This is a genomic window from Burkholderia sp. BCC0405, from assembly GCF_902833075.1.
Lineage (GTDB): Bacteria > Pseudomonadota > Gammaproteobacteria > Burkholderiales > Burkholderiaceae > Burkholderia.
Genome location: NZ_CADFEO010000018.1, coordinates 68,494 through 174,347, shown reverse-complemented (window position 1 = coordinate 174,347; position 105,854 = coordinate 68,494). Strand labels below are relative to the sequence as shown.

Genomic DNA, 105,854 nt, shown 5'->3' with positions numbered 1-105,854 from the left:
GCCGGATTCTGGTGACGCTGCTGCACGAGATGGCCAAGCGTGACGCGAAGCGCGGGCTGGCGTCGCTGTGCATCGGCGGCGGGATGGGCGTCGCACTCGCGGTCGAGCGTCCGTAACCAGCCTCGCGACCAGCGAACCGAATTCGTGTGCCGGCCGATTGCGGCTTCGGCCGGCGTCACGTGAAGTCAGAGGGGCCTTCGGCAGCCCTCGAAACCAAAAGGAATGGAGTGAGATATATGTCTCAGCGAATTGCATACGTAACGGGCGGGATGGGCGGCATCGGCACCAGCATTTGCCAGCGTCTGTCGAAAGACGGCTTCAAGGTCGTCGCGGGCTGCGGCCCCAACTCGCCGCGCCGTGTGAAATGGCTCGAGGAGCAGAAGGCGCTCGGGTACGATTTCATCGCGTCGGAAGGCAACGTCGGCGACTGGGACTCGACCAAGGAAGCGTTCGACAAGGTCAAGGCCGAAGTCGGCGAGATCGACGTGCTGGTCAACAACGCGGGCATCACCCGCGACGTCGTGTTCCGCAAGATGACGCATGAAGACTGGACCGCCGTGATCGACACGAACCTGACGAGCCTGTTCAACGTGACGAAACAGGTGATCGACGGGATGGTCGAACGCGGCTGGGGCCGGATCATCAACATTTCGTCGGTGAACGGCCAGAAGGGGCAGTTCGGCCAGACCAACTATTCGACCGCGAAGGCCGGTATCCACGGCTTCACGATGTCGCTCGCACAGGAAGTCGCGACGAAGGGCGTGACGGTCAACACCGTGTCGCCGGGCTACATCGGCACGGACATGGTGAAGGCGATCCGCCCCGACGTGCTGGAGAAGATCGTCGCGACGATCCCGGTGCGGCGTCTCGGCGCGCCGGAGGAAATCGGTTCGATCGTCGCGTGGCTCGCGTCGAACGATTCCGGTTTCGCGACGGGCGCCGACTTCTCGCTGAACGGCGGCCTGCACATGGGCTGAGCGTCCGCGCTGCGCGGGCCGGGCGGCCGCGCAGCCGGGCGTTTTCCGAAGGCCCCCGCTTCCCGGATTCGGGCGGCGGGGATTCGTCACTTCCGCTACGCTGCACTCAAAGGCGTTACATGACTACTACAAAGAAGACGGCCGAACGGCTCATCAAGAAGTACCCGAACCGTCGGCTCTACGATACCGAGACAAGCACGTACATTACGCTGACCGACGTGAAGCAGCTCGTGCTGGAGCAGGAGGACTTCAAGGTCGTCGATGCGAAATCCAACGAAGACCTGACGCGCAGCATCCTTCTGCAGATCATCCTTGAAGAGGAAAGCGGCGGCGTGCCGATGTTCTCGTCGTCGATGCTGTCGCAGATCATCCGTTTCTACGGGCATGCGATGCAGGGCATGATGGGCACGTACCTGGAAAAGAACATCCAGGCGTTCATCGACATCCAGAACAAGCTCGCGGATCAGTCGAAGAACCTGTACGAAGGCAATGCGATGAATCCGGAAGTCTGGTCGCAGTTCATGAACATGCAGGCGCCGATGATGCAGGGGATGATGACCAGCTACATCGAGCAGTCGAAAAACATGTTCGTGCAGATGCAGGAGCAGATGCAGAACCAGGCGAAGTCGATGTTCAGTACGTTCCCGTTCAAGCAGCCGGGCGCGTCGGAGCCGGAAAAGAAGTAACGGTTTCGCGGCAGGCCGACCGCGGTGGGCAACCGGTCGGGCGTCGGTGCCGCGAAGCAATGCGGTGCGGGTCGGCCGATCGCGCATCCGTGCGCGACGATGGGCGGCCGCCGCCTGCCGGATCCTCTCGCCGACGGTCGTCCATGACCGTCGGCACCGAATGCGCGTGCCGGGTACGGGCGTGCATGACCGTTGTCCGGTCGATCGAGATCCAGTCACCCGTGAATGATCCCGGCGTGCATCACGCCTGGCGGTGTGCATTCGTGCAGGCACGCGTACCGATATGCGGCGCTGCAGGGTGATGCGTGATTGCAGCGTTCGGCGAAAGGCGATACCGGTACCCGGCATCACGGGCCATGCCGCATCGACGCAGCATGATCAAGAAAAAGCCAATTGAGAGAGAGCATGCGAGGGATTCGAATGGTAGGGGCCCGCAGGCTGGCGGGTCTTGCGTCGATGTTCGTGATGGGCGTTGGCGTGGCGGTGCCGGCCTTTGCGATGGATTGCGCGAAAGCCGTGCAGCCGATCGAGAAGCGCATCTGCGCGAGCCCTGCACTGCGTGCGGCCGACGCGCGCATGAATTCGGCCTACGCGGGCGTGCTGAAGGCCGCGCCGGACACGGCCATCCGCGACATGCTGGCGCGTAGCCAGCGCCGCTGGATCGGCGCGCGCAACAACCGTCTCGGTGCCGATTACGAAGGCCGCCCGCTGGCCGTCGACGAAGTGCGCAAGGCAATCGATCGGCGTACCGCCGTACTGGCCGATCGATCGGCTGAAGGATTGATCGCGCGCGCACAGGCCGAGCGCCAGTGGCTCGCGAAATACACAGGCGGCCCGCTCACCGGTTTCGATGCGAACTGCGATTTCATTCCCGACGATGCACGCGGCGCGCACGTCTCCTATGCGTGTTTCGGCGCGGTCCATGTGCAGCATCATGCGCGGGTCTGCAGCCAGAGCGAGGACTGGGCGACCGGCGCGGTTTATCAGTACCGGTCGGTGAGCACGGCCGATGGCGGGAAGGTGCGACCGGTGGCGTTCTGTGAAGCGCAGGCGCATGGGAGTGCGTGCGACAACGGCGGAAAGCAATCGGCGTGGATGCGTGCGGGAGCGTCCGGTGACGATAACCGCGCGTCAGCGCCGGTGAGCGGGTTGCCGCAGCTGGATGCGGAAATGTGGCCGATCGGCGATGGAGACGATGCGTTGTGGTTCGAGCGGTGTCTGACTGCTGCGAAGTTTCCGTGAGCGCCGGACTGGATTTGTCGGTTGTATGGGCCCGCTTCGGCGGGCTTTTTTGCGCGCTCGTGGCTGGCGCGATTTCAGGCAGGGCCGGCCGGACGCGGGTTGATTTTCGACGTCGCCGGCCCGAATGGGTTTATTCCGCGAGGAATCCTGGCTCGTCGTCGTGCGGAGGAAGGTCGAGCACGAGCTTGACGGCGCTGTAGTTGGCCTTGAGCGAAAACACGCGGCCGATCACGAGAAACGTCTGGTGCGAATTCTCGAGTTCGACGAAGTCGCCGGGCTGCGGCACGTGGGCGCCCTGGTCGTAGGAGAAGCTGGTGCTGGTTTGCTCATCGATGGCTTCTGCTGCGTGCTCGGTGAATTCGATCGTGATGTGGGTGGTCATGCGGGCCCCGTTGGGTCGATTGAAAAGGGTGGATGCCGGGATTTTCGCATAGCGGGTAGCGGTGCCGGGACGATTCTTGCTTGATGAGTGGCGTTGGGGGCAGAGCCAAAACGCGGCTTCGCACGAAATGAAGGGGCATATCCAATACGGCTCGACGGCAGACCCGAAACGCACCGGGCATTCGAGCGGGCGATCCACATCGTCGTCAACCGCTCGTTTTTGGCTCGCCGAACCCTAAATCGCTGTAAACTCTCGCTTTTGCTGCCACGCCCCCACACATTCAGATGTCCCAATCCCCGAAAGTAGGGTTCGTATCCCTCGGGTGCCCGAAGGCGCTCGTCGACTCCGAACAGATCATCACGCAACTGCGCGCCGAAGGTTATGAAATCTCCGGTACGTACGACGGCGCCGACCTCGTCGTCGTGAACACCTGCGGCTTCATCGACGAAGCCGTGCAGGAAAGCCTCGACGCGATCGGCGAAGCGCTGACCGAGAACGGCAAGGTGATCGTCACCGGCTGTCTCGGCGCCAAGTCGAGCGCCAGCGGCTCGAACCTGATCGAGGAAGTCCACCCGAAGGTGCTCGCCGTCACCGGTCCGCACGCGGTGGGCGAAGTGATGCAGGCCGTGCATTCGCACCTGCCGAAGCCGCACGACCCATTCACCGATCTCGTGCCCGCGGCCGGCATCAAGCTCACGCCGCGCCACTACGCATACCTGAAGATCTCCGAAGGCTGCAACCACCGCTGCACGTTCTGCATCATCCCGTCGATGCGCGGCGACCTCGTGTCGCGCCCGGTCGCCGAAGTGATGCTGGAAGCGGAGAACCTGTTCAAGTCGGGCGTGAAGGAACTGCTCGTGATCTCGCAGGATACGAGCGCGTACGGCGTCGACGTGAAGTACCGCACGGGCTTCTGGAACGGCAAGCCGATCAAGACGCGCATGACCGACCTGGTCGCCGCGCTCGGCGAACTCGCCGCGCAGTACGGCGCATGGGTGCGCCTGCACTACGTGTATCCGTATCCGAGCGTCGACGAAGTGATTCCGCTGATGGCCGAAGGCCCGTTCAAGGGCCACGTGCTGCCGTACCTCGACGTGCCGTTCCAGCACGCGCATCCGGAAGTGCTGAAGCGCATGAAGCGTCCGGCGAACGCCGAGAAGGTGCTCGAGCGTGTACAGAAGTGGCGCGAGATCTGCCCGGACCTGACGATCCGCAGCACGTTCATCGCGGGTTTCCCCGGCGAGACGGAAGCGCAGTTCGAAACGCTGCTCGACTTCATCCGCGAGGCGGAACTCGATCGCGTCGGCTGCTTCGCGTATTCGCCGGTCGAAGGCGCCACCGCGAACGAACTCGACGGCGCGCTGCCGGATGAAGTCCGAGAAGAGCGCCGCGCGCGCTTCATGGAAGTCGCCGAGGAGGTGTCGGCGAACCGCATCCAGCGCAAGGTCGGCAAGACCCTCAAGGTGCTGATCGACGAAGTCAGCGAAGAAGGCGGGATCGGCCGCACGGCGGCCGATGCGCCGGAGATCGACGGGGTCGTCTACGTCGAGCCGGCAGCGAAGGCATCGAAGCGCTACAAGGTCGGCGATTTCGTGTCCGTGAAGATCACGGGCGCCGATGGCCACGATCTGTGGGGCGAGGTGTAAGCGATGGCCGCCGCGTTTCCGGAGATCCTCGCGCTCGGCGAGGCGATGGTGGAATTCAACCAGTCGCAGCCGGGCCGGCCTGAATTCCTGCAGGGCTTCGGCGGCGACACGTCGAACTTCTGCATCGCCGCGGCGCGGCAGGGCGCGTCGACGGGCTTCGTGTCGGCGATCGGCGACGATCCGTTCGGCCGGCTGCTGTCCGACATGTGGCGCGCGGAGCACGTCGACACGACGTACGTGCGGGTCGACCGTGCGGCGCCGACCGGCGTGTATTTCGTCACGCATGGCGCCGACGGTCACCAGTTCGACTACCTGCGTGCAGGCTCGGCGGCGAGCCGTTATGCAACGGGCGACCTGCCGCTCGACGCGCTGGCCGCCGCGAAGACCGTGCACCTGTCGGGCATCAGCCTAGCGATCAGCACGACCGCGTGCGACGCCGCGTTCGCGGGGATCGACCATGCGCGCCGCAACGGCGCGAAGGTCAGCTTCGACACGAACCTGCGGCTGAAGCTGTGGCCGCTGCCGCGTGCTCGCGCGGTGATGCGCGAGGCGCTGCGCCAGACGGACATCTGCCTGCCGAGCTGGGACGACGTAACGGCACTCACGGGCGCGAACGATCGCGACGCGATCGTCGATGCGATGCTCGAACACGGGCCGCAGGTCGTCGCGCTGAAGCTTGGCAAGGAAGGCGCCTACGTGGCGACGCCGAACGAGCGGCGCGTCGTGCCGGGCTTCGCGGTCGAAGCCGTCGACGCGACCGGCGCGGGCGACTGCTTCGGCGGTGCGTTCGTCGCGCGGATCGTCGCGGGCGACGACCCGTTCGCGGCGGCGCGTTATGCAAACGCCGCGGCGGCGCTGTCGACGACCGGCTACGGCGCGGTCGCGCCGATTCCGCAGCGCGAGGCGGTGGAGCGCCTGATGCAACGCTGATGCGGGATGTGCACGCCGGCCACGGCATCGCACGGACGATTCATGCGATCAGCAGGATGAGGCGGCGACATGCAACGTGAAGCGGTGATGGTGGGCGGCACGACGGGCGCGCTGATCACCGTCAAGGCGCTGTACGAGTTGCGGTGCGTCGGCGGCCGATATGCGCTCGTGACGATGTGCATCGGCGGCGGGCAGCGCATCGCCGCGATTTTCGAGCGAATCTGAAGCAAGGAGCAACACAAGGTGGGTCGATATTCGCAATGGCAACGGGCGCTCGTCGTCGCGGGCGCGCTGGCGGCGGGCATGGCGATGCCGGGCGTCGTCGCGGCGCAGGCCGCCGCGGCGGGCACGCAGCAGGATGAACCGGCACTGGCGCGGCCGCTGAAGCCGAATCCCGAGTTCGCCCGCCTGCCGCGCTACGAAGGCACGCTCGGCGACCGGCCGATCGTCGTGCATCTCGGCCCGAAGACGGACGAGGAAGGCGTGCACGGCGAATACCAGTTCGCCGATACGGGCGAGGTTGTGCTGCTCGCGGGCGATCGCGACGGCGACACGCTCGAAATCGAGGAATCGAACGACGGCACGAACATCACCGGCGTGTGGATCGGCCGCTTCGACGCGACGGGCGACCTGAAGGCCGACCGGATGAATTCGGACGAGTCGGATCCGCAGCCCGTCGTGCTGCATCTCGCGCCGGGCAAGCGCGCGGCGCTGCAGGTGCGCGACGGCCGCGTGCAGGAAATCGAGACGGTGGGCGGCGTCGTCAATCTGCGCACCGACGACTGAACCCGCGCTGGCTCGGTGCGCGCGGCGCGCATTGTACCGGGCCAATTGCGCCGATTTTGGCTAATCTAGCTGCATATTCCGCAACTGAACGGCCTCGTGCCCGGCTTCCCGTCATGACTGCATCCACTCCCAAGCGCGCACTGCAAACCCGCATCGTTCAACCCGACGACGTGATCCCGGAAGGCTTCCGTTCATTCGTGCCGCTGGTCGCGCGCGCGTCGACGGTCGTGTTCCCCGATCTCGCGACGATGCGTGCGCTCGTCTGGCACAACGACAACCAGTGGCGCTACGGCCTGCATGCGACGCCGACGTCGCTTGCGCTCGCGCAGCGGCTCGCCGAGATCGAGGGCGGCACGCATGCGCTGCTGCAGCCGTCGGGTCTCGCGGCGATCATGAACGTCTACTTCGGGATCGTGAAAGCCGGCGACGACGTGCTGATTCCGCACAACGTGTACGGGCCGAACGCCGATTTCGGCAACTGGCTCGCGAAGGATTTCGGCATTACCGCGCGCTTCTACGATCCGCTGATCGGCGCCGGCATCGCCGACCTGATCCAGCCGAACACGCGGCTGATCTGGATCGAGGCGCCCGGCTCGGTGACGATGGAAGTGCCGGACGTGCAGGCGATCACGGCGGCCGCGAAGGCGCGCGGCGTCGTTACCGCGATCGACAACACCTTTTCGGCCGGGCTCGCGTTCAAGCCGTTCGAACACGGCGTCGACATCTCGGTGCAGGCGCTGACCAAGTACCAGTCGGGCGGCAGCGACGTGCTGATGGGGGCGACGATCACCGCGAACGCGGAGCTGCACGCGAAGCTGAAGCTCGCGCGGATGCGCTGCGGCGTCGGTGTGTCGGTCGACGATTGCTCGCTCGTGCTGCGCAGCCTGCCGAGCATGCAGGTGCGTTTCGACGCGCACAGCAAGAGCGCGCTCGCGCTTGCGCAATGGCTGAAGGCGCGGCCGGAGATCGCGGCGGTGCTGCACCCGCAAATTGCCGATTGCCCGGGGCACGCGTCGTTCATGCGCGATTTCACAGGCGCGGGCGGGTTGTTCTCGGTGGTGTTCGACGAGCGCTACAGCGCGGAGCAGGTCGACCGCTTCGTCGAGTCGCTCGAGCTGTTCGCGATCGGCTGGAGCTGGGGCGGTGCGTGCAGTCTCGCGATGCCTTACGACGTCGCGTCGATGCGTCCGGACTGGCCGCATCGCGGCACGCTGGTGCGTTTCTATGTCGGCCTGGAAGACGAAGGCGACCTGCGCGCGGATATCGAGCGCGCGATGCAGGCCGCGCTCGGCTGATCGCCAGCCGATAACGTTCGGCAGAAAAACAAAACGCCGGCGCGATGTTGCATCGCGCCGGCGTTTTTCATTTGGCGTGTGACAGGATCAGAACAGCCGCAGCAGCCCGTCGAGGCCGATGTGGTCGAACGCGACCGTCGCCGCGTCGCGCACGACTGGCTTCGCGTGGTACGCGACCGACAGCCCGGCTTCGGCCATCATCTTCAGGTCGTTCGACCCGTCGCCCATCGCGATCGCACGGCGCGGCTCGAGGCCGAGCGACGCGCATGTCTCGCGCAGCAGGCGTGCCTTCACGTCGGCGTTGACGATCTCGCCGAGCACCTTGCCGGTCAGCTTGCCGTCGACGATCTCGAGCGTGTTCGCATGCGCGTAGTCGAGGCCGAGGCGGGCCTTCAGCCGTTCGGTGAAGAACGTGAAGCCGCCCGACACGAGCAGCGTCTTCATGCCGGCGGCCTTCACGCCGGCGAGCATCTTCTCGGCGCCCGGCGACAGTTGCAGACGTTCCTCGTACACGCGTTCGAGCGCGTGCGCGTCGAGCCCGGCCAGCAGTGCGACGCGGCGCGTCAGGCTTTCGTTGAAGTCTCGGATCTCGCCGCGCATCGACGCTTCGGTGATTTCGGCGACCTGCGTTTTCAGCCCGCAGAAATCGGCGATCTCGTCGATGCACTCGATCGTGATCAGCGTCGAATCCATGTCCATCACGGCGAGCCCGAAATCGCCAAGCGAGAGGCCGGCCTCGACGAACGCGAAGTCGAGCGCGTGCGTGCCGCAGTAAGCATCGATGTCGAGGCGCTGCGCCGGGTTCGCGTTGTCGATCCGCAGCGCGTGATCGTCGGTCTGCACGATGCGGGTGCCTCGGGACAGCGCGAGCAGCGGTTTGTGATGGGCGTCCGACAGCGGCGCAAGACTCTGGATGACGAGGTTGTGGGTCATGACGGGATGGTTGGAAAGCGAATGAAATGCGTCTGCGGCTCACGGGCAGCCGCCTGCCGATGCGGGCCCCGTCCGGTGTCGGGCCCGTGTGGGCGAACGCGCCATTGTAGCCGGTTGGCCGCATGCGGCGGTCGGTGGCGGAGCGAAACCGTGCGCGGCGCCGCGGTCATTGCCCGTCCGCGCGATCCCAGTACGGCGGATCGCCGAAATGCTCGGCCAGGAACGCGATGAAGGCGAGTGTCTTCAGCGGCACATGCGCGCGGCTCGGGTAGACGGCCCAGATCGCGATGTCTTCCGCGAACGGATAGTCGTCGAGCACGGTGACGAGCGCGCCGCTCGCGAGCAGCGGGCCGACGTCCCAGGTGGACTTGATCGCGATCCCGAAGCCGTCGACGAGCGCTTCGCGGATCGCCTCGCCATTGCTCGCGACGAGCCGGCCGCCGACCCGCACCGTGAGCGGGCCTTGCGGCGTGGCGAACGACCAGTCGCGCTGGTCGCCAAGGATCACGCATTCGTGCTGCGCAAGGTCGGCGGGATGGCGCGGCGTGCCGTGTTCGGCGAGATACGCGGGCGAGCAGCACAGCACGCGGCGATTCGCGGCAAGCTTGCGCGCGACGAGCGTCGAATCCTTCAGTGCGCCGAGGCGGATCGCGACGTCGTAGCCGTCGTCGACGAGGTCGACGATCTCGTCCGACAGCCGCAGGTCGAGCGACACGGACGGATAGCGGCGCAGGAACGCGGGAATCACCGGCGCGACATGCTGGCGGCCGAACGACGACGACATCGACACCTTCAGCCGCCCGTACGGCTCGGTGCGGCCGTGGCCGACCGACGCGCGGGCGGCGTCGGCGGCCGACAGCAGCGTGTCGGCGTGCGCCATGAAGACGTCGCCGTCCTGCGTCAGGCTGATGCGACGCGTGGTGCGGTGCAGCAGCCGCGCGCCGAGCTGGCGCTCGAGCTGCGCGATGCGCGCGCTCGCGACCGCGGCCGACACGCCGAACTCGCGTCCGGCCGCGGTGACGTTCGCGAGTCGCGCCGCGCGCACGAACAGCGCGACGTCGAGCAGGTCGATCGGCTTGTCGGGGGCCGGAATCGGATCGGAGGCCATTATTCTGAAATTCCTGAAAATGTTTCAGGAAATATAGCGGTTTTATCGAATGATCGGGTTGCCTACGATGGCGTTCATGGGGCTGCGCCGCGGCCCGGAGAATTTCCTGAAGGAGTTTCGTGATGAAAGCCGTTGGACTGACCCGTTATCTGCCGATCGACGACCCGCAAGCCCTGCTCGACGTGGAGCTGCCGCAGCCCGTGCCTGGCCCGCGCGATCTGCTCGTGAAGGTCGAGGCGATTTCCGTGAACCCGGTGGACACCAAGGTGCGTGCGCCGAAGCCGCAGGTCGAGGACAAGCCGCGCGTGCTCGGCTGGGATGTCGCCGGCACGGTGATCGCGGTCGGCGCCGACGTCACGCTGTTTCGGCCCGGCGACGAAGTGTTCTACGCGGGCAGCATCACGCGGCCGGGCGCGAACAGCGAATTCCATACGGTCGACGAGCGGATCGCCGCGCTGAAGCCGCGCACGCTTGATTTCGCCGCATCCGCCGCGCTGCCGCTGACCGCGCTGACCGCGTGGGAAGCGCTGTTCGACCGGCTGCGCGTGTCGCCGCGGGGCGCGAACGCCGGCAAGTCGGTGCTGATCATCGGCGGCGCGGGTGGCGTGGGTTCGATCGCGATCCAGCTCGCGAAACAGCTCGGCAAGCTGCACGTGATCGCAACCGCGTCGCGGCCGGCGTCGGCCGAATGGGTGCGCGCGCTCGGTGCGGACGCCGTGGTCGACCATTTCGGCGACCTGCCTGCGCAGTTGCGCGAAGCCGGGCATCCGAACGTCGACTACGTGCTGATTCTCAACGACACGGATCGTCACTTTCCTGCCGCTGCGGAGGTAATCCGGCCGCAGGGCGGCATTTGCACGATCGTCGAGAACGACAAGCCGGTGCCGGTCGAACTGCTGAAGGCGAAGAGCGCCGGGTTTCACTGGGAATTCATGTTCACGCGCGCAATGTTCGAGACACCGGACATGATCGAACAGCACCGGATCCTCGGCGAAGTCGCGCGGCTCGTCGACGGCGGCACGCTGCGCACCACGCTCGGCGAGCAGCTCGGCACGATCAATGCCGCGAACGTGCGGCGCGCGCACCAGTTGCTCGAGGCCGGGCGTTCGATCGGCAAGCTCGTGCTGAGCGGCTTCTGAGCACGCATCGCGCGTAAGGTTGCGGCGCCGTGAGCGCAAGCGGGGTAACACCCGATGCGTTTGCGGCGCACTGCATGCCGCTTGGCGGTAGACTGGCAGCGCATCATGCATCGAAAACCGCGCGGCACGCGCGTGCCGCCGCATACCAAGGAGGTCAGCATGAGCCAACACAGCTTGTCAGTCGCCGCTTCGTGGTCGGTCGTGTTCGCGGCGGCGTGCGTCAGCGCGAGCGTATTCGCGGCGCCGCCGGTCAAGGGCAGCCTGAAGGGTGGCGGTACCGGCCAGCTCGAATACACCGTCAAGGTCGACTCGAAGACCTTCGGCAATACGCAGGAGACCCGCAAGATCCGTTCGGGCGAGACGGACGACTTCAACTGGAAGTCGGTGCCGCCGAGCGGCGCGGTCGCGATGCCCGACGGTTGCCCGAACGCCGACAGCCTGCCGCGCGACGAGAACGGCGCGATGGTGCGCCAGACCCAGGTGCGGCTCGCGCCGTCGATCGATGCGAAGGGGATCGCCAACGTGCAGATGAGCTTCCAGGCAGCCGCGCCGAAGGGCACGCGCAGCGTGACGGCCGGCGGCAAGTCGCTGCAGTGCCCGGACGTCGTGTCGGTGAGCCAGGTGAAGTGGGTGTCGATTCCGACCAACGGCGGGTCGAAGGTCGTCACGATGAGCGACGGCACGAAAGTGACCGTGTCGATCAAGCGCTGAGCGGCGAGCGCGGGCCGGCGCCGGAGCCGGTGTGCGCGCAACGGATTCGACCTGCGGGCCGGCCCGGCGACATGTGGCTGTTTCGTGTCGCCGTCACGGTGCTTCCCGTTACCTGCCGCGCGGTACCGTGTTGCTGCAACGGCAGGGTAGTCGTTTGACGTCCGACCGCGTCGCGTGGCGACCTGCGTGACGTCATGCGCATGGCGCGCTATGCTCGCCCGCATCATCTCCTTCCTGTCACGACATCCCGATGAAATGCCGAATGCGCGCGTTGCCGTGTGCCTTTGCGCTCGTCGCCGCGCACGCGCATGCGGCCGACGATTGCAGTTTCGTGAAGAAGGTCGAGCTGCCGGCGCGGCAGCAGGTGGCGGTCGTGTCGAGCGGCGCGCTCGAACCGTGCTCGACCGGCAGCTACGCGGTGCACGTGTATTCGACCGCGCATGCCGCACCCGGCTTCGATACCGACGATTACGTAACGGGCGCGCTGCATGCGCGTGACGGTACGGTCACCGATGCATTCACGGCCGACCTCGGCGCACGTGCGCCGCAGGCGCTCGTCGTGACGATGCGCTCGGCCGGCAGCGGCGGCTATGTCGGCGCGCAGGCCTATGTGACGACGCCGCGCACGGTGAGGCTCGTCGCGTCGGTCGACGGGCTCGCGCCGGACGCGGACATCGCGGCCGCGTTGCGGCAGGCAATCGGCAAGCGCCGCAGCGCGCGCTGACCGGCGAACCGCGCGAACGCGTCGCGCGATGGCGCCACGTGTCAGTGCGCGCGTTCTTCGAGCCGCGCCGCGAGAAAGCGGTGATCGGCCGAGAACAGCCGGCGATAGGTTATCAGCACCGCGCCGACCGTGCCGAGCGCCGAGGCCGCGGCGATCAGAAACATGATCACGATCTGGTAGCGCACGGCCTGCAGCGGCGACTGGCCGGCCAGCACCTGGCCCGTCATCATCCCCGGCAGGCTCACGACGCCAACGACGGCCATCTGGTTCAGCGTCGGCAGCATACCGGCGCGCACGGCCTGGCGCGCAGCGTCCTGCGCGGCCTCCCAGCGCGTCGCGCCGAGCGCGAGTGCGGTTTCGACGCGATCGCGGCGCGCCGTGAGTTCTTCCATCATTCGCTCGACGCCGAGCGACACGCCCGTGAGCGTATTGCCGAGAATCATCCCGAGGATCGGAATCGCGTATTGCGGTGCGTACCACGGATGGATGCGAATCACGACGAACAGGCCGACCGCCGCGACGAACCAGCTGCTGAACCAGATCGACGCGATGCTGTCGATGTGCTGGCCGCGATACGTGCGCTTGCCGCGCCCCGCGCCGGCGAACCCGGCGATCAGCGTCATCAGCGCGGTGAGCGGCAGCACGACGGTCCAGTGAGGATGACCGAACACCCAGCCGAGCACGTAGCCGATCGCGAGCAACTGCACGACGGTGCGCACGGCCGCGAGCGCGAGCTTGCGGCCGAGGCCGAGCGACAGGGCCATCGAGATCGCGCCGTTGACCGCGACGAGCGCGGCGGCGATGCCGACGTCGACGAGGCTCAGGTCCTGCAGTGCGGGGCTCATTGCGTGGCCTCCGTCGGGTTGGCGACATGCATCACGCCGGCCTGCATCACGAGCCGCCTCGTGCCGATCCGCGCGGCCTGGGCCGGATCGTGCGAGATCCACATGTACGCGCGGGCGGCGGGCGCCGCGTCGAACCATGCGCCGACGAGCGCCTCGATCGCGCGCGCCGACTCGGGGTCGAGCGCGGACGTCGGTTCGTCGAGCAGCAGCACGTCGGGATCGAGCTGCAGCACGCGCAGCAGCGCGGCGATCTGCGCTTCGCCCCCCGACAGGTCGCTCGCGCGCTTGTCGAGAAAGTCGGGGCCGCGGCCGGCCTGCGCGGCGAGCGCTTCGGCCCGCGCGCGATCGAACGCAACGTCGCGATAGATCGCGAGCGAATACGGATAGCGCAACTGCGATTCGACGGTGCCGTCCATCTGCGCGGGACGCTGGCGTACATAGGCGACGCTGCGACGGTAACGCGGGATCGCAGTGCGCCGGATCGGTTTGCCGCGCCACAGGATGTGGCCGCCGTCGAGCGGATCGAGCAGCGCGAGCGCGCGCAGCAGCACGCTCTTGCCCGATCCGGACGGCCCGGTGATAGCAATGCGCGATCCCGCTGCAAGGCTGAAATCGGTTGGGGCGAGCAGGGTCTTGCCGCTGCTGGCATCGCGTCGCGTGATGCGCTCTGCATCGATGAGGCCGGTGGGGGCTGTCATGTCACAAATGAAAAAAAGCGTTAATGGCGCCGAAACGTCACCATGGCGTGCGTCATAATACCGATTGAAAAGCCGCGGGTGTCGTGCGCCGTTCGTCCACGCAAGCGGCCCGGCATGGCGCGGCATCATGTCAGAACAACTACGGAACCGCCATGACGCTAGCCCGAGCCATCGGCAAATCGGCTGCATGGATCGTCGGTATCGTCGCGGTGCTCATCGCGGCGGCCGGCGTCTTTCTCTTCGTCTTCGACTGGAACCGCGCGAAGCCGTGGGTCAACGAACAGGTCACAGCCGCACTCGGCCGCCCATTCGCGATCAACGGCGACCTGAAGATCGGCTGGCGCCGCCCCGACGGCGAAACCGGCTGGCGCGCGTGGGTGCCCTGGCCGAGCTTTACGGCTACCCAGCTCGAGATCGGCAACCCCGACTGGGCGAAGACGCCCAAGTTCGTCACGCTCGACGCCGCACACTTCGATCTCGCAATCCTGCCGCTGCTCGCGCATGAAATCGTGATCCCGTCGATCGACGTCGTGAATCCGGCCGTCGACCTCGAGCGGCTTGCCGACGGCCGCAACACGTGGACCTTCCAGTTCAAGCAATCGTCGCAGCCGTCGCCGTGGAAAGTACGGCTCGACAGCTTCGGCTTCGCGAAGGGCACCGTCACGTATCGCGACGCGATCACGAAAGCCGACCTGACCGTCGCGATCGATACGCTCGGGCAGCCGATTCCGCTCGGCGACGTGCTCAAGGAACAGGAGCAGACATCGCGCGCGGCATCGGCGCAGCGTGTCGGCAAGCACGGCGCCGCGCAATTGAGCGCGAAGGCCAATGCGGAGGCCGCGTCGAGCGCTTCCGCCGCGCAGGCTGCGAGTGCGGCGTCGGCAACAGGGGCTTCGGCCGCGTCTGCCGTGGCGACGGCTTCGTCTTCTTCGTCCACCTCTTCGGCATCGGCTGCTGCCGCCACATCCGGTGCAAGCGGCTTCGCGGCGCCCGCGAAGCCGTCCGGCCCGACCTATGCGTTCGGGCTGAAGGTCGACGGCCGCTACAAGAACGTGCCGATTAGCGGTACCGGCAAGCTGGGCGGCGTGCTCGCGATCCAGGACGCGTCGCGGCCGTTCCCGCTGCAGGCCGACGTGAAAGCCGGCGACACGCGACTCGCGATCGTCGGCACGCTGACCGACCCGATGCATCTCGCGGCCATCGACCTGCGGCTGTGGCTGCAGGGCACGTCGATGTCGCATCTCTATCAGCTCAGCGGCATCACGTTGCCCGATACGCCGCCTTACGCGACCGAAGGTCGGCTGATCGGTAACTTCAAGCGGAAAGCCAGCACGTTTCGCTACGAGAATTTCAACGGCCGCGTCGGCGGCAGCGATCTCGGCGGCACACTGGTCTACGAACAGCGCGAACCGCGCCCGAAGCTGTCGGGCGAGCTCGTGTCGAACCTGCTGCAGTTCTCCGATCTCGCTCCGGTGATCGGCGCGGATACGGCCGCGAGCAAGGCCAGGCGCGGCGACACGACGAAACAGCCGTCGAGCCGCGTGCTGCCGGTCGAAACCTTCCGCACCGACCGCTGGCGCGTACTCGACGCGGACGTCAAGTTCACGGGCCGCAAGCTGGTCAAGAGTTCGGACCTGCCGATCACCAACCTGTACACCCACATCGTGATGACGGACGGGGTGCTGTCGCTCGAGCCGCTGCAGTTCGGCGTCGCGGGCGGCACGCTCGCAACGACCGCGCATCTCGACGGCAGCGGTGCGCCGCTGAAGGGCCGCTTCACGGTGGCCGCGCGGCATCTGAAGCTCAAGCAACTGTTCCCGGCGCAGAAGGTCATGCAGTCGGCGCTCGGCGAGATCAACGGCGATGCGTCGCTGTCGGCGACCGGCAACTCGCCGGCCGCGCTGGCGGCGACGTCGACCGGCGAGGTGAAGGCGCTCGTGACGGACGGCCGTATCAGCCGCCTGCTGATGGAAGCGGCGGGGCTGAACGTTGCGAACGTCGTCTACGAGAAGCTGTTCGGCAACAACGACGTGAAGATCAACTGCGCAGCGATCGACTTCGTCGCGACCAACGGCATCCTCGACCCGAAGGTGTTCGCGCTCGATACGGACGACGCGCTGATCAACGTCGACGGCCCGATCAGCCTGCGCGACGAAACGCTGAACCTGAAGATCCACCCGCACACGAAGGGGTTCCGGATCTTCTCGCTGCGCTCGCCGCTGTACGCGAAGGGTACGTTCAAGAACCCGGACGTCGGCGTCGATGCCGGCGCGCTCGCGTTGCGTGCCGGCGCGATGATCGGCCTCGGGCTGATCAACCCGTTCGCGGCCCTGATTCCGCTGATCGCGCCGAGCAACAACAGGGATGTGCCTTGCTCGGAACTGTTCGGTCAGATGAATGCGAAGGCGGCGCAGCGGGCGGCGGCGAAGGCCGGCAAGTGACGGGCGTCAGCGGCCCGCGCGCACCCGGAGCAGCACGGCATCGACTTCCCGGCCGTCGATCCGTACCGGGGCCGCAGTGCCGAGCGGCAGGCGATCGCCGTCGAGCCTGACGGCGCGCTGCCGGACGTGGCCGATCCAGTTCGGGAACAGGCTGACGTCCATTTCGTGGGGCAGCGTGCCGTCGTCGGCGACGTGAAAGGGGCCGGAATAGGCGATGGAGCCGCCGTCCGCCGCCGCGCGTGCGTCGGCAGTGCCGCCCTGCAGGTCGCCGTCCGCGTAGGGCGGCCTGCAGGCGGCCATCAGCTGGGCAGACATGTAGCCGTCAGGCGTATAGAGGATCCAGCCGCGCACGTCGCGGCCGAGCGGGTAGGTGACCGCGCTACCGCCGCGCGGGCGGATCTCGTCGGACACGAGGCGCCACGCGCCGACGCGTCGTTCGCGAATCTGGCCGGCAAGCATCCGGGATTCCGGCAAGGCGGCGGTGGGGCGCGAGCCGCCGTGTTGGCGGGCTGCCGGGCGCCGGGCCAGGGGGCTGAAATGCGCCGCCGGAACGGCGTGGTCGGCAGTTTCTCCGACACCTGCTAAAATACGCGGTTTTCCGTCGATTTATCCTTTCGGGACCTGCCGTGCTTTCTACTGCCAACATCACGATGCAATTCGGGCCGAAGCCCTTGTTCGAGAACATCTCGGTCAAATTCGGCGAGGGCAACCGCTACGGTCTGATCGGCGCGAACGGCTGCGGCAAGTCGACCTTCATGAAGATCCTCGGCGGCGACCTCGAGCCGAGCGCCGGCAACGTCGCGCTGGAGCCGAACGTCCGCCTGGGCAAGCTGCGCCAGGACCAGTTCGCGTACGAAGACGTGCGCGTGCTCGACGTCGTGATGATGGGCCACACCGAGATGTGGGCCGCCATGACCGAGCGCGACGCGATCTACGCGAACCCGGAAGCCACCGACGACGACTACATGCATGCGGCCGAGCTCGAAGGCAAGTTCGCCGAATACGGCGGCTACGACGCCGAGGCGCGCGCGGGCGCGCTGCTGCTCGGCATCGGCATCGAGGAGAAATTCCACAACGGCACGATGGCCGACGTCGCGCCGGGCTGGAAGCTGCGGGTGCTGCTCGCACAGGCGCTGTTCTCGAAGCCGGACGTGCTGCTGCTCGACGAACCGACCAACAACCTCGACATCAACTCGATCCGTTGGCTCGAGCACACGCTCAACGAGTACAACTCGACGATGATCATCATCTCGCACGATCGTCACTTCCTGAACTCGGTGTGCACGCACATGGCCGACATGGACTTCGGCACGCTGAAGGTCTGGCCGGGCAACTACGACGACTACATGCTCGCATCGGCACAGGCGCGCGAGCGCCAGGCCGCGGCGAACGCGCGTGCGAAGGAGCGCGTGGCCGAACTGCAGGACTTCGTGCGCCGCTTCTCGGCGAACAAGTCGAAGGCCCGCCAGGCGACGAGCCGCGCGAAACAGATCGACAAGATCAAGATCGAGGAATTCAAGCCGTCGTCGCGCCAGAACCCGTTCATCCGTTTCGAGTTCGAGAAGAAGCTGCACAACGTCGCGGTGGTGGCTGAAGAGATCACGAAGAAGTACGAGCGCACGATCTTCCAGAACTTCAACCTGTCGGTTCAGCCGGGCGAGCGGATCGCGATCATCGGCGAGAACGGCGCGGGCAAGACGACGCTGCTGCGTTCGCTGCTCGGCGCGCTCGAACTCGATCACGGCACGGTGAAGTGGTCGGAGAACGCGAATGTCGGCTACATGCCGCAGGACACGTACGAAGAGTTCCCGAACGACATCACGCTGATGGACTGGATCGACCAGTACCGCAAGGACGGCGACGACGAAACGATGGTGCGCGGCACGCTGGGCCGCCTGCTGTTCTCGTCGGACGACATCAAGAAGTCGGTGAAGGTGCTGTCGGGCGGCGAGAAGGGCCGCATGATCTGGGGCAAGCTGATGCTCGGCCGCCACAACGTGCTGCTGATGGACGAGCCGACCAACCACATGGACATGGAGTCGATCGAGTCGCTGCAGATCGCGCTCGAGCAGTTCGAAGGCACGCTGATCTTCGTGTCGCACGACCGCGAATTCGTGAGCGGGCTGGCGAACCGGATCATCGAAGTGCGCACGGATGGCACGCTGTTCGACTTCGGCGGCAATTACGAGGAGTTCCTGACGAGCCAGGGGCAGGAGTAATTGTCCTGACGCTTCCGTTCATGTGTCGCGGCCAGGCAGCAGTACGAAGCCGGCGCGCATAGCAGCGCGAAGCCGCCGCAAACGCATCGGGCCCGCATCGACCGCATTGTCGATGCGGGCTTTTTCATGTCCGTGCCGGTGCAGCACGGCAGTCTCCCGCATTCTCGTTTCCTTCCCTCAATCGACTTCGGGTAAATTACGCTCCGAATACTTATCTCAATTCCGACCCGGAGCCGCCCCCTCGATGCAGGGCCATCCTCTCCCGCTCGACCTGTCCGGCCTTGCGCAAAGCCTGTATGCGCAGGGTACCGAGGAAGGCATCCTGTCGCGCCTGATGGAGCGGATCGCGCCGACCCACCGCTTCTGCGTCGATATCGGTGCAAGCGACGGCCTGCGCAACAGCAACACCGCGCGGCTGCTGCGCGAACAGGATTGGTCCGGCGTGCTGGTGGAAGGCAGCGCATACCGTTTCGGCAAGCTGGCGGCCCACTACGCGGGCGCGGACCGCGTGCGCCTGCACCACGACCGCGTTCAGCCCGACACGATCGACACGTTGCTCGCCGATGCGAACACGCCAACCGACTTCGACCTGCTGTCGATCGACATCGACGGTAACGACTACTGGGTCTGGCGCGGCCTGCAGGCATTCCGGCCGCGCATCGTCGTGATCGAATACAACCCGTACTACACACCGCCCGAGCGTTGGGTCATGTGCTTCAACCCGGACTACGAATGGGACGGTTCGACGTACTACGGCGCGAGCCTCGAATCGCTCGTCCATCTCGGCAGGCAGAAGGGCTATGAACTCGTCTGCTGCGACGACATGGGCAACAACGCGTTCTTCGTGCGGCAGGACCTGTATCCGCTGCTCGGCATTGCGAACAACGCTGCGTCGGTGCTGTTTCGCCCGGCGATGTACAAGGTGCGCTATGTCGGGCACAACACGTTCCTGAGCGGCCATCCGTATCGATACGGGCCGGCCGAGCACATCTGAATGGACCCGCTCGCCGCGACCTTCGACGAGATCCGCGAGGCCTACGCATTGGGCCCAAGCGGGCAGCCGCGCCAGGTCGGCGAACGCGTGTGGCACCTGCCGACCGATGACGGCGGCGTAGCGGTCAAGCTCTACGCGTCCGAACATCATGCGCGTGCGGCCAAGGAAGCGGCCGTCCTTGCGCACTTCGAGACACACGGCGATGCCCGTTTCCATGTGCAGGCGCTGAAACGCACGGCAGCCGGCGCACCGCTCTGGACGGGGTCAACTGCCCACGCGATGCTGACGCGTTGGGAGGCCGGGCAGTTCAGAACCTACGACACGTTTTCACCGGCCGAATGGGATGCGCTCGGCGAGAGTCTGGCGGCGTTGCATCTGAGCCTCGAGCAACTTCATCTGCCGCAGATCGACACGATCCGCGCACGGCTGACCGCGATCGACGCGGACGCGGTGCGCGGCAGCCTGCTCGACGCGCTGGATCGCGGCCGCTCGAACGACGGCGCGGAGAACCTGCGCCGCTACGTCGATCTCGCGCTGCGCATGCTCGAGCGCTACTATCCGGGCAGCATCGACGCGTTTCCCGCCGGCGATCCGCAATGCCCGATCCACAACGACTACAACCAGTTCAACTATCTGTTCACGGGCACGCTGCCGCCGCTCATTCTCGACTGGGAAGCGTCGATCGGCGCACCGCGCGAATATGAGCTGGTGCGTTGCCTGAACCATCTGCCGCTGGAGGCGCCGCATCTGGCGGAGGCGTTCGTGCGGGCATACCGGCGGACCCGGCCGGTGGATCCCGCGCGTATCGCATGGGCGGTCGATGCCGCGTGTCTGCAGCACGCGCTCAAGCTCTGGATCGTGCAAGGCTGGCTCGACGATCCGTCGCGCTTTGCATCGCATCTGAACGGCGCGGTGACGATGGCGTCCGCGATGGTGGAGGCGCGCGATCGTCTCGTCGATTTCTTTTCCCGTTGCATCGAAGCAGGACGCTGAAGTGAATGCGAATCTGAACAGGGTGTCGAATCCGACGCCGCCGGCCGAGCGGCAGCATGTGTTTCCGCCGCCGCTGGATCGCGATTACCGCGTCGAAGACGGGCGCGTGCTGACGCGCTCGCTCGAAGCGCATGTCGTCGATCACTGCAACCTGACCTGTGCGGAATGCTGCTCGCTGTCGCCGTTGCTGCCCGAGTGGTACGCGAGCCCCGAATCGCTCGAGGCCGATCTGCGCAAGGCGGCGAAGGTGCTGCGCCCGCGCATGTTCAAGCTGGTCGGCGGCGAGCCGCTGCTGCATCCGGCGCTCGTCGAACTTGTCCAGCGGGTGCGCGCCACCGGCATCGCGCCCGTGATCTCCGTCACGACGAACGGCCTGAAGCTCGGCGAGATGACGGACGCGTTCTGGCAGGCAGTGGATGCGCTGACGATCTCGCGCTATCCGAAGCCGGTGCTGTCGCCCGACCTGGTCGCGCACATCGAGCGCCAGGCGGCGCGCTTCGACGTGCGTCTGAACTGGAAGGTGCAGGACGTGTTCACGACGATGAACCGCGCGGAGCCCGGTACCGATCGCGACGCCGCGCAGCGCCTTTATCACGATTGCTGGATACGCGAGCGCTGCCATATGATTCGCGACGGCATGTTCTACACATGCACGCGTCCGGCGCATTTCCATACGCTCTACAAGGGCGAGAAGGATTTTCAAGCCGACGGCCTGCCGCTGCGCGACGACGCGGGCATGCTCGACGCGATGCTCGCCTATCTGCAACGCGAGGCGCCGCTCGAAGCGTGCCTGCATTGCCAGGGCGGCAGCGCGCCGGTGGCGCCGCATCGCATCCTCAAACGCATTGAAGTGGACGCCTTGAAGGCTCGTTATCCATGATCGTCGGCACGCGCGACCTGTTCGGCTTCGACCGGCTTCACTACCATCCACGCAGCGGTGCGACGGCGTCCGGCATCCAGGCCGTCCTGCGCGCAGCGGGGCAACCGGCCGGCGAGCCGGACGCGGCGGCCATCGCGGGCTACCTGAGCGGCGAGCGGCCGATCGACCGCACCGTGCTGCGCGACGTGCGCGCGGTGCCGCCCGGCCATGCGCTGATCCGTTCGCCGCAAGGGCTGACCGTGCAGCCGGCGCCTGAGCGGCCGCGGCACGCCGATCTGGAAACCGTGCTGCGCGCATCGCTGCAGCGTGCGCTCGACAGCGGCAAGCGTGCCGCGCTGGCGTTGAGCGGCGGGCTCGATTCGGCGCTGCTGCTCGCGTTGCTGCGCGAACTCGGTGCGCAGCGGCACGTGACGTCCTACGTGCTCGTGACCGACATGCCGGACTATTGCGAGCGCGATGCCGCACTCGAACTGGCCGAGCAGATGCAGGCGAACGTGAAGATCGTGCGCGCGAACGAGGCCGATTTCGTCGCGGCGCTGCCCAGAACGACGCATGCGGTCGAGGAGCCGATGTTCAACCTGCATCCGGTCGCGAAGCTGCTGCTCGCCGAGGCGATGGCCGCGGACGGCGTCGAGGTGGCCATTACCGGCGACGGCGCGGACCAGGTGCTGCGTCGCGACCGGTCGGCCAACTATCTGCCGCTGTGCCATGCGCTGTTCGACGCGGCGTCGGTCGAGCTGCATCCGCCGTTCGTCGACGATGCCGTCGTCGCGCATCTGATAAGCATCGCGCCCGATCCGGACAAGCAATGCCTGCGCGATCTCGGCGCGCGCCTGAACTTGCCGGACCGGCTCGTGCATGGCCCCAAGCGTGGGCGGCTCGCCCCGGCGATGGACCTCGCGGCGCTGCTCGATCGCGACCGCACGCACGCGCTGGCCGACAAACTGGGTCTGGCCGCACCTGCGCTGCAGACGGACAACGAACGCGTGCTGTGGACGACGCTGTCGCTGATCCTCGATCATTTCGACCACCTCGATGCCGTGCATCGCCCAACCTGAGTCGTTCATGAAACGCATCCTGTTCTGCGTGGTGCCCGAGAAAGGGCACGTCAATCCGTGCATCGGCCCGGCCCAGCATCTGCGCGCCGCCGGTTGCGACGTCGCGTTCTACGCGCCGGCCGATATCAGCGCCCAGCTCGACGGCGCGGGCGGCTTCGCGTTCGTCGGGCCGCGCGAGACGCCCGAGCGTCACGACCTGTCGCGCGGCGCGAGCTTTGCCGCGAACATTCGCGACGCGGGCTGGCTGCGGCACTGGATCCGCACGCTGCTGATCGATCTTGCACCCGCGCAGGTGGACGGCATTCGCGCGGTGCTGCGCGACTGGCAGCCCGACGTGGTCGTGATCGATCCGCTGCTCTATGCGGCGGCGATTGCCGCGGAGCTGGAAGGGCTGCCGTGGGTTTCGATGTCGAATTCGCTGAATCCGGTGCTCCCGGACGATCTCGATTCGGAGCTGCTGCGCACGGTGCGATGGCTCGCGCCGGAACGCACGCGGCTGTTCGCGCGCTACGGGCTCGACGCGTGTTTTCGCGGTTGCGACATCCTGTCGCCGCACCTGACGCTCGCATTCACGACCGACGCGCTGGTCGGTGCGCCGCCGCCCGGCGTCGAGCTGGTCGGCCCGGCAATGCCGTCCGGCCCGCGCGGCGACGAGACGCCGTTTCCGTGGGAGCGCCTCGATGCCGATCGTCCGCTCGTCTACATGTCGCTCGGCAGCCAGCTTTACTACCATCCCGACGTGTTTGCGAAGGTCATCGACGCGGCGCGCGCGACGTCGGCGCAACTGGTGCTGTCGGTGGGCGAACTGGTCGATTCGGATCTGATGCCCGCCAGCGACGAGCGCGTGGTCGCGGTGCGTTACGCGCCGCAACTGGCGCTGCTGCGGCGCACGCACGCGTTCGTCAGTCATGGCGGCGCGAATTCGGTGATGGAGTCGCTTGCCTGCGGCGTGCCGATGCTGCTGTCGCCGTTCTGCAACGACCAGTTCCATTCGGCGCACTTCGTCGAGCGGGCCGGCGCGGGGTGCGTGCTGGATCTGCAGCAGGCCGGCGTGGCGGACATCGCCGATGCGCTCGAACGGCTGTTGCGGCCCGGATCGTTGCGCGAGCGGGCGGCGCGGATCCGCGCGAGCTATGCTGCGCGCGACGGTTCGGCCGAGGCGGCGCGCCTGATCAGCGCACTCGCTTCAGGAAACCGCCGGGCGACAGCGTCATGAGGACGCGGTCCTCGATGTCGTAGTCGACCTCGAACCGGGCGTCGCGGGCGAGGAATTCATGCGCGGCGGTGGCCGGGTTGTTGCCTTTGCCGTACGGCTTGCCGTCGAACATCGACGCGGGCAGGTACTCCATGATGGTGTCCATCACGATCGCATAGCTGCCGGGCGTCACGAGCGGCGCATAGCATTCGAGTTCGCGCAGCACGTGCGCATGGGTGTGCGTGAGATCGAGGATCGCCATCACGCGCGCGCCGTCGCCGATCCGTGCGCGCACCGACGCGAGCGTGTCGGGCGCGCACGATTCGCCTTCGATCAGCGTCATGCGATGGGCGAGCCGGTGCGATTGCAGGCGCTGCCTGACTTCGTCGCGCAGGCGCGGTTCGATCGCGACGACGCGGCCGCTGCCGCCCGCCAGTTCCAGCATCGACGCGGAGAACACGACGCCGCCGCCCGCCGCGATGCCGGTCTGCACGATGCAGTCGGGACGCGTGCGCCAGATCAGTTCCTGGAGCGCGAGCATGTCGCCGGGCAGATGGAAGAAGCGCTCGCCGAGCCAGCGCGTCTGGAACAGATGGTCGAATTCGGCGGCGCGCGTCAGCCATTCGATGTTGATGTCCCGCATGCGGGCCGAGGGACGCTCTGACATGGTCAATGCAACGAGTAGGAGTGACGTGAAAACGCTGGAACCGTGGCTTCACCGGTACTGGAACATCGGGCCGGCGCACCTGCAGGCGCTGGCGTCGGGCCATACTAACAAAACGTATCTCGTCGAGTGCGATGCGGGGCGCGCGGTGCTGCGCGTGTCGTGGTCCGGCAAGGCAGCCGAACAGGTGCGTCGCGAGGCGGCGATGCTCGGCCACCTCCACCACCTCGGCCACCCGCGCTCGGCGCCGAGGCTGCCCATGCTGCCGCGCCTGCGGCCGACCGTGGATATGCAATCCGGTGTGCACCTGCCCGATGGACGCTGGCTGCATCTGTTCGAGCATATCGACGGCAGCCCCGGCCTGCCGGACGATGCGGAGGCGGGCGCGATCGATGCGATGCGTGCGCTTGCGCATCTGCATGCGGCGATGGCGGCGATACCCGCGACCGAATCGGCGCCGCTGGCCTGGCTGTCGGTACGCCACGCCCGCGTAGCGGCGCGTGCCGCTCCGTCGTTGCCGGGTGACTTGAGCGGCCACTACGAGACGATGATTCGTCGGATCGGCGCACATCTCGACGCCGCTGCGCGCTGGCTGACAGGGACGGCGCACTGGCTGCACGGCGATTATCACGCGGGCAATTTGCTGTACGTCGGGCACGCGGTGAACGGTGTGCTCGATTTCGACGATGTCGGGCAGGGCGCACAGTGGCTCGAAGCGGCCTTTGCGCTGTTCGCGCTGTCGCGCGATGCGGGCCGGGACGATCGCTTCGTATTCGATGCGCAGCGCTGGGAGGCCGGCCTGCAAGCCTATGCCGCGACGCGTCCCGATGCCGCACCGGACTGGATGCACGATCGCCGCGATGCGCTGATGGCCCTGTTTTGCGCGGACCAGACGCTGATCCATCTCGAAGCCGCGCAGCGCGGCCTGTGGACGCTGGGGCCCGGCATCGGGTTTCTCGGCGGCTGGCGGCAGTTGCTGGATGGTGCGACGCCCGGGCGCTAGCCGGCTGCTGCGTCAACGCGACCGATTCAGGAACAGGCGCACCGCTTCGACCGTGTTGGGCCGCGCCTCGCCGTGCCGCGATCCGTCGTGCAGGCAGAACAGCACGTCGCGCTGCCGTGCCGCGCTGGCGTCGACATGCGCGCACATCGCGTCGAATAGCGCCTGCGGCGACGGCGCGGGTCGCTGCCAGTCGTCCAGTATCGCGGTCCAGCCCGTGTGTTCGCGCTGCAGCCGCGTCAGCACGCCGGCGCGGTTGTCCTGCGGCATCAGTCCATAAGGCAGGCGCAACGGAATCGTGTCCGGAGCCGGAACACCGGCGCGGCGATAGGCTTCGCGGATCAGCGCGTCGGTCGTCTCGATCTCGTCGATCAGCGCGTTGTCCGCCAGCACGCCGGGCTTCGCGTGCGAATGGGTGTGATTGCCGAGTGCATGGCCGTGACTCGCCATTCTCGCGGCGACGTCGAGCGCGCCTGCGAGATTCTGGCCGAGGAGGAAGAAGGTCGCCTGGCAGGATGCGGCGCGCAGGACGTCGAGCAAGGGGAGCGTCGAAGGGCCGGGGCCGTCGTCGAAACTGAGGCGAATGGACATCGCGGGTGGGTGCGCCTTTCGAGGTGTACCGGACGAACGATAGCGCAAGTCGTGGCGAGCGGCGGCGTGCGCATCCCTTGGCCTGCTAATGGAGCGGCTCGATCGCCAGCGGACAGGTGCCGATCCGGCGCAACCGCGTGCCGGTCCACTCATAGAAGAACCGGGCGGCCTTTGCGTTGCTGTCGTCGCAATCGTCGTTGAAGCAGCCCGCGACGATCAGCAGCCTGCTGTCGGGCCGGAAATCGACGCGCTCGTCGTCGTTGCCCATCACGCCCGCGATGGCCTGCACGCCGGGCATCGTGTAGGTCGCGCCCGTGTACTTGTCGACGATCGCGAAGTTCCGGCAATCCGTTCCGCAACCCCAGATCGCGACCCGGTAGTGGCCGGCAAAATTGGCCGGTTGCGTGAATTCGTCGCGAATGACGGTGCGGTAGAGGCGGGCTGCCTTGCTGGTCAGGCGTGGCGCCGTGACCGGCTTGCGCGGCGCGCTTGCCGCCGGTGCCGGATAGCGGTCGAACGAAGGCGACGGGCAAGGCCGGGCAGTTGTCACCGCAGCGGGGGCCGGCAAGGCAGCCGCTGCCCAGCCGGCAAGCATGGCCGAGGCGCCGGCCGTCAGCAGAAGTCGGTATGCGCGTATCACGCTGTCGTCCTTGCAGGTTCGAGGAACGGGCCGCCGTACGCACGGCGGTCGCGCGTTCGTTTGCCGATGTCGCGGCGGGCAGTGCCCGTCGGCCCGCAGCGCGATTCTATGCGGCTTTGCGCGCGCCGATGGTGCGTTTCGACAGCGTTTACGCTTCGGCTGCGGCGTTGCCGGGCGGGAGGGTGGCGAACGGGCACCGGAAGGATGTCTGCAAGCCGGAATGGCCGTCGGCGTGACGACCGGTACCCGTTCAGGCGTCGCACGCGTCCCGCGCCTCGTCCGTAATCGCCCGTTCCGCGAGCGCGATGTAATCGCCTGCCGCCGTCCGTTCGACTCGCGCATCGACGCGATACGCGCGCCGCAAGTGCGGTGGCGTCAGGACGCCGGCGGGCGTGCCGTCGGCGACGAGGCCGTCGGTGCCGAGCAGTACGAGCCGGTCGCAGAATCGCGACGCGAGATTCAGGTCGTGCAGTGCGACCAGCACGACCGCGCCGCGCCGGCGCGCCGCGTCGCCCACCGCCTCCAGTGCGAGCAGCTGCCAGCGCAGGTCGAGTGCGCTCGTCGGTTCGTCGAGCAGCAGCAGCGGCGTTTCGCGCACGAGTACCTGCGCAAGCCCGACCATCTGCCGTTGCCCGCCCGACAACCGGTCGAGCGGCGACATCGCGAGCGCCTGCAGCCGCAGCCGCTCGAACACCTGCTGGAGGCGCAGGTCGCGCGCGGCGTCGGACAGGCCGGCACAGGTCGCCCGCAATGCACTGCGTACGGCTTCGTAGACGAGCAGCGACGACGGCTGAGGCAACGTCTGCGGCAGATAGCCGACCTGCTGCGTGTGTTCCCGGCGCGAACCGCGCAGCAGATCGAAGCCGTCGAACGCCGCGTGGCCGTGCGCGGCCGCAAGCCGGGCGAGCGCACGCAGCAGGGTCGACTTGCCGACGCCGTTCGGCCCGAGCAGGCCGACCATCGTACCGGGCGCGACGGGCGCGAGCGACAACCTGTCGAGCACGACCCGTGCGCCATAACGCGCGACCAGGCCGTCGATGCACAGCGCGCGTTTATCCATCGAGCCTCCGGCGACGGCTGACGAGGATCATGAAGAGCGGCACGCCGACCAGCGCGGTGATGATCCCGATCGGCAGCGTCACGCCCGGGATCAGCGTCTTGCTGAGCACGGACGCGCCGGCCAGCATGATCGCGCCGGCGAGGGCGGCGCCGGGCAGGTAATAGCGATGCTCGTCGCCGACGAGCAGCCGCGCGACGTGCGGCCCGACGAGGCCCACGAAGCCGATCGTGCCGACGAACGACAGCGCGGTCGCCGACAGCAGGCTGATGCGCGCCAGCGCGACGAGCCGCAGCCGCTCGACCGCGATGCCCATGCTGCGCGCCTGCTCGTCGCCGGCGCGCAGCGCCGTCATCGACGCGACGTCGAAGCTTGCCCACAGCGTGCAGGCGGCGAGCACGCACGACAGCAGCGCGATCTTGCCCCACGTCGCGCGCGCGAGGCTGCCCATGCTCCAGAACACGATCTGCTGGAGCGCATTCGCGTCTGCGAGAAACTGCAGCAGCCACAGCAGCGCCTCGAAGCTGAACATCAGGCCGATGCCGAACAGCACGACGGTTTCCGTCGTCGCGCCGTGTCGCCACGCAAGCCAGACGATCAGCAGCGTCGCGAGGCTCGCGCAGCAGAACGCGCCGAGCGACAGCGCAATGTTCTCGTTCCACAGCACGACGTGCCAGCCCGAGATCACGACAAGCGATGCGCCGACGCTCGCGGCGGCCGACATGCCCAGCGTAAACGGGCTCGCGAGTGGGTTGTTCAGCACGGTCTGCATTTCCGCGCCGGCGAGGCCGAGCGATGCGCCGACCAGCACGGCCATCAGCGCGTACGGGAGGCGCACGTCCCAGAGGATCACGCGCTGCTCGAGCGGCAGCGCGTCCGGCCGGAACAGGCCGGCGACCAGATCCGCGACCGGGAACGGCGACGGGCCGGTGCCGATGTCGACGACGAGCAGGGTGCCGAGCACGCCGGCTAGCAGCAGCAGCGCGCCGACACGGCGTGCGGCCACCGCGCGGTAACGCAGCTTCAGCGATGCGGCGGGCGTGGCGGAAGCGGGTGAGGTAGCGCTCATGCGGCGGCTCCCGCGGCGGGTTCGCCGGCGATGCGCGCGGCGAGCATCGCGCTGGGCACCGCGACGCCGCCGTGATCCTCGCCGTCGATCAGGCGGAACGCGGCGTCGAGACCCGGTCGCGTGCCCACGCGCCGGACGAAATCGCGGGCGGAAGTGACTTGCTTGCGCGCCTGCTGCCGGCGCATGCGTTCGGCATCGGGATTGGGCGCGCCTTCCTCGAGGCTGCCCGCGGTAACGAGTAGCCGCAGCGCGGGCGCAAGCGGCGCCGGTAGCGCGGCGAAGCGCTCCGCATAGGGCAGCAGCGCACGATCGCCCCACCAGATCGACGGGCTCGCCGCGACATAGCGCCCGAACAGGTGCGGGCGCGTCAGCATCGCGTACAGCGTCAGCAACCCGCCGTACGAATGGCCGAAAAGCGTCTGGCGCGCCGGGTCGACGGCAACCTGCCGCGCGAGCCAGGGCTGTACGTCGTGCTCGATGAAATCGAGAAAGCGGTCCGCGGCGAGGCCGTGGCCGTCGGGCAGCGGCGCGAGCGTGTAGTCGTCCGCGCGGGCGGCCATGTCGTACGACGCATCGGTCGTGTAGCCGATGCCGATCACGACCGGCTCGGCGTCGGGTGTGCCGTCAGGCCGCGCGCGGCGGTTGCGGACGAGTTGCGCGGCAAGCGGAAAGAGCGCGTTGCCGTCGAGCACGGTCAGCACCGGATGGCGCGCGGTGCCGGAAGCCCGGGCGGGCAGCGCGACGAATAGCCGGCGGGTCCTGCCGGCGATCGTCACGTCGAACTGCCGGCTGTTCGGCACCTGAACGGCGGGAGCCGCGTCGAGCGCAGGCCAGCCCGACTCATTGGCGGCGAAGGCGGGGCCGACCCGGCTGCCGAACGGGCCCGCGAGGCCGGCGACGAGCAGCGAGCGGCGCAGCGTGGAAGAAGGCGGCAGCATGTCAGGATCCTTCCTGCACCCAGTATTCGCCATCCAGCGGAACGGGCTGGAAGCGCCGCACCATCGTGTCGAACGTGCTGCGCGGATCGAGGTCGGCGAACAGCGCGGGATGCAGCCACTTGGCCATGGCCTGTACCGCGACGACGTTGAACGGCGAGTTGTAGAAGTGATGCCAGATCGCATAGGCCCGGCGCTCGCGGACCGCGCGCAGCGGCGCGATCTGCGGCCGCTGCAGTGACCGGTCCAGCGAGCGGGCGGCGGTGTCCCGCGACACGCCGGCGCCGAGCGCGATGCGCAGTGGCGCGCTTTGCAGCGTCCGGGTCGAGCCGATACCGGTGCCGATGTAGAAATCGGGCTGGCGGCTGAGCAGGTATTCGGGGTTCAGCGTTCCGTGCTCGCCGGGCACGCGGCCCTTCGCGATGTTGTTGCCGCCCGCGGCGTCGAGCAGGCGGCCCATCATGCCCGTCATCGTGTCGCAGCAGTCGCTCGACAGGCCGACGCGGCTTTCGAGGAACACGCTCGGCGCGGCCGGTCTGGCGTTCGCGAGCCGCGTACGGACGAGATCGAACTGCGCTTGCCAGTACGCATTGAAATCCGCTGCGCGCTGTGGCGCGCCGAGAACCTGGCCGAGCAGCGCGATGCTGCGCGTGGTGTTGACGAGCGGATCGTGCCGGAAATCGACGAAGACGATCGCGACGCCGGCGGCTTCGAGCCGCGCGAGCGTCTCGCGGTCGCGCTCGCCGGGGCCGTGACCGCCGCCGAGGCCGAAGATCGCGACCTGCGGACGCAGCGCGAGCGCACGTTCGTCGCTGAAGCTGCCGGATTGCGAGCGGCCGATGCGCGGCACGTCCTTCAGGCGCGGAAAGCGCGCGAGCCATTGCGCGTAGCTGGCCGGGTCGAGCTGTTCGAAATCCCCCATCATGCCGACGAGGCGGCGGGCGGGATCGGCGTCGACGACCGCCAGTGCGGGCAGCAGGCGCCCTTCGCCGAGCAGCACGCGCTCGACGTGTGCGGGAATTCGAACCTGCCGACCGGCGAGGTCGGTCACGGTCGTGTCCGCATGCGCCGCATGCATCACGAGCCAGCCGCACAGCCATGCACCGAACATGGCCCACATTCCACTTGTCTTTCTCACGCGACTCCCGATACGATATAAATGAGAATTGTTCTCATTTGATTGTAACCGAGCAGCGAGGCATCAAGGCATGCAGGCTGTTTGATCCAACGACGAATTAGTTTGTGCGGGCGCATCGCGCACGCGACGGGGGTATCACGACATGACAGCGCAAACGTCAGCTGTTTTCCATTCCGGCGGCACTCGCCACGACGCGCACGTCGCGCACGTCGCAAGGATTCGCGAGGTGCGCCCGGGCTTGCGCATCCATGCGGACGATGCGACCGACGAATTCGATGCGGTGATGTCCGGGCAGTGCGCGCCGGGCCTGCATCTGGTCCTGCTGCTCGAGGGCGCGCTCGACGTGTCGTACGGCGACCGGCGCGTGGTGCTGGCGACCGACGCGCGCCAGGCGATCCGCGCGGCGCAGCCGCGGTCCTCGGTGCGGATGCAGTCGTTCCTGCTCAACGCGGTGCAGCCGGACACGTTCCGAAGGCGGCTCAGCAAGGGCGGCTATGCGCGGCGGCTGAGTCTCGCGATGTCGGGCGAGTGGCTGGGCCATCTGCAGGCCGCGAGCCACGGTGCGCTGCCTGCGCGGCTGGATGCGATGCTGTCCGCGCACCTGGCGATCCGTTTCTGGCACCCTACACCGCGCGCGACCGCGCTGGCCGAGCAGATCGTGCGGCCGCCCGCGTATCAGCCGATGCTGCAGGCGATCTATCTCGAAAGCCGCGTGCTCGAATTGCTCGCCGAGGCGTTCGCGCCGCTCGAGACCGAGGTCGAGGCGGTGCAGGCGCCGGATACGGCGCTGGGCTCGCGCGACTATCGCCGGATGGCGGAGCTGCGCGCGTTTCTGGCGAGCGACGCGGTGCAGGAATTGTCGCTCGAAGACATCGCACGCCACGCGGGAATGAGCGCCAACGCGATGCAGCGCCAGTTCCGCGCCGCCTATGGCACGACGGTGTTCGATTTCATCCGGGAGCACCATCTGCAGCGTGCGCGGCTGGCGCTCGAGCGCGACGCGGTAAGCGTCAAGCAGGCCGCGGCGCTTGCCGGCTATACGAGCGCGGCGAATTTCGCGACCGCCTACAAGCGCCGATTCGGCGTCACGCCGACGCTTGCGCGCCGCAGCGACCGGCGCTGACTGCGCGCCCGGCGCCGCTCAAACGAGTTCGAAGCTTACGCAAAGGTTTCGGCGCATTACATGTTCCATAATGCAAATGAGAATCAGTCACATTAATGGAACATCGAAAGCGCCACCATGTCGAGTCAAGCCGCGTATGCATTGAAGCCGGTCGTCGTTGCCGGCCTGTATCTGATGGGGGTGTCGAGCGCGTGGGCGCAGACGCCCGACCAGTCCGCCGCGTCCGCCACCGTGCAGCCGACCGTTGCCGAGTCGCCGGATCGGGTCGTGCCGAAGGAAATCGTCGTGACGGCGAGCCGTCGCGAGCAGGCCATCCGCGAAGCGCCCGCGAGCATCTCCGTGATCGGGCGCGACGACATCGAGGCGAAGCCCTATACGTCGGTTGCCGAAATCGTCGGCAATGTCGAGGGCGTGAGTGTCGTCGGCGCATCGCCAAACGACCAGGACATTTCGATTCGCGGGATGCCCGGCGAGTACACGCTGCTGCTCGTCGACGGCCGCCGGCAGAACACGCGTGAAACGATGAACCGCGGCAGCTCGGGCGTGCAGTCGAACCTGATGCCGCCGCTGTCCGCGATCGAGCGGATCGAGGTCGTGCGCGGGCCGATGTCGTCGCTGTACGGCGCCGACGCGATGGGCGGCGTGATCAACGTGATCACGCGCAAGGTGCCGAAGCGCTGGGGCGCCTCGATCACGGCCGGCAGCGTGTGGCAGCTCGAATCGGACCAGGGCGATACGCAGAGCGTCGACTTCTGGCTCGGCGGCCCGCTGAAATCCGACGTGCTGGGGCTGCAGGCGTCGGGCCGCCTCCTGCATCGCGGCGAGGACGACATCTATTATCCGAACAGCGGAACGGGCGGCGCGAACGGCCAGCGGATCGGCAGCTTCGACGTGAAGCTGGCGGCGAAGCCCGCGAGCAACCAGGATGTGAGCGTGAACGTCGGGCGCGAGCAGCTCACCTACCTGAGCACGCCGGGCAAGAGCGCGGCGCCGCTCACGCCGCGCACGGCCGCGACGGCGGTGACCGAAACCCGCCACGTGCGCGACTATTGGGGCATCACGCACGACGGCCGCTGGGGGTTCGGCAACACGACGCTGTCGCTCTACGGCGAGCGAGGCGTGCAGGACCAATGGACGCCGGCCGGCCGCGCGGCGACCCGGCCCGCGTTGACCGACACGATTCTCGAAGGCAAGGCCGAGGTGCCGTGGTGGGGCGAGCGCAACATCCTGACGGTCGGCGGCCAGCACATCTGGTCGACGCTGTCCGGCGTGGCCCGCCAGGACGCCGTGCCGCAGGGCCATGCGGCGAACTCCGACCGGATCCGGCGCAATGCGTGGGCGCTGTTCGGCGAAAACGACTACTTTTTCAACGACCGCTTCACGCTGACGACCGGCGTGCGGCTCGATCACGACGATCGCTACGGCAGCCACGTGAGCCCGCGCATCTACGGCGTCTACAAGCTCAGCCGGGCGTGGACGGTGCGCGGCGGCGTGTCGACGGGCTTCCGGCCGCCTTCGCTGCGCCAGAGCACCGGCGGCTACTGCATGACGTCGGGCGGCGCGGCCGGCGCGGTGCCCGGCACGCTATGCGGCAATCCGGACCTCAAGCCCGAGACCAGCCTGACCGAGGAACTCGGCGTGCGCTACGACCTGGGCGACACCTATGCCGGGCTGACGCTGTTCAACAACCTCTTCAAGAACAAGGTGTCGAGCTACGACACGGGCAAACCGGATCCGCGCTCGCCGGGCCGCAACCTCTACGTGTACGACAACATCGACCGGGTCAAGCTGTACGGGCTCGAGCTCGGCGCGGGCACGCGCGTGCTGCGCACGCTGAAGGTGTCGGGCGCCTATACGCTGACCCAGTCACGCCGCGAAGGCAGCGGCGAGAAGGCGTTCAACGGCAGCTCGCTCGACGGCTATCCGCTCGACAAGACGCCGAAGCACAAATTCAACGTGCAGGTCGACTGGACGCCAACGGCGAAGCTCGACCTGTATGCGACCGCGAACTACATCGGCAGCGAATACTGGGCGGCGTTCCGCAACGGCGCGCAGGGCGTGCGCGAACGGCCGTCGACGACGACCTTCGACCTCGGCGGCCGCTACCGGATCGACAAGCGCTTCTCCGTCAACTTCGCCGTGCTGAACCTGACCAACAAAATGGTGCCGATCGACGACCGCACGCGCACGACCGGCCTGAGCGGCAACTGGCTGGTCGACCAGGGGCGCCGCGTCGCGGTGAGCCTCACGGCTGAAATGTGAGGGCATGGCCGGCGCAGGGGCCGGCCCGTTCAATCTGGAGGTCAATACCATGAATGCAATATCCCGTCCTTCCGATCTATTAGTAGCCCATAACATATGGGATCTGTATCGTACCGATACGCCGCTGTTTCTCGCGACGCCGGCCCATACGCTGCTCGCGGCCGATGCGGCGCAAGCCATCCCGCACGCGGATGAGCCGCTGGCCGAACGCGTAACGACGGCGCTGCGTCGTGCGCAGGCGCAAGGGCATGCCGGTGCGGCCGTAGTCGGTGCCGTGCCGTTCGACGCCGATGCACCGGCTGCACTGCGGGTCGCGCGCACGATGCTGCGTGCGGCGCCGCTCGGCGCGCCGCACGCACCGGCGCCGTCCGCAATACGTCATGCGACGCGCGAGGTGCCGCCGGCGAATGCCTATGCGGACGCCGTGGCACACGCGGTCGCGCGCATCCGGGCAGGCGAACTCGACAAGGTCGTGCTGGCCCGCACGCTCGAAGTCGTCGGCGAGCAGCCGGTCGAAATCGCGCCGCTGGTCGCGCGTCTCGCCGCTCATAACCCGCACGGCTATACGTTCTCGATCGATCTCGGTGCGGGCCGCACGCTGTTGGGCGCAAGCCCGGAGCTGCTCGTAAACCGATTCGGCGGCGTCGTGCGCGCGAATCCGCTGGCAGGCTCCGCGCCGCGCAGCCGCGATCCCGTCGAGGATCGTCGCCGTGCGCAGGCGCTGCTGGATTCGGTCAAGGATCTCGACGAACACCGCGTCGTCGTGGAGGCGGTACGGGACAGTCTCGCACCATTCTGCAGATATCTCGACGTGCCGTCGCGGCCGTCGCTGATTCATACGGAAACGATGTGGCACCTGTCTACCGAGGTGCGCGGAGAAACCGAGGCGGATGCGCTGACGCTCGCGCTTGCGCTGCATCCGACGCCCGCGGTGTGCGGTGCGCCGCGGGCCGCGGCCCGTGCCTGCATTCGCGATGCCGAGCCGTTCGATCGCGGCTTCTATGCGGGGATGCTCGGCTGGGTCGATGTGCGCGGCGACGGCGAATGGGTCGTGACGATTCGCTGCGCGGAAGCTTTCGACCGCACGCTGCGGCTTTACGCGGGGGCGGGCGTCGTCGCCGGGTCGACGCCCGACGGCGAGCGGGCGGAAACGGCCGCCAAGTTCGGAACGATGCTGGATGCACTGGGGATTCGACGCGATGCCGCATCGGGCGGCGAGCGGGAGGCGGCGTGACGGGCGCACACGGCACGCCGTGGCCGGCCGCGCTGGCCGACACGTACAGGAACAAGGGCTATTGGCAGGGTGAGTCGTTCGCGCAGTGGCTCGATGCGCGCGTCGAGCAATTCGCTGGACGGACGGCACTCGTGCAGGGCGACCTCCGGTGGTCGTACCGGACGCTCGCGCTCGAGGCGCAACGGATCGCCTGCGCACTGAGCGCGGCGGGTATTGCGCGAGGCGATCGCGTGGTGCTGCAACTGCCGAACTGCGTCGCGTTTTTCGCGACGACGTTCGCGTTGTTCAGCATCGGCGCGCTGCCGATATTCGCGTTGCCCGCGCATCGCCGTCGAGAGATCGGGTTCTTCTGTCGGCACGCGGGCGCGGTGGCGTATATCGCGGCGGAACGTCACGACGGTTTCGACTACCGGTCGCTTGCGCACGACGTGCGGGCCGACGCACCGACGCTGAAGCAGGTGCTGTTCACGACGCCGGGCAACGCAGGGCTCGATCTTCCCGATGCGCGGGACGCTGCCTTGCCGCCGGGGCCGGCCGCGCACGACGTGGCTTTCCTGCAGCTCTCGGGCGGCAGCACGGGCACGCCGAAACTGATTCCGCGCACGCATGACGATTACCTGTACAGCGTGCGCGAGAGCGCGCGCATCTGCGGGTTGAGCGATCGCAGCGTCTATCTTGCCGCGCTGCCGGCCGCGCACAACTACGCGCTCAGTTCGCCCGGTTCGCTGGGGGTGTTCCATGCTGGCGGCACGGTCGTGCTATGCGACAGCGCCAGCCCGGACGTGGCGTTCGACCTGATCGAGCGTGAACGCGTGAACGTGGTCGCGCTGGTGCCGCCGCTCGTGAGCGTCTGGCTGAGCGCGGCCGCGCGGCGCGGGGGCGCGCCGGCGAGCCTCGAACTCGTGCAGGTCGGCGGCGCGCGATTCGATCCGGCGCTGGCGGCGCGCGCGGCGGACGGGTTCGGCGCGCAGCTCCAGCAGGTATTCGGGATGGCGGAAGGGCTCGTCAACTACACGCGGCCGGGCGATCCGCGCGACGTCGTGATAGCCACGCAGGGCCGGCCGATCTCGCCGGACGATGAAATTCTCGTGGTCGACGACGACGATCGTCCGGTGGCGCCGGGCGAGACCGGTCACCTGCTGACCCGCGGCCCGTACACGATCCGCGGCTACTACGACGCGCCGGCGCACAACGCGCGTGCGTTCACGGCGGACGGTTTCTACCGAACCGGCGATCGCGTGCGCGTGACCGAGGGCGGCTATCTCGTCGTCGAAGGCCGGGCGAAGGATCAGATCAATCGCGGCGGCGAGAAGATTTCCGCGGAAGAAATCGAACACCTGCTGCTTGCCCATCCGGGCGTCGTCGACGCGGCGCTGGTGCCGATGCCGGACCCGTATCTCGGCGAGCGCAGTTGCGCCTACGTCATTCGCGGCGCCGCTTCGCCGAGCGCGGCCGATCTCGTGCGGTTCGTCCGCGAGCAGGGTGTCGCGACCTACAAGGTGCCGGACCGGATCGAGTTCATCGATGCATTCCCGAAGACGCCGGTAGGCAAGATCGACAAGCGGGCGTTGCGGCAGCGCATCGCCGATTCCCTGGCCGCCTCGGCGTGATCCGCGCCGCGGCGGCATTTCCGAACTCCTGATTTTTCCTACCCATTCCATCATGGCCATTCCGAAAATCGCTTCCTATCCGATGCCGGCCGACATGCCGGCCAACCGCGTGACCTGGCGGTTCGAGCCGCATCGCGCGGCGCTGCTCGTGCACGACATGCAGGACTACTTCCTCGATTTCTACGATCGCGGTGCGGCGCCGGTGCCGACCTTGCTGGCTCGCGTACGGCGCCTGATCGATTTCGCGCACGCAGCGGGAATGCCGGTCTACTACACCGCGCAGCCGGCGACCCAGGCGCCGGCGGATCGCGCGCTGCTGACCGACATGTGGGGCCCGGGCCTGACCGGGCAACCGGCGCACGCCGCGATCCACGAGGCCGTCGCGCCGGCGTCCGGCGACATCGTGCTCGACAAGTGGCGCTACAGCGCGTTCCGGCGCTCGGATCTCGAAGCCCGGCTGCGCGAGCAGGGGCGCGACCAGCTTGCGATCTGCGGGATCTACGCGCACATCGGCTGCCTCATGACCGCGTGCGACGCGTTCATGCGCGACATCAAGCCGTTCTTCGTCGGCGATGCGCTGGCGGATTTCTCCGAGCGCGAGCACCGGATGGCGCTCGACTACGTCGCGGGGCGCTGCGGCAGCGTCGTGTCGACCGACACGCTCGTCGCCGCCGCGCGCGGCGATGCCGCGACGCCGATGCTCGACGAGGTCGTGCGGCTGGTTGCCGAGAGCCTGCGCGTGCCGGCCGCGGAATTGCGCGTGGACGCCAACCTCGTCGATTGCGGCGTCGACTCGATCCGCATGATGACGTTCGTCGAGCGGTGGCGGGCCGATGGGCACGACGTGACGTTCGTGCAGCTTGCCGAGCAGCCGACGCTCGAGGCGTGGGCACGCCTGCTGCAACAACGCGCCGCGCTGGTGCCGGCATGACGATGCACGCAGGGCTCGACACGCGTGCGGCGCCGTTCGTCAGCACCGCGGAAGTCAGGCTTGCGCAGGCCGAACGCGTGCTGTTCAAACTGTGCAAGCACTACGCGATCAAGGTGCCCGTCGTGTTCGACGCGCACCGCGCAACCGTCGATTTTCCTTACGGAACCTGCCGGATGCAGCGTACCGACGATCTGGTGCGGATACGCTGCGAAGCCGATTCGGCCGACAAGCTCGCACAGATCCAGTACGTGATGGACGAGCATCTGGTGCTGATGTCGCGCAATCGCGAACTCGTGATTGCGTGGCAGCGCGCGGACTGACCGCGTGCGGTTCCGGTTCAACGTTTATTCGCGATACCTTCATTCATGCAACTCGAAGAACGACCGATGCGCGCGACGTCCGCGCAATACGGAATCTGGGTCGCGCAGCAGGTCGATCCGGACGATCCGGGCTACCTGACGGCCGAAATCGTCGAACTCGACGGCGCACTCGACGCCGACGCGCTGACCGGGAGCGTCGAGGCGGTACTCGATCATGCCGACGCGCTGCACATGCGCTTCGCGTGGGCGGACGACCGGCTCTGGCAAATCCGCCGTGCGTCGAATACGCGTCTGCCGCTCGTGGACCTGTCGGCGCAAGCCGAGCCGGAGCAGGCGGCGCACCGCTGGATCAAGGCGTCGCTGGCGGTGTGCTGCGACGTGAGGTCCGATCCGCTGTATCGCACCGCGCTGCTGAAGCTGTCGCCGACACGGCACTGGTGGTATCTGCAGGTTCATCACATCGCGCTCGACGGCTTCGGCTACGGGCTGCTGCAGCAGGCCGTCGCCGCCCGCTACAGCGCATGCGTCGGCCATGCGCCGCCGCCGGCGTTGCCCGACTGGCGCGTGGATCGCGTCGTCGACGCCGAAGCGCGTTATCGCGAGGGCGGCGGCTTCGATACCGATCGCGCGTTCTGGCGCGAGCATCTGCGCGACGTGCCCGCGCCGCTCGTGCTCGCGCCGAAACAGGACATCGCCAGCGACGCGCTGCGGGTCACGCGCGTCGTCGACGGCAGCCGGCTGGCCGCGCTCAGGCAAGCCGCCGAGCGCGCGGACGTCGACTGGAACGCGTGGCTGCTGTGCGCGACCGGAATCTGGCTGGCCCGGCAGGGCGGCCAGCGCGACCTGACGCTCGGGCTGCCGGTGATGAACCGTCTCGGCACGCCCGCGCTCGGCGTGCCGTGCATGGCGATGAACATCGTGCCGTTTCGCGTGCATGTCGACGCGGGCCATTCGCCGGGCGATCTCGCGCGCGCCTGTGCGGCGCAGCTGCGCGCGATCCGGCCGCACCTGTATTACCGCTACGGCTGGATTCGCGGCGATCTGGGTCTGCTCGAGGGCAATGCTTTCCTGTTCAACCAGGCCGTCAACGTGATGCCGTTCGAGCGGCAGGTCGCGTTCCGCGGGCTGGCGAGCGATACGCGCGCGGTGAGCGGCGGGCCGGTGAGGGACCTGAACGTGACGCTTGCCGTGCGCGGCGGCGCATGGCATTTGACGCTCGAGGCGAATCCGAACGCGTACGACGCCGCTACGCTGGCGGGCTACGCACAGGCCTTCCTGCGCTGGCTCGACACGTTCGCCGCCTGCGCGGAGAACGAACCGGTCGCGCGTCTGCTGGACGACATACCGGCGCCGTCGATCGTGCGCGGCCCGCCGCTGCCCGGGCCGCACGACGACGTACTCGCGCTGATCGAGCGCGCCGCCGGCACGACGCATGCACGCACGGCGATCGAAGCTGGGGATCGTCGCGTCGACTATCGGACGTTGCTCGCCGATACCGACGCGCTGGCGGCCGAGCTTGCGCGGCGCGGCGTGACGCGTGAGACACGCGTGGCGATCGCGGCGCCGCGCGCGCCGGACGTGATCGCGGCCATGCTGGCCGTGCTGAAGCTCGGCGCCGTCGTCGTGCCGCTCGATCCGGACGGGCCGCCGCAACGGACGGCCGCGATGCTGGCGGACGCGGCGCCCGCGCTCGTGATGACGCGCGGCGCGCATCGTGCATGCGCGGGTGCGTATCCGGTGCTCGATCTCGATGCGGCGCGCGTGCCGGCGATGTGTCCCGCCTCGACACCGGACGAACCGGTATCGGACTCGCTGCCTGCGTATCTGTTGTACACGTCGGGGTCGACCGGCCGCCCGAACGGTGTGCTGATCGGACGCGGCGCGCTCGCGCAGTTCGTCGCGAGCACGCGCGGGTTGTATCGCATCGGGCCTGGCGACCGCGTGCTGCAGTTCGCGCCGCTGCATTTCGACGCGAGTTTCGAGGAGATCTTCGCGACGCTCTGCCATGGCGCGACGCTCGTGCTGCGGGACGACGCGATGCTCGATTCGGTCGAGACGTTCACGGCCGAAGTGGAGCGGCGCGGGATTACCGTGCTCGATCTGCCGACCGCGTACTGGCACGTACTCGCGCATGCGCTCGACGCGCGTCATGCGCGTCGGCTCGAGCGCGTGCGCCTGACGATCATCGGCGGCGAGGCTGCATTGCCGGAGCGAATCCGGCGCTGGCGCACGCACCTGCCGCATCGGGCGCTGCTCAACACCTACGGGCCGACCGAGGCGACGATCATTGCGACCGCGGCGTGCGTCGGCGGCCCGGATGCGATCTGGCGGGACGGCGAGCCGGTGCCGATCGGCACCCCGCGCGCGGGTGTCGACGTGTGCATCGTCGACGAGCGCGGATACCCGGTTGCCGAGGGGCGCACGGGCGAACTGATGCTGAGCGGCGGCGGTCTGGCGCTTGCGTATGCCGGCAATCCCGCGCTGACGTCGGAGCGGTTCGTGACCTTGCCGCGCGGCGGCCGGCGGGCGTACCGCACCGGCGATCTCGCGACGCTGCGTGACGGCCGGCTGTATTTCGACGGCCGGATCGATCACGAAGTGAAGATCAGCGGCGTGCGCATCGACCCGTGCGAGATCGAGGACGCGCTGCTGCGCGTGCCGGACGTGCGCGAGGCGGCGGTGGTCGCATCGCGCAGCGGGGCGGGTACCGTGACGCTCGCGGCGTTCGTCGCCGGGCCGGCCGAAGCCGCCGCGTTGCGTACGCAACTCGCGCAGCGCCTGCCTGCCGCCGCGATTCCGGATCGTTGCCATGTGCTCGAGCGGCTGCCGCGCAACGCGAACGGCAAGATCGATCGCCAGGCGCTGCAGCGGTTCGATGCGCGGCGCGATGACGCGGCCGACGATCCGCGCACCGGCGCGCTCGAGCGGCAGGTGATGGCCGTGTGGCGCAACGTACTCGGCGACGTCGCGCTCACGCCGGACGCCAACTTCTTCGACATCGGCGGCAAGTCGCTGCAGGCGATGCAGGCGAGCGCAAGGCTCGCGACGGAGCTCGGGCGGGACGTGCCCGTATCGATGCTGTTCCGGCATCCGACCATCGCGGCGCTGACTGCCGCATTGCGCACGCCGCTGCCGTATCGGCCGCGCACCGAACGCCATGCGTTCGCCCCGCACCTGGCGATCCAGACGGCCGCGGGGGATGCCCCGCGGCTCGTCTGCATTCATCCGGCCGACGGTCTCGCGTGGAGCTACCTGCGTCTCGCGGCCTACCTGCCCGACGCGACGGTCGACGGACTGCAGCTCTGCGTCGACGATACGCGCGGCGCGGCCGATTTCGACGCACTCGTCGAGACCTATGTGCGACGCGTACGGGCGCTTCAACCGGATGGCCCGTATCACCTGCTCGGCTGGTCGCTCGGCGGCGCGCTCGCGTATGGCGTCGCAGCCGCGCTGGCGAGCGACGGCTGCCCGGTCGGCACGGTCGCGCTGATGGACAGCTATCCGTCGTCGGCATGGGCGGCGCAGCCGCAGCCGGTACGCGGCGACGCACTGCGGATCCTGCTGACGGTCAATGGCGACTTCGATACGGCGGAACTGTCCGACGCGGTGCTGCGGCAGCGCCTGCTGCGCGCGGGCAGCCCGTTCGCGACGCTCGGCGGCGCGGGCCTCGACGCATTCGTCGAGGCCACGCTGCGGCAGATGCGGCAGTTCCGGGCGGCGTCGACACCACGCTACGACGGCGACTTGCTGCTCTTCAACGCGACCCGCAAGCGACGCGGCACGCCGTCGCCCGAGAGCTGGGACGCGCACCGGCCTCCCGCGTCGACGATCTGCGTGGCGCTCGACTGCTCGCACGACGGGATGTCGGATCCTGAACCGATGGCGGCGATCGGCGCCGTCCTGACCGAACGGCTCGCCTCATGGGCGGGCCCGGCGCTTCAAGCACGGAATTCGAATCGATGAACAGTAAAACGAACCTGACTTTTCCGGCCGGCGTGGCCATCGTGACCGGTGCGGCGCGAGGGATCGGCGCCGCGGTTGCGCGTGCGCTCGCCGAACTCGGTGTCGACGTGGCCGCGTTCGATGCGGACGGCGACGCACTGGCGCGCGCCGTGGCCGATCGCCGGCCGGCGCCCGGGCGCATGCATGCATTCGAGGTCGATGTCGCCGACGCGCATGCCGTGCGCACGGCGGTCGAGCGAGTGGAAGCGTCCGTCGGTCCGATCGGGATGCTCGCGAACGTCGCCGGTGTGTTGCGACTGGCGAGCACGACGTCGCTGACGGACGACGACTGGGCGCATTGCTTCGGGGTGAACGCGCACGGCGTGTTCCACCTGTCGCGGGCGGTCGCGCCGCACATGATCGCGCGGGGGGCGGGCAGCATCGTGACCGTCGGCTCGAACGCGGCGCTCGTGCCGCGCACGCAGATGGCCGCGTATGCGGCATCGAAGGCGGCCGCTCACCAGTTCACCCGTTGTCTCGGGCTCGAGCTGGCCGGCCACGGCATTCGCTGCAATATCGTCGCACCGGGCTCGACCGATACGCCGATGCAGCGCCAGCTATGGACGGGCCCCGAAGGGCCGGCGGGCGTCATCGGCGGGTCGCTCGGCACCTATCGAACCGGTATTCCGCTCGGCCGCATCGCGGCTCCCGACGATATTGCCGAAGCCGTGCTGTTCCTGCTGTCCGACGCGTCGCGCCACGTCACGCTGCACACGCTGTGCGTGGACGGCGGCGCGACACTGGGTGTGTGAGGCGCGATCGGTTGCCGGGGCACAAGCGATGAAACACCTGACCGTACTGACCGGGCAGGGCGCGGCGGGCGCTTTCGCGCAGCCGCGCCAGGACGCGCGGCTGCGCGTCGGCGTGCGCCTGCCGTCTCCCGACACCCTGCGCCGAGACGTGCCGGCGTCGTTCGCCGCGCTGGCGACCGTCGACGCGGGCCGCTCGCAGCCGCGCGCGATTCTCGAGCGGCGCGCTGCGTGCCGGCTGCGCGGTGACCGATCCGTGCATCGGCTTGGTGGCGACCGAGGACGCGCTGCTGCATGCGCGCAGCCGGCTGCTCGACCGGGCGCGCCGACGTGGCCGGCATACGCCGCTTTTCCCCCATTTCTTCATCATCAACGCAACCATGTCTACCACTTCTGCTGACACCCTGAATACGCCGGCCGGTGCCGGCGCGTCTTTCCTGCCGCTGCTGCTCGCGAATTTCTCGATGGTCGCGGGGACCTATGCATTCGTCACGGTCGCGGGCCCGATGGCGCGCCGCATGCATCTCGCGCCGCTGCACATCGGCGCGATCATCGGCATCGTCGGTCTCGTGTGGATGCTGGCCGCACCGCGCTGGGCGCGGGTTGCGGACCTGCGCGGACGGCTGCCGGCGATGCGTGCCGCGATCGGCGGCTTCGTCGCGAGTTCGCTGCTGCTGACGGGTTACGTCGGCTGGGCGCTCCGCAACGGCGGTACGGCCGTTCCGGCTGTCTGGACCGGCTTCGCCGCGCTGCTTGTGACGCGAGCGGCGATGGGCGGCTGCTATGCGGGGCTGCCGGTTGCCGCGACCGCGTGGATTGCAGACCGGACCGCCGTCGAGGGGCGGGCGGCGGCGATTGCCAGGTTCGGCGCCGCGGGTGCCGTCGGGATGGTCGTCGCGCCGCCGCTGGCCGGCTGGATCGCCGGATACGACATGACGCTCGCGCTGGCGGCGTTCGCGCTGTTGCCGCTGGCCGGGCTGGCCGGATTGCGCGGCCAGCGCGAAGGGCACGAATACGCGGTGCGGCAGGCGCCGCCGCGCCTGAAGCCGACCGAGCCGCGCCTGCGCTTGCCCTGGTTCAGTGCGCTGGCGCTTTATAGCGCGGTGATGATCGCGAACAGCGCACTCGGGTTTTACGTGATCGACCGGCTGGGCGTGAGCGCGCAGGCCGCGTCGCTCACGACGGGCTATGCGCTCGGCAGCGCGGGCCTCGGCCTGATTGCGACGCAGGCGCTGGTCGGGCGTTTGCGGGTGGTCGCCCCGGTGCAGTGGCTGCGATGGGGCGCACTCGTCGCCGGCGCCGGATTCGCGTCGGTCCTGGTGGCCGGAGCCGCGCAGCCGCTGCTGCTGTGTGCAAGCTATCTCGTGGCGGCATGCGGGATGGGGGCGGCGTTTCCCGCGGCAGCGGCGCTGGCGAGCGCGCGCGTGGCGGCCCACGAGCAGGCCGCCTGTGCGGGGGCGATGTCGATGGCCCAGGGGCTCAGCATGGTGATCGGACCGCTCGCCGGCGCGATGCTGTACGAGTTGCATCCGGCCCTGCCGTTCGTGTCGATCGGCGTGATCCTGGCAGGCGTTTCCGCTGCCGCGTCGTGGCGCGGGTCGCGCGCGGCGCACGCGTAGCGGCGCATGCGCCGGTGCCGTACGACACGCGTCGGCTGTCGGCTCTTGGCACGAGAGACGGCCGGCGGCACCGGCTCGTTACGTCAAGCTTTGTCAAATTGTCGAAAAAACAGCCGGCGGTGCATATCCGGCGGCCCCGCGGGGGCTCTCAGGTGCGGGTTGATTGAGTATCCTTGAATGCGATTCGCGGTATTCACGCAATCACCACTCGGGAGGCTCTACATGAATGCACGTCTATACCGCGCGACCGTTGCCGGCGCGCTGATCGGGTTGCTCGCACCGTTTTCGGTGGCGCATGCGCAGCTCGGCGATGTCCTGAAGCAGGTCGGCGGCGGTGGCGATTCGGGCGGCAGCGCGGGCGGTGCGCTCGGCAATCTAGGCGGTCTCGGCGGTGCCCTGACGGGCGGAGGCGGTTCGTCGCTGATGCCGGGCAGCACCGGCAACGTCGCGGGCATCCTGCAGTTCTGCATCCAGAACAACTATCTCGGCGGGGCGTCTGGTGGCGCGTCGTCGGTGAAGGACGCGCTGATGGGCAAGCTCGGCGGCGGTGCGTCGTCCGACAGCGGCTATACGAGCGGCGCGAGCGGGATCCTCGATGCCGGCAATGGCAACAAGCTCGACCTGAGCGGCGGCGGCCTGAAGCAGCAGGTGACCAAGCAGATCTGCGACAAGGTGCTGGCGCAAGGGAAGTCGCTGCTGTAAGCGCCGCGGCGCGTGGCGGCGCAGCGTGCGGTGCGCGACGTACCGTTACGCACAGGTCATTCCGGCTGCCGCGCACCCATCATCGACGAGAAGACGGGCGGCCGCGCGCTGCCGCGGCCCGCACGCATGGACTCAATCGGCCAGCCGCTTGTCGGCGAGCGCCTTGCAGCAGTCTTCGTAAACCCATTGCACGAGTTTCGCCCGATAGTCGAGATCGTCGGTATCGACGATTTCCTCGACCGCGTCGCGTGCCCATGACGCATCGACGAACCCGGCGTGCCGCTTCGCGATGTCCTGCGCGAGCGCCGCGAGCTTGGCAACGGCCAGCCAGTCGGCCTGGCGGTGATGGCGGTCGAGCCAGCGGTGCGCGGCCTGGACCTGGAACGTGGCGTCCGGCCACGATTCGTTGAGGTAAAACGCGCCGAGATTGCCGCAGGTGAGCCAGCAAAGCAGCTCCAGGCGGTCTTGCGAGCCGAGGGTATGGGGTGCGTCGGACATGGCAGCGCTCACGAAATTCGTCGATTCCGGGCGGCGCCGGTTGGTTGCAATGGGCCGGTGCCGATAATAAAAACATAGCACGATGCGGGCCCGGCCGCGCACCCGGGCGGATGCTGACATGGCGGCGAAACGGACGCTGCGCCGGCGTGGACGGCCGACGGCGGAGTGAGGGGGAGCGGGAACGGAAAGCGCGCGAACGCGTGAGGAACCGCGCCGGAAGAGACGGCCCGGAACCGGCCGCTTGCGCCGAGCCGCGACGCGGGCCGGTTGCCGACCCGCCGCAGCCCGGCGCGCGGGCTGCGGATGAGCGGGATCAGGCCGTCGTGTGCGTGGCGCGCGCGATCGAGCGGATGCTGCGCTCGACGCGGATCAGGATGATCAGCACCGCAAGCGACACGAACGAATACAGCGCGACGAGTGCGGCGACGCCCGCGTAGCGCGCGGTCTGGCCATTCTCGGCGGCCGTTTCTTCCGCGGCCTTCTTTTCGTTGTCGATCGCGGTCCGGCGTGCATCGTAGCGCTCGGAGAAGTCGCGCATGACCGCCGATACGGCGTCGGTGTACGCCTGTTCGCGCGCATATTCGTCGTCGTGCCCGGAGACCTTCTTCTTGACGCTGGCCGCGACGTCCGCGCGCGACAGCACCTTGTCGAGATACGCGATCTGCTGCTCGTAGTACGCGACGTCCGGATGGTCGTCGTCGCCGAGCACGCGCTGGAACGACGGCTCGTACGCGTCGCGATCGACCGCGTAGTCCGGCGACAGGGCCGCCCGGCCGTGCTTCTGCACGATGCCCGACAGGCGCGTCGACAGGCGCAGCGCGGGCGACGCGTCGTCGTCCTTGGCTGCCGCGCCGCCGGCGGCCGGCGTGGCCTTGGCGGGTGCGTCGTTCTCCCACGCGAACGACGCTGGATCGACCTGGATGGCCGAATCGACCTTCGGCGGTTTCGAGAGGCGCGCATCGAGTGCGATCGCGCCGAAAATGACCCCGCCGATCAGGACCGCGGTCGCGAACAACAGCACGATCACGCGCAGTACCTGAAGATAGCCGCCCTCGATTTTGGTCAGGATGCTCAAGGCATTCTCCTTTCTTATGATGAATGAGGCGCCGAGGCTAAAGACCTTTCCAATGGCTGTCAATCGTCACACCGGTGGACTGAAACGCTCGCTAGAATGTCGGCTTTCCTGGAGGCGGAAAGCGATGAAAATCTACGACCAGTTCTATATCGACGGCGCGTGGCGCAAACCGGCCGGCACCGGCACGATCGACGTGATCGACTCGGGCACCGAAGCCGTGATCGGCCGGATTCCGGAAGGCGTCGCGTCCGACGCGCAGGACGCGATCCGCGCGGCGCGCGCAGCCTTCGACGCCTGGGCGGCCACGCCGGCCGCGACGCGCGCGGGCTACCTGCGCAAGATCGTCGAGCATCTGCAGGCGCGCAGCGAGGAACTCGCGCAGTCGATCACCGGCGAAGTCGGGATGCCGATCAAGCTGTCGCGCGCGATCCAGGTCGGCGGCCCGATCTACAACTGGAAGGCGTACGCGAAGCTTGCAGAGTCGTTCGAGTTCGAGGCACAGGTCGGCAACTCGCTCGTCGTGCGCGAGCCGGTTGGCGTCGTCGCGGCGATCACGCCGTGGAACTACCCGCTCAACCAGGTGACGCTGAAGGTCGCGCCGGCGCTCGCAGCCGGCTGCACGGTCGTCCTGAAGCCGTCCGAGGTCGCGCCGCTCAACGCGTTCATGCTCGCCGAAGCGATTCACGAAGCCGGGCTGCCGGCCGGCGTGTTCAACCTCGTGTGCGGCTATGGCCCGGTGGTCGGCGAGGTGCTCGCCACCGACCCGGACGTCGACATGGTGTCGTTCACCGGCTCGACGCGCGCCGGCAAGCGCGTGGCCGAACTGGCGGCCGCGGGCGTCAAGCGCGTCGCGCTCGAACTGGGCGGCAAGTCGGCGTCGGTGATCCTCGACGATGCCGATTTCGCGACGGCGGTGAAGGGCACGGTCAACGCGTGCTACCTGAACGCAGGGCAGACCTGCTCGGCGCACACGCGGATGCTGGTGCCGGAAGCGCGCTACGAAGAGGCGCGCGAGATCGCGAAGGCGGTGGCCGAAACCTACGTCGCCGGCGATCCGCGGCAGGATGCGACGCGCCTTGGCGCGCTTGCGTCGGCCGTCCAGCAGCAGCGTGTGCAGGACTACATCCGGCGCGGGATCGACGAAGGCGCGGAACTCGTGACGGGCGGCACGGGCATGCCGGAAGGGCTCGCGAAGGGCTTCTTCGTGAAGCCGACCGTGTTCGGCCGGGTCGATCCGAAATCGACGATCGCGCAGGAAGAAATCTTCGGGCCGGTGCTGTCGATCATCACGTATCGCGATGAAGACGAGGCCGTGCGAATCGCGAACGATTCGCCGTACGGGCTCGGCGGCGCGGTATGGGCCGGCAGCGACGAACGCGCGATGCGCATCGCGCGCCGCATCCGCACCGGGCAGGTCGACATCAACGGCGGCACGTGGAACATGGCCGCGCCGTTCGGCGGCTACAAGCAGTCGGGGCACGGCCGCGAGAACGGCGTGTACGGGCTCGAGGAATATCTCGAGTACAAGTCGATGCAGCTCAAGCCCGCGAAGCCGGCCTGAGCGCTTCTCACGGCCCGAACCGGAAACGGCACGCTCGCGTGCCGTTTTTTTATTGACGGGCGTCAAGGTGCGCGTCGGTGGATCGTCGATCATCGCGGTTCCGATGTTCCGATGAGGTTTCAGATGACCGTACGCACTTCCTTTCCGCCGCTGACGATTCGCGGCCGCACCTTGCTGCCCGTCGTGCAGGGCGGCATGGGCGTCGGTATCTCCGCGCACCGGCTGGCGGGCAGCGTCGCGCGCGAAGGCGCGGTCGGCACGATCGCGAGCATCGACCTGCGTCACCATCATGCGGACCTGCTCGCGCGTTGCCGCGCGCAACCCGATCGCGCGACGCTCGAGGCCGCGAACCTCGAGGCGCTCGCACGCGAGATCCGCCTCGCGAAGACCTACAGCGAAGGGCGCGGGATGATCGCAGTCAACGTGATGAAGGCCGTGAGCGCGCATGCGGACTACGTGCGGGTGGCGTGCGACGAAGGGGCGGACGCGATCGTGATGGGCGCGGGCCTGCCGCTCGACCTGCCCGACCTCACGCAAGGACACGACATCGCGCTGATCCCGATCCTGTCGGACAGCCGCGGGATCGCGCTCGTGCTGAAGAAGTGGATGAAGAAGGGGCGCTTGCCCGACGCGATCGTGATCGAGCATCCGGCGCATGCGGGCGGCCATCTCGGCGTCACGCAGATCGACGACATGCACGACCTTCGATTCGATTTCGCGCGCGTGCTCGACGAAACCGCTCAGGTGATGGCATCGCTCGGGCTCGCGCGCGAAACGATCCCGTTGATCGTTGCGGGCGGGATCAACAGTCACGACGCGGTGCGCGCGGCGCTCGAGGCCGGCGCGAACGGCGTGCAGGTCGGGACACCGTTCGCGGTGACGGAAGAAGGCGATGCGCATCCGCACTTCAAGCGCGTGCTGGCCGACGCGACGCCCGACGACATCGTCGAATTCGTCAGCGTGACGGGGCTGCCTGCACGTGCGGTGAAGACGCCGTGGCTCGATCGTTACCTGCGCAACGAGGCGCGCATCCGCACCAAGCTCGGCGCGCTGAAGCAGCGTTGCCCGACCGCGCTCGAATGCCTGAGCGTATGCGGCTTGCGCGACGGCATCGAGAAGTTCGGCCATTTCTGCATCGACACGCGGCTTGCGGCTGCATTGCGCGGCGACGTTGCGAACGGGCTGTTCTTCCGTGGCCGCGAAGCGTTGCCGTTCGGCCGTGCGATCCGCAGCGTGCGCGATTTGCTCGATCTGCTGCTGACGGGCCATGCGACCGAGCCTGCGGCAAACCGTCCCACGTTTACGCTGGCTTGACGGATATCAACATGACGAAAAGACCCTGCAGGGAGAATGGAAACCATTCTTTGGGGGTCCGTACCATGCATAAAACGATTCGAACTTGTGTTACCGCTGCCGCCGTTGCGGCTGCTTTCGCCGCGATGCCTTCGCTGTCGCACGCGGCCTCGCCCGGCGACGGCATCAACCAGGGCGACGTCCTGGTCCGGCTGCGTGCGATCAGCATCCAGCCGAACGAACGCGCGAGCGATACGCTCGGCGCGCTGAACGTCGGCGTGAACAACGCGATCGTGCCCGAGCTCGACTTCACGTACATGATCCGCGACTACCTCGGCGTCGAGCTGATCCTCGGCACGTCGAGGCACCAGCTGACGTCGAGCCTCGGCAATCTCGGCGGCGTGGGCGTGCTGCCGCCGACGCTGCTGCTGCAGTACCACTTCAACCACGCCGGCAAGGTGCGTCCGTACGTCGGCGCGGGGGTGAACTACACGTACTTCTACAACAACGGGCTCAACGTCGGCGGGGAGGGCGTGTCGATCAACAAGAGCAGCTTCGGCCCGGCGCTGCAGTTCGGCGTGGACGTGCAGTTGACGAAGAAGGTGTTCATGAACGTCGACGTGAAGAAGATCTGGATGAGCACCGATGCGACGCTCGGCGACAAGGGCATCGGCACGCTGCACATCGATCCGCTGATCGTCGGCGTGGGCGTCGGGATGAAGTTCTAGGCGCGTTCGGAAAAGAACAGAGTTGGGGTTGGCGGCATGGCGGTCGGCATGCCGCTCTTTTTTTGCGCGGCTTGCGCGACGGACGCGGGCAACGATTCGCAACGCGCGTCGGCACGCTCGTAATAGCGCGTCGTCGCAGGCGGCGTGGCCGGCAGCGCGATCGCCAGGCGGCAGGACGTGCCGTTCGGCAACGCGACCCGCAGCGGCGTGGTCAGTTGGGCGCCCGTGAGCAGCAACCTGCCTTCGCTTCCGGTGACGGTCACGAACCGGTCGTCGTCGTCGACGACGGTCGACAGCACCGGCAGCGGCGCGCCGTTCGCCAGCGTGACAGTCAGCAGCACGCGCCGCGTGTGCTCGACGGCAAATTCGACGTGGCTGACGGAGCCGCGGCCGGCTTCGACGGTCTGTATGCCGTTCTTCAGGTCCAGATTGCGCGGCAGGCTTTTCGTGTTGATCCGGACGAGTGTTCGCGCGTACGCGGGCAGCGACGCGATGACGGCGCGGCCGTGGCGATCGGTCCAGACCGGGCCCGACGGCGTGACGATTTCGATGCCGGCGCGATCGCCGACGCGGGCGAGTGCGAGCGTGTCGCGGATCTCGTACGGCGACAGCATGCCGACGCCACCGAGCAGCGCGACCGCACCGCGCAGATTGACACCGAGCGTGGCGCGCTCGGCGCCGTAGAGGCCCGCGTTGACGATCGCGCGCACATGCTTCGGCGTGGCGCTGACCGTCGCGCGGATCGACGGCGACCGGATCGCGGTGTCGTAGTCGGCCGCGACGCTGTAACTGCCGGTCCGGCCGAACGTGTCGGAATAGCGGGCGCCCGAACGCACCGAGCCGCCGGTGACGTTCGCAAAGGCGCTGACGCTGCGCGTGCCGATCGGCACGGTCGCGCTCACATAAACCTGGACGCCGGCGCCGCCGCGGGTGCCGAACGTCCGGCTCACGTTCAGTGCGAGCGAGCCCGCCCCGAACGGGCGGGTCCATGCGCCGGCGATGCGCTGCATCGCGGGACCGTCGAATACCGCGACCCGCGTGTAGTCGAACGACAGCATGCCGAGCGTGCGATCGCGCCAGCCGAGTGCCGCCGCGAACTGGGTGCGCGCTGGCGGCGTGAAGGCATCGATCGATCGCACCGCATCGGTCAGTTCGCGGTATCCGGACGTGCGCCGGACGAACGACACATCGGCGCGCAATGGCGTGTCGCCGTCGCTCGCCAGCGCGATACGCGTCTGGGCGCCTTGGCGACCGGCGGCGCGGGTGAGGTCGACGCCGACGGCCGTGGCGACGCCGGCAAGTGGTGCGAATTCGACGCTCGCGGCGGCCGACTGCAACGGCGACGACATGAGGAGGCCGGCGTTGAGCCGTGCGTGTTGCCGGATCTGCCAGCCGTACGTGGCGGTCGCGAGCCACGGCGCTTGTGCGTAGCCGTCGTTCTGCAGGCGGCCCACCGCGATCGCCAGCCCTTGCGCGGCGCCGAGCCCGGCCCCTGGCAGCGACGAACCCGGCACGATGAAATGCTGCACGTCGCCCGTGGCCTCGACGACGGTCACGTCGAGATCCGCGCTGCCGCTGACAAGCGGCAGGTCGCTCAGCGTGAACGGCCCCGGCGGCAACTGCGACGCATGGATCAGTACGCCGAGCTGGCGCACCTCGACGCGCGCCTGCGTGCGTGCGATCCCGGTCACGCGTGCGGCCGCGCCGGGCGTGACGGCGAGCGCTTCGTCCGGAAACATCTGCACACCGAACGTCCGGCCAATCGCGAACAGCGTCGAGCGCGGGACGATCTGCCCGGCCTGCAGCGTCGTGCCGTGCGGGGCGAACGTGCGCTGTGCGTAGGCTGCCTGATGATCGACGCCGGCATGGCCGTCGACGACCGTGGCGATCTGGCTGCTGCGCACGATCCAGTCCGCCGCGTTGAAACCGGCTTCGGTCGTGGCTTGCCAGTATTGCGACGTGCCGGCCGGGTTGCGCGTTGTCGTCGCGAGCAGGTCGTAGTTGACGAGCCCGGCGAAGCCGCCGTGCTCGAACGTATCGGGCGTGCGGCGGCCCGTGTCGAGTGCGTCGGGCGGCACGACGAAGTCGACGGCGCCGTCGGCCGGGCGCAGCGTGACGATCGCCTGCGGATAGGCGCGCCGGTAGTCGTAGCATGGCGGCGTGTCGTCGCTGGCGCTCCGCGCGGTCGCCGTGATCGCCGCAGTCGCATCCCGGAGCGCGTCGGGCACCACGAGGCCGGCCGCGCGCAGCAGGCCGGGCGTCGCGCACAGGTTGCCGTTGTCGTCGAATCGCGCATCGGCGCCGCCGGCTCGCCTGCCGTTGACCGTCAACCGAACGGAAGCCGTGCCGGGCATGAAGCGCGGCGCGTGCGCGAAATAGTGGCTCGCCGTGGCGTCGATCCCGTGCTCGCGCAGCGCGCCGGTGTCGAACTCGACCGTCTCGGGCGCGGTGTGGTCCGGGCTGGCGGCGGTGCACGGCATGCAGCTCGCGACGGCGGACAGCGCGAGCGCGACGAGGCCGCGCAGGCCATGAATGGCGCCTGACATGGCAGATCCGGAATCGACGGCGCGGTGCTTACCGTCGCGTGGCCGTATCGCCCGCAGCGGGGACAAGCGCTGCGTCGTAGTGCTCGACCGAGTAGCCGTAGACGGTGGCGGGGAAGAGGCGCACGCGCTCGGGCGTCGCGGCCTCGCGGGCCAGCGCAGTCCGGAGGGTCTGTCCGGCCAGCACGTAGGGTGCCGGCAGCGACACGATCTGCCGCGACGGCAGCAACTGCACTTTCTGTTCGAGGCGCACCACATAGCGGCTGTCGTTGCGCACGATCAGCCTGCCGTCCTCGATCGACCACTTCAGCAGTTCCCATGGCCTGTCGTTGCGCGCGAGGTCTTGCGGCTGGATCAGCACCGGCAGGTTCTGGCGAATGATCGTCTGGATCTCGTTCTTGCCCTGGCGTTTCGGCGGAATGCCGGAGAACGAGACGCGGGCGAGGCGCTGCGTGGCGAGCGGCTCGTTGCCGACGAGAACGAACCGGACGAGCTGCACCGCACCGGCTTCGACACGCGCGATCGGGGGCGTCACGATGACGAGCTCGGCCTTGTCCTCGGGAATGGGCTCGACCGTCGTATGCAGGAGTGTCGGGTGGTTGTCGGTGTTCCTGACCGAGATCGTTCCTTCGCCGTCGGCTTCGTCGACGATCACGATGGATGTCTCGGGCACGACGCCCATTGCGTGTGCGACGCTCGAACCGATCAGGCAACCGAGGAGCGGGGCGAGCAACGACGCCCGCAGGGTATGGCGTGCAGGGAATTTCATGGCGGTGGCTGGCTTGGCGGTAATGCGGCGCACCGCCGCTTCGGCGAAGCGACGGTGCAGTCGACGCCTGTCAGGCAATCGACGCGATCGGAGGAAAGACGCGTACCGGAATTACAGGTACACGAGCGACACGGTGGCGAGGCCGTCGAGATTGATTTCCTGGCTCAGGTCGAGATTCGACGTCTTTTCGATCGCGGCCTGCACGTCGAGCGTGCCGGTGAAGACCTTCGCCGCGACCGGGACAGTCTGGCCTTTCTTCGCCCACGACTCGTAGCCGCCGGTGTTGTCGACGACCCCGTTGGACCCCATCCAGGTGGCGCCGCTGGTATTCGAATAAATCGAATCGACCGCCGCACCATCCGCCTGGAACGTGTTCGTTCTGAAACGGAATGCAAAAGCGCCGATATTCTTGCCGCCGGCCGATCCGAGGCCGAATTGCGAGGAAACCGGACTGGACGAGCCGAAGAAATTGATATTGCCGGTAAATGCGCCGGTGCCGGCGCGATTATCCCGCGCGGTCAATGCGACGCGGGCGGCGGCGTCACAGGTGATCGTGATCGAATCCGACAAGACCGGGAGCAGCGTGGGCGCGGTCGGACTGAGTTGAGCCGAGCCGATCAGTCCGTAATCGAACGTTCCGCCGCCGGCGAGCGTCGGCGTGCAGGCGCCCGGCTTGATCTTCCCGGTGACCTTGACGTCGAACGAGTCGGCGAACGCCGATGCGCTCCCCAGGGCCAGCAGGCCTGCCATCATGAGGTGCGACGCTTGCTTCGGCATTTTAACGAATTTCATCTGAGCGGTTTCCTTTAACTAGCCGTAATTCCGAAGGTAATTCGGTGATCCGGTTTTTCGATTGGTGGAAGATAAATAGCTCGCCTTAATTTCCGGGGAGCGGATGGAATTTATCAATTTGATTTGCGAATTGAAATCGTACTTGTACAGATTTTTGTGGCTATTTACGTGGAATTGATGGCATTTAATCGGGGGAATAATCCGATTTATTGACGGGGGCTGGTGTTTTGATCGTTACGAATGTCAGATGTAATATTTTTCAGCTTCGATAAGGATCGAGCGGATTGGATTCAATCTGAGCGGACAATATCGAAAAAACAGGAGGCGCGACCCCGGTATACCGGTTGGCAATGGACGATCGTGACGAAGGACGCACGGCGTCATTGCGCTGATGGCGCATGTCGGCAGCGGGAAGTCGGAACGTAAAACGGAGCGGCGTCGCGTCGATCGAGACGGAGCGGGTGCGGTGGCGAAGGGGGAGGCGAGTGTGGCTGAGGTGGGGCTGGGTCAGGTCAGGGCCGCCGGCGGCCGGCCCGTGATCGGGCCCGCGGCGCCCGGACGGGCGCATCGCGTCGGCATGCGCCGACGCGGGACGGCTTACAGCTTGTCGTACTGGAAGCGCATCGCGGTGCCTTCGCGCTGGATGCGCTCCCACACCGCGCGCTTTTCGTCGTCGCTCAGGAACACCCAGTTCGACACTTCGGCGGCCGTGCGGCCGCAGCCCTTGCAGACTTCGTCGAAGAGGGTCGAGCACACGCCGATGCAGGGGCTGTCGGGCAGGTCGTGGAGATTGGAGGCCATCGGAAGGGTGCACGCAGTTGAATCGTCAGCCGCCATTTTAATGCATCGCGGCCGGACGGTCGGACGGGGGCGGCCAGCATGCCGCACCGGTGCCGTGACTCGATGGTACGGCCGGGTTCGGGCACAGCCGCCAGGCGGTTCGCGGCCGGCCGGCGCACGCGGTTTGGCCGCCGCCCGTTTTTCCCGGTGGACAGCCGCCGATTACCCGATAGAATTCCCCGGGAACACCCCGCCGCACGGGCGGCCAGCCGGCCGGCGGCGGGAATTTGTTCCGTTTGCGCGACACCGGCATGATTTTTTTGTGACGGCGCGCGAATGATGGTAGTTTTCGGGGTTTTCGAGGGGCGGCGCGCCAGAATGCGCCGCCGTGACGAGGCAGACGGCAGCCGGACACACGGTCCGGCCGGAGGGAGAACGGGATGAAAGCAAAGGTAGTGGGCCGGTTCGCGGCGCTCGCGCTGTGCGTGGGTGCATCGGCGGCAGCGGCGAAGGATACGCAGCTCAATGTCTATAACTGGTCGGACTACATTGCGAAGGACACGATCCCGAACTTCGAGAAGCAGACGGGCGTCAAGGTCCGCTACGACAACTACGACAGCGACGACACGCTGCAGGCGAAGCTGCTGACGGGCAGCTCGGGCTACGACATCGTCGTGCCGACCAGCAACTATGCGGGCAAGCAGATCGCCGCCGGCATCTTCGCGCCGCTCGACAAGTCGAAGCTGCCGAACCTCAAGTACCTCGACCCGCAACTGATGGCCCTCGTCGCCGGCGCGGATCCGGGCAACAAGTATTCGGTGCCCTGGGCATACGGCACGACCGGTCTCGCGTACAACCTGACCAAGGCGCAGCAGGCGCTCGGCAAGGTGCCGCTCGACAACTGGGACATCCTGTTCAAGCCGGAAAACCTGTCGAAGCTGAAGACCTGCGGCGTGTCGGTGCTCGACGCGCCCGACCAGATGTTCGCGGCGGCGCTGCACTACATCGGCAAGGATCCGATGAGCACGAACCCGGCCGACTACAAGGCCGCGATGGACGTGCTGAAGAAGATCCGCCCGTACATCACGCAATTCAACTCGTCGGGCTACATCAACGACCTGGTCGGCGGCGACATCTGCTTTGCGTTCGGCTGGTCGGGCGACGTCGTGATCGCGAAGCATCGCGCGATCGAGGCGAAGAAGCCGTACAAGATCGAGTACTACATTCCGAAGGGCGGCGCGCCGGTCTGGTTCGACGTGATGGCGATTCCGAAGGACGCGAAGAACAAGGAAGCGGCCCTCGAGTGGATCAACTACATCGAGGATCCGAAGGTCCACGCGGCGATCACGAACGCGGTGTACTACCCGAGCGCCAACGCCGAGGCACGCAAGTACGTGCGGCCCGACGTCGCGAACGACCCGGCCGTGTATCCGCCGGCCGACGTCGTGAAGACGCTGTTCCTGCTCAAGCCGCTGCCGCCCGAAATCCAGCGTCTGCAGACGCGTCTGTGGACCGAGCTGAAGTCGGGCCGCTGATACGCGCCGATGTTCCCAGCAGTCATGAAGCCCCTGGTGTCCCCGGGGGCTTTGTTCGTTCAACGCAGGAGAGAAGCAGCACATCATGAATAGCCAGTCGGGTGCGCCGGTCGCGGGCGCACCGTCCTCCGTTTTCTCCTCCGGCGCCGATGCGCGCGCCGAGAACTTTGTCCAGATCGTCGACGTCGTCAAGAAATTCGGCGACACCGAAGCCGTGCGCAGCGTCAACCTGACCGTGCGCCAGGGCGAGCTGTTCGCGCTGCTCGGCAGCTCGGGCTGCGGCAAGTCGACGTTGCTGCGGATGCTCGCCGGCCTCGAGACGGTCACGTCGGGCAAGATCCTGATCGACGGCGAGGACCTCGCGCAGATGCCGCCGTACAAGCGGCCCGTGAACATGATGTTCCAGTCGTATGCGCTGTTCCCGCACATGTCGGTCGAGTCGAACGTCGCGTTCGGTCTCAAGCAGGAAGGCACGCCGAAGGCCGAGCTGAAGGAGCGCGTCGCGTCGGCGCTCGAACTCGTGCAGATGAGCAAGTACGCGAAGCGCAAGCCGCATCAGCTGTCCGGCGGCCAGCAGCAGCGCGTCGCGCTCGCGCGCTCGCTGGTCAAGCGGCCGAAGCTGCTGCTGCTCGACGAGCCGATGTCCGCGCTCGACAAGCAGATCCGCCAGCGCACGCAGATCGAGCTCGTCAACATCCTGAACAAGGTCGGCGTCACCTGCATCATGGTCACGCACGACCAGGAAGAGGCGATGACGATGGCCAATCGCCTCGCGGTGATGAGCGAAGGGCAGATCGTGCAGATCGGCTCGCCGAACGAAGTGTACGAATATCCGAACAGCCGCTTCTCGGCCGAATTCATCGGCTCGACGAACCTGTTCGACGGCGTGACCGTCGAGGACGAGCCCGACCACGTGTATATCGAGTCGCCGGAGCTGCCGAGCCGGCTGTACGTGAGCCACGGGATTTCGGGCCCGCTCGGGATGCCGGTCACGGTGTCGGTGCGCCCCGAGCGGATCGCGCTGACGCGCAAGCCGCCCGAAGGCGCGTTCAACTGGGCACGCGGCCGGATCAGCAACGTCGCGTACATGGGCGGCTACTCGCTGTATCACGTGAAGCTCGAAGCGGGCAAGACGGTGATCGCGAACGTGTCGAGCCTCGCGATTTCGGAGCTCGACACGCCGGCGCTCGGCGACGAGATCTACGTGCGCTGGAGCGCGACTGCCGGCGTGGTGCTGACGTCATGACCGCGTTCAAGTCCATGCTCTCGTGGCCGGTGCGGCGTTTCAACCTGACGGGCGCCACGGCGGTCGTCGCGGGGCCGTTCACGTGGCTCGTGCTGTTCTTTCTCGTGCCGTTCGTGCTGGTCGTCAAGATCAGTTTCGCGGAGCTGCAGCTCGGCATCCCGCCGTACACGGAGCTTGCGTCGTACACCGACGGCGTCGTGCACGTCGCGCTGAACCTGTCGCACTACGCGTTCCTGTTCACCGACAGCCTGTATTTCGCGACCTACGTGAACTCGGTGTGGGTGGCCGCCGTGACGACGCTGCTGTGTCTGCTGATCGGCTATCCGATGGCGTACTACATCGCGCGTTCGAACCCGGCGACCCGCAACCTGCTGATGATGGGCGTGATGCTGCCGTTCTGGACGTCGTTCCTGATCCGCGTGTACGCGTGGATCGGCATCCTGAAGAACAACGGGCTGCTGAACAACTTCCTGATGTGGATCGGCCTCACGCACACGCCGATCGAGCTGTACCGCACCAACTACGCGGTGTACATCGGGATGGTCTATTCGTACCTGCCGTTCCTCGTGATGCCGCTCTACGCGCACCTCGTGAAGATGGACCTGCGCCTGCTCGAGGCCGCGTACGACCTGGGGGCCAAGCCCTGGAAGGCGTTCGTGCAGATCACGCTGCCGCTGTCGAAGAACGGGATCATCGCGGGCTGCCTGCTCGTGTTCATCCCGGCGGTGGGCGAGTACGTGATTCCCGAGCTGCTCGGCGGCGCGAACACGCTGATGATCGGCCGCGTGATGTGGAATGAGTTCTTCAACAACGCAGACTGGCCGATGGCGTCGGCGGTGACCTGCGCGATGGTGCTGCTGCTGCTCGTGCCGATGGCGATGTTCCAGCACTTCCAGGCGAAGGAGCAGGAGGCCCGTCGATGAAGCCGAATCGTTACCTGCAGTTCGCGGCGCTGTTTGCCGGCTTCGCGTTCCTGTACATCCCGATCATCAGCCTGATCGTCTATTCGTTCAACGAGTCGAAGCTTGTCACAGTGTGGTCGGGTTTCTCGTTCAAGTGGTACTCGGCGCTCGTCGAAGACGACGAGCTGCTGACGGCCGCGTGGCTGTCGCTGAAGATCGGCGTGCTGACCGCGTTCGCGTCGGTGTTCATCGGCACGTGGGCCGGCTTCGTGCTCGCGCGGATGGGGCGCTTTCGCGGTTTCGCGCTGTTCAGCGGGATGATCAACGCGCCGCTCGTGATTCCCGAGGTGATCCAGGGGATCTCGCTGCTGCTGCTGTTCATCGAGCTGGCGAAGTGGATCGGCTGGCCGGCCGAGCGCGGCATCTTCACGATCTGGCTCGGCCACGTGATGCTGTGCATCTCGTACGTCGCGATCATCGTGCAGTCGCGCGTGCGCGAGCTGAATCCGTCGCTGGAAGAAGCCGCGCTCGATCTCGGCGCGACGCCGCTGAAGGTGTTCTTCACGATCACGCTGCCGCTGATCTCGCAGGCGCTGATCGCGGGCTGGCTGCTGTCGTTCACGCTGTCGATCGACGACCTCGTGCTGTCGGCGTTCCTGTCGGGCCCCGGCTCGACGACGCTGCCGCTCGTCGTGTTCTCGCGCGTGCGCCTCGGGCTGAACCCGGAAATGAACGCGCTCGCGACGCTGTTCATCATCGCGGTGACCGCCGGCGTCGTGATCGCGAACTTCGTGATGCTGCGGCAGGAGCGCAAGCGGATGGCGGGGTTCGCGACCTGACGTTCGGGTCGTGATCGCCATGGAAAACGCCCGGTGCCGACGACGAGTCGGGCCGGGCGTTTTGTTTGGGTGGCGCCGCGTGTGGATCGGCCCCGGTCAGGATGCGATTGCGACGGACGAGGGGCGCCAGCGCCACGGCACGGGTTCGATTACCGTGCCCGGCCGTGGCCGCTTCATGCGCGCAACGTCGCCTTCGCCAGCAGCCCGAGCGCGACGCACACGAGCACGACCGCGAACCCGGCCTGCACGTGCCGGGCGGCGAGGTGGCGTGACGCGCCGCGGCCGGCGGCCATGCCGAGCGCGGTCGCGACGGTGAACCACAACGTCACGTCGAGCGGTGCGCGCGTGCCCGACACGAGCGTGGCGAACACGCCGCCGGTGCCGACGAGCGCGATCACCATCAGCGACGTCGCGACCACGCCGTGCATCGACACGTTCGTGAACTTGCGCAGCATCGGCACGATCACGAAGCCGCCGCCCACGCCGAGCAGCCCCGTCATCAGGCCGGTCATCGCACCGGTCGACGCAAGCGCGACGCCGACCGGCCAGGACCAGACGAGCCGGCCCGTATCGGGATTCACTCGGCCGACGCACAGCGGCGACGTTTCCGCGTCGACCGGCGCGTGCCGCAGCGCCTGCAACAACAGGCGGCCGGCGACCACCAGCATCGTCAGCGCGAACAGCGCGAGCAGCAGGCGTTGCGGCAGCACATGCGCGAGCCGTACGCCGAGCGTGGTCAGCGGCACGCCGGCCACCGCCATCAGCAGCGCCGCGCGGTAGCGCACGAGCCCACGGCGGAAACCTTCGAGCGCGCCGAGCGCGGCGCTGCCCGCCACCGCGACGAGCGCGACGGGCGTGGCCTGCTGCATCGGCCAGCTCATCCCGACGACGAGCGCGGGCACCGCGAGGATGCCGCCGCCGGCGCCGGTCAGGCCGAGCACGGCGCCGACGAAACCGCCGAGTACGAGGGAAATCAGCATGACGTCATCGCGCTCCCGTCAACGTGCGATCGCGGGCTTCGCGAGCCATTCGCGGCCCTTGAGCATCGCCTTCCAGTAGAGCGGCGGCAGCACGCGTTCCTTGAGCAGCCACGCGAGCCGCGACGGACGCTTGCCGTCGATCAGCCACGCGGGGAAGGTCGGTGCGACCTTGCCGCCGTACAGGAATTCGGCGAGCACGATCTTGCCGCGCTCAACCGTGAGCGGGCACGAGCCATAGCCGTCGTACGCGGCGTCGCCGTGCGCGTGGCCGAGCGACGCGAGCAGGTTGTGTGCCACCACCGGCGCCTGCTTGCGGGCGGCCGCGGCCGTTTTCGCATTGGTCGTGTTGGTGGCGTCGCCGAGCGCGTAGATGTCCGGAAACTGCTTGTGGCGCAGTGTCGCCGGATCGACGTCGATCCAGCCGGCCGCGTCGGCGAGCGGGCTCGAACGCACGAAGTCGGGCGCCTTCTGCGGCGGCACGACGTGGATCATGTCGAATGCGCGCACGACGGTTTCCTTGCCGCCGTCCGGCAGCGCGCGCGCGAACGTCGCGCGGCGCGCGGGCCCGTCGATCGACACGAGGTTGTGGCCGAACGACAGCGCGATGTCGTAGCTTTTCACGTACTCCATCAGCGCGGGCACGTAGTCGGCGACGCCGAACAGCGCGGCGCCCGCATTCAGGAACTCGACGTTCGCGGCCTCGAGGCGGCCCGCGCGCCGCCAGTGGTCGCACGACAGGTACATCGCCTTCTGTGGCGCGCCCGCGCACTTGATCGGCATCGGCGGCTGCGTGAAGAGTGCGTTGCCGCCGCGGAACGCGCGCACGAGCTCCCACGTGTACGGCGCGAGATCGTAGCGGTAGTTGGACGTGACGCCGTTGCGGCCGAGCGTGTCGGCGAGCCCTTCGATCGCGTGCCAGTCGAGCTTGAGCCCCGGGCACACGACGAGCTTGCGATAGCCGATGCGGCGGCAGCCGTCGAGCACGACGGTGTGCGCGTCGGGCTCGAAGCCCGCGACGGCGGCCTGGATCCGCTGCACGCCGCGCGGCAGCACGTCGGTCATTCGGCGCGCGGTGGTCTCGGGCCGGAACACGCCCGCGCCGACCATCGTCCAGCCGGGCTGGTAGTAGTGGACGTCGGCCGGATCGATCACCGCGATGTCGAGCGACGCATTGCGCGCGAGCAGGCTCGACGCGACCGCGATGCCGGCCGCGCCCGCGCCGACGATCACAATGTCGTGCCGCGCGTCGACGGCCGGCGCCGCCTGCTTGCCGCCTTGCATGACGCGCGAGGCGAGCGCGCGCAGGTCGTAGCCGGCTGCGCCGGCCGTCGCGACGATGTCGTTCAGCGGACGCAGGCCGGCCTGCGACAGCGCCCACAGCGTGGCCGAGCGCGTGCCGCTGCGGCAATACGCGAGCACCGGGCCTTCGAGCGACGCGACGAGCGCGCCGAACTGCGCGGCCTGGTCGTCGGTCACCTTGCCCGTATCGACCGGCAGGTAGTGCACGTCGATGCCGAGCGGCGCGGCGGCCGCGCGGATCTCGGTGACGGTCGGCTGGTCGGGGCCTTCTCCGTCGGGGCGGTTGCAGATGATCGCGCGGATGCCGGCCGCGTGAAGCGCGGGCAGGTCGGCCGCCGCGATCTGCGGCGAGACCGACAGCGTGTCGGTCAGCTGGCGGATGGTCATGTCGGGGTTCTCCGGGTGGGGCGTGCGGCTCAGATCGCGTCGAGCGGGATCTTCAGGTAGCGCACGCCGTTGTTTTCGGGCTCGGGCAGGTGGCCGGCGCGCATGTTGACCTGCACGGACGGCAGCATCAGCACGGGCATCGCGAGCGTGGCGTCGCGCGCGGTGCGCATCGCGACGAAATCGTCCTCGCTCACGCCGTCCTTCACGTGCACGTTCGCGCGGCGCTGCTCGGCCACGGTCGTTTCGAACCGCACGTCGCGGCCGCCCGGCTGGTAGTCGTGGCACAGGTACAGGCGCGTGTCGGGCGGCAGCGCGAGCACGCGCGCGATCGAGCGGTACAGCGTGCGCGCGTCGCCGCCGGGGAAGTCGCAGCGGGCCGTGCCGTAGTCGGGCATGAACAGCGTGTCGCCGACGAAGGCCGCGCGCTGCGTCGCATCGTCGACGCAGTAGGTCATGCACGCGGGCGTATGGCCCGGCGTATGCAGCGCGCGGATCGTCAGCGCGCCGAGCGCGAGCGTGTCGCCGTCGTCGAGCAGCCGGTCGAACTGGCGGCCGTCGTGCGCGAAGCCGGGGCCCGCGTTGAACAGCGTGCCGAACACGTGCTGCACGCGGCGCACGTGCGAACCGATCGCGATCCGGCCGCCGACGTGTTCCTTCAGGTACGGTGCGGCCGACAGGTGGTCGGCGTGCACATGGGTTTCAAGCAGCCAGTGCACGTCCGCGCCGAGTTCGGCGACGCGGGCGATCAGCCGGTCGGCGCTCGCCGTGTGCGTGCGGCCGGATTTCGGGTCGTAGTCGAGCACGCTGTCGATCAGCGCGCACGCGCGGCTCGCGGTATCGAGCAGCAGATAGCTGACGGTGTGGGTCGCCGGGTCGAAAAAGCCTTCGACCGACAGCGTGGGGGCGTTGCTCACGGGGTGTCCTCGATCGGGTTCTGCATCTGCAATCCGGATCAGTAACTCAAGAAGCGTGCCAGCCTGCATCGCAGTGCCGACCGATCTGCCAGGGACTTGATTCGGCTCGGATTTTCGGTGCGGCCGCAGCGATACGCGGGTGTCGCCGGCACCGGTTCGTCACCGTGGACTGCCACATCTGGCAGGGCCGTGGCAGAATTGGCAGTCTGCGTGGCAGTTCGTCAGGCAGCCCTACACCGAGCGTCCGCATGAATCCGCACGACACCATCCCGATCGTCCCCGCGCCGCGCCACGACGTCATGCCCGACGTGCGCGCGCTCGTCGCGTATCTCGAGCAGGATCCGCAACCGATGATCGTCGTCGATCCCGACTATCGCATCCTCGCGGCGAACGATGCGTACCGGCGCCAGTTCGGCGTCGCGGGCGTCGAGCACGTGGGCCGGCACTGCTTCCAGGTCTCGCATCACTACGACGTGCCGTGCGACCAGGCCGGCGAGCATTGCCCGATGAAGCAGGCGCTCGAATCGCGCGGGCTGAACCGCGTGCTGCACATCCACCACACGCCGCGCGGCCCCGAGCATGTCGACGTCGAATTGCGGCCGATCTTCGACGCGAACGGCGACGTGATCGCGTACGTCGAGCGGCTGACGACGGTGCGCAGCGCGTCCGCGCAGCCGAGTGCGGAAGGGCTCGTCGGCGGCGCGGACGCGTTCAATGCGGCGCTCGGCGCATTGCAGCGCGTCGCGCCCTCGATGCTGCCGGTGCTGCTGCTCGGCGAATCGGGCACCGGCAAGGAACTGTTCGCGCGCGCGCTGCACGAGGCGAGCGACCGCGCGATGGGACCGTTCGTCGTCGTCGACTGCTCGGGGATCGCCGAGACCCTGTTCGAGAGCGAACTGTTCGGGTACGAAAAGGGCGCGTTCACCGGCGCGAACCAGCGCAAGCCGGGCCTCGTCGAAACCGCGCAGGGCGGCACGCTGTTCCTCGACGAGATCGGCGACGTGCCGCTGCCGATGCAGGTGAAGCTGCTGCGCCTGATCGAGTCGGGCACGTTCCGTCGCGTCGGCGGCGTCGAGGCGCTGCGCGCGGATTTCCGGCTGGTAGCGGCGACGCACAAACCGCTGCGCGAGATGATCGATGATGGCCGGTTCCGGCAGGACCTTTATTACCGGATCAATGCGTTTCCGATTCCGTTGCCGGCGCTGCGCGACCGGCGCGGGGACATCGCGCTGCTGGCCGAATCGATCCTGCGGCGGATCGCGAACGCGCGCGCCAGTGCGGGCGACGGGAGCGCGCGGCCGTTTGCGGCCCGGCCGTTCGTGCTGACCGAGCCCGCACGGGCGTGCCTCGAAGCGTATGCGTGGCCGGGCAACATCCGCGAGCTGCGCAACGTGCTCGAACGCGCGTGCCTGTTCGCGGACGACGGGACGATCCGGATCGAGCATCTGCCAGCGGAGCTGGTCGCCGCATCGGCGGCGCCGCAGGACCATACGGCCGATGCGCGCGGCGTGTCGGACGCGGAGCTGGTGCGCATCGCGCGCACGTTCGACGGCACGCGCAAGGCGCTCGCCGATCAGGTCGGCATGAGCGAGCGGACGTTGTACCGGCGGATGAAGGCGCTCGGGCTCGGATCGCGCGAGCGCTGAACGGGCGGGCGGCTGGCAGCGGCAGGCGGCTTTGTCGATAATGGCGGGTTCGATCCTGCCTCCACGTCACCGATGAAGACTCGCTTCCTTTCGCCCGGTCTGTTTCTTGCCGCCACCGCGCTGTGCAATCTGGCGCAAGCCGCCGCCCAATACACATGGACCGACGCGGCCGGTGCACACGCGGTGACGCTCGCCAGGACCGAATCCGGCGACGACGTCGAACTCAAGGTGGCCGCGACGCTCGACGGCCGGCCCGACTGGACCGTACGTGACTACGTGAAGGCATGCCCGGTCGACGTGATCCTCGACGTCGTGCCCGCGTCGATCGAAATGCGCGACCTGCTCGGCAACGGCCGCAAGCAGTTCCTGTTCGCGTACAAGATCGGCTGCCGCGGCGACGTCAGTGCCGACCAGGTCAAGTACTTCCTGGTCGACCAGGGCACGAAGTACGTGCTGCGCGGCGAGGAAACCGTGACGGTCAACGGCAAGTTCATGGACGGCGGCGCGGCACCCGTGCCGAATGCGGACCTGAAAGCCCAACCTGCGTTTCTGCGCTACATGACGAAGCATTGGCACGGGATCAGCGTGCGCGACTATCGATAGGCGTGCGCTCAACGCGCAGGCGCAAGCTGCGCCATCGCCTCCCGCACGAAGCCGATCAGCGTGTCGTCGATCCACGAATCCTGCGTCAGCGACGGCTCGTTCATCATCGCCCGGCGGAATTTCGCATGCGTGGCCGGATCGTTGCCGGCATAGCTGCAGAACAGCGCGAGCCAGCGCTGCGCGAGCGCGCGGCCTTCCGGTGAATCCGGCCTGGCGCCCGCATCGATCGCGTCGCGCACGTCGCCCATCAGCTGCGGCCATGCCATCGCGCTTTCGCCGTAGTGGGCGCGCATGAAGCGGATCTCGTCCGGCGCGAGATACTTCTCGAAGATCCGCATCTTGGTTTCCGACGACGCGCGCAGGACATAGTCGCGCAGCGCGGTCGAAATGCCGATCTTCGACTGCATCGCCGGTTCATGCTCATGCATCAGGTTCAGCTTCGCCAGCAGCCGCGGGTCGTTGTTCGTGTCGCGCACGAGCAGCGACATCCAGCGGCTGGCGAGCGCACGGGTGCGCTCGTCCTCGGCGGGTACGCCCGCATCGTGCAGCGCACGCACGTCGTCGACGAGTGCGATCCATTCTGCGTCGCCCGCCTGGCTCTTCTGGTACATCGGCAGGCGCGCGAGTTCTTCCTCGGAAAAATATTTGTCGTACACGGTCATCAACTCCAGTGTGGTGAGCCAATCGGCCAGCTCCGGCTCCGTGCCCGCGGCGAGCTGCGCGTGCAGGCTCACGAGCCGCTCGCGCAGCTGCGCGGTCTGTGCGAGCTGACGGTCGAGCAACGCGATCTGCTTCGCGACGATCTCGACGAGCGGGGTGTCGGGCTGGTTGAGGTGGTCGCCGATTTCGGCGAGCGACAGGCCGAAGCGACGCAGCGCCTGGATCTGGTGGAGCCGGGCGATGTCGTGGCGGTCGTACAGCCGGTAGCCGTTGTCGGCGCGCGCCGAAGGCGTCAGCAGACCGATCGCGTGATAGTGATGAAGCGTGCGGACGGTCAGCCCGCTGCGTTTCGCCAGTTCTCCCACTTTCAGTCGCATTCGTTCCTCCGTTCGGGTCGCACACTGGAGTCTCGAACGTTACGCTACGTGAGGGTCAAGCGGAAGATCGGGAATCGGGTGCGCGGGGAGAGGCCGCGCGCACCCGACGGCAGGGCTGGCTTATTGCGGCGAAGGCGGGGTGCCGGCGGTGGCGGCGCGCGCTTGCTGGCCGGTTGCGGCGTCGCCGGCTGCCGGGGCGGTCTTGCCGGACCGGCCTGCCTGGTCGACCGGCGGCGTGCCCATCGCCTGGTAAAGCCGCGCGGTATCCGCGAACCGCGCGCCGGTCGCGCGGATCTCGTCGAGCCGCGCGTTGCGGTACTGCAGTTCGCTGGCGCGCGCGGCCGACGGCGGCAGCGCGCCGAGCCGCACGCGGGCCGCGGCGTCATCGTACGCGCCGCGCGCGGACAGCGCGGCGCGCGACGACGCGTCGAGCGCCTCCGCGTCATGCTCGAGCGCCGCGAGCGAATCGGCGACGTTCTGGAACGCGCCGAGCACGGTCTGCTTGTACTGGTCGACCGCGGCTTCGTAGGTCGCCTTCGCGGCGCGGCGCTGCGCGAGCAGCGCGCCGCCATGGAAGATCGGCTGGCTCAGCGACGCGCCGACGTTCCAGATCGAGCCGGCGCCCGACAGCATCGTCGGCCAGCTGAAGCCGCCTTTGCCCATCGCGGCCGACAGCGACAGCTGCGGAAACATCTGCGCGGTCGCGAGGCCCACTTCGGCCGCGGCGGCCTTCAGCCCCGCGTCGGCCGCCTGGATGTCCGGGCGGCTTTGCAGCAGGTCGGACGGCACGACGACGGGTACTTGCTCGGGCAGGTGCAGATCGGCGAGCGTGAGATCGGCCGGCGGCCGGTCGGGCGTGCGGCCGATCAGCACCGCGAGCGCATGGCGCGCCGAGTCGCGCTGCTGGCGCAGCGCGGGCAGGCTCGCCGCGAACGTGTCGGCGCTTTGCCGCGCGTTCAGCGCGTCGCTGCGCGAGGCCGAACCGAGCGCGTAGCGGCGTTCGGCATCGTGGGCCTGGTCGTTGGCGAGCGCGACGAGCCGCTCGGTCGTGCCGATCTGTGCATTCAGCACCGACACCGTGATCGACGCGGTGACGATGTTCGCGGCCAGCGCGCGCCGCGCGGATTCGAGCTGGAACGCGCTGACATCGACGCGCCGCGCCAGCGCGCGGTTCGCGAAACGCGACGCGCCGAACAGGTCGATCGTGTAGCTCGCCTGCAGTTGGCCGACGAACGTGTCGTACAACAGCGTCGGCGCGCCGAGCGCGGGAATCGGCACGCCGAGCGCACGCTGGCGCGAGGCCTGGCCGCCCGCGTCGATCGACGGCAGCATCGAGCTGCCGATCTGCCCGCGCAGCTGTTCGCGCGCGGCATCGAGCGAGTGCGATGCCGCGCTCAAGGTCGGGCTGTTGCGCAGCCCTTCGTCGACGAGCGCGTTCAGCGCATCGGAGCGGTACTGCTTCCACCAGTCGGGCACCGGTTGCGCGCCGACCTCGAACTGCTGCGCGACGCCTTGCGCGGACACGGTCTGCTGGACTTGCGGCGTGGTGCCGTAGTGCGCGGGCGACGGCATCGCGGGCGGCTCGCCGTTCGGCGCGAACCAGGCGCAGCCCGCGAGCGGTCCGGCGAGGCTCGCCACGGCGAGTGCCCGCACGGCTTGGGTTTTCAGGTTCATCGATCGATCCATGGTCAGGCTCCCGACGGCGCGGCCGGCATGCTGCCGCCAGGCGGCGGCCCGTCCTGCGGGTCGCGTTCGTCGCGCTTCACGCGGAACCACGTCGCGTACAGCGCGGGCAGGTAGAACAGCGTCAGCACGGTCGCGCTCGTGATGCCGCCCATCAGCGCGGTCGCCATCGGCCCGAAGAAGTTCGAGCGCAACAGCGGGATCAGCGCGAGCACGGCGGCCGCGGCCGTCAGCGTGATCGGGCGGAAGCGCCGCACGGTCGCGCCGATGATCGCGTCGATGCGCCGGTGGCCGACCGCGATGTCCTGTTCGATCTGGTCGACCAGGATCACCGAGTTGCGCATGATGATCCCGAACATCGCGATCACGCCGAGCATCGCGACGAAGCCGAACGGCTGGCCGAACAGCAGCAGCGTGGCGACCACGCCGATCAGCCCGAGCGGCGCGGTCAGCACGACCATCAGCACGCGCGAGAAGCTCTGCAGCTGGATCATCAGCAGCGTGAACACGGCGATCGCCATCAGCGGCATCTGCGCATTGATCGAATTCTGCGCCTTCGCGCTTTCCTCGACCGAGCCGCCGATGTTGATCTGATAGCCGACCGGCAGTTGCGCGCGCAACGCGTTCAGCTTTGCGTCGACCGCATGCGTGACGTCGATGCCCTGCGCGCCGGCGCGCACGTCCGACTGCACGGTGATGGTCGGCTGGCGGTCGCGTTCCCACACGACGCCGTATTCGAGCGTCGGCTTGAAGCGGCCGAGCGAGCCGAGCGGCACCGGGCCGTTCGGGGTTGGCAGCGCGAGGCCGGCGAGCTTCGCGGGGTCGACTCGGTCGGCCTTTGGCGCGCGCAGGTCGACCGCGATCAGCTTGTCGCGCTCGCGGTATTGCGTGACGGTCGTGCCGGACAGCGTCATCGCGAGGAAGCTCGAGACGTCTTGCGACGTGACGTTCAGCTCGCGCGCCTTCTTCTGGTCGATCTCGAAGCGCACCGAACGCTCGGCCGGCTCGTCCCAGTCGAACTGCACGTTGACCGTGCGTGCGTCGCCGCGCATCGTCGCCGCGACCTTCTCGGCGATCGAGCGGACCGTCGCGATGCTGTCGCCGCTCACGCGGAACTGCACCGGATAGCCGACCGGCGGACCGTTCTCGAGCCGCGACAGCCGCCAGCGCACGGCCGGGAACTGCTCGCGCAACGTGGTTTCGAGCCAGGTCGCGAGCTTCTCGCGGTCCTTCACCGAGTGCGCGGTGATCACGAACTGCGCGAAGTTCGGCAACTGAAGCTGCTGGTCGAGCGGCAGGTAGAAGCGCGGCGCGCCGCTGCCGACGAAGTTCACCGAATGATCGATCTCGGGGCGCTTGTCGATCACTTTCTCCAGGCGCTCGGTCTCGCGCAGCGTCGCCGCGAACGATGCGCCTTCGGGCAGCCGCAGGTCGACCAGCAGCTCGGGGCGATCGGAACTCGGGAAGAACTGCTGCGGCACGAGCGAGAAGCCCATCAGCGCCACGACGAAGAGCGCGCCCGTGATCAGCAGCACGACGAAGCGCCGCTCGATGCACCAGTCGATCCAGCCGCGCAGCCGCCGGTAGAAACGCGTGTCGTAGATGTCGTGCTCGTGGTCGTCGGGCAGGTGCGCCTCGTGCGCCTGCCGCTTGCGCTCGGGCAGCAGGTGGAAGCCGAGCAGCGGGATCAGCACGACCGCCGCGAACCACGACGCGATCAGCGCGATCGCCGACACCTCGAAGATCGAGCGCGTGTATTCGCCGGTGCTCGATTTCGCGAGCGCGATCGGCAGGAAGCCCGACACGGTGACGAGCGTGCCGGTCAGCATCGGGAACGCGGTGCTCGTATAGGCGAACGCGGCCGCGCGTGCGCGGGTGTAGCCCTGCTCGAGCTTCACGGCCATCATCTCGACCGCGATGATCGCATCGTCGACGAGCAGCCCGAGCGCGAGCACGAGCGTGCCGAGCGACACCTTGTGCAGCCCGATGTCGAACAGGTACATGAAGAGGGCGGTGACCGCGAGCACGACGGGAATCGAGATCACGACCACCATCCCGGTGCGCAGGCCGAGCGACACGAGGCTCACGACCAGCACGATCGCGACCGCTTCCGCGACGGCCTCGAGGAAGTCGTCGACCGAATGCGCGACCGCGTGCGGCATGCTCGATACCAGCGTCAGCTTGAGGCCGGCCGGCAGTTGCGCCTGCAGGTCCTTCGATTCGTCGTCGAGCGCCTTGCCGAGCCGGATCACGTCGCCGCCCGGCTGCATCGTGACGCCGATGCCGAGCACCGCGTGGCCGTTCGCGCGCATCTGCGTGACGGTCGGATCGTCGTAGCCGCGCGTCACCGTCGCGAGATCGCCGAGCCGGAACGTGCGGCCGTTGATGCGGATCAGCGTGTCGGCGATCGCGCCGACGTTGTCGAACTGGCCGCTCGGCCGCACGAACACGCGGTCGTCGGCGGTCGTCAGCGTGCCGGCCGACGAGATGTCGTTCTGCGCGTTGATCGCCTGCCCGAGCTGCTGCGGCGAGATGCCGAGGCGCGTCAACTGCGCGTTGTTGACCTCGATGAAGATCCGCTGGTCGGGGTCGCCGAAATAGTCGACCTTGCCGACGCCCGGCACGCGCAGCAGCACGGTGCGGAGCTGGTCGGCGTAGTCGTGCAGTTGCGCGGGCGAGAAGCCGTCGCCTTCGAGGGTCCAGATGTTGGTGTAGACGTCGCCGAACTCGTCGTTGAAGAACGGGCCCTGCACGCCGGGCGGCAGCGTATAGCCGATGTCGCCGACCTTCTTGCGGATCTGGTACCAGGTCTCGGGCACGTCCTTCACGGGCGCCGAATCCTTCATCGTGAAGAAGATCAGCGATTCGCCGGGGCGCGAATAGCTGCGCAGGAAGTCGATGGCCGGCGTTTCCTGCAGCTTGCGGCCGATCCGGTCGGTCACCTGTTCCTGCACCTGCCGCGCGCTCGCGCCGGGCCAGAACGTGCGGATCACCATCACGCGGAACGTGAACGGCGGGTCTTCGGATTGCGCGAGGCGCGTGTAAGCGAGGATGCCCGCGAGCGTCGCGAGCGCGATCAGGTAGACGACCAGCGCCTGGTGGCGCAGCGCCCACGCCGACAGGTTGAAGCGGCCTTCTTCGTAGGAAACGCTCACGATGCGAAATCCTCCGGATGCAGCGGCGCGATCGCGCGGACCTTCTCGCCCGCGCTGACCGTGTGCACACCCTGCAGCACGACGCGTTCGCCGGGCTGCAGCCCGTGCGACACCGTCACCGTGCGCTCGTTGAAGCGCGCGACGTCGACGCGGCGCAGCTCGAGCGTGTCGTCCTTCGTACGCACGACCCACACGGCCGGTTGCTGGCCATCGTGGAACAGCGCGGTCGCGGGCAGCGTGATCGATTGCGCGTCGCCGGCGGCCGGTGCGTCGTCGAACGCGACGCTGGCCGTCATGCCGAGCTTGATTGCCGGATCGGGCGCGGCGAGCGTGAGCTTCACGCGATAGGTGCGGCTTTGCGGATCGGCGGCGGGCGCGATTTCGCGCACCTTCGCGGCGAACGAACGGCCCGGCAGCGCCGGCAGCGTGACGCTAGCCGCGTGGCCGGGCGTGAGCGACGCAAGCGCGGACTCGGGCACGTCGCTGACCACGTCGACGTCGCCGGACCACGCGAGCTGGTAGACGGCCTGGCCGGCCGACACGTTCTGGCCGGTATCGGCCTGTTCGGCGGTGATGGTGCCCGCGTGATCGGCGACGAGCGTGGCGTAGCGGAGCTGGTTCTTCGCGAGCGCGAGCTGCTGCTGCGCCTGGTCGCGCTGCGCGAGCGCCGACGCGTAGCTGTTCTCGGTCTGCTCGAGCTGCGCGGTGGCGATCAGGTTTTCGCGCGCCTGCGCGCGATCGCGGTCGAGCTGCTGCTTCGCGAACGCGAGGCTGTGCGTCGCGGCATCGAGTTGCGCCTGCGCGCTCGCGGCGTTCTTCTCGACGTCGGACGGGTCGAGCAGCGCGACGACCTGGCCGACCTTGACCGTATCGCCGAGGCGCACCTTGCGCTCGATGATCTTGCCGGCGATGCGGAACGACAGCGGCGTGGTATAGCGCGGCTGGATCTCGCCGGGGAGCGTGCTGGCGACGGCGGCGCCGTCGGCATGGGCGGGCAGCGCGACGACGGGGCGCGGCGCGGGCGGCGCGGATTCTTTCGGATGACAGGCGGCGAGGACGAGCGCGGCGCCGACCAACAGCGCGGCGCGGGAACCGGAGCGATTCACGAAACCCCCAGATGAGGTGAGAGCGAGAGCGGAACGAAGCCGGCAAGCGCGGCGGGCGCTTGCCCCGAGCGGCGCCGACACGGGCGTGCGGACACCATCTTTCAGAAACTGTGGCGAATTCTAATACACACCTGTATCTGAATGCAAAGATGAATCCGAAAGGGGATTGGTGCTAGACTGCGCGCCATGAAACCTCAGCGCTTAACCCGTGAGCAGAGCAGGGACCAGACGCGCGAACGTCTGCTGAATGCCGCGCATCGTATTTTTCTGAAGAAAGGCTTTGTGGCCGCGAGCGTCGAGGACATTGCGGCCGCGGCGGGCTTTACGCGCGGCGCGTTCTACTCGAATTTCCGCAGCAAGTCGGAACTGCTGCTCGAACTGCTCGCGCGCGACCATGATTCGGTGCGGGCCGATTTCGAAGCGATCTTCGAGGAAGGCGGCCCGCGCGAGCAGATGGAGTCGATGGCGCTCGCGTACTACCGGACGCTGTTTCGCGACGACGAATATTCGCTGCTGTGGGGCGAGGCGAAGCTGCAGGCCGCGCGCGACGCGAAGTTTCGCGTGCGCTTCAACCAGTTCCTGCACGCCAAGCGGCTGCAGATGGCCGAATTCATCCAGCGCTTCGCCGAGCGCGCGGGCACGCCGCTGCTCTTGCCGGCCGAGACGCTCGCGTTCGGCCTGATGTGCCTGTGCGACGGCGTGCAGTCGTTTTACACGGCCGATCCGCAGCACGTGTCGGCCGACTCGGCCGAAGCGGTGCTCGCCGGGTTCTTCGCGCGGGTCGTGCTGGGGCGCGCGCCGGACTGAGCGGGGCCGGGTTCGCGGGCGTCGTGCTCGCCCGCGGCAGACGGCAGGCGGCATGCGATGAAGCGGTGCGGCGCGCGTCGCGCCATGCGCGTCAGCGCTCGCCCGTCATCCGCCGGTACGCGTCGAGCAGCGACGTCTTGTAGACCACCCCCGCGAGCGTCGGCTCGGCCTCGCTCTCGATCACCGGCAGCCGTTCGCCCTGGAACGCCATGAAGCGTTCGAGCGCGGTGGCGAGCGGCATGTCGGGCGTGAGGAGCGGAAACGGCGTGTGCGCGTAGTGCGCGGCCGTCTTGTCGGTCGTGTCGCGCTTGTCGAGCAGGTCCGACGTGATGTCCTTCAGCGCGACCGCGCCGCGAAAGCGCCCGGCGTCGTCGGTCACGTACAGGTACTTCACCGGATATTCGAGGAACACGCGCGTCATGTCCGCGACGCTCGCCGTGAGCGGCACGACCGTCTGCGCGGGCTGGATCAGCTCGCGCATCTGCGTGGTGCGCAGCCGCATCCGCTCCTGCGCGTCCTGGTAGTGGTGCAGCGTGATCTCGTACATCGACGTCGTGCCCGTCGCACGGGCGACGAAATACGCGAACACGCACGACACCAGCAGCGGCAGCACGACCTGGTAGCTCAGCGTCATCTCGAAGATCATCAGGATCGCCATCAGCGGCGCCTGCGTGGCGCCCGCCATGAACGCCCCCATCCCGACGATCGCATACGCGAAGTACGCCGACGTATGGCCGGGCCACAGCGCTTCCATCGCGAGCCCGAACAGCGAACCGAACACCGCGCCGACGAACAGCGTCGGCGTGAACACGCCGCCGATCGCGCCCGAGCCGGCGGTCGCGGCGGTCGCGATCACCTTGAACACGAGCACCGCGACGAGCGCCTGCCAGGTCCACGGCGAATGGAGGATGTGGTTCACGACGCTGTAGCCGTTGCCCCACACGTCCGGAATCCACACCGAGATCACGCCGACGACGAGGCCGCCGAGCGCGAGCCGCACGGGCAACGGCACGGGCAGCCGCTTGAACTGGTTCTTCGACGCGTCGAGCAGGTGCAGGAACTGCGGCGCGAGCACGCCGCACAGCGCGCCGAGCACGACGAACAGCAGCACCTCGGGGCCGGTGACGGCCGGAAACACCGGCATCTCGTACGGCGGCCGGTAGCCGACGAATTCGCGCATCACGATGTTCGCGACGACCGACGCGACGACCATCGGCCCGAAACTCTCCATCGCGATCGTGCCGAGCACGATCTCCGATACGAAGAAGGCGCCGGCGATCGGCGCGTTGTAGGCGGACGTGATGCCGGCCGCCGCCCCGCAGGCGACCAGCAGGCGCAGGCGCGGCGGGTCGAAGTGCGCGAAGCGGCCGACGAGCGACGCGGCGAGCGCCGCGAGCTGCACCATCGGGCCTTCGCGGCCGATCGAGCCGCCGCTGCCGATCGTCAGCAGCGACGACACGCTGCGCCACAGGCTCTGGCGGACCGGCACGATGCCGTTGCCGAGCGCGACCGATTCCATGTAGTCGGTCTTGGCGGCCTTCTTGTCGCCGCGCGTCGCCAGCAGCAGCACGCAGCCGGCGAGAAAGCCGCCCGCGGCCGGCATCCAGAACCGCACGTACCAGGGCAGGCTCTTCGCCATCTGCACGAAGCTGCCGCTGTGCCCGGAGATCAGGTGCTGCATCAGGTCGATGCCTTCGCGGAACGCCATCGTGGCAAAGGCGCCGCCGACGCCGACGATGGCCGACCAGATCAGCATCGTATGGGCGTCCGACAGGCGGAACAGCGTTTGGGCGCGAGTGCGCAGCTTCAGCAGGAACGAGAGCACGGCTGAAAGAGGGCGATGGAAAACGACGCGAAGCATAGCACTGCGCCGCGCCCGCGGGACCATCCCGTCGGGCGCGGCGCGCGAAGTGTCACGGGCGGGCAACTCAGCCAAGCCAGTGCTGCACGGCCCAGGTGATCCCGTAGCCGCCGGCGATCAGCCATACGTACAGGATCAGGCCGGTCATCAGCGCACGGGGGCCGGCCGCGCGGATCTGCGCGACGCGGGTTTCGATGCCGAGCGCGGTCATCGCCATCGTCAGCGCGAAGGTGTCGAGCACGTTCAGCGTGTGCGTGACGTCGGCGGGCAACACGTTCAGCGAGTTGACGATCACGAAGCCGAGGAAACCGAGTGCGAACCAGGGCACGGCCACCTTGCGCTTGCCTTGCGCGCCGCCGGCGGTGGCGCGCGCCGAGCGGGCGAGCCACCAGCCGAGCACCAGCAGCACCGGCACGAGCAGCATCACGCGGGTCATTTTGACGATCGTCGCGACGTGCGCGACCTGCGGGCTGATGTCGCTCGCCGCGCCGACCACCTGCGCGACCTCGTGGATCGTGCCGCCGAAGAACAGGCCGAGGCCGGCCGGATCGAGGTTCAGCAGCCCGGCGTGATACGCGAGCGGGTACAGGAACATCGACAGCGTGCCGAACAGCACGACGCTGCCCACGGCCATCGCGCTCTGGTGCGGCTTCGACTGCAGCGTCGACTCGAACGCGAGCACGGCGGCCGCGCCGCAGATCGCGCTGCCCGCGGCGGTCAGCAATGCCGAGTCGCGGTCGAGCTTCATGATCTTCATGCCGGCCCAGGTGCCGAGCACGAGCGTGCTGACGACGACCAGTACCGACACCGTCAGGCCCGGCAGCCCGACCTGCGCGATTTCCTGCAGGCTCACGCGCAACCCGAAGAACGCGACCGCGATGCGCAGCAGCTTGCGCGCGGAGAAATTGACGCCGGCCGCCCAGCTGGCCGGCATGCCGTCGCGCAGCGCGTTGCCGTACAGCGCACCGGCGACGATGCCGACGATCAGCGGCGACAGGCCGAGCCCCGCGATCGCGGGAAGCTGGGACAGGCTCGTGACGGCGGCGGCGAACAGCGCGACGAACAGCACGCCGTTCAACTGGCCGCGCATCGACGGCGCGGCAGGGCTGAGATGGGGAGTCGGGGCAGTGGACATGGAAGCACCGTGATGGAGCGTGTTGCGATGCTGTAATCCTAATTTCGTTATATCGATATGAAAAATTGTGATTTGTGACGTAAACTATCCGGAAAGCCGATAATTTGACCCCATGACCCCGGATCAACTGATAACGTTCGCCGCCGTCGCCGAACACCTGAACATCAGCCGCGCCGCCGTGGCGCTGCATCTGTCGCAGCCGGCCGTGTCGGGCCAGTTGCGGCTGTTGCAGGACGAATTCGGCGAGCCGCTGTACCAGCGCGAAGGCCGCGGCATCCGGCTGACCCCGGTCGGCGAACAGCTCGCGCAGTACGCGAAGGCGCAGCGCGACACCTTTGCGCAGGCGCGCGCGTTTCGTGACGCGGTACGCGGCCTCGAGGCCGGCACGCTGCGCATCGGCGCGAGCACGACCCCCGCGAGCTACCTGCTGCCGTACCTGATCGCGGCGTTCCAGCCGCGCGCGCCGCGCGTGGCGATCCAGACGATGAGCGGCAACACGGCCGACGTGGTCGCGGCGCTGCCGTCGCTCGATATCGCGATGATCGAAGGGCCGCCCGGCGAGGCACTGCCGCCGGGCACCGCGGTGCATGCGTGGCGCGAGGACGAGATCGTGGCGATCGTGCCGGCTGGTCATCCGCTGGCCGCGCCCGACTACGCGTCGGGGGTCACGCTCGACGCGCTGGCGGCCCATCCGCTCGTACTGCGCGAGGCGGGCTCCGCCGTGCGGCAACTCGTCGAGCGCGCGTTCGCGCAAGGCGCGGCGCCGATGCGCGTCGCGTTCGAGATCGCGGGCGTCGAGGCGGTGAAGGAAGCCGTGCGGGCCGGGATGGGCGTCGGGTTCGTATCCGCGATGTCGCTGCGTCACGACGATGCCGCGCTCGTCCTGCGCTCGCTCGCGCCCGCGCCGCTCGCACGTCACTTCTCCATCCTCGTGCCGCACGGCGGCGCGCCGTCGCGGGTCGCCGCACAATTCCTCGAGATGAGCCTCGCGCACGACGTCGCGTGAGCGGCCGCACGCCCGGCCCGGGAACGCGCGATGCGCGCCGTGTCGGTGCGCATCCGCGTCGTTGCCCCATCTTAGGGATTTCCTCTATGGCGTGGGTCCGACGCGGAGCGCACCATCCGTCTCAAGCAAATGGAACCGGTTCCATTCCGGTGAAAAAGGGCAAAATGACAGACATCGTGATCGTGGCGAGCGCATTCGGGATGGATCGCGTGCGTCAGGAGGGCCACGGCGCATTCATCGCGACCGCGGCAGCGTCCGGTGCGACCGGCTTCGAGGTGCGGCGCGAACTGTTCGCGTCCGAAGCGGAGGCAGCCCCCGCCGCGCTGGCCGCGCTCGGCGCGCAACTGGCCGGCCACGGGCTGTGGTCGGTCTATTCGACGCCGGCCAACCTGTACACGGAAACGGGTGCGCTCGATGCGGACGCGTTGCGCAGCGCGCTCGCGGAAGCCGACGCACTCGGGGCGCGCTTCGTGAAATTCCAGCTCGGCGGCTTCGCCGGCGACGCGCACGCGGCGGACATCGTCGCGCTATCGCGCGGCGCGCGTGCCCGCGTGGTGGTCGAGAACGGCCAGCTTCCGGTGGGCGGCGCGCTCGCGCAGTTCCGCGGGCTGTTCGAGGCATTGGCCGCGGCGGGCACGCCCGATGCGCTCGGGATGACCTTCGACATCGGCAACTGGCAGTGGCCGGGCGAAGCGCCGCTTGACTGCGCGCAAGTGCTCGCGCCGCATGTGGAATACATTCATTGCAAGGCAGTCGCGGGCGAGGGCGCGCGCCGTTTCGCCGCCGCGCCGGCGCCGAACGACCCGCTCGTGACCGGCGTGCTAGCGGCGCTGCCGCGGCAGGCGCCGCGCGGTATCGAGTTCCCGTTCGACGCGGCCGACCTGGCGGGCGATGCATGCCGGCGCGTCGCGTGGCTCGCGGCCGCGTGACGGCGGAAGGATCCTGGAGCGTTCATTCATGAAAGCAGCACTCGATGTCGTGACCTACGGCGAAGCGATGGCGATGTTCGTCGCGAACGAGCCCGGCCATCTCGCGCACGCGGCGCAATTTTCGAAGCGGATCGCGGGCGCCGACCTGAACGTCGCGATCGGCCTGTCGCGGCTCGGCTTCCGGGTCGGCTGGATGAGCCGCGTCGGTCGCGATTCGTTCGGCGGCTACGTGCTCGACACGCTGGCGCGCGAGGGCATCGACGCGTCGTGCGTGACGGTCGACCCGCGTTATCCGACCGGCTTCCAGCTGAAGTCCCGCAACGACGACGGCAGCGACCCGACCGTCGAATATTTTCGCAAGGGCTCGGCCGCGAGCCACCTGTCGTGCGACGACTACGTGGCCGACTACGTGCTCGGCGCGCGCCACCTGCACCTGACGGGCGTCGCGCCGGCGATCTCCGCGACGTCGTGCGAGCTCGCGTTCAAGCTCGCGCGCGAAATGCGCGCGGCCGGCAAGACGATCTCGTTCGACCCGAACCTGCGCCCGACGCTGTGGCCGTCCGCCGACGTCATGGCGAAGACGCTGAACGCGCTCGCGTCGCTCGCGGACTGGGTGCTGCCGGGCATCGCCGAAGGGCGGCAACTGACCGGGCGCGACACGCCGGCCGACATCGCGGGCTTCTATCTGGCGCAGGGTGCGCGCGGTGTCGTGATCAAGCTCGGTGCCGAAGGCGCGTACTACCGGACGGCCGACGGCCGTGACGGAACGGTGGCGGGCGAGCGCGTGCAGAACGTCGTCGACACGGTCGGCGCCGGCGACGGCTTCGCGGTCGGCGTGGTCAGCGCGCTGCTGGAGGGCAAGACGATCGAGCAGGCCGTGGCGCGCGGCAACCGGATCGGCGCGCTCGCGATCCAGGTGATCGGCGACTCGGAAGGGCTGCCGACTCGCGCCGCGCTCGATCGATTCGAAAACGTCAGCAATCGCGCCGATCGCTTAGAGGAAACCTTCACCGCGCAATGAGAGGCCGGACACGGCACAATCCGCGGACTCTTTCGTCGTGCACGCGCACGGCAACGTTCGGGACCGGGGCGCGCGCCGAAGCGTGCGTTCCGACACAGGAGACATTCTGATGGCCAACACACTCGCTGCCCGCCGCTGGTGGACGATCATGCCGATCGTCTTCATCACGTACAGCCTCGCCTACCTCGACCGCGCGAACTACGGGTTCGCGGCCGCGGCCGGCATCAACCAGGACCTCGGGATCAGCAAGGGCCTGTCGTCGCTGATCGGCGCGCTGTTCTTTCTCGGCTACTTCTTCTTCCAGATCCCCGGCGCGATCTATGCGGAACGCCGCAGCGTGAAGAAGCTCGTGTTCGTCAGCCTCATCCTGTGGGGCGCTTGCGCGGCGCTCACGGGCGTGGTCAGCAACATCCCGTCGCTGATGGCGATCCGCTTCGCGCTCGGCGTCGTCGAGGCGGCCGTGATGCCGGCGATGCTGATCTACATCAGCAATTGGTTCACGAAGAACGAGCGCTCGCGCGCGAATACGTTCCTGATCCTCGGCAACCCGGTCACCGTGCTGTGGATGTCGATCGTGTCGGGCTATCTCGTGCACGAATTCGGCTGGCGCCACATGTTCATCGCCGAAGGCGTGCCGGCCGTCCTCTGGGCCGTGTGCTGGTGGTTCCTCGTGCAGGACAAGCCGGCCGATTCGCCGTGGCTCAACGCACAGGAAAAGCGTGACCTCGACGCCGCACTCGCGGCCGAGCAGGCAGCGATCAAGCCCGTGCGCAACTATGGCGAGGCGTTCCGTTCGCCGGCGGTGATCAAGCTGTGCGCACAGTATTTCTGCTGGAGCATCGGCGTGTACGGCTTCGTGCTGTGGCTGCCGTCGATCGTCAAGAACGGCTCCGACCTCGGGATGGTCGCGACCGGCTGGCTGTCCGCGTTGCCGTATCTCGCCGCGACGATCGCGATGCTCGCCGCATCGTGGGCGTCCGACAAGGTCGGTTCGCGCCGCGGTTTCGTGTGGCCGTTCCTGCTGATCGGCGCGGCGGCGTTCGCCGCATCGTACGCACTCGGCTCGTCGCACTTCTGGATTTCGTATGCGCTGCTGGTCGTCGCAGGCGCCGCGATGTACGCGCCGTACGGCCCGTTTTTCGCGATCGTGCCGGAACTGCTGCCGAAGAACGTCGCCGGTGGTGCGATGGCGCTGATCAACAGCATGGGCGCGCTCGGCTCGTTCGTCGGCTCGTACTTCGTCGGCTACCTGAACGGTGCGACCGGCTCGCCCGTCGCGTCGTACGCATTCATGAGCGCCGCGCTCGTCGCGGCGGTGATCCTCACGCTGTCCGTCAAACCCCAGGCGCGCGATACGCATCCGCTCGCGACGCCGCTGCAAGGAAAATGAATCAGATGAAGCCCCGTATCGTCGCGTACAAGCCGCTGCCCGATGACGTCCTCGCGTACCTGCGCGAGCATGCGGACGTCGTGCGGGCCGACGGCGCCGCAGCCCTCGCCGATGCGCTCGGCGATGCGGACGGCGCGATCGGCGCGAGCCTGAAGGTCACGCCGCAGATGCTCGACCGCGCCCCGCGGCTGAAGGCGTGGTCGACGATCTCGGTCGGCTACGACAACTTCGACGTCGCGGATCTCACGCGGCGCGGGATCGTGCTCGCGCATACGCCGGACGTACTGACCGAGTCGACCGCCGATACGGTGTTTTCGCTGATTCTCGCGTCCGCGCGACGCGTGGTCGAGCTGGCCGAGTGGGTGAAGGCCGGCCACTGGCATCACAGTATCGGCCCCGACCTGTACGGCACCGACGTGCAGGGCAAGACGCTCGGCATCGTCGGGCTCGGGCGGATCGGCGGCGCGGTCGCGCGCCGCGCGGCGCTCGGCTTCCGGATGCAGGTGCTGTACGCGAACCGCTCCGCGCATGCGGAAGCCGAGACGCAGTACGGCGCGCGGCGCGTCACGCTCGACGAACTGCTCGCGCAATCGGATTTCGTGTGCCTGCAGGTGCCGCTGTCTGCGCAAACGCACCACCTGATCGGCGCGGCCGAATTCGCGAAGATGAAGCGCGGTGCGATCCTGATCAACGCATCGCGCGGGCCGGTGGTCGACGAAGCCGCGCTGATCGATGCGCTGCGCGCAGGCACGATCCGTGGCGCGGGGCTCGACGTGTTCGAGAAGGAGCCGTTGCCGGCGGATTCGCCGTTGTTGCAGATGAAAAATGTCGTCGCGCTGCCGCATATCGGCTCGGCGACGCACGAGACGCGCCACGCGATGGCGCGCTGCGCCGCGGAAAACCTGGTCGGCGCGCTGGCCGGCACGCTGCGCACGAATCTCGTCAATCCGGATGCGCTCGCGCACGCCTGAGCCGCCGCGGGTAGCGGGGCGGCCACCGGTCGATGGTTGGCCGGCGGGGTGCCGGCTTCGTTAGAGTCTATGGTCTTGGTGCCGGATGGCTGGCTGCGTTATGATCGCCCGCGTCGCATCGACGGCCCGGCAACGCTGCCGGCGGCGTCCCGCGACAGGTATCCGCGCCAGGTCCGGTGCGGCCGACTGTTTTTGCAGGTGACCGGGGCGGGTGCCGACGCGCCGGCGCCGATCAGCAGAAGCAGGGGATCAGCGTAAGCTCAAGCAGCCAACGCTGACCGACTGCGAAGCATGGGATCCGCGTAAGTGCCGAAGCGCTGGAGCGCTGACGCGGGTCGACAGGAGATTCCACCGGGTGGCTTACGTTTCCAACAACAAAGGTCCGTCTGCTCACGAAGCGGCGCGGATCGTACGTCGCGAGGCACGACAGTGACCGATTCGCAACCTACCACGACGCGTCCGGCGACGATCAGCGATGTCGCGCGCGAGGCCGGCACGGGCAAGACCAGTGTGTCGCGCTACCTGAACGGCGAGACGCACGTGCTGTCCACCGATCTGCGCCAGCGGATCGAATCGGCCATCGCGCGGCTCAACTACCGGCCGAACCAGATGGCGCGCGGGCTCAAGCGCGGCCGCAACCGCTTGCTCGGCATGCTCGCGGCCGACCTGACCAATCCCTATACCGTCGAAGTGCTGCAGGGCGTCGAGGCCGCATGCCACGCGCTCGGCTACATGCCGCTGATCTGTCACGCGGCAAACGAAGTCGAGATGGAACGCCGCTTCCTGCAGTTGCTCACGACCTACCGCGTCGAAGGGCTGATCGTCAACGCGCTCGGCGCCGACGAGGACGTGCTGCGCCCGCTGCGCGGGGCCGGCATCCCGGCCGTGCTTGTCGACCGGACGGTCGAAGGCTTCGAGGCCGACCTGATCGGCCTCGACAACGCCGACGCGATCGAGACGGCACTCGCGCACCTGGTCGAACACGGTTTCGACGCGATCCATTTCGTCGTGCAGCCGTTCGAGCGCGTCAGCTCGCGGCGCCTGCGCGAGGCTGCGTTCCGCGCGGCGCTGGCGGCGCGCGGGCTGGCGGTGCCGTCGACGGTCGTGCTCGACCTGAACGCGCCCGACGCCGTCACGGCGGCGCTGGCCGACATCGATGCCCGCATCGACGACGCGGCGCGGCGCGGCGTGCGCGCGGCGCTGTTCGCCGCGAACGCGCCGGTCGCGCTCGCGATCGCGCGCCACCTGCGCGCGCGTTTCGGCACCGCATGGCAGCAGCAGGCGGCGCTGCTGTCGATCGACGATCCGGAATGGGCCGAGCTGATCGGCATCACGACGATCCGCCAGCCGACCTACGAAATCGGCTACAAGGCCGTCGAATTCGTGCACGAGCGGATCGACGGCGCGGCGGGCGACGTACGCGTCTCGCTGTTGCCGGGCGAGCTGGTTGCGCGCGCGTCGACCGCAAGCTGAGTATCATGCGGGGCACGCAGCGCGCCGGATGCGCTGCCCCGAACAAGGAAATACATGACTGTCGCTCCCGTCACGCTGGCGGTGCTGATCGCCGCCACGCTGATCATCGCGCTCCTGCCGCTCATCCTCTTCCGACTCCTGCGCAAGCCGCTGGCGCTGAACCGCCGCGATACGATCGTCGGCGTCGCCGTCTTCACGCTGTTTGCGATGATCCTCGAACGCGCGTTCCACGGGCTCGTGCTGAGCCGGACGCCGCCGGATGGCTGGCTCACGCAGCCGCTTGCGTTCGTCGCGTACAGCGCGCTCGCGACCGCCGTGTTCGAGGAAGTCGGCCGCTATCTCGGGATGCGTTTCCTGAACCGCCGCTACGGCCCGTCGGCGGGCGACAGCCGCGGAATCGGTTACGGGATCGGTCACGGTGGCGCCGAAGCGTGGTTCGTCGGCGTACTCGTGTGGGCCCAGTGGTCGTATCTCGCGTGGCTCGCGAGCCGCGGCCAGCTCGAAACGCAACTCGCCGACCTGCCGGGCGATACCGTCGTGCGGCTGCACGTGATGCTTGCGACGCTGTCGGCGCAGTCGATCCTGCTGTTGCTGGTCGAACGCTGCACGGCATTCGTGCTGCAGCTTGCGCTGTCGGTGCTGGTCTGGCGCGGCGTGCGCGCCGGCCGCGCGGGCGTGTTGCCGCTCGCGATCGTGCTGCATGCGCTGGCGGCCGCGCCGGCATTGCTGTACCAGGTTCGCGTGCTGCCGGCCGGCTGGGTCGAGGCCGCGCATGTCATGCTGGCCGCGATCCTGGTCGTCGTGCTGGTGAAGGTGTGCCGGCCGTCGCAATCGGCAGCCTGACGGGAGAGACGGGATGGATGACTATCTGATCGAATGCCAGAGCGCGGAATTCGACGCGCTCGCCCGCGTGATCTGCGATCTCTTTCCGGAGCAGACGCGTTTTGCCGAAAGCAGTGACGCCCGCGGGCGCTTCCTGTCCGTTCACTGGCTCGCGATGCGTTTCGGCTCGGCGCCGAAGCGGATGACGCTCGATATCCGTATCGTGCCGGCCGCGCTCGCGCGCTATCTGGCGCTCAAGCCGATGCAGCGCGCACGCAGCCATGCGGTGCTGCATGCGTATACGGAAGCGATGCTCGGGTCGCTCGAGGAGCGCCACGCGGCCGGTGAGGCCGTCGAGCGCGACGCGGAACTCGAACTCGACGAAGACTTTGCGTGACCGTTCGCGCCGGCGCCATGCCGGCGCGTCGCATCACGCGTCGCGGTAGACCTGCGCGAAGCGCTGCGCCTGCACGACACCGTAGTCGCCGGGCGCATACTGCATCACCCAGTCGCCGGCGACGCCGCGCAGCATGTCGCCGTTTTCCGAACGGGCGATCGTGAAGGGCTCGTCCATCCGGCGGGCGAGCACGACGGCAGGCCGGTTCCGGTAGTCGCCCGGCTCGCCGTGCGTGAGCGCCGGATCGGCGGGCAGGTATTTGGCGTCGAAGCGCGCGCGCGACACGACCCAGCGGTCGCCGGTCGAGCCCGTGATCAGCGCGTCGCCCGCGATATAGCGGTTCGGGCCTTCGAGGCTCATCAATTCGCCGTCGGCCTCCGCGAAGGACACGGCGACGGTTTCGTCCTTGACGACGCGACGGGCCTGCGGATCGGTACGCAGGTCGAGGTGCTTGAGTTCGAGCATGGCGGGGCGGTGCGGGAAAGCTGGAAAAGCCGGGAGCTTATCCCGAATCCGGCGCGCCGTGTGACGCGCCGGTCGCCTGGAGCGGCGCGGCGCCGTTCGGCCCGGACGGGCGGTACGGCGCCGGCGGGGAGGGCGTCAGGGCTGCGCGGGCGCGCTGGCGGCCGGTGCGGCTGCCGCCTTGCCTTTCGTCTTGCCCTTGCCGCGGTGCTCGCCGCCGTGGTGCAGCCAGCCGCGGAACGTCGCGTCGGCCCGCGCCTTCTGATCGGCCGGGAAGCTCTCGTAGAGCGGCGCAAAGGCGTCGGCGAGCTTCTTTGCGCCGTCGGCGTTCGCCTGCGACAGTTCCGCGTACTGTTTCATGTCGTCGAGTGCGGAGACGTCGTGCTTGGCCATCCGTTCGCGATAGAGGCGCCCCATCGTGTCGCCGTTGTCGCGCATCGTGTCGGCGAACGTTTTCCACTGCGGTTCCTGCGCCGACGTGATCTTCAGCTGGTCGTGCAGGTACTTGATGCGCTGCTCGACGCGCGCTTCGTGGCGCGCCTCGCGCTGTTCGGCGCCCGGGGCCGAAGCCGCGGCCGTCGTGGCCTGGGCGGGCGCTTGCGGTTGCGCCGGGGTTTGTGCGAACGCGCTGGCTGCTACAGCGAGCGTAGCGAGGGTGAGCGAGATTTTCTTCATGATTGGCTCTCCGGGATGGTGTCTTGCGAGCGGGCGCGGCGGCAATTGCCGCAAGCGCGTTTCTCGCGTCGCCCGCTATTAGTAGCACGTTGCGTGCGGCACGGCAGTGAATGCGACACTTGCTTACAACCGATACGAATCGAAATTGAAAGGGACATAGCGGGTCGACACGGGGCCCGCGAGGGTCCGGCGCGTACCGGCGCCGGGCGCGGAAAGCGAGCGGCAAGTGCGATCCTGACGCAGTGTTGGCGACGGACAAGGCAGCGCGACCGCATGACGATGCGCGATCGCGCAGTCGTGCGATGCCGTTTGGGCGTGCCGGCGTTCGGCGCTATCATCGCGTCACATTCCACTTAGCCGGTGCGTCTCGCGCCGGCCCAGCCTCATGCGTCCACCCCGCCTCGACCAACTCGACGATCTCGACCGGCAACTCGTCGCGCTGCTGCAAGCCGATGCGCGCGCAAGCGTCGCGGATCTCGCGCGCCAGCTCGACGTCGCGCGCACGACGGTCGTCGCACGCATCGCGCGGCTCGAACGCACCAACGTGATCGCCGGCTACAGCGTCCGGCTCGGGCAGGACGTGCTCGACGCGAGCATTTACGCGTATGTCGGCATCATCCTCACGCCGAAGTTCGGCAAGGACGTGTTGCGCAAGCTCGACCGGATGCCCGAAGTGCAGTTGCTTTGCGCGGTGAGCGGCGAGTACGACTACGTCGCGTGGCTGCGGGCCGATTCGCCCGAACGGCTCAACGACCTGCTCGACCAGATCGGCACGCTCGAAGGCGTCGAACGCACGACCACGTCGATCATTCTTTCACGCAAGATCGACCGCGGGACGATCGGCGGCTGACGCTCGAGCGCGGTGTTCGTCGCGCTGCGCGTGAAGCCGAGCCCGAGCGCCTCGGTTGCGAGATCGCCCGCGGCGGTGCGCGGCGCGAACGTGCAGAGGACCGCGGCGCAGTGGAACAGCTTGCGCCGCGGCGTGACGGTCGTGTCGATCGACAGCGTGCCTTCGACGCGATGCCACACGAAAAGGATCGCGGCGAGTGCGGCGGCAAATGCGGCGGTACTCGCATGGAGGCTGACGTTCGGGCCGTCGGTGAGCGGGTCGGTGATCTGCGTGCCAACGATGCCGACCAGCACAGCACCTTGAGCCTGTAGATCCACGGCACGTAGCGGCACGTATCAGCACGTATCAGCACGTGCGCAACTGCAGCCACAGCGCAATCGCGAGCAGCGACGCCATTGCGACGCGCGTGAAGGTCTGGCCGAGTCCCGCGCTGGCCGCGCGAAAGTCCGCGCCGGTTTCGCCGACCGTGGTCGACATGATCTCGATGATCCACAACGACAGCGCGACGTCGGGCACCTTGTTCAGCCCGTGCGGCGTGCGATGAGCGGGCACGGATCGCATGCGATGCCTCCTGGGGCAATCGGGCGGCCGGCATGCAGTCTGAAACGGAAGACTCAGGCCAGCCATGGCGAGGCCGGCAGCGGGGAAAAGGTGTTGTTTCGACGTTTCGACGAAATGTATCGTCGGAACGTCGAATTTAGAGGTCGTTTCGCATCATTCTTCGTCTTGGAACTGATTTTGCGCGTCCCTAAACTGTGTTCATGGCTCAACGCCGTTCACAACACCAACCCATCATCAGGAGATAAGCGCATGAAAATCGCCATCGTCGGCGCAGGTCTGATCGGCCACACCATTGCTCACATGCTGCGTGAAACGGGCGACTACGAAGTCGTCGCGTTCGACCGTGATGCGGATGCGCTTGCGAAGCTGTCGCGCGAAGGCATCGCGACGCAACGGGTCGATTCGGCCGACGCGAACGCGATTCGCGAAGCCGTGAAGGGCTTCGATGCGCTCGTCAACGCGCTGCCTTACTACCTCGCGGTCAACGTTGCCGCCGCGGCGAAGGCGGCCGGCGTCCACTACTTCGACCTGACCGAAGACGTGCGTGCGACCCATGCGATCCGCGAACTGGCCGAAGGCTCCGACCGTGCGTTCATGCCGCAGTGCGGCCTCGCACCGGGCTTCATCGGTCTCGCCGCACACGAACTGGTGAACGGCTTCAGCGAAGTGCGCGACGTGAAGATGCGCGTCGGCGCGCTGCCCGAGTACCCGACCAACGCGCTGAAGTACAACCTGACGTGGAGCGTCGACGGCCTGATCAACGAATACTGCCAGCCGTGCGAAGCGATCCGCGACGGCCGCAAGCAATGGGTGCAGCCGCTCGAAGGCCTCGAGCACTTCTCGCTGGACGGCACCGAATACGAAGCGTTCAACACGTCGGGCGGCCTGGGCACGCTGTGCGAGACGCTGTCGGGCAAGGTCGAGACGCTCGACTACAAGTCGGTGCGCTATCCGGGCCACCGCGAGCTCGTGCAGTTCCTGCTCGAAGACCTGCGCCTGTCGACCGACCGCGACACGCTGAAGTCGATCATGCGCCGCGCGGTGCCGTCGACGAAACAGGACGTCGTGCTCGTGTTCATCACGGTGACGGGCGTGAAGGACGGTCAGCTGGTGCAGGACGTGTTCACCCGCAAGATTTTCGCGAAGGACGTGTGCGGGATGCACATGAGCGCGATCCAGATCACGACGGCCGGCGCGATGTGCGCGGTGCTGGATCTGTTCCGCGAAAAGAAGCTGCCGCAGAGCGGTTTCATCCCGCAGGAAAAGGTGTCGCTGAAGGCGTTCCTGTCGAACCGCTTCGGCAAGCTGTACGAAGGCGGCACGATGGAGCGCGTGCACGCGGTGGCCTGACCGCCCGCCAACCAGCCAGCCAGCCTCAGGCACGAGGGCCGTACGACGCCGGGAGCGCAGCAGCGCTTCCGGCGTTGTTTTTTGCGGGGAACGCAGGAATAACCGGTCAGGCCGGCAGCGGCGGGACGATCGTGGCCACCGGCGGAGGCGGCGCGATGCGGTACAGCAGCGCATTGACATCGGCATCGGATGGCGCGGTGTTGTCGAACATCACGATGCCGTCGCATTCATGGCCGGTCGGCACGAAGCGGCGCTGCCGGTATTCGTCCCAGTGCGCGAGCTTGTAGGCATCGTTCGGATTGCCGCGCGCGACGATCCGCTGGTGCGCGACGTCTTCCGACGTGTGGACCCAGACGACCGTCAGCGTGACGTCGGGCGCGATGCCGAGCCACGCGCGGTCGAGAATGCGGCGATCGCGCACTTCGCGCGACAGCGGGCCGACCACGAGCGCGCCGATGCCGAGCGCGAGATTTTCACGGGCCGTGTCGAGCAGGCCCTGGTATTCGGGATCGCGCAGGTGCTTCAGGTAGAGCGGGCTGTCTCGGTCGTTCGGATCCTCGGTGAGCGCGCCCATCGCGGCCGAACTGTAGCGGCCGTACAGCGTGTCCTTGTCGAGCAGGCAGAAGGCCTCGCCGGTCGCGCGCATCAGCGGCCCGATGAGCCGCTTCGCGAGCGTGGTCTTGCCGGTGCCGGCGTGACCGCAGAAGAACACCAGATGCGTCACGAAGCCTTGCCTCCCGAGCGCGGGCTCGACGCGCCGTTGCGCTTGTCGCCTCGCGAGAAGACTTCCGCTTCCAGCCACATCGCGTTGATGATGCCGAAGCCGAGCGCCACGCCGATGCCGAGTATCCACGAGAAATACCACATGGGTCTGTCTCCTTGACGGTTGGGCCGCACGGCCGTGCGGCTTGTGGTCCGAAGTGTCCGGGTGCGCATGCTGCGGCGCACGCAGCCCGATCATGACCAATATCGCCGTGCCGCGCAAGCCGGGCCGCCCGCGCAGCAAACCGGTAAACTGATGCGCAAACCGCAACATCACGGACAACATGCTGATCAACTGTGCTGCATACCAGGACGGCCGCAAGCTGGCCGACATCGATATCGACGCCATCAGCGACTACGTGTCGAAGCCCGAATGCTTCGTGTGGGTCGCGCTGAAGGATCCGACGCCCGACGAAATCGACCTGATGGGCGAGGAGTTCGGGCTGCACGAGCTGGCGCTCGAGGATGCCCGCAAGGGGCATCAGCGGCCGAAGATCGAGGAGTATGGCGATTCGCTGTTCGCGGTGCTGCATACGGTCGAGCTCGACGATGACGGCGAATTCAAGCTGGGCGAGCTGAACGTGTTCGTCGGCCCGAACTACGTGCTGTCGATTCGCAACCACACCGAGCAGGATTTCCGCGAAGTGCGCAAGCGCTGCGAGCGCGAGCCGCATCTGTTGCAGGAAGGCTCGGCGTTCGTGTTCTACGCGCTGATGGACCAGGTCGTCGACCGCTATTTCCCGATCCTCGAATCGCTCGGCACCGAGCTCGAGGAACTCGAGGATCGCATCTTCGCGAAGGCCACGCCCGCGTCGTCGCGCGCGATCATCGAGGATCTCTATTCGCTGAAGCGCCGGCTCGTGATGCTGTACCAGCACACGGCGCCGCTGATCGAGCCGCTCGCGAAGCTCACCGGCGGGCGTGTTCCGCACGTCTGCAGCGGGATGGCGGCGTATTTTCGCGACGTGTACGACCATCTGCAGCGGATCGTGAAGACGATCGAAGGGCGCCGCGAGATGGTCGTGACGGCGATCCAGATCAATCTCGGGATGATTTCGCTGACCGAGAGCGAAGTGACGAAGCGGCTCGGCTCGTTCGCCGCGCTGTTCGCGATACCGACGATGATCGCCGGCATCTACGGGATGAACTTCGCGAACATGCCCGAATTGCACCTGAAATACGGGTTCTACGGCTGCATTGCCGTGATGGTCGTCGCCGACTTCGCGCTGTGGTGGCGATTCAAGCGGGCAGGGTGGCTGTAGTCCCGCTTCACGCGCGAGGCGGCGCGTGCTTGCCGACCACGACGCGCCACGGACGCACGCGCCACGATTTCACGAGACCGTTCTGCACGTACGGATCGGCGCGTGCGAACGACTCGGCCGCCTCCGGCGAATCCCCTTCGAACACGAGCACGGCCTGGTCGGCCGGGTCCGACAGCGCGCCGGCGAGCATGAGTTCGCCGCGTTCGGTCGCGGCCTGTGCGAGTGCGAGGTGCTCCGCGCGGAACGGTTCGCGACGGGACAGATAATCGTCGACGAGTTCGTAGATCAACTGGTAATGCATGGTGGCTCCAGGGAGAGCCGCGGCGGCCGGGGCGTCGGCGCGGCTGTCAGTCAGTCTGCTGCGGGCAGTATAGGGCAGGCGGATGACAGCGGCACAACACGAAAGGCGGCATGCCTGCCTCAAAGACGCAACTAACGGTCTGAGCGTCATCCGTCCTGGAATCCCGGTTGCAACGCACCTTCGATGCAGCCAGGTCTACAGGCCGACGCCCGGTGGCCCATCCCTACGCCTTGTAGCCGATCGTGCGCAGCAGATCCTTGCGCCAGCGGATGTCGTCGTCATTTTCGACACCGAGCGGCCCAAAGCCGTCGACGACGCCGACGATCCCGCGCCCTTGCGCGGTTTCCGCGACGATCACGTCGGTCGGGTTCGCGGTCGCGCAATAGATCCGGCAAACCTCCGGCACGGCCTTGATTGCATTGAGTACGTTGACCGGATAGAAGCCGTCGCCGAGGAACACGATGAACGCGTGGCCGGCGCCGATCGCGCTGGCGTTGCGACATGCAAGCTCGACGAGCGCCGCATCGGTGCCGGAGTGGCGCACCAGCCGCTTGCCTGACGCCTCGCAGAAGGCGAGCCCGAAGCGGATGCCGGGCACGGTGCCGACCAACGCCTCGTGGATGTCCTCGACGGACTTGATGAAATGCGACTGGCCGAGGATGAAGTTCACGGTCTCGGGTTTGTCGACGGCAACGGTTTGCAGTTGCAGCATGGCGGACCTCGTCTCGCGATGCGGCGCGTGCGCCGCAATGGGCTCTTCAAGCTTAATACGCGAGCGCCGGCGACGAAAGCCGCGCGGGCGGCCTATCCTTCGTTGTGTGTGGCGCGTGCGCCGCACGAGGGCAACGGAGGCAGACATGGACGTGCGACACGGCTTCGTCGACTGCGTGGGGCGCACGCCGATGATTCGCTTGACGAAGCTCAGCGCCGAGACGGGCTGCGAGATCCTGGGCAAGGCGGAATTCATGAATCCGGGCGGGTCGGTGAAGGACCGCGCGGCGCTCTACATCATCCGCGACGCCGAACGGCGTGGCGTGCTGAAGCCGGGCGGCACCGTCGTCGAGGGCACGGCGGGCAATACCGGCATCGGTCTGGCACATATCTGCGCGGCGCGCGGGTATCGCTGCGTGATCGTGATTCCCGACACGCAATCGCCGGACAAGCTGGCGATCCTGCGCACCCTCGGCGCCGAGGTGCGCCCGGTGCCGGCGGCGCCCTACCGTGACCCGAACAACTATCAGAAGATTGCCGGCCGGCTCGCGGACGAACTCGACAACGCGGTGTGGGCCAATCAGTTCGACAACGTCGTCAATCGTCAGGCGCACTACGAGACGACCGGGCCCGAGATCTGGCGCGATACGGCGGGCACGATCGATGCGTTCGTCTGCGCGACCGGGACGGGCGGCACGCTGGCCGGCGTGAGCCGGTATCTGAAAGAGCAGAATCCGGACGTCCGGATCGTGCTGGCCGACCCGCACGGCAGCGGGCTCTACGGGTACGTGAAAACGGGGGACCTCGGCGCGGAAGGCAGTTCGATCACCGAAGGCATCGGATCGACGCGCGTCACCATGAACCTTGCGGGCACGCCGATCGACGACGCCGTGCGGATCGACGATCAGCAGTGCGTGACGATGGTCTACCGGTTGCTGCGTGAGGAAGGGCTGTATGTCGGCGGATCGAGCGGCATCAACGTCGCGGCAGCGGCGTGGCTGGCCCGCCGGATGGGCCCGGGGCACACGATCGTGACCTTGCTGTGCGACCGTGGCGACATCTACCGCGCGCGGCTTTTCAATCGGGAATGGCTCCGCGAAAAGGGACTGGACCCGGGGGATGAGTCCGTGAGTTGAACCGCCGGAGGCGTGGCATAGGTGAGGATTTCCATCCGCCCGAATGCGACCTATGCTGAACGAATCCGGTGCGAACGCCGTTCGCCCGATCGTCCAGACGAGGTGTGCCATGCCTGTGTCAGCCACCCTGCAGGATTGCCTGCGTCAGAAGTCATCGCGGTACGAAGTGGTGTACCACCCCTATAGCCATACGAGCATGGAGACGGCCGCCGCCGCGCACATACCCGGCGATCGCCTCGCGAAAACCGTGCTCCTCGAAGACGACGAAGGCTACGTCGCCGCCGTATTGCCGACCACGCACGCCGTGCGCCTCTCGGATCTCTGGGTGAAGACGGGACGTCATCTCGTGCTCGCCCGCGAGGTCGAATTGCGCGAGCTGTTCAAGGATTGCGACATGGGCGCGTTGCCGCCGGTGTGCATGGCGTACGGAATGAAGACGTTTCTGGAGGAACGTCTCGCGCAGCAGCCGGAAGTCTATTTCGAGGCCGGCGACCACGAAGCGCTGATCCACATGATGCAGGATGAATTCCTGACGCTGATGGAGACGGCCGAGCGCGCGCATTTCTCGCACAAGATGCAGGGCATGCACGCCTGACGCGCGCAGTGCAAGGGCACTGGTCGACGCGTGTGTGACACGGTTGTGAGCCGGGGGGGCGCGGCTGTTTCGTGTGATGGTTAATTCGGTATGCGAAATGATGGCATCGGTTTTTTGGGCGGCAAAGGCGGCCTGAAGTTTGAATCGCATTCCGGATTAACTATTCGGATATCGATGGTGCGCAGGATGTTTCGAGGAAGCCGCGTCGGCCCGCTCGAGGTGGCGGAGCAGCGCATCGCGCGATCGACGCGGATGTCGACGAGGGGACGAGGGCACCGTCCCGGTCGCCCCCACGGCGGCTGATTTTGATGCGGTGCAGGAAATACGCCGGCATTTATGTTGGAACAACTTCATATCCGTTTCCGCGTATATCCATACAATTCAATTACCGTTTCAATAATAAAAGGCTTATTTGTGCTTACCGGAATATTATTTGAATAACCTCTCCAAACTTTGTATTCGGGCATCAAATAAAGTTTGACGTCAAAATTTTTTCCTTGCTATCTTCTGCACCCAAGTGAACGGCGCCATTGACATCACCGCGTAACGAACGACCAATCGTCAGACGAAACGCAAGGCGCCACCCACTCAGCTGACAATTGCCTGAACGTGCAGGCGCGTGATTTTCCGGTGCAAAGCCGGGCCGCGCCGGCCGGAACGATTCCTTGAAAAAGAACAAATCGGAAATCCAATTTGATTCTTTCAATTCGGATTGCTAATTGAATTTGAAATGAAATGTTCGGGTAGATGCGGTGGCGATGCCGACCTGGCTCCGCCGCCGGCAGCAATCCGAAACTGGGCAAATCGCTTGGGGGATGGATGGTGGGCATGAAAGTCGAAGAGCATCTGGCTACGTCGAACAGCGGACTGGCGACGCTGGGCCGTCCGCGGGAGTTCGGCAAGAAGCAACAGAATCCGGTCCGCCGGTTCGGCGGCATCGGAATCGTCCTGGTGCTGCACGCGGTGCTGATCTACGCGCTGCTCAACGGGCTTGCGACGAAAGTCGTGCAGGTGATCCAGCACCCGATCGAAACGCGCATCATCGAGCCGGTCAAGCCACCGCCGCCACCGCCGATGCCCGTGGTCAAACTCCCGCCGCCGAAATTCGCGCCGCCGCCGCCGCCGTTCGTCCCGCCGCCGGAAGTGCCGGTGCAGGCGCCGCCGCAGGCAACGATCACGCACCAGTCGGCCCCGGTACCGTCCGCACCCGCCGTGCAGGCGCCGGTCGTGGCGCCCCCGGCGCCGGCCAAGCCTGTCAGCCATGACGTGGGTGTGGTCTGCCCGAATTCGGACACGCTTCGCGCGTCGATCCAGTATCCGAAGGAGGCGCAGGAAAACAACATCACGGGCGATGTGACGATCGAATTCGTGGTGGATGCGGAAGGGAACATCACGAACGAGCGGGTGGCGCAGTCGGCGGATCCGATCCTCGATCGTGCTGCCTACAACACCGTGAAACGATTCAAGTGCGTCGCGCAGGGCCAGTCGGTGCGGGTCCAGGTTCCGTTCTCGTTCAATCTGAATTGATGCAGTGGGCGGCCCGGTGAGATCCGGGCCGGGAAAAACCATCTCGAACTGACGTATTAAGTTCATCGAAATAACTGGAGTGGGGTATGACGAAGCGTTCACTGGCCGCGCTGGCGGCAAGCATCCTGATGTCCGTCGCCGCAATCGACGGGTTCGTTGCACCGCAACTCGCCCACGCGCAGGCTAGCGGCACGGCCGGCACATCGGCACAGACCGCGGCACCGTCGGCCGCACCGGCCCCGGCTGCGGCCGCCGCCGAGCCGGCTCCGCCGCCCGCGCCGGCCACGACGGAAGCGGTCGAGAATCCGTACGGGCTCGGCGCGCTATGGAAGAACGGCGATTTCGTCGCCCGTTTCGTGCTGATCCTGCTGGTGATCATGTCGATGGGAAGCTGGTACATCATGATCACGAAGTTCGTGGAGCAGTTGCGCGCCAATCGCCGCGCGAAGCTGGCGGACGCGCAGCTCTGGTCCGCGCCGTCGCTGGCCGAGGGCGCCAAACTGCTCGACGAGGCATCGCCGTTCCGCTTCATCGCCGAAACGGCGATCGAGGCCGGCGAGCATCATGACGAGGCGCTGCTGGAAGCGGTGGACCGCAATACGTGGATCGACGTGTCGGTCGAGCGCTCGATCACGAACGTGTCGAACCGGATGCAGGACGGGCTCGCATTCCTGGCCACGGTGGGCTCCACCGCACCGTTCGTCGGGCTGTTCGGCACGGTCTGGGGGATCTATCACGCGCTGACGGCCATCGGCATCGCCGGCCAGGCGTCGATCGACAAGGTCGCGGGCCCGGTGGGCGAGGCGCTCATCATGACCGCGATCGGCCTCGCCGTCGCAGTGCCGGCGGTGCTCGGCTACAACTTCCTGGTCCGGCGCAACAAGTCGGTGATGGAGCGGGTCCGCAACTTCGGCGCGCAACTGCACACGGTGCTGCTGGCCGGCAATCGGCGCCCGGTACGCGCGTCGTCGTCGCCGGCAGCAGCGTCGCTCGCGAACTGATCGGCTGACGGAGACGCGCGATGGCCATGAACGTCGGGCAGGACGATAGCGACGAGGTGATCGCCAACATCAACACGACGCCGCTCGTCGACGTGATGCTGGTGCTGCTGATCATCTTCCTGATCACGATTCCGGTCGTGACGCACACGATCCAGCTTCAGTTGCCGAAGGAGACGGTGCAGCCGCTGCAGACGACGCCGAAGAGCGTCGAGATCGCGGTGAACCGGGACGGCGATTTCTTCTGGGGCGAACAGCTGGTGGATGCACAGACGCTGCTCGCGAAGCTGAAGGACGTGTCGCAGCAGCAGCCGCAGCCGAGCGTCCACGTGCGCGGCGACCAGAACACGCGCTACGAGTTCATCGGCCGGGTGGTCACGATGTGCGAGCGCGCGGGGATCGCGAAGCTGTCGTTCATTACGGAGCCGCCTGCGCGCGGTGGATAGTCGCGTGTGGGAATCGTGGTGGAACAGGGGGCTGGCGGCAAGTGGGGGAGCGCTGACGCCAGTCGACCGCGAAGGATGGGGCCAGCGTAAGTGCTAAAGCGCTGACGCGGGTCGACCGCGAAGCATGGGACCGGCGTAAGCGCTGAAGCGCTGACGCGGGTCGACCGCGAAGCATGGGACCCGCGTAAGTGCTAAAGCACTAACGCGGGTCGACCGCGAAGCATGGGACCCGCGTAAGCGCTAAAGCGCTAACGCGGGTCGACAGGAGTCGACGATGGGAATGAATGTGCCTTCGGGCGGTAGCAACGCCGAACCGGAAGTGATGGTCGATATCAACACCACGCCGCTGATCGACGTGATGCTGGTGTTGCTGATCATGCTGATCATCACGATCCCGATTCAGATGCATTCGGTGAAGATGGACCTGCCGGTCGGTAATCCGCCGCCGCCGGCCACGCCGCCGGAAATCGTGCAGATCGACATCGACTTCGACGGCACGACGACCTGGAACGGTGCGCCGGTGCCGGACCGCGCGGCGCTCGAGTCGAAACTGACCCAGGTCGCGGCGGAACCCGTGCAGGCGGAGATCCACCTGCGTCCCAACAAGCTGGTGCCGTACAAGGACGTGGCCGCCGTGCTCGCATCCGCGCAACGCGTGGGCGCGACCAAGATCGGCCTGATCGGTAACGAACAGTTCATGCAATGAAGACACGGACGAGCCGATGAACCCGCAACGATGGAAACGGATGATGGCGGTGACGGCGCTCGGCGCGGCCGGCCTGCTCGGACGCCCGGCGTGGCCGGCGGACGCGCTGCGGCCGGACGTGGCGAAACCGTTGGCGGCCGCGCAGGAGCTGTACCGGGCGCACAAGTATCGCGATGCGCTCGGCAAGATCGCCCAGGCGGCCGCCGTGCCGAACCGGACGCCGTACGAAACCTACATGGTGGAGGAGATGCGCGGCGCGGCAGCGATGGCGGCCGGCGACTCGGGCACGGCCGCGCAGGCCTACGAGAGCGTGCTGAACTCGGGGCGGCTGTCGGGTGAGGACGAGCAGCGGACAACGGCCGCGCTGGCCGGCATCTACTTCCAGCAGAAGAACTACCCGCTGGCGATCCGGGTCGCGCAGCGCTACCTGAAGGCTGGTGGTTCGGATCCGGAAATGCGCACGCTGCTCACGCAGTCTTACTACCTGTCCAACGATTGCGCGCCGCTCGTGAGCCAGTTGAAAGCGAGCACGGACGCGCAGGCGAATGGCGGACACGCACCGGATGAAGGGCAGTTGCAGATGCTGGCGACCTGTGCGCAGAAAGTGAAGGACGGCAACGCATATCGCGGTGCGCTCGGGCTGCTGGTGGCTTATCACCCGAGCCCCGCGTACTGGGACGAAATGGTCACGGCCATTCGCGGCAACCCCGGCTATCTGCCGTCGCTCGACCTCGACATCTACCGGTTGCGCCGCGCAACGGGCTCGCTCGCGACCGCCAACGCGTACATGGAGATGACACAGCTCGCGCTGGTTGCGGGGTCGCCCGCCGAGGGCAAGCAGGTGATCGACCAGGGGTTCGCATCCGGCGTACTCGGCAAGGACGCGCAGGCGGATCGCGAGAAGCGGCTGCAGGCGCTCGCCGCAAAACGCGCGCAATCGGGCGGGGATGCCACGACGCCCGCGGCGCCGATCGACGCGGGCATGAACCTCGTCTTCGCGGGGCATGCGCAGCAGGGGCTGCAGATGATGGAGCAGGCGATCGCGAAGGGAGGGCTCGAGCATCCCGATGCGGCGCGGCTGCGGCTCGGCGAGGCGTATTACGTGGCCGGCCAGAAGGCGCGTGCGGTCCAGGTGCTGCGCACAGTCAAGGGTGCCGATGGTTCTGCCGACCTGGCGCGCCTCTGGACGGTGGTGGCATCCCGGTAGCGTAACGGACGCGCACGACGCAGCCGTGATCGGCAAGCGGTGTGCCGCCGTGATGGCGCCGATGCACGATGGGCAGGTCAGCAGATGGAAAGGGGTCAGCCTTGTTAATCAGTATGCCGAATGAAATGTGCGAGGGCTGCGTGGCTCCGCGACACGGCTGCGGCGCCGCGCCGCGTGTGGCCTGCACGCCGCGACAGCATGCAGCGGCGTATCGCGCCGGGCCGGTCGCGTCACGGCATCGGTCGAGGCTTGACGACATCAAACCGATTTCGACTGCGAGGGTCCGTCTTTCCATGGTTTTGCCCCCTGATGAGTCGGTGCTCGTCGCCGTGTCGCTAGGCAACAAGATCCGGGCGCTGCGCCAGCGCCTGAAACTCACGCTCGACGAAACGTCGACGATCGCCGGCATTTCGAAGCCGTTCCTGTCGCAGGTCGAGCGCGGGCGGGCGACGCCGTCGATCACGTCGCTGGTGCGGATCGCGAAGGCGCTGGGCGTGACGATGCAGTACTTCATCGACACGCCGACGGAAGCGCGCTCGGTATGCCGCGGCAACGCGCTGCAGTATTTCCAGTTCACGAACTCGGCCAGCCTGTTCGCCAGGCTGACGAACCTGGTGGACGGCCGCAAGCTCGACGCGATTCTCGTCCGGATGCCGGCGGGGCAGCTGTCGTCCGAGATGACGACGCACGCGGGCGAGGAGTTCGTCTACGTGTTGCGCGGGCAGGTGGCGCTGACGCTCGAGGATTGCACGTTCACGCTGAACGAGGGCGATACCGCGCATTACGAATCGACGATGCCGCATGCGTGGCGCAACACGGCCGACGAAGAGGCGGTGATCGTCTGGGTCGGCACGCCCAGGCTGTTCTAGCGCAGGCGGCCGGCGCGAAGGAGAAGTACCCGATCGGAAGCGGAGGGTGTGCACCCAGGCGCGCACAGGCTCGCCTCGTGCAGCACCAGCTGTCCGCCGGATCGGGAAGAAGCAGGCAATGCGCTCAATGTAGGTAATTAGTAGGGCGAATCAAAAAAGAAAACGGCGGTGATGCTGGATGGCGCTGGTGACCCGAGGCCGATCCGTTCGAGTCGTGGCAGTCGAAGGCGTGGCAATCGCGGGTTCCGGTACACGGGCACCCAGGACGCGCAAGGAATTCACAAGGTTCCGGCGCAGCAGGTGGGGTCTTACTACGAGCGAGAGGGAACAAGATGAAGCAGAGAGTTTTGGCGTTGGCCATCAAGAGGATAGTCTGGGCGGAACTGGCGCTGACGGCCGTACTGGCGCCGCCGGCGTTCGCCCAGAGCCAGCCGGCGCCGGGCGCCGTCGCGATCGCGGATACGGTCGCGAACGGTGCGCCCGTGACCGTTGCACAGGCGGACGGCACGCCGGGCGCGGCAGCGCCCGCGGCGCCCGATGCGTCGGCCGGCGCGGCAGCCGAGGCGACGCCCGCCGCACCGGGTGCGAACGGGCAGGGCAAGGTCGCGCAGATCAAGCGGTTCGAAGTGACGGGTTCGCTGATCCGGCAAGCCGACAAGACCGGCTTCCAGCAGGTGCAGACGATCACGCCGAAGGAAATCCAGGCCAGCGGCGCGGTGACCGTTGCCGACTTCCTGCGCGATGCGGCGTCCAACTCGGCGAACAGCTGGGGCGAAGGACAGTCCGGCAACTTCGCGGCCGGCGCGGCGGGCATCGCGCTGCGCGGCCTGTCGGAAAAATACACGCTCGTGATGATCGACGGCCAGCGCGTGGCGCCGTACGCGTTCTTCTCGAACAGCGTCGACTCGTTCTTCGACCTCAACACGATTCCGCTCAACGACATCGAGCGGATCGAAATCGTGAAGACGGGCGCCGTGTCGCAGTACGGTTCGGACGCGATCGGCGGTGTCGTCAACATCATCACGAAACACGATTTCCGCGGCCTGCAGCTCGACGGCAGCCTCGGCAGCGCGATCAACGCCGGTAACGGCGACGGCACGGTGAAGTTCGGCGTGCTCGGCGGCTTCGGCGACCTGAACGCCGACCGCTTCAACGTGACGGCCGCGCTCAGCTACTACAAGTCGAACGGCTTCACGCTTGCCGATCGCGACTCGACGCGCAACCAGGACTTCACCTCTAATCCGGGCGGCTTCTCGCTGCTCGCGCCGTCGTACTGGAACATGCCCGGCGGTGTCGCGCAGGCGCTGAGCGGGGGCTGCCCGTTCGGCGGCTCGGTCCATCCGGCCGCGTCGAATTCGCTGTCGGCCGGGTCGCCGGGCACGGTCTGCGCGTACAACACGGCCGAAAGCACGTCGATTCTGCCGATGACGGAACGCCTGAACGCGAAGCTCCATGGCGACTTCAAGATCGACGACAAGACGACCGCGTTCGCGGATTTCCTCGAAAGCTACAACACGACCACGACCAACGACGGCCTGTGGAACAACGTGATCGGCAACTCGCAGAATCCGGCGCTCGTCTGGAATCCGCAGACGAAGCTGCTGTCGCCGTTCAATTTCACGGTACCGACCAGCAACCCGTACAACACGACGGGCGCGGCCACGCCGCTCACCTACGCGTTTCCGAACACGGTCGCGCAGAAAACCTGGGCCAACTACTGGCGCGCGGCGGCCGGCATCAAGGGGTCGTTTACGCTGCCGTACGGTGACTGGGACTGGGCGACTTCGGTCAGCCATTCGCAGAGCACGGTGTCGAACGAGTACACGAACCAGCTGAACGTCAACGCGCTGAACAACATCTACCAGAACGGCACGCTGAATTTCGCGAACCCGGCGGCGACACCCAACGCGTTCAACGGGCTGTACCAGAACGCCAACAACCTCGGCATCTCGAAGCTCGACACGATCGACGCGACGGTGTCGACGCCGAACCTGTTCCACCTGCCGGCGGGCGATGTCGGCATCGGTTTCGGCGCGCAGTTCACGCACCAGAGCGAAACGCTGACGCCGGGCGCCGAATACCTGTCCGGCGCCGTCATCTCGCCGGATCTGGAAACGGTGAACGGTGCGCGCAACGTCGCGGCGGTCTACTACCAGATCAACGTGCCGATCATCGAGAACCTGACGTTCAGCCAGGCAGGCCGCTACGACCACTACTCGGACGTGGGCGGCGCCTTCTCGCCGCGCTTCGCGTTGCGTTACCAGCCGATCAAGGCGCTCACGCTGTATACGTCGTACAACCGCGGCTTCCGCGCGCCGACCTTCGTCGAGGACAGCAAGTCGCAGACGCTCGGCATCCAGGTCGATCCGGCCACCGGCCAGAACTACACGTCGATCACCGTCGGCAACCCGAACCTCGCGCCGGAACGCACGCGCAACCTGAACATCGGCTTCCAGGTCTCGCCGAGCCGTTACACCGACCTCGGCTTCGACTGGTACAAGATCCGCATCGACAATGTGATCGGGCAGGGCGCGCCGTCGCAGATCGTCACCGACCCGACGACGGGCCAGCTGCTGTACAAGGTGATCCCGTACCAGAACCTCGGCTACCTCGACACGAACGGCTTCGAAGGCACGTTCCGTCAGGGCCTGCCGATCAAGAACTGGGGCATCGTCACGCTGTCGGGCGACTGGGCTTACGTCAACAGCTACAAGATCGGCTTCCCGGGCGCCGCGCCGGTCAACGGCGCAGGCAACAACTTCACGATCACGCAGCCGTTCGGCGGCAGCTTCCCGCGCTGGCGCGGCAACACGACGCTGGACTGGAACTACCGGAAGTTCGATGCGGCGCTGACGTGGCAGTTCACGGGCCCGTACGCGCAGAACCTGATGCCCGCGCCGAGCAAGGTCGGTTCATACAGCCAGTTCAACCTGATGGTGACGTACACGGGCTTCAAGAACTGGACGATCTACGGCGGCATCGACAACGTCTTCAACCGCACGCCGCCGTTCGACCCGATCTTCGCAAATGGCACGCTGAGCCAGAGCGGGTACGACACGTCGGTGTATTCGTATATCGGCCGGTTCGCGCAGATCGGCGCGACGTACAAGTTCTGATGGAAACCGCGATGCATTGACAGGCTTTAGACCGGCCGCTCCACGTCCACTACCCCCTTTTCGGAGCGGCCTTTTTTCGCCTGGCGCCAAGACGGCGCAACGCATCCGATCGTGAGCAGCATGAAAAATCAGCGGGACGCGGCCGGCATGCGGCGTCCGGCACGGGCATCGACATCGACCGCGTGCAGGCATCGCGCCCGCACGCTTCCGGACAGACCGACCATGAGACTGTTGAATGGGCGACGGGCACGCGTGCCGCGCCACTCGCACCTGCAGCGCACGCATAGGCTGATGTACACCGCCATGCGCGCCGCGCTGCTCGCGTGCGCCGCGTGGTTCGTGTCGGGCAGCGTCATGCCGCAGGCCGCGCTCGCCGTGCCGGCGATCTCGCAATACGACCATCCGAAATATCCGCCGGGCTTCGCGCATTTCGACTACGCGAATGCGGACGCGCCGGACAGCGGCACGCTCCAGTTCGAAAACTACGACGAATCGCAGAGCTACGACTCGCTGAACCCGTTCCTCGTGCGCGGCGCACCCGCACCGGACATCAAGAACCTGATGTTCGACACGCTGATGCAGCGCAGCTGGGACGAGCTCGCTTCCGAATACGCGCTGATTGCCGACGACGTCGAAGTCGCGCCCGACGGGCTGTCGGCGACGTTCCACATCAACCCGGCCGCACGCTTCTCGAACGGCGACCCGATCACCGCGGCCGACGTCAGGTATTCGTTCGACACGCTGACGAGCCCGCAGGCGTCGCCGCTGTACAACGCGCAGTTCGCGATCATCAAGCGCGCGGTGGTGGTCGACGGCCACACGGTGCGCTTCGAGTTCAAGCACGCGGAGCGCGACGCCGCGCTGATCGCGGGCGACCTGCCCGTGTTCTCGCCGAAATGGGGGCAGCGCGCGGACGGCACCCGACCGCCGTTCGACCAGATCGCGAACGTGCCGCCGATCGCGAGCGGGGCGTACCTGATCGACCAGCGCAAGAACGACAAGCAGATCAGCTACGTGCGCAACCCGCATTACTGGGCGGCGAACCTGCCGTCGCGACGCGGCATGTTCCGCTTCGCGCACGTGTCGTTCAAGCTGTACCTGGACCAGTACACGGCGCTCGAAGCGTTCAAGGCCGGCGACATCGACGCGCGCATGGAATACAGCGCGACGCAGTGGGCGCGCAAATATGTCGGCAAGAACTTCCGCAACGGCATGCTCAAGCGCGGCGAGTTTCCCGACGGCCCCGCACAGATGCAGGGCTTCCTGATGAACATGCGCAAGCCGATGTTCCAGGACGTGCGGGTGCGGCACGCGCTCGCGCTGGCATTCGATTTCGACTGGATGAGCCGGATGATGTTCTACGGGCAATACCGCCGGACCAACAGCTTCTGGGAGGCGAGCCCGTTCGCGGCGTCCGGCATGCCGAGCGAGAAGGAGCTCGCGCTGCTCGAGCCGTTCCGCTCGACGCTGCCGCCGGAGGTGTTCGGCCCGATGGTCCAGCAGCCGTCGACGCTGCCGCCCAACTCGCTGCGCGCGAACCTGAAGCAAGCGCGCGACCTGCTCGCGCAGGCCGGCTGGCATTACCGCGACGGCGCGCTGCGCGACGCGAACGGCACGCCGATGACGATCGAGATCATCGACGACCAGCCCGGCATGGACCGCCTGATCCTGCCGTACACGCAGGCGCTCGCGATGCTCGGCATCCACGCGTACCTGCGCGAGATCGACAGCGCGGTCTACCTGAAGCGCCTCGACAATTTCGAGTACGACATGACGACGTACATCTACCTGCCCGTGACGATTCCGGGGGCGGAGCTGACGCGCCGCTTCGGCAGCGCTGCCGCGTCGCAGCCCGGCTCCGAGAACCATCCGGGCGTGAAGTCGAAGGCCGTCGATGCGCTGATCCGCGCGGCGCTCGCGGCCGACACGCTCGACGATCTCGAGACGGCCACGCACGCGCTCGACCGCGTGCTGATCAACCTGTACGCGCTGATCCCGCAGTACTACCTGCCGAACGCACGGATCGCGTACAAGGCGACGCTCGGCCACCCGGCGATCGTGCCGGACTCCTATCAGTACGAGGACTGGATCATCGACTACTGGTACGTGAAGCAGCCGGCGGCGAAACCCGCGCCGGCCGCCTGACGGAGGAACGACGATGCTGGCATACATACTCAGGCGCTTGCTGCTGATGATCCCGACGCTGATCGGGGTTGTGACGATCACGTTCGCGGTGACGCAGTTCGTGCCGGGCGGCCCGGTCGAACAGGTGCTCGCGCAGTTGCGCCACGGCAGCGCGCGCGGCGGGGAGGCGGGCGGCGCAGGCGGCGGCTATCACGGCAGCCAGGGCGTCGATCCGCAGCAGATCGAGCAGATCCGCAAGCAGTTCGGCTTCGACAAGCCGCCGCTCGAACGCTACGTGCTGATGCTGAAAAGCTATGCGACGTTCGACCTCGGCCAGTCCTATTTCGCGCATCGCAGCGTGTGGGCGGTGATCCGCTCGAAGCTGCCGGTGTCGATCACGCTCGGGATGTGGACGGTGATCCTCACGTACCTGGTGTCGGTGCCGCTCGGCATCGCGAAGGCGGTGCGCAACGGGTCGCGGTTCGACACCGTGACGAGCGTGCTGGTGCTGGCCGGCTACGCGGTGCCGGGCTTCGTGCTCGGCGTGCTGCTGCTGATGCTGTTCGGCGGCGGCACGTTCTGGCAGGTGTTCCCGATGCGCGGGCTCACGTCCGACAACTTCGACGACCTGACGCTGATCGGCAAGGCGCTCGACTATCTGTGGCACATCGTGATGCCGGTGACCGCGTCGGTCGTCGGCAATTTCGCGATCGTCACGATCCTGACCAAGAACACGTTCCTCGAGGAAATCGGCCGGCAGTACGTGCTGACCGCGCGCGCGAAGGGCGCGCCCGAGCGCGACGTGCTGTGGAAGCACGTGCTGCGCAACGCGGCGATCCCGTTGCTCACCGGGCTGCCGGCCGCGTTCGTCGGCGCCTTCCTGAACGGCAACCTGCTGATCGAGACGCTGTTCTCGCTCGACGGCATGGGACAACTGTCGTACGACTCGGTGATCCGCCGCGACTATCCGGTCGTGCTCGGCTCGCTGTTCCTGTTCACGCTGATCGGCCTGCTGACCAAACTCATCGCGGATATCTGCTATGTCCTCGTCGACCCCCGCATCCAGTTCAACCGCCTGGACCACTGACCCGGCGTGCGTCGCGTGCGCGGCCTCGCCGTCGCCGTGGCGGCGCACGTGGCTGCGCTTTCGCGCGCAGCCGCTCGGGTACTGGAGCCTCGTGATCTTCACCGTGCTGTTCGCGCTCAGCCTCGGCGCGGACCTGCTGTCGAACGACCGGCCGCTGATCATGCGCTACGACGGGCACTATTACTTCCCGATCGTGAAGGACTATCCGGAAACCCTGTTCGGCGGCGATTTTCCCGCGATGACGAACTATCTCGATCCGTATATCCGCACGAAGCTCGAGTCGCACGGCAATTTCGCGATCTATCCGCCGAACCGCTATCGCTACGACACGATCGACTATTTCGCGTCGCGGCCGTATCCGGCGCCGCCGTCGTCGAGCAACTGGCTCGGCACCGACC

At 67.6% G+C, this 105,854-nt stretch carries 98 protein-coding genes and 2 pseudogenes (1 of these 100 running past the window's edge); 64 read left to right on the top strand and 36 right to left on the bottom strand.

Annotation, left to right across the window (positions count from 1 at the left end):
* The 4 genes from HWX36_RS26840 to HWX36_RS26825 form a co-directional block, all read left to right on the top strand.
* Positions 1–116: hypothetical protein (locus HWX36_RS26840; RefSeq protein WP_175956263.1), on the top strand; the 116-nt coding region annotated here is incomplete at its 5' end.
* Positions 117–236: 120 nt separating this feature from the next.
* Positions 237–977 (top strand): 3-ketoacyl-ACP reductase, encoded by a 741-nt coding sequence (locus HWX36_RS26835; protein WP_175956262.1) that lies wholly within the window; start codon positions 237–239, stop codon positions 975–977.
* A 119-nt stretch (positions 978–1,096) separates the two neighbouring features.
* A complete protein-coding gene (gene phaR, locus HWX36_RS26830) occupies positions 1,097–1,663 on the top strand; it encodes a polyhydroxyalkanoate synthesis repressor PhaR (protein ID WP_006485265.1) in 567 nt (188 codons plus the stop codon).
* Between the two features lie 405 nt (positions 1,664–2,068).
* The gene (locus HWX36_RS26825) at positions 2,069–2,905 is read left to right on the top strand and encodes a lysozyme inhibitor LprI family protein (RefSeq protein WP_175956261.1); all 837 of its coding nucleotides are present in this window, start codon (positions 2,069–2,071) and stop codon (positions 2,903–2,905) included.
* 130 nt (positions 2,906–3,035) lie between these two features.
* Here HWX36_RS26825 and HWX36_RS26820 read toward each other — a convergent pair whose 3' ends face one another.
* Positions 3,036–3,287 (bottom strand): hypothetical protein, encoded by a 252-nt coding sequence (locus HWX36_RS26820; protein WP_175956260.1) that lies wholly within the window; start codon positions 3,285–3,287, stop codon positions 3,036–3,038.
* A 284-nt stretch (positions 3,288–3,571) separates the two neighbouring features.
* Between HWX36_RS26820 and rimO the strand changes: the two genes are divergently transcribed.
* The 5 genes and pseudogenes from rimO (at position 3,572) to HWX36_RS26795 (ending at position 7,944) form a co-directional block, all read left to right on the top strand.
* The gene (rimO, locus tag HWX36_RS26815; RefSeq protein ID WP_089456309.1) at positions 3,572–4,933 is read left to right on the top strand and encodes a 30S ribosomal protein S12 methylthiotransferase RimO; all 1,362 of its coding nucleotides are present in this window, start codon (positions 3,572–3,574) and stop codon (positions 4,931–4,933) included.
* Positions 4,934–4,936: 3 nt separating this feature from the next.
* Positions 4,937–5,863: a sugar kinase gene (locus HWX36_RS26810; RefSeq protein ID WP_175956259.1), complete on the top strand. Its 927-nt coding sequence runs from the start codon at positions 4,937–4,939 to the stop codon at positions 5,861–5,863.
* A 96-nt stretch (positions 5,864–5,959) separates the two neighbouring features.
* Positions 5,960–6,088 (top strand): annotated as a pseudogene (locus HWX36_RS26805) (acetyl-CoA C-acyltransferase); the annotation flags it as partial.
* An 18-nt stretch (positions 6,089–6,106) separates the two neighbouring features.
* Positions 6,107–6,649, top strand: a complete 543-nt coding sequence (locus tag HWX36_RS26800; RefSeq protein WP_175956256.1) for a hypothetical protein — start codon at positions 6,107–6,109, stop codon at positions 6,647–6,649.
* A 113-nt stretch (positions 6,650–6,762) separates the two neighbouring features.
* Positions 6,763–7,944, top strand: coding sequence for a cystathionine beta-lyase (locus HWX36_RS26795; RefSeq protein ID WP_175956255.1), 1,182 nt, complete (start codon positions 6,763–6,765; stop codon positions 7,942–7,944).
* An 87-nt stretch (positions 7,945–8,031) separates the two neighbouring features.
* Here HWX36_RS26795 and serB read toward each other — a convergent pair whose 3' ends face one another.
* Together serB and HWX36_RS26785 are read right to left on the bottom strand one after the other, a co-directional pair.
* The gene (gene serB / locus HWX36_RS26790) at positions 8,032–8,877 is read right to left on the bottom strand and encodes a phosphoserine phosphatase SerB (protein WP_175956252.1); all 846 of its coding nucleotides are present in this window, start codon (positions 8,875–8,877) and stop codon (positions 8,032–8,034) included.
* A 166-nt stretch (positions 8,878–9,043) separates the two neighbouring features.
* Positions 9,044–9,985: a LysR family transcriptional regulator gene (locus tag HWX36_RS26785; RefSeq protein WP_175956250.1), complete on the bottom strand. Its 942-nt coding sequence runs from the start codon at positions 9,983–9,985 to the stop codon at positions 9,044–9,046.
* A 122-nt stretch (positions 9,986–10,107) separates the two neighbouring features.
* Here HWX36_RS26785 and HWX36_RS26780 point away from each other — a divergent pair, with 122 nt between their 5' ends.
* The 3 genes from HWX36_RS26780 (at position 10,108) to HWX36_RS26770 (ending at position 12,559) form a co-directional block, all read left to right on the top strand.
* Positions 10,108–11,124 (top strand): zinc-binding alcohol dehydrogenase family protein, encoded by a 1,017-nt coding sequence (locus HWX36_RS26780; protein WP_175956248.1) that lies wholly within the window; start codon positions 10,108–10,110, stop codon positions 11,122–11,124.
* 159 nt (positions 11,125–11,283) lie between these two features.
* On the top strand, positions 11,284–11,835 hold the full coding sequence (locus HWX36_RS26775; protein WP_175956246.1) for a DUF6013 family protein: 552 nt from the start codon (positions 11,284–11,286) through the stop codon (positions 11,833–11,835).
* Between the two features lie 250 nt (positions 11,836–12,085).
* The gene (locus tag HWX36_RS26770) at positions 12,086–12,559 is read left to right on the top strand and encodes a PliI family lysozyme inhibitor of I-type lysozyme (RefSeq protein WP_175956244.1); all 474 of its coding nucleotides are present in this window, start codon (positions 12,086–12,088) and stop codon (positions 12,557–12,559) included.
* A 41-nt stretch (positions 12,560–12,600) separates the two neighbouring features.
* Here the strand turns inward: HWX36_RS26770 and fetB are convergent, their stop codons facing one another.
* Positions 12,601–13,404 carry an iron export ABC transporter permease subunit FetB gene (fetB, locus tag HWX36_RS26765; RefSeq protein WP_175956242.1) on the bottom strand — a complete coding sequence of 268 codons (804 nt, stop codon included), beginning with the start codon at positions 13,402–13,404 and terminating at the stop codon, positions 12,601–12,603.
* Positions 13,401–14,102 carry an ATP-binding cassette domain-containing protein gene (locus HWX36_RS26760; RefSeq protein WP_175956240.1) on the bottom strand — a complete coding sequence of 234 codons (702 nt, stop codon included), beginning with the start codon at positions 14,100–14,102 and terminating at the stop codon, positions 13,401–13,403. The genes fetB and HWX36_RS26760 overlap by 4 nt, the downstream gene beginning before the upstream one ends.
* A gap of 152 nt (positions 14,103–14,254) precedes the next feature.
* On the opposite strand from HWX36_RS26760, the gene HWX36_RS26755 reads away from it, so the two are divergent.
* Positions 14,255–16,543, top strand: a complete 2,289-nt coding sequence (locus tag HWX36_RS26755) for an AsmA family protein (protein WP_175956238.1) — start codon at positions 14,255–14,257, stop codon at positions 16,541–16,543.
* Between the two features lie 6 nt (positions 16,544–16,549).
* Here HWX36_RS26755 and HWX36_RS26750 read toward each other — a convergent pair whose 3' ends face one another.
* Positions 16,550–17,002: a lipocalin-like domain-containing protein gene (locus tag HWX36_RS26750; RefSeq protein ID WP_175956237.1), complete on the bottom strand. Its 453-nt coding sequence runs from the start codon at positions 17,000–17,002 to the stop codon at positions 16,550–16,552.
* A gap of 167 nt (positions 17,003–17,169) precedes the next feature.
* Here HWX36_RS26750 and HWX36_RS26745 point away from each other — a divergent pair, with 167 nt between their 5' ends.
* The 6 genes from HWX36_RS26745 to HWX36_RS26720 all read left to right on the top strand — a co-directional run bounded on the left by HWX36_RS26745 (position 17,170) and on the right by HWX36_RS26720 (position 23,903).
* Complete coding sequence (locus HWX36_RS26745) at positions 17,170–18,762, top strand: ABC-F family ATPase (protein ID WP_175956236.1); 1,593 nt, start codon at positions 17,170–17,172, stop codon at positions 18,760–18,762.
* A gap of 244 nt (positions 18,763–19,006) precedes the next feature.
* Positions 19,007–19,756, top strand: a complete 750-nt coding sequence (locus tag HWX36_RS26740) for an FkbM family methyltransferase (protein ID WP_175956234.1) — start codon at positions 19,007–19,009, stop codon at positions 19,754–19,756.
* Positions 19,757–20,749, top strand: coding sequence for a phosphotransferase (locus HWX36_RS26735; RefSeq protein ID WP_175956232.1), 993 nt, complete (start codon positions 19,757–19,759; stop codon positions 20,747–20,749).
* Position 20,750: 1 nt separating this feature from the next.
* Positions 20,751–21,629 (top strand): 4Fe-4S cluster-binding domain-containing protein, encoded by an 879-nt coding sequence (locus HWX36_RS26730; RefSeq protein WP_175956230.1) that lies wholly within the window; start codon positions 20,751–20,753, stop codon positions 21,627–21,629.
* The gene (locus HWX36_RS26725; protein WP_175956228.1) at positions 21,626–22,687 is read left to right on the top strand and encodes an asparagine synthase-related protein; all 1,062 of its coding nucleotides are present in this window, start codon (positions 21,626–21,628) and stop codon (positions 22,685–22,687) included. The genes HWX36_RS26730 and HWX36_RS26725 overlap by 4 nt, the downstream gene beginning before the upstream one ends.
* A gap of 7 nt (positions 22,688–22,694) precedes the next feature.
* Positions 22,695–23,903, top strand: coding sequence for a glycosyltransferase (locus HWX36_RS26720; RefSeq protein ID WP_175956226.1), 1,209 nt, complete (start codon positions 22,695–22,697; stop codon positions 23,901–23,903).
* Here the strand turns inward: HWX36_RS26720 and HWX36_RS26715 are convergent.
* Entirely contained in the window at positions 23,860–24,549 is a 690-nt protein-coding gene (locus HWX36_RS26715; RefSeq protein WP_175956224.1) for a CmcI family methyltransferase, read from the bottom strand. The two genes, HWX36_RS26720 and HWX36_RS26715, sit on opposite strands and share 44 nt — an antisense overlap.
* 25 nt (positions 24,550–24,574) lie before the next feature.
* On the opposite strand from HWX36_RS26715, the gene HWX36_RS26710 reads away from it, so the two are divergent.
* Positions 24,575–25,549: a phosphotransferase gene (locus HWX36_RS26710; protein ID WP_244136522.1), complete on the top strand. Its 975-nt coding sequence runs from the start codon at positions 24,575–24,577 to the stop codon at positions 25,547–25,549.
* A gap of 12 nt (positions 25,550–25,561) precedes the next feature.
* On the opposite strand, the gene HWX36_RS26705 is transcribed toward HWX36_RS26710, so the two are convergent.
* The 6 genes from HWX36_RS26705 to HWX36_RS26680 form a co-directional block, all read right to left on the bottom strand.
* Positions 25,562–26,137 carry a polysaccharide deacetylase family protein gene (locus HWX36_RS26705; RefSeq protein WP_175956220.1) on the bottom strand — a complete coding sequence of 192 codons (576 nt, stop codon included), beginning with the start codon at positions 26,135–26,137 and terminating at the stop codon, positions 25,562–25,564.
* An 85-nt stretch (positions 26,138–26,222) separates the two neighbouring features.
* Complete coding sequence (locus HWX36_RS26700) at positions 26,223–26,777, bottom strand: hypothetical protein (RefSeq protein WP_175956218.1); 555 nt, start codon at positions 26,775–26,777, stop codon at positions 26,223–26,225.
* A 250-nt stretch (positions 26,778–27,027) separates the two neighbouring features.
* Positions 27,028–27,837, bottom strand: coding sequence for an ABC transporter ATP-binding protein (locus tag HWX36_RS26695; RefSeq protein WP_175956217.1), 810 nt, complete (start codon positions 27,835–27,837; stop codon positions 27,028–27,030).
* Complete coding sequence (locus tag HWX36_RS26690) at positions 27,830–28,903, bottom strand: iron ABC transporter permease (protein WP_175956216.1); 1,074 nt, start codon at positions 28,901–28,903, stop codon at positions 27,830–27,832. The genes HWX36_RS26695 and HWX36_RS26690 overlap by 8 nt, the downstream gene beginning before the upstream one ends.
* Positions 28,900–29,841 (bottom strand): alpha/beta hydrolase-fold protein, encoded by a 942-nt coding sequence (locus HWX36_RS26685; protein ID WP_175956215.1) that lies wholly within the window; start codon positions 29,839–29,841, stop codon positions 28,900–28,902. Before HWX36_RS26685 ends, HWX36_RS26690 begins: the two co-directional genes overlap by 4 nt.
* Before the next feature lies 1 nt (position 29,842).
* Positions 29,843–30,949 carry an ABC transporter substrate-binding protein gene (locus tag HWX36_RS26680; protein WP_244136521.1) on the bottom strand — a complete coding sequence of 369 codons (1,107 nt, stop codon included), beginning with the start codon at positions 30,947–30,949 and terminating at the stop codon, positions 29,843–29,845.
* Between the two features lie 169 nt (positions 30,950–31,118).
* On the opposite strand from HWX36_RS26680, the gene HWX36_RS26675 reads away from it, so the two are divergent.
* The 11 genes from HWX36_RS26675 to HWX36_RS26625 all read left to right on the top strand — a co-directional run bounded on the left by HWX36_RS26675 (position 31,119) and on the right by HWX36_RS26625 (position 45,528).
* Positions 31,119–32,099, top strand: a complete 981-nt coding sequence (locus HWX36_RS26675; RefSeq protein WP_175956213.1) for a helix-turn-helix transcriptional regulator — start codon at positions 31,119–31,121, stop codon at positions 32,097–32,099.
* Between the two features lie 117 nt (positions 32,100–32,216).
* Positions 32,217–34,361 carry a TonB-dependent receptor gene (locus HWX36_RS26670; protein WP_175956212.1) on the top strand — a complete coding sequence of 715 codons (2,145 nt, stop codon included), beginning with the start codon at positions 32,217–32,219 and terminating at the stop codon, positions 34,359–34,361.
* A 49-nt stretch (positions 34,362–34,410) separates the two neighbouring features.
* Positions 34,411–35,595: an isochorismate synthase gene (locus HWX36_RS26665; RefSeq protein ID WP_175956210.1), complete on the top strand. Its 1,185-nt coding sequence runs from the start codon at positions 34,411–34,413 to the stop codon at positions 35,593–35,595.
* Positions 35,592–37,205: a (2,3-dihydroxybenzoyl)adenylate synthase gene (locus HWX36_RS26660; protein ID WP_175956208.1), complete on the top strand. Its 1,614-nt coding sequence runs from the start codon at positions 35,592–35,594 to the stop codon at positions 37,203–37,205. Before HWX36_RS26665 ends, HWX36_RS26660 begins: the two co-directional genes overlap by 4 nt.
* A gap of 52 nt (positions 37,206–37,257) precedes the next feature.
* Positions 37,258–38,136, top strand: coding sequence for an isochorismatase family protein (locus HWX36_RS26655; RefSeq protein WP_175956206.1), 879 nt, complete (start codon positions 37,258–37,260; stop codon positions 38,134–38,136).
* Positions 38,133–38,456, top strand: coding sequence for a DUF2218 domain-containing protein (locus HWX36_RS26650; protein WP_175956204.1), 324 nt, complete (start codon positions 38,133–38,135; stop codon positions 38,454–38,456). The genes HWX36_RS26655 and HWX36_RS26650 overlap by 4 nt, the downstream gene beginning before the upstream one ends.
* Positions 38,457–38,501: 45 nt before the next feature.
* Positions 38,502–42,419 (top strand): non-ribosomal peptide synthetase, encoded by a 3,918-nt coding sequence (locus HWX36_RS26645; RefSeq protein ID WP_175956195.1) that lies wholly within the window; start codon positions 38,502–38,504, stop codon positions 42,417–42,419.
* Positions 42,416–43,210, top strand: a complete 795-nt coding sequence (locus tag HWX36_RS26640) for a 2,3-dihydro-2,3-dihydroxybenzoate dehydrogenase (RefSeq protein ID WP_175956193.1) — start codon at positions 42,416–42,418, stop codon at positions 43,208–43,210. Before HWX36_RS26645 ends, HWX36_RS26640 begins: the two co-directional genes overlap by 4 nt.
* Positions 43,211–43,238: 28 nt before the next feature.
* The gene (locus HWX36_RS26635) at positions 43,239–43,607 is read left to right on the top strand and encodes a hypothetical protein (RefSeq protein ID WP_175956191.1); all 369 of its coding nucleotides are present in this window, start codon (positions 43,239–43,241) and stop codon (positions 43,605–43,607) included.
* Positions 43,588–44,826 carry an MFS transporter gene (locus HWX36_RS26630; RefSeq protein WP_175956189.1) on the top strand — a complete coding sequence of 413 codons (1,239 nt, stop codon included), beginning with the start codon at positions 43,588–43,590 and terminating at the stop codon, positions 44,824–44,826. The genes HWX36_RS26635 and HWX36_RS26630 overlap by 20 nt, the downstream gene beginning before the upstream one ends.
* A gap of 222 nt (positions 44,827–45,048) precedes the next feature.
* Positions 45,049–45,528 (top strand): DUF2501 domain-containing protein, encoded by a 480-nt coding sequence (locus HWX36_RS26625; RefSeq protein WP_175956187.1) that lies wholly within the window; start codon positions 45,049–45,051, stop codon positions 45,526–45,528.
* Positions 45,529–45,660: 132 nt separating this feature from the next.
* Here HWX36_RS26625 and HWX36_RS26620 read toward each other — a convergent pair whose 3' ends face one another.
* Positions 45,661–46,026 carry a hypothetical protein gene (locus tag HWX36_RS26620; protein WP_059234078.1) on the bottom strand — a complete coding sequence of 122 codons (366 nt, stop codon included), beginning with the start codon at positions 46,024–46,026 and terminating at the stop codon, positions 45,661–45,663.
* A gap of 313 nt (positions 46,027–46,339) precedes the next feature.
* Positions 46,340–47,101 carry a hypothetical protein gene (locus tag HWX36_RS26615; protein WP_175956185.1) on the bottom strand — a complete coding sequence of 254 codons (762 nt, stop codon included), beginning with the start codon at positions 47,099–47,101 and terminating at the stop codon, positions 46,340–46,342.
* Positions 47,102–47,225: 124 nt separating this feature from the next.
* Here HWX36_RS26615 and HWX36_RS26610 point away from each other — a divergent pair, with 124 nt between their 5' ends.
* The 3 genes from HWX36_RS26610 (at position 47,226) to HWX36_RS26600 (ending at position 50,683) form a co-directional block, all read left to right on the top strand.
* A complete protein-coding gene (locus HWX36_RS26610) occupies positions 47,226–48,662 on the top strand; it encodes an aldehyde dehydrogenase family protein (protein WP_175956183.1) in 1,437 nt (478 codons plus the stop codon).
* 123 nt (positions 48,663–48,785) lie between these two features.
* Positions 48,786–49,976: a nitronate monooxygenase family protein gene (locus HWX36_RS26605; protein ID WP_175956181.1), complete on the top strand. Its 1,191-nt coding sequence runs from the start codon at positions 48,786–48,788 to the stop codon at positions 49,974–49,976.
* A 65-nt stretch (positions 49,977–50,041) separates the two neighbouring features.
* On the top strand, positions 50,042–50,683 hold the full coding sequence (locus tag HWX36_RS26600; protein ID WP_175914602.1) for an OmpW family outer membrane protein: 642 nt from the start codon (positions 50,042–50,044) through the stop codon (positions 50,681–50,683).
* Here HWX36_RS26600 and HWX36_RS26595 read toward each other — a convergent pair.
* From HWX36_RS26595 to HWX36_RS26580, 4 genes are all read right to left on the bottom strand, one after another.
* A complete protein-coding gene (locus HWX36_RS26595) occupies positions 50,680–53,229 on the bottom strand; it encodes a fimbria/pilus outer membrane usher protein (protein WP_175956180.1) in 2,550 nt (849 codons plus the stop codon). The genes HWX36_RS26600 and HWX36_RS26595 overlap by 4 nt on opposite strands.
* Positions 53,230–53,257: 28 nt before the next feature.
* Entirely contained in the window at positions 53,258–53,995 is a 738-nt protein-coding gene (locus tag HWX36_RS26590; RefSeq protein WP_175956176.1) for a fimbria/pilus chaperone family protein, read from the bottom strand.
* A gap of 111 nt (positions 53,996–54,106) precedes the next feature.
* Positions 54,107–54,772 carry a DUF1120 domain-containing protein gene (locus HWX36_RS26585; RefSeq protein WP_244136520.1) on the bottom strand — a complete coding sequence of 222 codons (666 nt, stop codon included), beginning with the start codon at positions 54,770–54,772 and terminating at the stop codon, positions 54,107–54,109.
* Between the two features lie 612 nt (positions 54,773–55,384).
* Positions 55,385–55,588, bottom strand: a complete 204-nt coding sequence (locus tag HWX36_RS26580) for a DUF1289 domain-containing protein (RefSeq protein WP_021159754.1) — start codon at positions 55,586–55,588, stop codon at positions 55,385–55,387.
* A 419-nt stretch (positions 55,589–56,007) separates the two neighbouring features.
* On the opposite strand from HWX36_RS26580, the gene HWX36_RS26575 reads away from it, so the two are divergent.
* The 4 genes from HWX36_RS26575 to HWX36_RS26560 all read left to right on the top strand — a co-directional run bounded on the left by HWX36_RS26575 (position 56,008) and on the right by HWX36_RS26560 (position 60,089).
* On the top strand, positions 56,008–57,102 hold the full coding sequence (locus HWX36_RS26575; protein WP_175956172.1) for a polyamine ABC transporter substrate-binding protein: 1,095 nt from the start codon (positions 56,008–56,010) through the stop codon (positions 57,100–57,102).
* Between the two features lie 85 nt (positions 57,103–57,187).
* Entirely contained in the window at positions 57,188–58,348 is a 1,161-nt protein-coding gene (gene potA / locus HWX36_RS26570) for a polyamine ABC transporter ATP-binding protein (protein ID WP_175956170.1), read from the top strand.
* On the top strand, positions 58,345–59,271 hold the full coding sequence (locus tag HWX36_RS26565) for an ABC transporter permease subunit (RefSeq protein ID WP_175956168.1): 927 nt from the start codon (positions 58,345–58,347) through the stop codon (positions 59,269–59,271). The genes potA and HWX36_RS26565 overlap by 4 nt, the downstream gene beginning before the upstream one ends.
* Positions 59,268–60,089: an ABC transporter permease subunit gene (locus HWX36_RS26560; protein WP_175956166.1), complete on the top strand. Its 822-nt coding sequence runs from the start codon at positions 59,268–59,270 to the stop codon at positions 60,087–60,089. Before HWX36_RS26565 ends, HWX36_RS26560 begins: the two co-directional genes overlap by 4 nt.
* A 173-nt stretch (positions 60,090–60,262) precedes the next feature.
* Here the strand turns inward: HWX36_RS26560 and HWX36_RS26555 are convergent, their stop codons facing one another.
* The 3 genes from HWX36_RS26555 to HWX36_RS26545 are packed head-to-tail and all read right to left on the bottom strand — an operon-like array spanning position 60,263 to position 63,669.
* On the bottom strand, positions 60,263–61,069 hold the full coding sequence (locus HWX36_RS26555; protein ID WP_175956164.1) for a sulfite exporter TauE/SafE family protein: 807 nt from the start codon (positions 61,067–61,069) through the stop codon (positions 60,263–60,265).
* An 18-nt stretch (positions 61,070–61,087) separates the two neighbouring features.
* Positions 61,088–62,755 carry a bifunctional protein tyrosine phosphatase family protein/NAD(P)/FAD-dependent oxidoreductase gene (locus HWX36_RS26550; protein WP_175956163.1) on the bottom strand — a complete coding sequence of 556 codons (1,668 nt, stop codon included), beginning with the start codon at positions 62,753–62,755 and terminating at the stop codon, positions 61,088–61,090.
* 29 nt (positions 62,756–62,784) lie between these two features.
* Complete coding sequence (locus HWX36_RS26545) at positions 62,785–63,669, bottom strand: MBL fold metallo-hydrolase (RefSeq protein ID WP_175956162.1); 885 nt, start codon at positions 63,667–63,669, stop codon at positions 62,785–62,787.
* Positions 63,670–63,917: 248 nt separating this feature from the next.
* Here HWX36_RS26545 and HWX36_RS26540 point away from each other — a divergent pair, with 248 nt between their 5' ends.
* Both HWX36_RS26540 and HWX36_RS26535 read left to right on the top strand, forming a co-directional pair.
* Complete coding sequence (locus tag HWX36_RS26540) at positions 63,918–65,315, top strand: sigma 54-interacting transcriptional regulator (RefSeq protein ID WP_175956161.1); 1,398 nt, start codon at positions 63,918–63,920, stop codon at positions 65,313–65,315.
* Between the two features lie 72 nt (positions 65,316–65,387).
* Positions 65,388–65,918, top strand: a complete 531-nt coding sequence (locus HWX36_RS26535; RefSeq protein ID WP_175956160.1) for a DUF4124 domain-containing protein — start codon at positions 65,388–65,390, stop codon at positions 65,916–65,918.
* Positions 65,919–65,926: 8 nt separating this feature from the next.
* Here HWX36_RS26535 and HWX36_RS26530 read toward each other — a convergent pair whose 3' ends face one another.
* The 4 genes from HWX36_RS26530 to HWX36_RS26515 form a co-directional block, all read right to left on the bottom strand.
* The gene (locus HWX36_RS26530; RefSeq protein ID WP_175956159.1) at positions 65,927–66,955 is read right to left on the bottom strand and encodes a MerR family transcriptional regulator; all 1,029 of its coding nucleotides are present in this window, start codon (positions 66,953–66,955) and stop codon (positions 65,927–65,929) included.
* A gap of 120 nt (positions 66,956–67,075) precedes the next feature.
* On the bottom strand, positions 67,076–68,641 hold the full coding sequence (locus tag HWX36_RS26525) for an efflux transporter outer membrane subunit (protein WP_175956157.1): 1,566 nt from the start codon (positions 68,639–68,641) through the stop codon (positions 67,076–67,078).
* A gap of 2 nt (positions 68,642–68,643) precedes the next feature.
* Entirely contained in the window at positions 68,644–71,793 is a 3,150-nt protein-coding gene (locus tag HWX36_RS26520) for an efflux RND transporter permease subunit (RefSeq protein WP_175956155.1), read from the bottom strand.
* On the bottom strand, positions 71,790–72,899 hold the full coding sequence (locus tag HWX36_RS26515; RefSeq protein WP_175956153.1) for an efflux RND transporter periplasmic adaptor subunit: 1,110 nt from the start codon (positions 72,897–72,899) through the stop codon (positions 71,790–71,792). The genes HWX36_RS26520 and HWX36_RS26515 overlap by 4 nt, the downstream gene beginning before the upstream one ends.
* Positions 72,900–73,085: 186 nt before the next feature.
* Here HWX36_RS26515 and HWX36_RS26510 point away from each other — a divergent pair, with 186 nt between their 5' ends.
* The gene (locus tag HWX36_RS26510) at positions 73,086–73,706 is read left to right on the top strand and encodes a TetR family transcriptional regulator (protein ID WP_175956151.1); all 621 of its coding nucleotides are present in this window, start codon (positions 73,086–73,088) and stop codon (positions 73,704–73,706) included.
* A gap of 91 nt (positions 73,707–73,797) precedes the next feature.
* Here HWX36_RS26510 and HWX36_RS26505 read toward each other — a convergent pair whose 3' ends face one another.
* Positions 73,798–75,531: a ClcB-like voltage-gated chloride channel protein gene (locus HWX36_RS26505; protein WP_208457824.1), complete on the bottom strand. Its 1,734-nt coding sequence runs from the start codon at positions 75,529–75,531 to the stop codon at positions 73,798–73,800.
* 103 nt (positions 75,532–75,634) lie between these two features.
* Positions 75,635–76,702, bottom strand: coding sequence for a YeiH family protein (locus HWX36_RS26500; protein ID WP_175956147.1), 1,068 nt, complete (start codon positions 76,700–76,702; stop codon positions 75,635–75,637).
* A gap of 112 nt (positions 76,703–76,814) precedes the next feature.
* Here HWX36_RS26500 and HWX36_RS26495 point away from each other — a divergent pair, with 112 nt between their 5' ends.
* The 8 genes from HWX36_RS26495 to HWX36_RS26460 all read left to right on the top strand — a co-directional run bounded on the left by HWX36_RS26495 (position 76,815) and on the right by HWX36_RS26460 (position 84,711).
* A complete protein-coding gene (locus HWX36_RS26495; RefSeq protein WP_175956145.1) occupies positions 76,815–77,708 on the top strand; it encodes a LysR family transcriptional regulator in 894 nt (297 codons plus the stop codon).
* 164 nt (positions 77,709–77,872) lie between these two features.
* The gene (locus HWX36_RS26490) at positions 77,873–78,637 is read left to right on the top strand and encodes a sugar phosphate isomerase/epimerase (protein WP_175956143.1); all 765 of its coding nucleotides are present in this window, start codon (positions 77,873–77,875) and stop codon (positions 78,635–78,637) included.
* A gap of 28 nt (positions 78,638–78,665) precedes the next feature.
* Positions 78,666–79,658 carry a sugar kinase gene (locus HWX36_RS26485; protein ID WP_175956141.1) on the top strand — a complete coding sequence of 331 codons (993 nt, stop codon included), beginning with the start codon at positions 78,666–78,668 and terminating at the stop codon, positions 79,656–79,658.
* 109 nt (positions 79,659–79,767) lie between these two features.
* On the top strand, positions 79,768–81,048 hold the full coding sequence (locus HWX36_RS26480) for an MFS transporter (RefSeq protein WP_175956139.1): 1,281 nt from the start codon (positions 79,768–79,770) through the stop codon (positions 81,046–81,048).
* Positions 81,049–81,053: 5 nt separating this feature from the next.
* A complete protein-coding gene (locus HWX36_RS26475; protein WP_175956137.1) occupies positions 81,054–82,019 on the top strand; it encodes an NAD(P)-dependent oxidoreductase in 966 nt (321 codons plus the stop codon).
* 429 nt (positions 82,020–82,448) lie between these two features.
* A complete protein-coding gene (locus tag HWX36_RS26470) occupies positions 82,449–83,492 on the top strand; it encodes a LacI family DNA-binding transcriptional regulator (RefSeq protein WP_175956135.1) in 1,044 nt (347 codons plus the stop codon).
* A 54-nt stretch (positions 83,493–83,546) separates the two neighbouring features.
* Complete coding sequence (locus HWX36_RS26465; RefSeq protein ID WP_175956133.1) at positions 83,547–84,335, top strand: YhfC family glutamic-type intramembrane protease; 789 nt, start codon at positions 83,547–83,549, stop codon at positions 84,333–84,335.
* 13 nt (positions 84,336–84,348) lie between these two features.
* Positions 84,349–84,711 carry a DUF3022 domain-containing protein gene (locus tag HWX36_RS26460; protein ID WP_175956131.1) on the top strand — a complete coding sequence of 121 codons (363 nt, stop codon included), beginning with the start codon at positions 84,349–84,351 and terminating at the stop codon, positions 84,709–84,711.
* A gap of 33 nt (positions 84,712–84,744) precedes the next feature.
* On the opposite strand, the gene HWX36_RS26455 is transcribed toward HWX36_RS26460, so the two are convergent.
* Together HWX36_RS26455 and HWX36_RS26450 are read right to left on the bottom strand one after the other, a co-directional pair.
* Positions 84,745–85,176 carry a PGDYG domain-containing protein gene (locus tag HWX36_RS26455; protein WP_175956128.1) on the bottom strand — a complete coding sequence of 144 codons (432 nt, stop codon included), beginning with the start codon at positions 85,174–85,176 and terminating at the stop codon, positions 84,745–84,747.
* Positions 85,177–85,311: 135 nt separating this feature from the next.
* Complete coding sequence (locus HWX36_RS26450) at positions 85,312–85,848, bottom strand: Spy/CpxP family protein refolding chaperone (RefSeq protein ID WP_175956126.1); 537 nt, start codon at positions 85,846–85,848, stop codon at positions 85,312–85,314.
* A 385-nt stretch (positions 85,849–86,233) separates the two neighbouring features.
* On the opposite strand from HWX36_RS26450, the gene HWX36_RS26445 reads away from it, so the two are divergent.
* On the top strand, positions 86,234–86,698 hold the full coding sequence (locus HWX36_RS26445; RefSeq protein ID WP_006481526.1) for an Lrp/AsnC family transcriptional regulator: 465 nt from the start codon (positions 86,234–86,236) through the stop codon (positions 86,696–86,698).
* A 29-nt stretch (positions 86,699–86,727) separates the two neighbouring features.
* Here HWX36_RS26445 and HWX36_RS26440 read toward each other — a convergent pair.
* Positions 86,728–87,259 (bottom strand): annotated as a pseudogene (locus tag HWX36_RS26440) (hypothetical protein); the annotation flags it as partial.
* A gap of 249 nt (positions 87,260–87,508) precedes the next feature.
* Between HWX36_RS26440 and HWX36_RS26435 the strand changes: the two are divergent.
* A complete protein-coding gene (locus HWX36_RS26435) occupies positions 87,509–88,609 on the top strand; it encodes a saccharopine dehydrogenase C-terminal domain-containing protein (RefSeq protein ID WP_175956124.1) in 1,101 nt (366 codons plus the stop codon).
* Between the two features lie 106 nt (positions 88,610–88,715).
* Here the strand turns inward: HWX36_RS26435 and HWX36_RS26430 are convergent, their stop codons facing one another.
* Together HWX36_RS26430 and cydX are read right to left on the bottom strand one after the other, a co-directional pair.
* Positions 88,716–89,333: an ATP-binding protein gene (locus HWX36_RS26430; protein ID WP_175956122.1), complete on the bottom strand. Its 618-nt coding sequence runs from the start codon at positions 89,331–89,333 to the stop codon at positions 88,716–88,718.
* The gene (cydX, locus tag HWX36_RS26425) at positions 89,330–89,476 is read right to left on the bottom strand and encodes a cytochrome bd-I oxidase subunit CydX (RefSeq protein ID WP_043182986.1); all 147 of its coding nucleotides are present in this window, start codon (positions 89,474–89,476) and stop codon (positions 89,330–89,332) included. The genes HWX36_RS26430 and cydX overlap by 4 nt, the downstream gene beginning before the upstream one ends.
* A gap of 179 nt (positions 89,477–89,655) precedes the next feature.
* Between cydX and corA the strand changes: the two genes are divergently transcribed.
* Positions 89,656–90,633, top strand: coding sequence for a magnesium/cobalt transporter CorA (gene corA / locus HWX36_RS26420; RefSeq protein WP_175956121.1), 978 nt, complete (start codon positions 89,656–89,658; stop codon positions 90,631–90,633).
* Between the two features lie 7 nt (positions 90,634–90,640).
* Here corA and HWX36_RS26415 read toward each other — a convergent pair whose 3' ends face one another.
* The gene (locus HWX36_RS26415; RefSeq protein ID WP_175956119.1) at positions 90,641–90,934 is read right to left on the bottom strand and encodes a YciI-like protein; all 294 of its coding nucleotides are present in this window, start codon (positions 90,932–90,934) and stop codon (positions 90,641–90,643) included.
* Positions 90,935–91,157: 223 nt separating this feature from the next.
* Positions 91,158–91,646 carry an adenosine-specific kinase gene (locus HWX36_RS26410; RefSeq protein ID WP_175956117.1) on the bottom strand — a complete coding sequence of 163 codons (489 nt, stop codon included), beginning with the start codon at positions 91,644–91,646 and terminating at the stop codon, positions 91,158–91,160.
* 145 nt (positions 91,647–91,791) lie between these two features.
* Between HWX36_RS26410 and HWX36_RS26405 the strand changes: the two genes are divergently transcribed.
* Both HWX36_RS26405 and HWX36_RS26400 read left to right on the top strand, forming a co-directional pair.
* On the top strand, positions 91,792–92,781 hold the full coding sequence (locus HWX36_RS26405) for a cysteine synthase A (RefSeq protein ID WP_175956265.1): 990 nt from the start codon (positions 91,792–91,794) through the stop codon (positions 92,779–92,781).
* A 109-nt stretch (positions 92,782–92,890) separates the two neighbouring features.
* Positions 92,891–93,376 (top strand): YbaK/EbsC family protein, encoded by a 486-nt coding sequence (locus HWX36_RS26400; RefSeq protein WP_175956115.1) that lies wholly within the window; start codon positions 92,891–92,893, stop codon positions 93,374–93,376.
* A gap of 466 nt (positions 93,377–93,842) precedes the next feature.
* On the opposite strand, the gene HWX36_RS26395 is transcribed toward HWX36_RS26400, so the two are convergent.
* Positions 93,843–94,082, bottom strand: coding sequence for a hypothetical protein (locus HWX36_RS26395; protein ID WP_175956113.1), 240 nt, complete (start codon positions 94,080–94,082; stop codon positions 93,843–93,845).
* A gap of 122 nt (positions 94,083–94,204) precedes the next feature.
* Here HWX36_RS26395 and HWX36_RS26390 point away from each other — a divergent pair, with 122 nt between their 5' ends.
* The 10 genes from HWX36_RS26390 to HWX36_RS26345 form a co-directional block, all read left to right on the top strand.
* Complete coding sequence (locus HWX36_RS26390; protein ID WP_011352160.1) at positions 94,205–94,903, top strand: energy transducer TonB; 699 nt, start codon at positions 94,205–94,207, stop codon at positions 94,901–94,903.
* A gap of 86 nt (positions 94,904–94,989) precedes the next feature.
* Entirely contained in the window at positions 94,990–95,904 is a 915-nt protein-coding gene (locus tag HWX36_RS26385; RefSeq protein WP_175956111.1) for a MotA/TolQ/ExbB proton channel family protein, read from the top strand.
* Between the two features lie 20 nt (positions 95,905–95,924).
* Complete coding sequence (locus tag HWX36_RS26380) at positions 95,925–96,347, top strand: biopolymer transporter ExbD (protein ID WP_175013681.1); 423 nt, start codon at positions 95,925–95,927, stop codon at positions 96,345–96,347.
* Between the two features lie 274 nt (positions 96,348–96,621).
* Entirely contained in the window at positions 96,622–97,053 is a 432-nt protein-coding gene (locus HWX36_RS26375; RefSeq protein WP_011352157.1) for a biopolymer transporter ExbD, read from the top strand.
* 40 nt (positions 97,054–97,093) lie between these two features.
* Entirely contained in the window at positions 97,094–98,260 is a 1,167-nt protein-coding gene (locus HWX36_RS26370; protein ID WP_244136524.1) for a tetratricopeptide repeat protein, read from the top strand.
* A gap of 293 nt (positions 98,261–98,553) precedes the next feature.
* A complete protein-coding gene (locus HWX36_RS26365) occupies positions 98,554–99,129 on the top strand; it encodes an XRE family transcriptional regulator (protein WP_043182976.1) in 576 nt (191 codons plus the stop codon).
* Between the two features lie 332 nt (positions 99,130–99,461).
* On the top strand, positions 99,462–102,245 hold the full coding sequence (locus HWX36_RS26360; protein WP_175956107.1) for a TonB-dependent receptor: 2,784 nt from the start codon (positions 99,462–99,464) through the stop codon (positions 102,243–102,245).
* A gap of 222 nt (positions 102,246–102,467) precedes the next feature.
* Positions 102,468–104,390 (top strand): extracellular solute-binding protein, encoded by a 1,923-nt coding sequence (locus HWX36_RS26355; RefSeq protein ID WP_175956105.1) that lies wholly within the window; start codon positions 102,468–102,470, stop codon positions 104,388–104,390.
* Positions 104,391–104,403: 13 nt separating this feature from the next.
* Entirely contained in the window at positions 104,404–105,456 is a 1,053-nt protein-coding gene (locus tag HWX36_RS26350; RefSeq protein WP_175956103.1) for an ABC transporter permease subunit, read from the top strand.
* Positions 105,410–105,854, top strand: partial view of an ABC transporter permease gene (locus tag HWX36_RS26345; protein ID WP_175956101.1) — the start only. 668 nt of this gene lie beyond the right edge of the window; 445 of the gene's 1,113 nt are visible here — the first part of the coding sequence; its start codon is at positions 105,410–105,412; the stop codon falls past the right edge of the window. Before HWX36_RS26350 ends, HWX36_RS26345 begins: the two co-directional genes overlap by 47 nt.

Coding starts and splice junctions, on each gene's coding strand:
- HWX36_RS26635 (WP_175956191.1), top strand. CDS start 43,239: ATGAAACACCTGACCGTACTGACCGGGCAGGGCGCGGCGGGCGCTTTC.
- HWX36_RS26565 (WP_175956168.1), top strand. CDS start 58,345: ATGACCGCGTTCAAGTCCATGCTCTCGTGGCCGGTGCGGCGTTTCAAC.
- HWX36_RS26460 (WP_175956131.1), top strand. CDS start 84,349: ATGGATGACTATCTGATCGAATGCCAGAGCGCGGAATTCGACGCGCTC.
- HWX36_RS26490 (WP_175956143.1), top strand. CDS start 77,873: ATGACAGACATCGTGATCGTGGCGAGCGCATTCGGGATGGATCGCGTG.
- HWX36_RS26715 (WP_175956224.1), bottom strand. CDS start 24,549: ATGTCAGAGCGTCCCTCGGCCCGCATGCGGGACATCAACATCGAATGG.
- HWX36_RS26500 (WP_175956147.1), bottom strand. CDS start 76,702: ATGTCCACTGCCCCGACTCCCCATCTCAGCCCTGCCGCGCCGTCGATG.
- HWX36_RS26575 (WP_175956172.1), top strand. CDS start 56,008: ATGAAAGCAAAGGTAGTGGGCCGGTTCGCGGCGCTCGCGCTGTGCGTG.
- HWX36_RS26535 (WP_175956160.1), top strand. CDS start 65,388: ATGAAGACTCGCTTCCTTTCGCCCGGTCTGTTTCTTGCCGCCACCGCG.
- HWX36_RS26465 (WP_175956133.1), top strand. CDS start 83,547: ATGACTGTCGCTCCCGTCACGCTGGCGGTGCTGATCGCCGCCACGCTG.
- HWX36_RS26390 (WP_011352160.1), top strand. CDS start 94,205: ATGAAAGTCGAAGAGCATCTGGCTACGTCGAACAGCGGACTGGCGACG.
- HWX36_RS26665 (WP_175956210.1), top strand. CDS start 34,411: ATGAATGCAATATCCCGTCCTTCCGATCTATTAGTAGCCCATAACATA.
- HWX36_RS26550 (WP_175956163.1), bottom strand. CDS start 62,755: ATGACCATCCGCCAGCTGACCGACACGCTGTCGGTCTCGCCGCAGATC.
- HWX36_RS26375 (WP_011352157.1), top strand. CDS start 96,622: ATGGGAATGAATGTGCCTTCGGGCGGTAGCAACGCCGAACCGGAAGTG.
- HWX36_RS26785 (WP_175956250.1), bottom strand. CDS start 9,985: ATGGCCTCCGATCCGATTCCGGCCCCCGACAAGCCGATCGACCTGCTC.
- HWX36_RS26365 (WP_043182976.1), top strand. CDS start 98,554: ATGGTTTTGCCCCCTGATGAGTCGGTGCTCGTCGCCGTGTCGCTAGGC.
- HWX36_RS26725 (WP_175956228.1), top strand. CDS start 21,626: ATGATCGTCGGCACGCGCGACCTGTTCGGCTTCGACCGGCTTCACTAC.
- HWX36_RS26740 (WP_175956234.1), top strand. CDS start 19,007: ATGCAGGGCCATCCTCTCCCGCTCGACCTGTCCGGCCTTGCGCAAAGC.
- HWX36_RS26450 (WP_175956126.1), bottom strand. CDS start 85,848: ATGAAGAAAATCTCGCTCACCCTCGCTACGCTCGCTGTAGCAGCCAGC.
- HWX36_RS26640 (WP_175956193.1), top strand. CDS start 42,416: ATGAACAGTAAAACGAACCTGACTTTTCCGGCCGGCGTGGCCATCGTG.
- HWX36_RS26735 (WP_175956232.1), top strand. CDS start 19,757: ATGGACCCGCTCGCCGCGACCTTCGACGAGATCCGCGAGGCCTACGCA.
- HWX36_RS26675 (WP_175956213.1), top strand. CDS start 31,119: ATGACAGCGCAAACGTCAGCTGTTTTCCATTCCGGCGGCACTCGCCAC.
- corA (WP_175956121.1), top strand. CDS start 89,656: ATGCTGATCAACTGTGCTGCATACCAGGACGGCCGCAAGCTGGCCGAC.
- rimO (WP_089456309.1), top strand. CDS start 3,572: ATGTCCCAATCCCCGAAAGTAGGGTTCGTATCCCTCGGGTGCCCGAAG.
- HWX36_RS26775 (WP_175956246.1), top strand. CDS start 11,284: ATGAGCCAACACAGCTTGTCAGTCGCCGCTTCGTGGTCGGTCGTGTTC.
- HWX36_RS26755 (WP_175956238.1), top strand. CDS start 14,255: ATGACGCTAGCCCGAGCCATCGGCAAATCGGCTGCATGGATCGTCGGT.
- HWX36_RS26705 (WP_175956220.1), bottom strand. CDS start 26,137: ATGTCCATTCGCCTCAGTTTCGACGACGGCCCCGGCCCTTCGACGCTC.
- HWX36_RS26385 (WP_175956111.1), top strand. CDS start 94,990: ATGACGAAGCGTTCACTGGCCGCGCTGGCGGCAAGCATCCTGATGTCC.
- HWX36_RS26645 (WP_175956195.1), top strand. CDS start 38,502: ATGCAACTCGAAGAACGACCGATGCGCGCGACGTCCGCGCAATACGGA.
- HWX36_RS26680 (WP_244136521.1), bottom strand. CDS start 30,949: ATGTTCGGTGCATGGCTGTGCGGCTGGCTCGTGATGCATGCGGCGCAT.
- HWX36_RS26370 (WP_244136524.1), top strand. CDS start 97,094: ATGATGGCGGTGACGGCGCTCGGCGCGGCCGGCCTGCTCGGACGCCCG.
- HWX36_RS26835 (WP_175956262.1), top strand. CDS start 237: ATGTCTCAGCGAATTGCATACGTAACGGGCGGGATGGGCGGCATCGGC.
- HWX36_RS26355 (WP_175956105.1), top strand. CDS start 102,468: ATGAGACTGTTGAATGGGCGACGGGCACGCGTGCCGCGCCACTCGCAC.
- HWX36_RS26670 (WP_175956212.1), top strand. CDS start 32,217: ATGTCGAGTCAAGCCGCGTATGCATTGAAGCCGGTCGTCGTTGCCGGC.
- HWX36_RS26610 (WP_175956183.1), top strand. CDS start 47,226: ATGAAAATCTACGACCAGTTCTATATCGACGGCGCGTGGCGCAAACCG.
- HWX36_RS26480 (WP_175956139.1), top strand. CDS start 79,768: ATGGCCAACACACTCGCTGCCCGCCGCTGGTGGACGATCATGCCGATC.
- serB (WP_175956252.1), bottom strand. CDS start 8,877: ATGACCCACAACCTCGTCATCCAGAGTCTTGCGCCGCTGTCGGACGCC.
- HWX36_RS26750 (WP_175956237.1), bottom strand. CDS start 17,002: ATGCTTGCCGGCCAGATTCGCGAACGACGCGTCGGCGCGTGGCGCCTC.
- HWX36_RS26495 (WP_175956145.1), top strand. CDS start 76,815: ATGACCCCGGATCAACTGATAACGTTCGCCGCCGTCGCCGAACACCTG.
- HWX36_RS26810 (WP_175956259.1), top strand. CDS start 4,937: ATGGCCGCCGCGTTTCCGGAGATCCTCGCGCTCGGCGAGGCGATGGTG.
- HWX36_RS26600 (WP_175914602.1), top strand. CDS start 50,042: ATGCATAAAACGATTCGAACTTGTGTTACCGCTGCCGCCGTTGCGGCT.
- HWX36_RS26415 (WP_175956119.1), bottom strand. CDS start 90,934: ATGCATTACCAGTTGATCTACGAACTCGTCGACGATTATCTGTCCCGT.
- HWX36_RS26585 (WP_244136520.1), bottom strand. CDS start 54,772: ATGCCGAAGCAAGCGTCGCACCTCATGATGGCAGGCCTGCTGGCCCTG.
- HWX36_RS26825 (WP_175956261.1), top strand. CDS start 2,069: ATGCGAGGGATTCGAATGGTAGGGGCCCGCAGGCTGGCGGGTCTTGCG.
- HWX36_RS26475 (WP_175956137.1), top strand. CDS start 81,054: ATGAAGCCCCGTATCGTCGCGTACAAGCCGCTGCCCGATGACGTCCTC.
- potA (WP_175956170.1), top strand. CDS start 57,188: ATGAATAGCCAGTCGGGTGCGCCGGTCGCGGGCGCACCGTCCTCCGTT.
- HWX36_RS26820 (WP_175956260.1), bottom strand. CDS start 3,287: ATGACCACCCACATCACGATCGAATTCACCGAGCACGCAGCAGAAGCC.
- HWX36_RS26580 (WP_021159754.1), bottom strand. CDS start 55,588: ATGGCCTCCAATCTCCACGACCTGCCCGACAGCCCCTGCATCGGCGTG.
- HWX36_RS26780 (WP_175956248.1), top strand. CDS start 10,108: ATGAAAGCCGTTGGACTGACCCGTTATCTGCCGATCGACGACCCGCAA.
- HWX36_RS26655 (WP_175956206.1), top strand. CDS start 37,258: ATGGCCATTCCGAAAATCGCTTCCTATCCGATGCCGGCCGACATGCCG.
- HWX36_RS26650 (WP_175956204.1), top strand. CDS start 38,133: ATGACGATGCACGCAGGGCTCGACACGCGTGCGGCGCCGTTCGTCAGC.
- HWX36_RS26530 (WP_175956159.1), bottom strand. CDS start 66,955: ATGCGACTGAAAGTGGGAGAACTGGCGAAACGCAGCGGGCTGACCGTC.
- HWX36_RS26760 (WP_175956240.1), bottom strand. CDS start 14,102: ATGACAGCCCCCACCGGCCTCATCGATGCAGAGCGCATCACGCGACGC.
- fetB (WP_175956242.1), bottom strand. CDS start 13,404: ATGAGCCCCGCACTGCAGGACCTGAGCCTCGTCGACGTCGGCATCGCC.
- HWX36_RS26795 (WP_175956255.1), top strand. CDS start 6,763: ATGACTGCATCCACTCCCAAGCGCGCACTGCAAACCCGCATCGTTCAA.
- HWX36_RS26435 (WP_175956124.1), top strand. CDS start 87,509: ATGAAAATCGCCATCGTCGGCGCAGGTCTGATCGGCCACACCATTGCT.
- HWX36_RS26455 (WP_175956128.1), bottom strand. CDS start 85,176: ATGCTCGAACTCAAGCACCTCGACCTGCGTACCGATCCGCAGGCCCGT.
- HWX36_RS26690 (WP_175956216.1), bottom strand. CDS start 28,903: ATGAGCGCTACCTCACCCGCTTCCGCCACGCCCGCCGCATCGCTGAAG.
- phaR (WP_006485265.1), top strand. CDS start 1,097: ATGACTACTACAAAGAAGACGGCCGAACGGCTCATCAAGAAGTACCCG.
- HWX36_RS26595 (WP_175956180.1), bottom strand. CDS start 53,229: ATGTCAGGCGCCATTCATGGCCTGCGCGGCCTCGTCGCGCTCGCGCTG.
- HWX36_RS26540 (WP_175956161.1), top strand. CDS start 63,918: ATGAATCCGCACGACACCATCCCGATCGTCCCCGCGCCGCGCCACGAC.
- HWX36_RS26560 (WP_175956166.1), top strand. CDS start 59,268: ATGAAGCCGAATCGTTACCTGCAGTTCGCGGCGCTGTTTGCCGGCTTC.
- HWX36_RS26720 (WP_175956226.1), top strand. CDS start 22,695: ATGAAACGCATCCTGTTCTGCGTGGTGCCCGAGAAAGGGCACGTCAAT.
- HWX36_RS26770 (WP_175956244.1), top strand. CDS start 12,086: ATGAAATGCCGAATGCGCGCGTTGCCGTGTGCCTTTGCGCTCGTCGCC.
- HWX36_RS26410 (WP_175956117.1), bottom strand. CDS start 91,646: ATGCTGCAACTGCAAACCGTTGCCGTCGACAAACCCGAGACCGTGAAC.
- HWX36_RS26695 (WP_175956217.1), bottom strand. CDS start 27,837: ATGGATAAACGCGCGCTGTGCATCGACGGCCTGGTCGCGCGTTATGGC.
- HWX36_RS26605 (WP_175956181.1), top strand. CDS start 48,786: ATGACCGTACGCACTTCCTTTCCGCCGCTGACGATTCGCGGCCGCACC.
- HWX36_RS26555 (WP_175956164.1), bottom strand. CDS start 61,069: ATGCTGATTTCCCTCGTACTCGGCGGTTTCGTCGGCGCCGTGCTCGGC.
- cydX (WP_043182986.1), bottom strand. CDS start 89,476: ATGTGGTATTTCTCGTGGATACTCGGCATCGGCGTGGCGCTCGGCTTC.
- HWX36_RS26685 (WP_175956215.1), bottom strand. CDS start 29,841: ATGCTGCCGCCTTCTTCCACGCTGCGCCGCTCGCTGCTCGTCGCCGGC.
- HWX36_RS26620 (WP_059234078.1), bottom strand. CDS start 46,026: ATGTCCGACGCACCCCATACCCTCGGCTCGCAAGACCGCCTGGAGCTG.
- HWX36_RS26510 (WP_175956151.1), top strand. CDS start 73,086: ATGAAACCTCAGCGCTTAACCCGTGAGCAGAGCAGGGACCAGACGCGC.
- HWX36_RS26630 (WP_175956189.1), top strand. CDS start 43,588: ATGTCTACCACTTCTGCTGACACCCTGAATACGCCGGCCGGTGCCGGC.
- HWX36_RS26625 (WP_175956187.1), top strand. CDS start 45,049: ATGAATGCACGTCTATACCGCGCGACCGTTGCCGGCGCGCTGATCGGG.
- HWX36_RS26525 (WP_175956157.1), bottom strand. CDS start 68,641: ATGGATCGATCGATGAACCTGAAAACCCAAGCCGTGCGGGCACTCGCC.
- HWX36_RS26445 (WP_006481526.1), top strand. CDS start 86,234: ATGCGTCCACCCCGCCTCGACCAACTCGACGATCTCGACCGGCAACTC.
- HWX36_RS26405 (WP_175956265.1), top strand. CDS start 91,792: ATGGACGTGCGACACGGCTTCGTCGACTGCGTGGGGCGCACGCCGATG.
- HWX36_RS26380 (WP_175013681.1), top strand. CDS start 95,925: ATGGCCATGAACGTCGGGCAGGACGATAGCGACGAGGTGATCGCCAAC.
- HWX36_RS26485 (WP_175956141.1), top strand. CDS start 78,666: ATGAAAGCAGCACTCGATGTCGTGACCTACGGCGAAGCGATGGCGATG.
- HWX36_RS26350 (WP_175956103.1), top strand. CDS start 104,404: ATGCTGGCATACATACTCAGGCGCTTGCTGCTGATGATCCCGACGCTG.
- HWX36_RS26590 (WP_175956176.1), bottom strand. CDS start 53,995: ATGAAATTCCCTGCACGCCATACCCTGCGGGCGTCGTTGCTCGCCCCG.
- HWX36_RS26360 (WP_175956107.1), top strand. CDS start 99,462: ATGAAGCAGAGAGTTTTGGCGTTGGCCATCAAGAGGATAGTCTGGGCG.
- HWX36_RS26400 (WP_175956115.1), top strand. CDS start 92,891: ATGCCTGTGTCAGCCACCCTGCAGGATTGCCTGCGTCAGAAGTCATCG.